The organism is Serratia grimesii (assembly GCF_900186025.1).
Lineage (GTDB): Bacteria > Pseudomonadota > Gammaproteobacteria > Enterobacterales > Enterobacteriaceae > Serratia > Serratia grimesii.
On the sequence record NZ_LT883155.1, the window covers coordinates 3,749,056 to 3,864,398 of the forward strand.

Genomic DNA, 115,343 nt, shown 5'->3' on the forward strand with positions numbered 1-115,343 from the left:
TTCATGACAACCGATACAGAACTGCTCGGTATTCGCCGCTTCCATGCCGGTATTAAAACCACCCCAGAAGATGATCCCGGCGCCAAACCCCAACAGCAGCAGCGTACCCAGCGCCAGGCGGCTTGGCCTACGCCACCAGCGCCACAATCGTAGTAACAGCCCGGGCTTTTTTTCAGTCATAGTATGTTTGCGTTCGCTCATAGCTCCCCCGCTTAATGCCCAAAGCCCGGCATGGGCTGAAAATCATTGCCGACAATGGGTGCCGCGTCGGTTTGCGGTACGTGACACTGCAAGCAGAAATAGCGACGCGGTGCGACGTCACTCAATACCTTGCCGTCTCTATCCATAAAGTGTGTCGGGCTGATGCGGGGTGCACCGGTAGTGCGGTAGTGCTCTACCCCGTGGCACTGCAAGCAACGGTTGGTGTTTTTGCTGATCTGGTAACCATCCACGCTGTGCGGGATCATCGGCGGCTGATTGACATAGTTCAGTGCCATCCGCTCCTGCTGTTTCGGCATTGAGATCGGCCCGCCAACGGTGGCGGACACTTCAGGGGATTTACTGAGATCGACATCACTCGCGGCAAACGCCAGACCGGCGAACACCAGCGACAATAAGGTCACCCACAGGGCAAGCGTCTTTTTCAGAACGGGGCTTTTCATTTTTATTTGGCTCCTGGGTAATTAAATAAGGTGTTCATCGCGCTATTCGTCAGCCTTACGCCTTCTCCAACTTCACCGCACATTTCTTGAAATCGACTTCTTTCGAAAGCGGATCGGTGGCATCCAGCGTCAGGTTGTTCACCAACTGCGCAGCGTCAAAGAACGGCATATAGACCAACCCCTTGGGTGGGCGGTTACGGCCACGGGTTTCGACCGTGCTGATCAGTTCACCACGGCGTGACTTCACCTTGACCTTATCTCCACGACGTAAATTGCGGCTTTTGGCATCAAGAGGATGAATAAACAACACTGCCTGTGGGAAAGCACGATGCAGTTCGGGAACCCGTCGTGTCATTGAGCCGGTATGCCAATGCTCCAACACACGACCGGTGGATAACCACAGATCGTATTCGCTGTCCGGGCTCTCTGCCGCCGGTTCAAATGGCAGCGCAAAGATCACTGCCTTGCCGTCCGGTTTACCGTAGAAACGCACCGCATCCCCCGCCTTCACGTAAGGATCTGTGCCTTCTCGGTAGCGCCACAGCGTCTCTTTGCCATCCACCACAGGCCAGCGTAGACCGCGCGCCTGGTGGTAACTGTCGAACGGCGCCAGATCATGACCATGGCCACGACCAAAACCGGCATACTCTTCAAACAACCCTTTTTGCAGGTAAAAACCGACGTCACGGGCTTCATCGTTTAGCTGGTCTTCCGGAATTTCCGTTAATGGGTATTTATTGACCTCACCGTTAGCGAACAACACGTCATATAGCGTTTTACCGCGATACTCCGGTTTCTGTGCCAGCAGTTCGGCTGGCCACACTTCCTCCACCGTGAAACGCTTGGAGAATTCCACCAGTTGCCACAGATCGGATTTAGCCTCACCCGGCGCTTTCACCTGCTGGCGCCAGAACTGGGTACGACGCTCCGCATTGCCGTAAGCCCCTTCTTTCTCAACCCACATGGCCGTCGGCAGGATCAAATCGGCAGCCAATGCGCTGACGGTTGGATAAGGATCAGATACCACCACAAAGTTGCGCGCGTCACGCCAGCCCGGCATCCTGTCTTGATTGATGTTTGGCCCAGCCTGCATGTTGTTGTTACACATCACCCAGTAAGCGTTCAGCTTGCCGTCTTTGAGTGCACGGTCCTGCGCCACCGCATGCAACCCAACTTTTGCCGGAATAGTGCCCGCCGGCAATTGCCACTTCTGTTCGGCTGTCTGGCGGTGCTTTTCGTTAGTGACCACCATGTCAGCCGGCAAACGGTGAGCAAAAGTACCCACTTCACGTGCGGTACCGCAGGCAGAAGGTTGCCCAGTCAGTGAGAACGGTCCACAGCCCGGTTTGGAAATCTTGCCGGTTAGCAGATGCAGGTTGTAGCACAGGTTATTAGCCCATACGCCACGGGTATGCTGGTTGAAGCCCATGGTCCAGTAAGACACGACCTTGATGTTTGGATCGGCATACAGCTTCGCCAACGCTTCCAGTTGATCTTCTGGCACGCCGCTCAATTTCGCTGTTTTTTCCAGCGTATAGTCCGCCACGAAGGTTTTGTACGCTTCGAAACTCATCGGTTCCGAAGCATCGCTGCCCGGGTTTTTCGCCGCTTTTTCCAGTGGGTCCGTCGGACGCAGGCCGTAGCCGATATCCGTCGCCCCACGGCGGAAATTGACGTGCCGATTAAGGAAGTCCTGATCGACTGCATTGTTTTGAATGATGTAATTAGCGATGTAATTCATGATCGCCAAATCGGTCTGCGGCGTGAACACCATGCCGTTATCCGCCAGTTCAAAGCTGCGATGCTCAAAGGTAGACAACACCGATACGTTGACGTGTTCGTTGCTCAGACGACGATCAGTAATGCGCGACCACAGGATCGGGTGCATCTCCGCCATATTGGAGCCCCACAGCACGAAGGCGTCGGCCTGCTCAATATCGTCATAACAGCCCATAGGTTCGTCCATGCCGAAGGTGCGCATAAAGCCCACCACCGCTGACGCCATACAGTGACGTGCGTTCGGATCCAGATTATTGGAACGCAATCCGGCTTTAAACAATTTGGCCGCGGCATAGCCTTCCCATACCGTCCACTGACCGGAACCGAACATGCCGACCGCCTCAGGTCCTTTCTCTTTCAATGCTTGCTTGAACTTATTGGCCATGATGTCGAAGGCCTGTTGCCAACTAACAGGGGTAAACTCGCCTTCTTTATGATATTGACCGTCTTTCATGCGCAGCAGTGGCTGAGTTAAACGGTCTTTGCCATACATGATTTTCGGCAGGAAATAGCCTTTGATACAGCTCAACCCACGGTTGACCGCTGCATCTGGATCCCCTTGTGAGGCAACAATACGACCATTTTGGGTCCCGACAAGCACACCGCAGCCGGTTCCGCAAAAACGACAGGGCGCCTTGTCCCATTTGATGGCGTCAGCACTGCTTGCTACCGCCTGTGCCACCGTGGGAATAGTCAAACCGGCGGCTGCCGCAGCCGCTACTGCGGCATTTGCTTTCATGAAGTCTCGACGACTGAGTTTCATGGCGTTACCTCACCTTGAGTGTCCTGCTGGTGATAAACCAGCGATACTGCCAGCACGCCGTCCAGATTGCGTACCGACTCAATTTTTTCTAGCAGCGCATGAGAGCAAGCGGCTTGCATGACGACCACCAACTTGCCGTGCTCCTGATCCTGCACCGGGATTTCCGTGTCCGTTATCGCCAGTAAAGCCGAAGTCAGCCGTGGGATTTTTTCCGGTCGCGCCTGCACCACCAGCCCGCTGACGTGCCATTCGCTATTCATCATTATTTTCGCTCCGGGTTAAGGTGACAGCACCGGTCGGGCAGCCGGCGACACAGGCTCCGCAACCGTTGCAGGCCGCCACATCCAGCATGGGTGGCGCCATCTTGCCTAAACGGGGCCGAAACCGTATGGCCTGGGGTTCACAGCTGTCCTGACAACTGCGGCATTCCACACCCTGGTGCGCCAGGCAAGCGGTACCGAACACCGCATGTTGTCGCCAGGGCGTTTCCGCCAACGGGCGAAATAACGGTTCCGCGCACGCCTGCGCGCAAAGCCCACAAAACGTACATTCCGCACGCTGGAAATTCACTTCAGGAAAACCGCCGCTACCGACGATAAGAACGCCCGTTTCACAGTTTCGAACACAGGCCTGGCAACGGGTGCAACCCGCAATAAAAAGGGATTCTTGCAGCGACCACGGGGGGCGGATCGCAGCGGTTGGCTGACGCCATTGTCCACCGAGCAGTTTGCGCCGCGACAATATGGTCATGCTGTTTTTCCTTGACGTTGCAAACACGCCACCGCGTGTAAAGAGTGCCTAATCCAGTACTGTTATTGTTGTATTGCTCTCAGAGTTTCGAACGGCTGCCCACCACGTAATAACGAAGGGGCAAAGGGTATAAACCCTGCTAAAGACGGGGGTAAGATAAAAGGACTGCGGGGGGTATATAATCACCCTAAAGGGGTAAATACGGGGGTAGCTTGCGCCAGATCAATCTATTACCAGGTGCTGTGAGATGTTAGCCACACTATTTCCAGCCGGACGCTATCTAATTGATTATATAACGTCTGTTTATTGGTGCTATGACAGACAACTTAATGCGAAACACCACGCATTTTGGTTGCAAAAGTTATAATTTTGCTTTCGAATGAAACTCAACAATGTCCATCGCACGCGAGAAAAGGATGCATGATTGCTTGTTAAACGTTCAGTGACCAGCAGCCTGGCCAAGGCGCTGTTTTGCATTGTGATTTTGTCCGTGCTCTCCACTGGCCTGGCGTTGACTACCGTCGCTGACAGCCTGCGTGACGCCGAAGCGGTCAACATTGCTGGCTCACTGCGTATGCAAAGCTACCGATTAGCGTACGACCTTGCCCAACAGGCCCCGGAACGGGACCAGCATCTGCTGCAATACCAAGAGTCTCTGCAAGCCCCGGTATTGCAAAAGTTGGATCGTTTTTACGTGCCTGCGGATGTCCGTGAAAAATACCTCTCTCTGCAGCATGCCTGGCAACCGCTTGCGCAGCAGATCCAGGCGGGGCAGTCGGCAGACTATCAGACCAACATTGCCGGCTATGTGAATCAGATTGACCATTTTGTACTGGCACTACAGCGTTATTCCGAACTGAAACTGACCATCGTGGCCGCTATCAGTGTGGTGGGGTATATCGTCATCATTGGCCTGGTGCTGTTTTGTATCCGCTTTATGCGACGCCAGGTCGTCACACCGCTTAAGCACCTGGTGGAAGCCAGCCAGCGCGTACAACAACGGGATTTTCATTACCCGCCGCTGGATACCGAATTGCCAAACGAACTTGGGGTACTGTCGCAAGCCTTTACCGCCATGTCTGGTGATCTGGCCAAACTGTATCGATCGCTTGAACATAAAGTGCAGGAGAAAACCCAGCGCCTACAGCAAGCGAACAAGACGCTGGAGGTGTTGTACAACTGTTCGCAAGCGCTGAGCGTACGGCAAATAGATCAGCAGGCATTTGAGCAAATCCTGCACATCGTGCGCCAAAGTGAACACCTGCACTGCATCAAGCTAAAGGTGGCAGACAATCTCAGTGAATGGCAATTGCACAGCGGCTCACCGTCGACGACGCTGGACTGGCAATCGCTGACCATAATCCAGGGCGACAAGCCGTTGGGTGAACTGAGTTGGCAACATCACGATCATCCTCCCCACCCGCACTTGATGCAAAGTGTCGCCAATATGCTGAGTCGCGGAGTGTATTTTAACCGTGCGCAGAAGCAACACATGCAGTTTTTGCTGATGGAAGAACGTGCCACTATCGCCCGAGAGTTACATGACTCTCTGGCGCAAGCACTGTCTTTTTTGCGTATTCAACTCACGTTGCTCAAACGAACGCTGGGGGGTACAGCCCCGGATGCCCATGAAATTATCAATGATTTCGATCGGGCGCTGGCTGATGCCTATCGCCAATTGCGCGAACTGCTGACGACCTTCCGCCTGAACATTCAGGAAGCCGATTTAAACACCGCACTGGACCAGTTACTGGCGCCATTAAAGGTTCTTACCGACGCGCGGATTCAGTTACACTGTCGGCTTTCTTCCCAGGCGCTTAATGCCCAACAGCAAGTGCATGCGTTGCAAATTGTGCGTGAAGCAGTACTCAACGCCATCAAACACGCCAACGCACGGGAGATCGTGATTCGCTGTGGCGTGACAGCCGAGGGTAACAACAGGATTAGCATTGCAGACGACGGCTGCGGTATCGCCAGTCTGAGTGAACCTGAAGGTCACTATGGCCTGACCATCATGAGCGAGCGCGCTGCGCGGCTGAGAGGAACGCTGCGCATCAAGCGAGGTGAGTCAGAAGGCACGGAAGTCCAACTGACATTCCCGCCATAAAATCAGGACTGTTCACCCTTCGTTACGGTTTAGCGAAGTCTAACGGTCATTTCAGGATGTGTGTGGAAATAGGCTGCATCCCATATTTGCACGTGAGCACCGCTGGCGGTTATTTGGACGCGCAGCAAGGCGCGAGTCGTGAGGTTTGGTGGGCCAAATAAGCGGCGCGTAACACAGGTGCGCATTCAAATGGCCCCAGCCCTTCGGGTCGCACCCCAAAAAACCGTACTCTGTGTTGTCGGGTTTGAACGTAGGCCCACGATGTCCTGCACCCTCCGCCTTGATTACGGGCTTTTGGGTCTGCGACAGTGCCACGGTCAAATACGGGATACAGCCTAAGTACCACTATCAAGAGTCTGTCCCACTGTGAAGCGTGCTGCACAGCGCGTTTGAGTGGCTTTACTCGCTACAGGGAGCATATTTCATGGTGATGAAGAATTACCGAGTGATGATCGTTGACGACCACCCACTGATGCGCCGCGGCATCAAACAACTGCTGGGGCTTGACCCGCTGTTTACCGTCGTCGCCGAAGCCAGCAACGGCAACGAAGCTATCACGTTTGCGTTACAACAAACACCGGACGTGATCCTGCTGGATCTGAACATGAAAGGGCTGTCCGGTCTGGACACGCTGAAAGCACTGCGCAATGAAGGTGTGGATGCACGCATCATCGTGCTGACGGTTTCCGATTCACGCAACGATGTCTATGCGTTGATCGACGCCGGTGCCGATGGCTATCTACTGAAAGACAGTGAACCGGAACAGCTGCTGGAACACATTCTCGCCGCCGCAGAAGGCCAAAATGTGATCAGTGACGCGGTGGCAGATTATCTGTTATCCCGCAGCGAACAACACGATCCCTTTGCCGAACTGACAGAGCGCGAGCTGGACGTATTGCAAGAAGTCGCACGTGGGATGTCCAATAAACAGGTTGCCGCACAATTGCACATTTCTGAAGAGACGGTGAAAGTGCATATCCGCAACATGCTGCGCAAACTGGATGTGCGTTCACGCGTGGCAGCGACAGTGATGTATCTGGAGCACAAAAGTCAATAATACTTCCCCGGCACGCCGGGGAATGTTCATTCGATGGCGGCGAGGAGTGCCTGATGGTGCTGGTGAACCCAGCCCTTGTTGATCGGCCCCCAGTTTTCCAACTGGTAAAAACCGTCATTGTTGCGTACACCCTGCTGAACAAATTGCAATTCGACCCCCAAGCCTGGCAAGGCTTTCAACACGTCTTGCAGGGTACGACGCGGCCACCCCGTCAATTCCATCAGACGTGGGACGTTTGGCCGTTCGCTGTGGCTGATCAACCAGCACAGATAAAGACGACGGGCAAATACCGGGTTAATTTCCATGCCAAGCTCCTGCTTACACTATGAGTCCTGATTATTTTCCGGGCACACTAATCGGTCAGGCCCTTGATAGTCATAAAATTGTCTTAATGACCGTTTTAACAACAATAGCGGCGACCTTGCAGGTTTCTACTACCGTTATTTACATTATCTCCTTTTTTTCTCCACGCTTTACTCCCCCTTCCCGAGTAAAGTGCATAGGCGCCGGAATCCTTCCCAGCCGCTGAGAAACGCAATTCCGATGCGTCTTAAAGATAGAACAAGTCATAACGAGGTTCGCGCTGCATGGCTAATTTTTTTATTGATCGCCCGATTTTCGCCTGGGTCCTGGCAATTATTCTTTGCCTGACTGGCGTTTTGGCGATTTTTTCATTACCTGTGGAACAGTATCCGAACCTCGCGCCGCCGAACGTTCGCATTAGCGCCACTTACCCTGGCGCCTCTGCACAAACGCTAGAAAACACCGTCACCCAGATTATTGAACAGAACATGACCGGTCTGGACAACATGATGTATATGTCGTCGCAGAGTACCAATACCGGGCAGGCTACCGTGACGCTGACCTTTGAAGCCGGCACCGACCCTAACGAAGCGATGCAGCAGGTGCAAAACCAACTGCAGGCAGCAATCAAGCGCCTACCGCAAGCCGTACAAACCCAAGGTGTTACTGTATCAAAATCCGGCGACACCACGTTGATGATGGTGGCCTTTGTCTCTACCGACGGTAGCATGGACAAACAGGACATTGCCGATTATATCGTCTCCAACCTGCAAGACCCGCTCAGCCGCATCAACGGCGTGGGCAGCATGGACGTTTACGGTTCGCAATACGCCATGCGTATCTGGCTTGATCCGAACAAACTCAACAGCTATCAGCTCACTACCCAGGATGTCGTCACGGCCATTCAGTCTCAAAATGCGCAGGTGGCTGTCGGCCAACTTGGGGGGTCACCATCTGTCGATAAGCAGGCGCTGAATGCCACCATTAACGCGCAGTCCCAGTTACAGACACCAGAACAGTTCCGCAAAATCACCCTCAGGGTCAATCAGGACGGTTCGCTGGTCACACTCGGTGATGTTTCTACCATCGAACTCGGTGGTGAAAACTACAACTTCCTCAGCCGCTATAACGGTCTACAGGCCGCCGGGATGAATATCAAGTTGGCCTCAGGCGCCAACGAATTGCAAACCGATCAGTTGGTGAAGGATAAAATTGCCGAACTGTCGCAGTATTTCCCGCACGGGCTGGAAGCCAAGGTGGCTTATGAAACCACCCCGTTCGTGAAAGCCTCGATCAAGGACGTGGTGAAAACACTGCTGGAAGCCATTTTGCTGGTGTTCCTGGTGATGTACCTGTTCCTGCAAAATTTCCGCGCCACACTGATCCCGACTATCGCTGTCCCGGTGGTGCTAATGGGCACCTTCGCCATTCTTTCCGCCTGTGGATTCAGTATCAATACCCTGACCATGTTCGCCATGGTGTTAGCCATCGGGCTCTTGGTGGATGATGCCATCGTGGTGGTGGAAAACGTCGAACGTGTGATGAGCGAAGAGGGTCTGCCCCCCCGTGAAGCCACGCGAAAATCCATGGCGCAGATTCAGAGCGCATTGGTCGGCATCGCGATGGTGTTATCGGCGGTGTTTATCCCGATGGCGTTCTTCGGCGGCACGACTGGCGCAATATACCGCCAGTTTTCGATCACCATCGTTTCTGCCATGGTGTTGTCGGTACTGGTGGCAATGATCCTGACCCCTGCCCTGTGCGCCACACTGCTTAAACCCATCGCTAAGGGGCACCATCACGGCAAGCGCGGATTTTTCGGTTGGTTCAACCGCATGTTCAATCGTAATGCCGAACGCTACGAGCGTGGCGTCGCGCGCGTGCTGCACTTCAGCGCGCGCTATATGGCAATTTACCTGCTGCTGCTTGGCGGCATGGCGTTTCTGTTTATCAAGCTGCCAACCTCGTTCCTGCCGCAAGAGGACCGCGGGGTGTTTACCGTGCAGGTACAATTACCGCCAGGATCCACGTTGCAGCAAACCACCAAGGTGGTAGAAAAAGTTGAACATTACTTCCTGACCCAAGAAAAAGAGGACGTACTGTCGGTGTTCTCCACCATTGGTGCAGGACCGGGCGGTAACGGGCAGAACGTGGCACGTATGTTTATTCGTTTGAAGGACTGGGAATTGCGCACCTCAGGTGCCAATAGCTCTTTCGACATCATCAATCGTGCTACCACAGCCTTTAACAAGATTAATGAGGCACGAGTGATCGCCAGTAGTCCGCCGGCGATCACCGGTCTGGGTAACTCTTCCGGTTTCGATATGGAACTGGAAGATCACGCCGGGCTGGGCCACACCAAACTGATGGCTGCACGTGATCAGTTGTTGCAACTGGCCAGCGCCAACCCATTGCTGTCCCGAGTGCGCCACAATGGTCTGGACGACAGTCCACAACTGCAAATTGATATTGACCAACGCAAGGCACAGACACTGGGCGTTTCTATCGATGACATCAACAACACGCTATCAACGGCCTGGGGCTCAACCTATGTGAACGACTTCGTCGATCGCGGGCGGGTGAAAAAAGTCTATGTGCAGGCCGCAGCCCCGTTCCGCATGCTACCTGGCGATATTGATAAATGGTTCGTTCGCAACAAAGCAGGTGGCATGGTGCCGTTCTCGGCCTTCGCCACCTCCCATTGGGAATATGGCTCTCCACGCCTAGAACGCTACAACGGCAGCTCTGCACTGGAGATTGTCGGCGAAGCAGCTGAAGGTGTCAGCAGCGGTACCGCAATGGCAGAAATGGAAAAAATTGTCAGCCAGTTGCCAACCGGTTTTGGCCTGGAGTGGACCGCCATGTCCTATCAGGAACGTCTGTCTGGCTCACAAGCACCAGCGCTGTACGCAATTTCTCTGCTGGTCGTGTTCCTCTGCCTGGCAGCGCTGTATGAGAGCTGGTCAATTCCATTCTCGGTAATGCTGGTGGTCCCACTCGGGGTGATTGGTGCCGTCGCGGCCACCTGGCTGCGCGGGCTGGAAAATGACGTTTACTTCCAGGTGGGGATGCTCACCATCATTGGACTCTCGGCGAAGAACGCCATTCTGATCGTCGAATTTGCCAATGAGTTAAACCATAAGGGCCAAGATCTCATGTCGGCCACGCTGGAAGCCTCACGCATGCGTCTGAGACCGATTTTGATGACCTCACTGGCCTTTATCTTCGGCGTGTTGCCAATGACCATCAGTAGCGGTGCAGGCTCTGGCAGCCAACATGCGGTAGGTACCGGGGTCATGGGCGGCATGATTTCCGCCACCCTGCTGGCGATTTTCTTCGTGCCATTATTCTTTGTGCTGGTGCGTCGCCGCTTCCCAGGCAAGCACGCGATAGCCGCAAAAATGCCAGACCAAGGGGAATAACGGGCATAAAAAAGCAGCGTCGGGTAACCGATGCTGCTTTATCTCGAACGCGTACTCTCGTTCCCAAGGTGCTTCAATGTCTGACAAATCAACCAACCTTGTTATCAACCTCAACCCAGTGTCAGTTACCTAACATCTCTTCGATGAAGTCTTTCCAGTTTCCCAACTCACGATCAACCATAATAATTTACAACCTCAATTAATAGACGAAGCGGATTCTACGCCTGTTTTTTGAGCAAGTGAAGGGGTTCGGGAACGATGCCAGCCGCGAAAACCGGGGATAGTGCACATTTTCGTACTTATCTGATCAATGACTAATCTTGGCTATTCCCTTCCGATATTAATCCCTCAATCCAACTGCATAAAAGGTCTAACCCGGCCACTCTTCGCAGTCACTGTGCAAGCCGACTTGGGTTTCACACCGCGGAACTTAGCCGCCGTATTTTTATTTACAGTCTTTAACAGGTCACTGGCATAAGAAACAGAGAATTCCCTCGCATTCCATCTCAACAAAAATCAGCACACAACAAAAAAGTGTCGAGTTCCAGTGTGTCAGGCTGCAATAAACTCGATGACTTTCAATGAGTAACAAGTTCATCATTGCATTACTCAATAAATGATATTGATATTAATTATCAATATCATTAGCATTCGCACATCGTAAGTTAATGTAAAGGAATGTATATGAAGATGCACACCTCAGGCAACCTTAGCGCTTTCAGCGCCCTGGCATCCGCCATTTTGCTGTCATGTTCAGCACTGGCCGCCGAGCTTCCAGAAAGCCATTTTCAAACCAAACCAGTGGGATATGGTCTGTATGAACTGGCGTTTGATGGCCACAATAACAGCCTGTTTGCAGCCTCTACCCCCTCTTTTGCCAAAGGTAAAAACAACGGTATTGTCTACCGCATCAATCCAATGACACTTGCGACTGAGGCTAATATTGTTACCCAGCGCCGCGCATTCGCCACCGCATTGGATGAGCAGCGTAACCTGTTGTACATCGGTAACACCGTAGACGGTTCAGTCACTGTGATTGATCTCTCGAGCGGTAAAAAACTCGCCACCATCCAGCTCAGCGAAAGTATGAAAGAAGACCAATTCACACCGACACGTGAAATGGTGCTTGATAAGAAAAATCAGCGTTTGTATGTCTCCGGCACTTCACAAAAAGGTGTGCTGTGGGTGATCGATACCGCCAAACGTGAAAAGATTGCCACATTGAGCAACGTCGGCGAATACCCGACCGGCATTGCGCTCGATAGTGAACGTGGCCATATCTACTGCGTTAATGGCAGCGGCGAACTGATTACCCTGGATGCCGCCAGCCACAAGATCCTCAAGCGACAAGTGGTGGAACCCACCAAAAAGCATTTCTTCCTTAACATCAGCCTCGATACCAAAACGGGGCGTGCCTTTATCACAGATCCAGACCTGCCTAACGTACTGGTTGTTGATACCAACAGCGGCAAAATCCTGCATCAGATTGACGTAATTAACTCATTGGCCGTGCTGTTCAACCCAATGCGCAACGAAATCTACATTACGCATCGTGAAGCCAAACGCATCAGCATCGTTGACAGCAACAGCTACCGGGTCAAAAACAGCATTGTTACCCATGCACTGCCTAACAGCCTGGCACTTTCTGCAGACGGCAATCAACTCTTCGCCAGCATCAAGCAGTCCAAGGAAGAGATGGAGAAAAAGCAGGATTACCTGCTCAAGATTAATCTCGGCGGATTGTGAGGCAGGTAATGGCTAGTTTTATGATTCGACTTTCCGGTGGCGCATTGCTGTGCCTACCGGTCATGATTGCACAGGCCGCTGGCAGCGATCAGGCTCCCCGCCCACAGAAAGAAGAAACCCTGGAGGTGGTTGCTTCACCGTTCAGCGATGACGGCAGTACCGAAAATACCGGTTCCTATACCACCAGCCAAATGAGTACCGCAACCGGTCTGCCGCTAAGCATCAAGGATACGCCGCAGTCAGTTTCGGTCATCACTCGCCAACAGATTGATGACATCAATGCATATTCGTTAAAAGATATCCTGCGCTGGTCAACAGGCGTCAGTGAAAGCAATTACGATAGCGAACGCTCCTCGTTCAATTACCGCGGTTTTAGCGTCGATAACTATCAATACGACGGTGTTCCCACCTTCTTTGATTCCGGTTATTCCGGTGGTGAATCAGAAATTGATTCGATCACGCTGGATCACGTCGAGATCGTCAGAGGAGCCGCCGGTTTGCTCAACGGTGTTGGTAATCCAGGCGCCGCCATCAATTTAGTCAGAAAGAAAGCCTCCAGCCTTTCTCCTTTTGCCCGTGTTGAGCTGTCTGCCGGTTCCTGGGATCACTACCGCACCACGGTCGATGCCGGTACACCGCTCAATGATGAAGGTACTGTCAGGGTGCGCGTCGCCGCCGCTGCTGACCGCAGCCATTCTTATATGGAACGTCATCAAGAACGTAAGGGAGTGATCTACGGCACACTGGAAGCCGATCTGACCCGCGATACCCTGCTGCGGCTGGGGGCCGATTATCAGCAAAACCGGCCTAAAGCCTCCACCTGGGGCGGTGCCCTGCCAACCGGCTGGTTCAGTGACGGTAGCGAGATTAACTGGGATCGTCACTACAGTGGCGCATCTGACTGGTCAAGCTGGGATACCACGCTGAGTACTCAGTTCGCCACGCTGGAACACCAGTTCGACAACAACTGGAAAGGCGTCGCTAACTACACTCACAATCGCCAGGCCTTCGATGCCAAAATGGCAATGAGTCTTGGCGAACTGATCGATCCGGATACCTGGGCGGTAAAACCGTCAAGCCCCTATGCAGGGCGCTATGAAGGCTACCGCGATCAACATGCAATAGACATGAAGCTGAACGGTGATTTCAGCCTGCTGGGCCGTAACCACACATTTGTGGTAGGCAGTTCTTCAGCCTGGCAACACAGCTACAGCACCTATCGCAGCGCCAGCACCTCACAGTTATTTAGCGGCAACCTGCGTGAGTGGAATGGCGGCTTGGGCGAGCCCGAGTGGTCGGACAAAATGCCGCAAATGGATTACCGTACGCGGCAAATCGGAATTTATAGCAGCGCTGACTTCTCCGTTACGGATCGGTTGGATCTGATACTCGGTGCCCGCTTCAACAGCTTCAAAAACACCACGACTACCATCTCAAACAAAGTGACACCATTCTTCGGCACGGTGTATAAGCTGACCGATCAGGTTTCGGCCTATGCCAGCTACACCGACATATTCAAAGATCAGAACTATCTCGACAGCAGCGGTCATTACCTGGCACCGATTGAAGGTGTGAATAAGGAAGTGGGCATTAAAGCCGCTTTGCTCAATGACCGACTCAATCTGTCGCTGTCAGCCTTCCGCATCACGCAGGACAACCTGGGGGTACTGGACGAAGACACCAGCAATCTGGATTGGTTACAGCAGACCTATCATGAGAGCCAGGGGGCGACCAGCAAAGGGATCGAGTTCGAAATGAACGGCGAACTGGCGCAGGGCTGGAATGCGCAACTAGGCATTACGCACTTCTCGCTGAAAGACAAAGATAAAGTCAATCTTAACACCGAGCAGCCGCGCACCCGCATCAACCTGTTCACCACCTACCAACTGACGGGCGCCTTACGCGACCTGACTCTCGGCGGTGGTGCACGCTGGCAGAGTAGCGTTTATGCCAACGTCAACGGGGCCAAAAATGGCGAAATGGTCCAGCGCAAAGCCGAGCAAGGATCTTATGTTCTGGTCGATGCGATGGCACGTTACAAACTGACGCCGCAAACGTCAGTGCAACTTAACCTGAACAACGTTTTCGATCAGAAATACTACTCTCAGGTTAATTTCTACAGTACCCGTAACTATGGCAACCCACGCAATTTCATGCTGACGCTAAAACACGAGTTCTGATCGCCTTCTGCAATAAACGGCCCCGGATAACGGGGCCGATTTCACGCCAACGTCTATATCCCTTGTGTGATGAATTCTTCCGTAGTAGCGTGCCAAAGGTATCAAAAAACCACACGTCTCTGAGGCCATGTCATGTCCCCTACACTGACCGTCGAACAATTGAAAGAATTGGGCCGTTACCAAGAAGCCACCGAGCTGGCAAAACAACAACTTTTGCAAAAGCCGGAAGAAGCCACCCTGCACTATCAATTAGCGTGTCTGTATGACGTTCAAGGTTTTGAGCAGCAGGCTATTCCTTGTTATCTCTCGGCACTGGCGCACAAGTTGCCGGTGAAGCAACGGCAAGAAGCCTGGCTTGGCCTGGGCAGCACCTACCGGGCGCTTGGGCTGTATCAGCAATCACTGACTGCCTTCGACGACGGACTTGCCGAGTTCCCGCAGGCTAAAGAATTGACGCTGTTCCGCGCCATGACGCTGTACAACCTGGGTGAAACCAAACAGGCAGTCGCAGACCTGCTCCTGCTACTGGCAGAAACGTCCTCCTACAGCGATATCAGCAGTTACCAACGGGCAATCCGCCAATATGCCGCCGATCTGGATCGGATTGGCTAAGCGAGGTCAAAATGGAGATAGTCACCGATCCGAACCGTTATGGCGTCGACTGGCAGCAATTAGCTGAACTCTTGGACGCAGCAGGATTAGGCCAACGTGATCCGCAAGTCCTGCAACGGGTTTATCAACACAGCCAATTTTGCTATTGGGGCTACTGCGATGGCAGGTTAGTCGCTACTGCGCATGCCATCAGTGACATGACGTCCGTCGCCTATCTGGCCGATGTGGCCCTCCATCCAGACGTTCAAGGACGGGGGTTAGGACGGTTATTGATGGATCGGGTGATGCAGGATTTGGCGCCGCTCGGAAAGGTGTTTATCTACTCAGTGCCTGACAAGCTGGATTTTTACAAAAAATACCATTTCCGTGAGCTGACCACAGGCATGGTTTATGCCGATAACGCGTCATTGGAACGCCTGCAACAGAATGGTTACCTGCGCAGCCCCCTTTAAAGGAACGCCCTTTGATCATAGAGAACAAGCTGTCCCCGCAGGATTGTGCGGACATGAATGAGATCCGCGCAGAAATAGATATGATGGATGAAAACATCATCAAGCTGATCGCCAAGCGTTTTGCCTACGTAAAGGCAGCGGCAAAATTCAAGACCAGTCCCGATGCCGTGCGCGCCAAAGCGCGCTTTGAAGCCATGCTACTGCAAAGACGCGTCTGGGCCGATGAACAAGGTTTGAGCCCGGAGGTAGTAGAAAAACTGTATCGCGATCTGGTCACTTACTTTATCAGCGAAGAGATGAAGCATTGGTCCAAGGCCCAAAGTGATGAATAGAACCGGGGTTTCTCCATCATCGACCACGAATGGCCGATGGTGAAAAAAGCCTGAGTTATAAATTACGTCAGGCCAGAGAATAATTTCCGGCCAGTCATCTACAGCGTCTTCATCATAAAGATACGGCTGGTGCCCGCCGGCAGACAGGGCACTTCGCCGAAGCGTGTCCAACCATTCAGCTCATAAAATTTCGGTGCCTGAAAGCTGATGGTGTATAACACAGCTGATACGCAACCCCTGCTCCGCCCTTCCAGTTCAAAACGACGCAGCAGCTCACTGCCCAGCCCAGATCCTCTCAGCGATTTTGGCAAATAAAACAGATCCAAAAACAGCATGCCCAGTGATGAGCGCCCGGTGATGCCCCCCAATACCGTTCCGCTCATCGAATCTTTCACTACCACGGCCAACGGACGTCGGTCGTTGTTGCCTGTCACTTCATCGTTGTACTGATTCAGACCTTCAGCGATCAGCGCTTCTATTTCATCAATTGCGTTTTCGGTGGTTTCAATACGATATTTATCCATGTTTTTCTTCTTGTGCAGGGAGACTGAATGCCACATTGAGATTAGCAAATAATTCACCGCATTAAATTCGGTCTGTATTTTTTCAGCTTTTCCCCGTCTTTCAGACCATTGGACGGTGGAACTCCCCGTCATTTTTCGGCATGCTGGTCGCTGGCTTTCATTTCACCGCCACCGGCGGTTTACCACCGGCCACACGCGTCGGTGTTGGGTTGCAGAGAAGGTTCTTACTCCATGACGTTAACCATGTACGGCATCAAAAATTGTGACACCATCAAAAAAGCACGCCGCTGGCTGGAAGAACAGGGTGTGGCTTACCAATTTCACGACTATCGCGCCGACGGGCTGGACGAACAGCAGTTGCGTGGTTTTGTCGAATGCCTGGGTTGGGAACCGCTGCTCAATACCCGCGGCACCACCTGGCGTAAGCTGGATGAAGCGCAGCGTAATGCCTGCGACAATGCCGATGCGGCTATCGCACTGATGCTGGCCCAACCGGCAATCATCAAACGCCCACTCCTGGACGACGGCAACGGCCATGCCCTGCTTGGCTTCAACGCCGAAAGCTACCAGCAATTTATTTCCGAGGTGGCAGCATGATTTGCCCGGTGATCGAACTTGCCCAACAGCTGATCAAACGCCCTTCACTCAGCCCACATGACGAAGGCTGTCAGGCGTTGATGATTGAACGTCTCGAGGCCATCGGCTTTACCGTTGAGCCAATGCCTTTCGGCGATACCCTGAACTTCTGGGCTTGGCGCGGCGAGGGGCAAACTCTGGCCTTTGCCGGCCATACCGACGTGGTGCCGACCGGCGACGAAAAACGCTGGGACAACCCGCCGTTTGAACCCACTATCCGCGACGGTATGCTGTATGGCCGCGGCGCGGCAGACATGAAAGGCTCGCTGGCGGCGATGGTCGTGGCAGCTGAGCGTTTTGTGGCAGCCAACCCACACCATCAGGGGCGTTTAGCGTTTCTGATCACGTCCGATGAAGAGGCCAGTGCCACTCACGGTACGGTTAAAGTCGTGGAAGCGTTAATGGCTCGCAATGAGCGTCTGGATTACTGCCTGGTTGGCGAGCCGTCCAGCACCGAGCGCGTTGGTGATGTGGTGAAGAATGGCCGCCGTGGCTCAATTACTGCCAACTTGCACATTCACGGTATCCAGGGTCATGTCGCTTACCCACACCTGGCAGATAACCCAGTACACCGTGCCATGCCGGCCCTGAATGAACTGGTGGCCATTGAGTGGGATCGCGGTAATGAATTCTTCCCGCCGACCAGTATGCAAATAGCCAATGTGCAAGCCGGTACCGGCAGCAACAACGTCATCCCGGGCGAAATGTTCGTTCAGTTCAACTTCCGTTTCAGTACCGAATCGACCGACGCGACGATCAAACAGCGTGTAGAAGAGTTGCTTGAACGGCATCAGTTAAATTACAGCATCGAATGGCGACTGTCGGGTCACCCCTTCCTGACTGCACGCGGTGCGTTGGTAGACGCGGTGGTTAATGCCGTCGAACATTATTCCGAACTGACGCCACAATTACTGACCACCGGCGGTACCTCAGACGGGCGCTTTATCGCCCAAATGGGTGCACAGGTGGTTGAACTGGGGCCCGTGAATGCAACGATCCATAAGGTCAACGAATGTGTACACGCGGCTGACCTGCAATTACTGAGTCGCATGTATCAACGCATCATGGAGCAATTAGTCGCATGATCACGCCAGAAATGCTGACCGGGCGCTCGACCGACCACCTGGCACCGCTTAGCGGTAACCACCGCCTGCAACCTGCGGCAGTCGCCGCGTTCCTTGCCATGCAACAGGCGGCGCTCGAAGCCGGGTTTAATCTACAGCCGGCCAGCACATTTCGTGATTTTGAACGGCAACAGGCGATCTGGAATGGCAAATTTTGCGGTGAACGCCCAGTATTAGATAAGGACAGTCGGCCGATCGACATCACGCCACTGTCCGCGGCAGAACGTTGCGAAGCGATCTTACGCTGGTCGGCGCTACCGGGCGCCAGCCGCCATCACTGGGGCAGCGATCTGGACGTTTACGATCCTTCGCTGTTGCCCGCTGGGCAGAGGTTGCAACTGGAACCCTGGGAATACGAACAAGGCGGCTACTTTTATCCACTCAACCAGTGGATGACGGAACATATGGCCGAATTTGGCTTTTACCGTCCGTTCACCGAAGATGGCGACGGCGTGGCGGTGGAACCTTGGCATTTGAGCTACCGCCCGTTAGCGCGCGAGGCTGAACATTTGCTGACGCCAGCATTGCTGCTGGCAGCCTGGAAAAATAAGGACGTTGCTGGTGCACAATGGCTTGAAGAGCATTTGCCATCGATATTTTCGCGTTTTATACGCACTGAAGGAAAGGAGTAAATATGGAATGGTTAGCTGACTATTGGTGGATAATCCTGCTGATTTTAGTCGGGATGATCATCAGTGGGATCAAAGAGCTACGTCGCGTTGACGTCAAACGCTATCTGGCTGATAAGCCGGAAATCCCCCCTCATCGCGATAACAACGCTGAGTGGGATGACGACGATGACTGGCCGAAGAAAAAATAATATCAGGGCGCATAATGCGCCCTGACGTTTACTTGAAGGCGATTAAATCGCCCCGCTTACCAAACAGCGCTTCTTCCCAGTAACGTTGTGGCACGTAATAGTGCAGCCGTTCAAGGGCACTATTCATCATCCCTTGGTTAATGGCATGCCCAACGTCCTCCTCCACATCCAACGTGAAGTCGACGCCATTGGCCTGCAGCCGTTCCGCCGCCGCTCTCGCATGTTGCACTGCAATCACCGCATCTTGTTCGCCGTGGATCAAGTGCACCACGCTGTCGCCAAACGCTCGTTCCGGCAGGCTGGCAAAACGCCCACTGAAAGCCACCACACGGCCGGCAAGTTTGGGTTCAACCTTCAAGGCTTCCAGCGCCATGATTGATCCTTGAGAAAAACCGACCAGTGCGGTTCCTGCATCATTCACACCACTGTGCTTCTGCCAGTAACGTACGGTTTCGACAAATTGCGGCATCACTTCGGCTATGCGCTCAGCACGGTTCTCTTCCGTCACACCTTGTACTGAAAACCACTGGCGACCGCTGCCGTTCCCAAAGGGAAAAGGCCCGCCGATGCTCACCACCAACGCCTGAGGAAAATCCTTGGCGAAGTAGCTACCAATCTCACCCATCGCCACCGGGGTATCGCCGACACCGTGAAACAGCAGGATCAGCTGCGCAGCCGGGGTTGCCGGGCTTTGGACAACGAAATGCTCATGTTTCATCGGTGACTCCTTAATTCATCAGATTCTGCCCGGCGCCAGATGCCCGGGTTTCTGTCAGCTACTATACGCCGCTGAGAAATCAGGAAAATCGGGTTTTATTGAGCAACACCTTCAATTTATTCCAACGATTGAGACCAGTCGTGCCAACGCAGACAGTGCTGCGCATCGAGTTGTTCGAGAGCCAATCCCGCCTCTTGCCGCCAACGGCGCAGCAAGGCTTTCTGGCCACTGCAGCCAAGTTGAACCACGCAGGCTATCGTCGTCGCTTGTTGTTGCAAATGCAGACGCAAAGCAGGCAGCGGTAAGGTACTGGCTAACAATAAACGTTGCAGAGCTCCCAGACTGGCTTCGAGTGGCCGGTGGGCAAAGGCAAACCCGGCCAACTCGCGCCAGTCGTCCTCACCCAGTTGTGTATCACCATCATCACCGGTGATCTCCAGTTGCAGATTAATGCGTGGCTGTAGCCAACGCCAATCACGTGCAAGATGCTTATGGGCCGCATGTTGCAGCGCTTCGCCCTGTTCGGTCAACGGTAGGATCGCCATGGCGGTGTAGCAGCCACTGCTGGCTTCCGTTTTGCTACCGATGCGTACCAACTCAAAACCACAGGACTGCCAAAACCGCCACAGCGGCTCGGTGTAACCAAAGCTGACCGAAAGGTAATCCAGCCCCCGTGTTTGCTGGCGTTGCTGCGCGATCATACGGCGAGCAATGCCTTGCTGACGTAGCGAAGGCAACACCGCAATGCGGGTAATTCGTCGTGAACGCAGCGTCGGCGCCCACCACGGCCCGCCATGTGCCGCCAGCGATTGAGCCACCAGATTGCCGCGCGGCCGTCGTCGTCCCGCCCAGACGTCATGAGCCAGTTCGGCGGTCAACCCTCCTTCATCTACCAGCCACAGTGCACCGACGACGTTATCGTCCACCTGCGCCATGCCAAAGTGCATGCCGGGGGCATCCATCAGCCGCCGTAAATCAAGCGGCGAGGTACGGTAGTGGGCACTGCTCAATAAGGCATAAAAACGTGCCAGCCGTTGGGGCTCGGCACACAGCTCCCGTTGTTCAGCATCGCGGATACTGACCGCTTTATCCGACGCCTGCCATGTTGGTTGCTCAGTGAACAGTAACGCGTTATCTATTACACGCTCCAACGCATCGCCTTGGGCCCAACGCATCGGCTGCTCTAGCCCCAGCGACTGAAACGCAGGAAGCCCAGCACAAAACTTCAGTAAAAAACCACGGCCCGTGCCTTCATAACCCTGAACCGTAGTGGTCAGCAAAACACGGGGGAAATGACCAACCAGTTGTTGCAATAACGGGCCGGGGATCGCCGCAGCTTCATCCACCAGCAACCAGCCTACGTCACTGACGTCATGTTCACGGCAATAGGCCAACAGCGCGTCCGGTGCCCAAAATTGAGCACGGCCCTGCGCCCATTCACCAGCGACTTCTGTGGCAGCACGGCTCGGCCCGGTAATCCAGCAGGTGAGTGGTGTATTTGCCACCAGCATGCCTGCCACCGTTGATTTTCCGCGCCCACGCGCAGCAGTCAGCACCCAAATGCCTGACTCGGCGCCCAGCAATTGCGTCAGTAACCTTTGTTGTTCTGTCGTAGGGAGACCCTGCGGCGCTTGCCAGTCTGGGCGTGACGGTAACGGTGCCAATGTCAGCACCTCATCCTGTCGCCAGACGGTCACCTCAGTGTCTGCCGCCAAGTGCTGTTGCAGATGATGAATAAAATTTAGGGTAGTGATCGGTTGTGGGCAATCGCTCCAGCGTAGGCTGTCATGATCCGGCTGCTGATGCCATTGTCGCCAGGATGGCGTCAGTAACAGTAACCAACTGCCGGCACGCAAGGTACCGGCTAATGCTGCCAGCGCTTCAACATCCAAACCGGTTGTTGCATCAAACGTCGCATGTAGCCGCTCTTGCCCCAGTAGCGTTTTCACTGCGCCACTCGCCAACGCTTGCACACCCGCCGGTGGTTTTTCTCCCACCCACGGCCAGTCACCCGGTAGCATTGCTGCCAGGTGTTGCGCCTGCTGGCGGCACCATTGCGGCTCGCCACTGAGCACCAACAGGCGCCTGATGCCCTGCTGCTGCATACGTTGTTGCATTGCCTGTAACAAGGCGGTGTCCCTTATTTACGACGGTGCCACGTCCACATGTGGGACATAGCCTAATATCCAGACTTAAAAAAATGCCGGAGTCAGGCTCCGGCAGTGCATGTTAACGGGATGCGAAGGTGTTGCAGGTGTTAGGATCGCCGCTGTCAAAACCCTGTTTAAACCAGGTATAACGCTGCTGTGAGGTACCGTGGGTGAAACTGTCCGGTACAACACGCCCTTGTCCCTGTTGCTGCAAACGATCGTCGCCGATCGCCTGTGCGGCGTTCAACGCCGACTGCAAATCACCCTCTTCCAACATCTGCTGCTTCTCAGCATATTTGCCCCAGACACCGGCAAAACAGTCCGCCTGCAGTTCCATTTTCACCGACAGACGATTGACTTCCGCCTGACTGGCGCCCTGTTGCATCTGACGGACCTTCGCTTCAATACCCAGCAGGTTCTGTACATGATGGCCGACTTCATGCGCCACTACATAGGCCTGCGCAAAGTCACCACCGGCACCCAGTTTGGTTTTCATGTCCTGGTAGAACGACAAATCGATATACACCGTTTTGTCACCCGGGCAATAGAACGGGCCCATTGCCGCCTGACCTGTACCACAACTGGTGCGCGTCACACCGCGATACATCACCAGTTTAGGCGGCTGATAGGTTTTCCCCATACGCTGGAAAACCTCTTTCCAGTTATCTTCGGTAGAGGCCAGCACCACCGAGGTAAACTTGGCCAATTCATCGTCTTTTGGACTGATGCTGGCACTCTGTTGTTGAGTTTGCGGACTCACGCTACCGCCATTCAACAACGGTGAAAGATCGACGCCGTAATAACCGGCGACCAGTACCACCACCAAAATGACGATACCGCCTTTACCGCGCGGCACGCGGAAACCGCCGCCACCGCCACCCAGACCTGAAGACTGCCCGCGACGATCCTCAACATTGTCACTTTCCCGACGCCCTTGCCAACGCATAAGTAAACTCCAGATTAGGTTTTTGTCATTGTACGCTATACCCAAAATAATTGGAGTTGCATCAAGGCGCTAAGGGAATGGCAAATCGGTTTCGAATCGATTTGAACAGCGCTTGCACTGACTCGCAGGCAGACCCTTAATGAGAGGATCATCATCCCGATGCGCTTACTCAAGTAAGTGATTCGGGTGAACGAGTGCAGCCAACACAGATGCAACTTCAAGTATGCCGGATACCATCATTATAAATGCTCAGCGGCGGGGGAAATGTAGAATTTTTCTGGAAATGCAGGTGAAGCGGAACAGATGGCGGGAAATAAAGGGAATGACGGGGCCAGCTGACCCCGTATACAGCGAAGACGCTTAGTCGAGTTTGACGCCGATGCGGCGCGCCACTTCTTCATAGGCTTCGATCAAACCACCCAGACTCTGACGGAAACGGTCTTTGTCCATCTTGTCCAGCGTGTTTTTGTCCCACAGGCGGCTGCCATCTGGTGAGAACTCATCACCCAGCACGACTTCACCGTTGAACAGACCAAACTCCAGTTTGAAGTCGACCAGGATCAGGCCTGCATCGTCAAACAGCTTGCTCAGTACGTCGTTTGCCTTGTAGCTCAGCTCACGCATGCGCGCCAGATGCTCTTTGTTCACCCAGCCGAAGGTTTCGCAATAAGACTCATTGACCATCGGATCGTGCATGGCATCGTTTTTCAGGAACAGGTCAAACAGAGGTGGGTTCAACACCAGGCCTTCTTCAATACCCAGACGCTTCACCAAAGAACCGGCGGCACGGTTACGGATCACACATTCGACCGGCACCATGTCCAGCTTTTTCACCAGCACTTCATTGTCTGACAGCAGGCGTTCCATCTGCGTCGGGATGCCAGCCTCTTCCAATTTACTCATGATGAAATGGTTGAACTTGTTGTTCACCATGCCTTTGCGATCAAACTGCTCAATGCGCTGACCATCCAGTGCTGACGTATCGTTGCGGAATTCCAACACCAGCAGATCAGGATTTTCAGTGGTGTAGACGGTTTTTGCCTTCCCGCGATACAGCTCAGCTAGCTTTTGCATCTGACTTACTCCAATAAAAGAATTATTTAAAAACGCTGCAAGGATGATGCGTCTATTGTGCCAAATCCGCGACGCAAACGATACCGTATCATTCAAAGAAAAAGGGGCCGAAGCCCCTTTTCAGTTATTTAACGCTGGTTTTGCTGAATGCTGACTGGAATGCCGCAACCAACCCGTCGTTTTGCGACTGGGTCAACGGCTTACCTTTAGGATCGATAAATTGCAGGCTGGTACGGTTGTTCAAATCCCCTACCTGCAGTTTGTAATCACCTTCTTTCAGTTCAGGATCCTTGGCGCCCAACGCATCCCAATCGCTACCGCTCAGGGATTTGTAAGTCACAGCGACGGTGCCTTGCGGACGGCTGCGGTCACCCACTTTCATCCCCAGTTTTTCCAACGCTGCAGGCAGGCGATCCCACACCACAGTGTACGGACCACGCACGACCAACATTGGCAAACCGGTATCATCCGCCGCGCTCTGCACGTCCAGCGCACCGAAACGGTTGGCAGACTGGCTGCTCGCCAAGTTGTCTTGTTTGTCCAGGCCTTCAACGATGGTGTTCATCATCATACCGTTGTAGCGCTGCACTTCAGACGGGTCGGTAACCTGCTCGGTTTTACCCTGCTGTTGCAGGCCGACGGTTTTAACCACCAGCGCCTGCTGATAACCCTGCTGCTGCACGCTGATCTGGTAGCGGCCTTCGTACTGGTTGTCTTCATCCAGACGGTTCCACTTCACCCAGTCAGTAGTCAGGGTCTGAGTAGCGTCCTGGCGTGAGGCAATTGCGATATTTTTCGCCTGCAGCATGCTGGTAACGCGTGACCACAGGTTCTGGTTTTGCGGGCTGTTTTCAAGCAGCAGCGTACCGCTGTCACCCGCATATTGCGCGCGTGAACCACTCAACAATGCCAGAGGCTGTACCGGCGGACGAATATCCAGTTGCTTGCCGACACCGCCTTTCAGCGTGGTAGCCGGAACATCATAGTTACCGCTTTGCACCGGCAGGATCATACCCGCAGGGGTGTTCAGAGCCTTAAGCGGTGAAGCGTCGAGATACGCTTCATCGCCGCTGACCTGGCGCTTGTAGCGCTGATCGCTGCTACAGGCAGCCAACATCATAACCAGCGAGATGCCAACGACTTTTGCTACCGTCGACTTTTGCAATGAATAAACCATCAAATTTCCCTTAGAGTTACAGCAAACCGGCGCTTTTCAGTGCGCGTTCCACTACCGGACGGGCAGCGTCGGTCAACGGCGTCATAGGCAGACGCATCGTATCGGTTGCCATCAATCCCAATGCCTTGCAGGCCCATTTCACCGGAATTGGGTTTGCTTCTACAAACAAATCCTGATGCAACGGCATCAAGCGCTGATTTAAACGGCGTGCTTGGGCAAAGTCGCCCTGCGCTGCCAGCGCGCAAAGTTGCGCCATTTCACGCGCCGCCACGTTGGCCGTCACGGAAATCACCCCTTTGCCGCCCAGTTGCATGAAATCCAGACCGCTGGCGTCATCGCCGCTCAGCAAAATGAAATCTTCATCATCAACCAGCACTTGGATCTGACTTACACGACTTAAGTTCCCTGTTGCCTCTTTAACAGCAACAATATTCTTAATTTTTGCTAAACGCGCAATCACCGGCGGCAGCATGTCACACCCGGTGCGTGAAGGCACGTTATAGAGGATTTGCGGCAGTGCGGTGCTTTCGGCAATCGCCTTGAAGTGCTGGTACAGCCCTTCCTGAGTCGGTTTATTGTAGTAAGGCGTGACCGTCAGGCAACCCACTACGCCGCTATTTTCGAAGCGCTGGGTCAGCGAAATGGCTTCAGCGGTGGCGTTGGCACCGGTACCGGCGATCACCGGAATACGGCCTGCGGCCAGTTCCAGCGTCTGCAATACCACGTCGACGTGCTCGTCATGGGCAAGCGTTGCAGACTCGCCGGTAGTCCCTACGGAAACGATGGCCGCAGTTCCACTGGCTACATGATAATCAATCAATTTTTTTAGGCTCGCGCGATCGACAGCACCTGTGTCGTCCATCGGCGTAACCAGTGCAACTATACTTCCCGTAAACATTGGCCGTCCCCTCCACAAACAAGTCACTCATGGTACTTTTGCTGCCTATCCAAAAGCAAGCAAACAACGGTGTTGTAAGCGCTTGGCAGGCGGTTTTTTTTATGTTTACCATGGTAACCCCATTGTGCACGACAGGAAGCTCCATTTTGCCTAAGCCAGATGAACACTATCTCGTGATTACCGCGCTCGGTACCGACCGCCCCGGGATCGTCAATGCCATCACCCGCCACGTCAGCAGTTGCGGATGCAATATCGAAGATAGCCGTCTGGCCATGTTGGGTGAGGAATTCACTTTCATCATGCTGCTTTCCGGCAGTTGGAACGCCATTACCCTGATTGAGTCCACCTTGCCGCAAAAAGGCGCAGAACTGGACCTGCTCATTGTTATGAAGCGGACCAACTCACACGAAAGGCCGCCAATGCCGGCCACAGTATGGGTACAGGTTGAAGTAAAAGACTCCCCGCACCTCATCGAGCGCTTTACCGATCTGTTCGACTCCAGCCAGATGAACATTGCCGAATTGGTGTCTCGCACCCAACCCGCAGAAGGTGACCTGCCGCCACAGCTGTATATCCAGATCACAGCACACAGTCCCGGCAATCAAGATGCATCAAATATTGAGCAAGCCTTTCATCGCCTATGTACAGAATTGAAAGCACAAGGCAGTATTAGCGTTGTGAACTATCCACAGCATGATGAGAAAGATGGAGAGTAGTTATGAGCCCATTGAAAGCCGGTGACACAGCGCCGAACTTTAGTTTGCCTGACCAGGACGGTGAGGAAATTAACTTAGCCGACTTCCAGGGACAGCGAGTGCTTGTTTATTTTTATCCCAAGGCGATGACGCCGGGCTGTACCGTACAGGCCTGCGGTTTGCGGGATAACATGGATGACTTGAAAAAAGCCGGTGTCGAAGTGCTTGGCATCAGCACGGATAAACCAGAAAAGCTGTCGCGTTTTGCCGAGAAAGAGTTGTTGAACTTCACCCTGCTATCCGATGAGGATCACCAGGTCGCAGAGCAGTTTGGCGTTTGGGGTGAGAAAACCTTCATGGGGAAAACCTATGATGGCATTCACCGCATCAGCTTCTTGCTCGACACTAAAGGTAAGGTTGAAAAAGTGTTTGATGATTTCAAGACCACCAATCATCACGACATCGTTCTGAGCTACCTGCAGCAATAATTCTCACGAAGCGCAGCGGCCTGCTGCGCTTCGTTATTTCGCTTCTCGCTTATTCTTGTTCCGTTTCCACCCGAAGTTCATCCGGCCAAGCGTGAATGACAGCCTTCACTAACGTCGCCAGTGGGATAGCAAAGAACACGCCCCAAAAACCCCACAACCCACCGAAAATGATCACCGACAGAATGATCACCAACGGATGCAGATTGACCGCTTCGGAGAACAAAATTGGCACCAACAGGTTGCCATCCAGTCCCTGTACCACAAGATAAGCGACGATCAGCGTCCAGAAATCGGCGCCGATGCCCCATTGGAACATTGCCACCACCACCACGGGAATGGTCACCAGCACGGCACCGATATACGGGATCAGCACAGAGAACCCCACTAATACCGCCAGCAGCAGCGAATAGCGCATGTCCAGAATCACGAACACCAGGTAAGTCGCGACGCCGACAATCACCATCTCCAGCACTTTGCCGCGAATATAATTGGTGATCTGCTGATTCATTTCGAGCCATACCTGCCCGGCTAACCCACGATTACGCGGCAAGACACGGCGTACAGCGTTGAGCATCTGCTCTTTGTCCTTCAGCAGGAAGAACATCATCATCGGTACCAAGATCAGGTAAATTGCCAGCGTCAGCAGCCCCACCAACGAAGCCAGTGAGAATTTCACTACCGACTCCCCCATACCCGACAGACGCCCACGCAGGTTCTCCGCCATCATATCGATGATACCGGCATCCACCAGCGCCGGATAACGCTTCGGTAACGTCGCAGCAAAGTTATAAAACTGATTGAGCATCCCCGGTAAATCAGTCATCAGGTTGATACCTTGCTGCCAGGCCGTCGGCGCTACCACGAATACCAGCAGCATCGCGATACCGGCAAACATGATCATGACCATGCTCGCCGCCCAGTTACGCGAACAACCAATGCGTTGTAGCCGGGCCGTCGGCCACTCCAACAAGTAAGCCAGCACAATGGCCACCAGCAGCGGGGTCAAAATGCCATGCAAAAAATAGAGAATGAGGAACCCGGCGACCAGGATCACCAACAGCGCGATGGCCTGCGGATCGGTAAAGCGGCGGCGGTACCACTGTAATAACATCTCCAGCATCAGAGAGTGCTCCTAGAGGATTGACTGGCAGGCATTGCGATTCCTGGGTTGGGTATTTTTATGAAGTGAATTGGGTATACGTTTGGGCACACCAAAACTCAACGTGCTCGTCTTACATCGATATCTGCTTGATGGGATGTGTCATCTGAAGAACGCCAAACCTATAACAGATGCCATGAAAATACGAGAGCACAAGGCAAGCGTATGGTTGTACCATGACAGGCGCTTCTCATCCAATGATGGCTGTCGTCCGTGCAAAAACAGACTCACCTACGCCAACTCAGCAGGCACTAAGGTCAACCATGAAGAAAGCATTAATCATCATAATAGCCGTTGTCGCCACAGTCTTTTTTTTCAAAAAGGATATTTACGCCTTCTATCTTAAACAGATTGAATTTCAAAGCGTCAAATAGCCAAACCCCAGCTGCGCGTTACAGAAACTTAGTATGCTGAGATAAGACGTAGCGCCACATAAATTGGCTGAATAATGAGGTAACATAAGAACCCTTTGCCGTTGGCCGCAAGGCAAAAAAAACCCCTCTGTATACAAACGCCATCATCCTGCCTGATCAAGGAGAGTTTATGTCAGTATCTGCTCGTAACCAATTATCCGGAATCGTATCCGCAGTTGCCAAAGGTGCCGTCAACGATGAAGTGGAAATCACCCTGCCGGGCGGGGAGAAACTGGTCGCCATTGTGACTGTCCAAAGCCAGCAATCTCTTGGCCTGGTGACCGGTAAAGAAGCGGTAGCGTTGATCAAGGCGCCTTGGGTGATTTTAGCGTCAGAGGATTGCGGCCTACGTTTTTCTGCCCGTAATCAATTTGCCGGAACCGTCAGCGCCCTAGAGCAAGGTGCGGTCAACAGTACTGTGCACATCAAAACTGACGCCGGTTTCACGCTGACATCGGTGATCACCAATGAAAGTCTGCAGGAAATGGCGTTGAAAAACGGCTCGCGATTGATCGCGTTGATCAAAGCCTCTTCAGTACTGCTTGCTGTCAGAGCGTAATTCCTCTCGACAGATCCGCCGCCTGCTTGGCGGCGGTCTCATACCTCACTTGAGTGCTTGTTCAGCTAACAACGCCAATGCAATAATTACCATCGCTACGCCAGAGATACGACTGACCATTCGAGCCGCTTGCGGACGCGTCTGCAATACCGATTGTGAGCCAAAACCCACCAACAAATATACCAATCCACAACTGACCAAATGCAGCAAACCCAGCGCGAGGATCTGCATGGGGATTGACCAAACGGCATGGGGATCGGTGAACTGCGGCAACAGAGCCAGAAATAGCAGAAAAACCTTGGGATTCATGCCACTCACGCAAACCCCTTTACCTGCCCAACGCATCCATGAGCCAGAGTTTTGTTTCTCACCACGGTCGGGCACAGACGGATGAAGCAGCATGTTAACGCCAATCCACAGCAGGTAAGCCGCACCCACGATGGTGAGCCCAGTCAAGATTAACGGGTTGCCAGCAACCAATACCCCCACACCCGCCGCAACAATTAAAATGGCCAGCAAATGTCCAAACAGCAACCCGGCGACAGCAGGCACCACCACACGGCCTCGAATTCCTGCCGATATGACATACGCCCAGTCCACGCCCGGTGTGATAACAAACAAAATTGAGACGGCCCAAAATGCAGCGAAAATAGCGAACGTCATAGTGGCGTGCTCCCTTGTCCAGGTTGCTCTGTCATGCGTATTTTCACTTGCGGTTCCTCATTCTGTGGACGTATGCGTCACGTAAAAATCGCGCAGTCCGGGCCGTTTAATTATTGGAAAGAATATCTGCAAGGCGTTAAAATGTGTTGCCAATTACTTGCTTGAAAATGGTTAATTTGGGGAGATTCTTCCAAATGGATAAGATAGATCGCAAGATTCTTGCTGAACTACAGGCGGATGGACGTCAATCAGTCACAGAGCTTGCAGAACGGATCGGGCTCAGCGTTTCACCCTGTCATCGCCGGGTGCGCGCACTGGAAGAGTCTGGCGTGATCCGCGGTTACCGCGCCCAACTTGATCCGGGCAGCCTGGGCTTTAACTTTTCTGCACTGGTTTTCGTCACCATGCGGGAGGGGGATCGCCATGCTGTCGCGGCCTTTGAGGACGCAATGGTCGATATTCCACAGGTGGTACAGGCACAAAGGTTGTTCGGTGATCCTGACTACCTGCTGCATGTTATTTCCCGAGATCTACCGGCTTTCCAGCAGTTATATGACGAAAAGCTTTCCGCCCTGCCCGGCGTTCAGCGCCTCAGTTCTACTTTGGTGATGAAAACCGTCGTGCCTGAGCGATCTTTTCTGCCGCTGTAGATTGAAATCAAACTTTAGAGGAAACAGTTATGAGCAGTGGTTTTGAAGATTCCAAAGCCTTATACATCGGCATTTGCACGGTGGTAGGTGATGCATTCCTGACGTTAGCCAATCAAGAGCATGAAACCCAAAAGGCGGACGTGATTAATGAGCTAAAAATAGCCATTACCCGAGAAGGCCGTGATGTCAGTCTGGATGAGGCGCGAGAATTGGCGGTTGAGTGGCTGGAACGATAGTTTGCCGTATGTTGTGACGAGAACATAGGCAACAACAGCATAGTCTGAATGACCAGGGCAACAGTTCCACTACAGGCAGGCCACGATAGGCTCGCCCTGTCACCCTGGTATTAAAAAATGGGAGCATCTTCGCCCCCGCAGACAACTTAAGGCACTATCACAAAGTCCGGATTAGCAATAGCAAACAACGCATCACGATCCAGTGCCGGCGGATAGATCCACTGGGTGTTGATTTCCTGTTTGATCTTTTTGCCCTCTTCACGCGTGAAGCGTACCTGACGATCCCAGCCTTCGGTGTAGAGTGCTCCCCAAGACCCCAGATCCAGACAGGTCACATACTTCGGTTGGCTGTAAGGATGCACCAGTAACCCCACCAATTCCGCAGCAGCATTGTGCCCGGCAACACGCCCCAGGCTCATCGCATGCTGGCAGGTCATAAGGTTATGATTGCCCAATTCATCGGTCGCTGCCTTAACCGTATCCCCGGTAACAAAAACACCATCCACAGCAGGCGCATGCAGGAATGCATCACCAACAATACGCCCTGCGCTGTCTCGCTCTCCTGGGATTTGTGCAACCAATGGGTGCGCCCGTACGCCAGCGGCCAATACCACCGTGTGGGTTGCGATACGCTCACCGCTCGACAGCGTTACGCTGCCTGCGTCGATCGCCGTAACGCGCGTTCCTGCCCGCGACTCAACGCCGCATTCGTCCAATGCTTGTCGGATCACGACGCCTGGCTCAGCCCCCATTCCAGCACCCACTTGTTCCGCAGTATCAACAATCACAACACGGATATTTGCTTCATTGCCCAGAATGGCACGCAAACGCACCGGCATTTCTGCTGCACTTTCTAGCCCGGTTAGCCCACCGCCCACCACCACCACGGTGTTTCGCGCCGAGTTTTCTGGTTGATCTGCCAACGCCTTTAAATGGGCATCCAGTCGTTGCGCACTTCCCAGTGTATCGACATTGAATCCATACTCGGCAAAACCGGCAATCGGGGGAACAAACAACTGGCTACCGGTCGCCAGCACCAAACGGTCATAAACCAGTTGGTGTTTTTGCCCTTCGGCACTCACGACCTGCAATGTCTTGTTTTCGCTGTCGATATGCTCAACCAACCCGGCAAAATGGCGAACGCCAATTGCCGCCAGCTGCCCAGAGATATCAGGACTCATATTTTCCAACACTGCTTCATACAATCTTGGGCGGATGGTGACATTTGGGGTCGGCGAAACCATCGTCACTTCGACGGCCCCTTCTTTACCAGCAAGCGACACCGCCCGCATGGCGGAAACTGCAGCCCAAAATCCAGCAAAACCAGAACCGGCGATCACTATTTTCTGCGTCATGGAATGACTCCTTCATACACGTTTTATCGGGTTGTTGAATTGCCCGTACTATTTTCCAGGCGAGTTGGGCCGTTCCGCCGCCTGTCAAAAGGGTGCAGAAGGGCTACCGCCTGTGGCACACAGGCGGGAAAAAAAGAATCAGAGGAAATACTGAGACGTTATTGAGGCTTTGTGCGAGCGGGCTTGCCGCTACGCGTCGTTCGCTCACTCATGCGTTCATCAATCCAGATGTCGATCTCACCAAAGAACCCTTCTGGTGCCTTGCGCCCGAAGCGAGCGGCAACGGCCCCCAACGTTTGCACTGCAAGTGCATCACGCATCGCCTTTTCGGCCTGTAGCATCACCGCGTGGATCGCACACTTGCCGGACACCGCCCAGTCTGGGGGGCTGTCGTCAAACACCGCACAACGACCACGCACCTCCTGACAATCAAACAACGGTTTATGCCCTTCAATCGCGTCAATGATCTCCAGAAAAGTGATGTCATCCGCAGGGCGAGCAAGTCGATATCCGCCGCGCACGCCTTCACTCGCAGCGACGATCCCCGCCTTCTCCAGCTTCGGGAAAATTTTGGCAAGGAAACTGGGTGAAATCCCCTGCAGTTCGGCAAGATCGCGGCTGCTAAGGGCACGCTGATTTTCGCCAACCAGCCAAAGTAAACAATGGATGCCATATTCAACGCTGGTAGTGATGTAAGCCATGTTGGTTTGAGCTGCTCATATGAATTCAATAACACAGACTATATTAGTCCACGTTTTTCCTGTCAATTAAAACACGGACAAAATTAGTCTTTGTTTTATTAAACCCACAGAGCGACGTAAATTCGCAGATCACACCTAGGAGGTTCAGAAATGAAAAATAAAGCATTTCTGCTCGATTATTGCCGTGCAGACGTTTCCTTGTCGCTTTCGGCTGACTATGATGTTATCTGCCGACAGGCCGCCATAACGCATGCATTTTTGTGAGCTAACACGCTTTCGCACTGATTGTTCTGGTGAGTCCGGTATGTAAGAAGAACTCTTCGGTAATGCTGACGTCTTAGAAATGACTCTTTAAGGGAAGGCCTGACTATGACCACCCGGTTGACCAAAACAGCGATTGCAGTACTGTTGCTTGGCACTCTCAACGCCACAGCGATGGCGCCGGTACAGGCGGAAACTCAGGATCAACTGCCGGATATGGGTACTTCTGCGGGCGGCACCCTGAGCATTGGCCAAGAAATGGCGATGGGGGATTTCTACGTGCGTCAGCTTCGCGCCAGCGCACCGCTAATCAACGACCCACTGCTGACCCAATATATTAACCAGTTGGGTAACCGACTGGTGGCGAGCGCCTATTCGGTGCGTACGCCCTTTCATTTTTATCTGGTACGTAACGACGAAATCAACGCCTTTGCCTTCTTTGGCGGCAACGTCGTGTTGCACTCCGCCCTGTTCCGTGAAACCGACAATGAAAGCCAGTTAGCGTCAGTTTTGGCGCATGAAATCTCACACGTTACCCAGCGTCACCTTGCGCGAGCAATGGAAGACCAACAGCGCAACGCCCCACTGACCTGGGTCGGTGCCCTTGGCTCCATCTTACTGGCAATGGCCAACCCGACCATGGGGATGGCGGCGCTGAGCGGCACTTTGGCCGGTACACAACAGGGTATGATCAGCTTTACCCAATCAAATGAGCAAGAAGCTGACCGTATCGGCATTCAGGTGCTGCAACGCGCCGGTTTTGATCCAGAAGCCATGCCCGACTTCCTGCAGAAACTGTCTGACCAGTCGCGTTACGCCTCAAAACCGCCAGAAATGCTGCTGACCCACCCATTGCCCGACAGTCGCCTGTCCGACGCACGCAACCGTGCCAACCAAATGCCCAAACATTTGGTGCAGTCCACACAGGATTACCTGATGGCCAAGGTGCGCTCACTGGGCATGTACAGCTCGGAAGGTTACGGGCTAAATGAAGATCTGCTCAATACCTACAGCAAAGGCAATATACGTGAACAGACAGCAGCCAAATACGGCCGCGCGATTCTGTTCTATGAGGCAAAAAAATACGATGATGCCCGTAACATCATTCAGCCGCTGCTGACGCAAGATCCAAAAAACGTCTGGCTGCTCGACCTGATGACCGACATCGATCTCGGCCAGAAACGTGCACCGCAGGCCATCGCCCGCCTGCAGGCGGCCAATGCAGCGCAAAGTAATAACCCTGTGCTGCAACTCAACCTTGCCAATGCCTATGTTGAGGGCAACCAGCCGGCTCAGGCATCCAAAATTCTTAACCGTTATACCTTCGCCCACCCGGACGACCCTAATGCCTGGGATCTGCTTGCTCAGGCGAGCGCCGCGCAGGGGTTGCGCGATGAAGAACTGTCCGCTCGTGCTGAAAGCCTGGCGCTGACCGGCCGCCTTGATCAGGCTATCGGCTTGCTCAGTAACGCCAGTTCGCTGCAAAAACTCGGCAGCCTGAAACAGGCACGTTATGATGCGCGTATCGACCAATTACGTCAGTTGCAAGAGCGTTTCCGCCAGTACCAACGCAGCTGATTTTGAAAAGGATGAGTTCAATGAAAAACGTTACGATTTACCACAACCCTCGCTGCTCCAAGAGCCGTGAAACCTTGGCACTGCTGGAACAACAAGGTGTAACACCTGAAGTAGTACTGTATCTGGAGACACCACCGTCGGTGGCCCAGCTAAAAAAACTGCTTAAGGAGCTGGGTTTCACCTCGGCACGCGATCTGATGCGTAAGAAAGAAGACGTGTACAAGGAATTGAAACTGGCAGATGAAAGCCTGAGTGAAGATCAGCTGTTAGCCGCCATGGTAGCGAATCCGAAACTGATCGAGCGTCCTATTGTGGTCAACGGCAATAAAGCGCGTATTGGTAGACCGCCGGAGCAGGTGTTGGAAATTCTGTAAGCAGGATGGTGGGCACAGCATACGGTGCCCTATTTAACTCAATAGAACCTGTTAAAGCCCCAGGATCTCTTTCACAAACGGGATGGTCAGCTTACGCTGTGCAGTGATCGAGGCGTGATCGAGCTGATCCAATGTCATAAACAGTGTTCGCATCTCACGATCCAACCGTTTCAGCAGAAAACGGCCCACGTCTTCCGGCAGTTCAAAGCCGCGCAGTTTGCCACGCAATTGCAGAGCCAGCAGTTTCTCTTCATCCGACAGCGGCTGTAACTTGTAGATCTGGCCCCAGTCTAACCGCGAAGCCAAATCAGGCAGATGGAGATTCAATTGCCGTGGCGGGCGATCGCCCGTGATAAACAGACGCGTACGTCCGGTTTCCAGAATGCGGTTATAGAGATTGAAGATGGCCATTTCCCACTCTTCGTCACCCGCGATACATTCGATATTATCGATGCACACCAAAGCCAGCTGCTCCATGCCATCCAAAACTTCCGGCACGAAATAAGCACGCTTATCCAACGGCACATAGCCCACGGCTTCGCCGCGTTGTGAAAGCTCCGCACAGGCTGCATGTAACAGGTGACTACGCCCACCACCCTCGCGTGACCAGAAATAGATATAGCTGCCATGTTCCTGACGAACGGCTGACTGGATCGCGGCTAATAGGGATGGGTTCTCCCCCGGATAAAAACTGGCAAAAGTTTCATCATCGGGAAGATAAAGTGGCAGTGAAAGCTGTGCCGGCGTATTCAGAAAAGCACCTCAACCAAAACTGGCAGGAAAACGCGGTAAGTCTACCACAGAAAACAGGCTCTGTTGAATCGGCAGGATTTTATGCCGTAATAGTGAACAACAACCCCGACAAAGCCACGCTAACAGCGATTCTGACCAGTCAGAATTTGTACTTTATCCATGAGTTATCCTAGTATAGTGAGGCGAAATGCAATCGCCATTAATAAGATTTCTACAAGGATATGGACAATGAAAGTATGGAATAAAGTGCTTTTGGCCTCAATCATTGGGCTATTGCTTGCCGGCTGTGATGATTCATCCAAAGTCGACGCCAATCTTGAAAAAGCCAAAGACAGCGCAGAGCAGATGAAAGACGCCGCACAGAAAAAAGCGGACGATCTGACCGATAAAGCTGCTGCAGTGGCCAAGGACATCAAGAAAGAAGCTACCACGCAAGCGGACCAGCTTAAAGACAAGGCCGCTGCGATTAAAGACGACGCCGCCAAGCAGGCAGATGCCATCACCAATGATGCAAAAGCCAAGGCTGATGCACTCAAAGAAGATGCCAGCAAACAAAGCCAGCAGTTGGTCGATCAGGCTAAAACCATTAAGAACGATGCAATTAATGGCGCCAACGATTTGACCGAGCAGGCCAAAGCGAAAACCGAAGCAATCAAAAACAGCGCTGAAAATAAAGCGGAAGACTTAAAACGTGATGCCGACTCTGCAGAACAAACGCAACCGGCTACACAGCAGTAACGCCTGACATCACAAGAAAGGAGCAACAAATGGGGATTATTTCCTGGATTATCTTCGGCCTTATCGCGGGTATTTTAGCCAAGTGGATTATGCCAGGTAAAGACGGTGGTGGTTTTATTCTGACCGTCATATTAGGGATCGTCGGCGCTGTGGTAGGGGGCTATATCAGCACCTTCTTCGGCTACGGCAAAGTTGACGGTTTCAACTTCGGCAGCTTCGTGGTGGCCGTAATCGGCGCTATCGTTGTGCTGTTTGTTTACCGTAAAATCCGCAGCTAATTTCTTGCGTATTAACAAAACGGGCAGCCTAGTGGCTGCCCGTTTTCTATTATGACTTCCGTTCAGCCGGTTCGTCCGGCGCGTCGATCACATCCTCTTCCTTGCGGTACAGGCTGATGACCTTGAACAACAAGCTCAGACCAATGCCCACAATGGTCGCCAATGCCATGCCTTTCAGCTCGGCGGCACCAATATGCACCTTGGCACCGCTGACGCCGATAATCAGAATCACCGAGGTCAGGATCAAATTCTGTGCCTTGTTGTAGTCCACCTTGGACTCAATCAATACGCGAATACCAGATGCCCCAATCACCCCGTACAGCAGCAAAGATACCCCGCCCATGACCGGTACCGGAACAGCCTGAATGGCTGCCGCCAACTTGCCCACGCAGGAAAGCAAGATAGCCAGAATCGCGGCGCCACCAATCACCCAGGTGCTATAGACTTTGGTAATCGCCATCACACCAATATTCTCACCGTAGGTAGTGTTTGGCGTTGACCCGAAGAAACCTGAGATTACCGTCGAAATGCCATTGGCAAACATAGAACGGTGCAAGCCAGGATCGCGGATCAAATCTTTCTTCACGATATTGGCCGTTACAACCAAGTGACCAACGTGCTCAGCAATCACCACCAACGCCGCAGGCAGGATGGTAAAGATAGCAAACCACTCAAACCGCGGAGTATAGAACGTTGGCAGTGCGAACCAATGCGCTTCGCGAATCGGGGTCAAATCAACCACGCCCATAAAGAACGACAGCGCATACCCCACCAGCACGCCAATCAGGATTGGGATAATCGCCAGAAAACCGCGGAACAGCACGGAGCCCAGGATTGTCACGCCAAGCGTCACCAAAGAAATTGTTATCGTAGTTGTGTCAGCACTGACGCCATCGGCTGGTAGCAAGCCTGCCATATTGGCTGCCACACCCGCCAGCTCCAACCCAATGACCGCGACAATCGCCCCCATCGCCGCTGGCGGGAAAATCACATCCAGCCAGCCAGTTCCGGCTTTTTTAACGATCAGCGCCACCAGGCAGAACAATACCCCGCACATGATGAAGCCACCCAGCGCGACCTCATAACCCAGCGGCAACAGCAGCAAAACCGGGGAAATGAATGCGAAGCTAGAACCGAGATACGCTGGGATCTTACCCTTACAGATAAACAGATACAGNAGCGTGCCGACGCCGTTAAACAGCAGCACCGTCGCCGGGTTGATTTTGAACAGGATAGGCACCAGCACGGTAGCACCAAACATGGCGAACAGGTGTTGGAAGCTGAGCGGAATAGTCTGGAGTAGCGGCGGGCGTTCGCTCACGCCGATGACGCGACGGGTCATGGATGTTTTTCCTCTGGTTATAATTTTATGCAAAAAAAAGCCGACTCATCAGTCGGCTAAATTTTTATTTGGTACCAAATATCTTGTCGCCCGCGTCACCCAAGCCCGGCACGATGTAGCCTTTCTCGTTCAGGCACTGATCGATAGAGGCAGTGTACAACTCAACGTCCGGGTGTGCTTTCTCCAGCGCGGCAATACCTTCCGGCGCGGCAACCAATACCAGCACCTTGATGCTGTTACAGCCGGCTTTCTTCAGCAAATCAATGGTCGCGATCATCGAGCCACCGGTCGCCAGCATTGGATCAACCACCAGCGCCAAACGCTCTTCGATATTGGAAACCAGCTTTTGGAAATACGGTACCGGCTCCAGAGTTTCCTCGTCACGGTAAACACCAACCACGCTGATACGCGCACTTGGGACGTTTTCCAACACCCCTTCCATCATACCCAGACCGGCACGAAGGATTGGCACAACGGTAATTTTTTTCCCTTTAATCTGATCTATTTCAACCGGACCACACCAGCCATCGATGGTCACCTTCTCTGTTTCCAGATCGGCGGTCGCTTCATAGGTCAGCAAACTACCGACTTCCGAAGCCAACTCACGGAAGCGTTTGGTGCTGATGTCATTTTCACGCATCAGGCCAAGCTTGTGTTTCACCAGCGGGTGTTTCACCTCAACGATCTTCATCATTTTTCTCCTATTAAGGTGGTTGACGGCCAAAAAAATCGCCGGATTATACCTCCTTTTGCCGACAGCGCCACCCACAATAGCCCGATCGGGATCAACAAAAGATTGAATAACAGTATAGATGACGAAAAAGCGGAGCTGCTTCACAAGCCACTCGCAAACGTTTGCCTGCGCTGTTAGAATTGCCGCGCCTTATTCCGGAATCAATGCCGGAAGCACAGTTTTCAAATCGCAAACCGTCGTGGGGATCGCGCAGTGACCGACAAAACCTCTCTCAGCTATAAAGACGCAGGTGTCGATATCGATGCTGGCAATGCATTGGTAGACCGCATCAAAGGTGTAGTTAAACAGACCCGCCGCCCGGAAGTCATGGGTGGTCTGGGCGGTTTTGGCGCCTTGTGTGCGTTGCCGCAGAAATACCGCGAGCCAATACTGGTTTCCGGTACCGACGGCGTAGGCACCAAGCTGCGTCTGGCGATGGACCTGAAACGACACGACACCATCGGCATCGATCTGGTCGCAATGTGTGTGAACGACTTGGTAGTACAGGGCGCTGAGCCGCTGTTCTTCCTGGATTACTTTGCCACCGGCAAACTGGACGTGGACACCGCGGCCAGCGTGATCACCGGCATCGCCGAGGGCTGTAAGCAGTCCGGTTGTGCGCTGGTGGGGGGTGAAACCGCCGAAATGCCTGGCATGTACCACGGTGAAGATTACGACGTTGCCGGCTTCTGCGTTGGCGTGGTCGAAAAATCCGAAATTATCGATGGCAGCAAAGTGCAGTCTGGCGATGCTCTGATTGCCCTTGGCGCTTCCGGCCCACACTCCAACGGCTACTCGCTGGTGCGCAAAATTCTGGAAGTCAGCAACACCGACCCAACCACCACCGATCTGGACGGCAAACCGCTGGCTGACCACCTGCTGGCACCGACCAAGATTTATGTGAAATCCGTGCTGGAACTGATCGAGAAAATTGACGTGCACGCTATCGCCCACCTGACCGGTGGCGGTTTCTGGGAAAACATCCCGCGCGTGCTGCCAGAAGGCATGCAGGCAGTGATCGACGAATCAAGCTGGCAATGGCCGGCAGTATTTAACTGGTTGCAGCAAACCGGCAATGTGAGTCGTCACGAAATGTACCGCACCTTTAACTGTGGCGTAGGTATGGTGATTGCACTGCCAGAAGCGTCCGTTGAATCTGCTATCGCCTTGTTGACCGCAGCCGGTGAAAAAGCCTGGAAGATTGGTAAACTGACCGCTTCTTCTGACGAACAACAAGTGGTCATCAACTGATGAAAAAGATCGTGGTGTTAGTCTCTGGCCAGGGGAGCAATCTCCAGGTACTGATTGACGCCTGCCAGCAGGGCCGGATTGCCGCCGACATCGTGGCGGTATTCAGCAACCGGGCGCAGGCTTATGGCCTGCAACGCGCAGAAGCAGCAGGTATTGCCGCCCATGCGCTGGATGCCAAAGCCTTTGCCGACCGTGCGGCGTTCGACGCCGCATTGGCAGAGGCTATCGACCAATATCAGCCTGATCTGGTGGTGCTGGCCGGTTATATGCGCATTCTCAGCCCACAGTTCGTGCAACACTATGCCGGACGCATGCTGAACATCCACCCTTCTCTGCTGCCTAAATACCCGGGATTGCATACCCATCGACAAGCTATCGACAACGGTGACAGCGAACACGGCACCTCAGTGCATTTCGTTACCGAACAGCTCGATGGCGGCCCGGTGATCCTGCAAGCCAAAGTGCCAATCTTCCCCGGGGACGAGGAAGATGAGGTGGTTGAACGGGTGCAAGCTCAGGAACACACTATTTACCCGCTGGTGGTGAATTGGTTTGTCGAAGGTCGGTTAGCGATGCGTGATGGCGCTGCCTGGCTGGATGGCGAACGCCTTCCCGAGCAAGGGCATGCAGCGGACTAGTGCAAAACCGAACGTTTTCTAAACGGCGCCTCTAACGGCGCCGTTTTTTTTCGCAGCATCAGCACCGCCAGCGCTATACTTGCCGACAATATAAGGCACTATTTCCTACAATAACGACATTAAGGAATCCCCATGTCCAGCTCTACCAACGTCAAACTACGCCCACTGGAACGGGATGATTTGACGTTTGTCCACCAGATGGACAACAACGCCAGCGTGATGCGCTATTGGTTCGAAGAACCCTACGAAGCCTTCGTTGAGCTTTCCGATCTGTACGACAAGCACATCCACGATCAAAGCGAACGCCGCTTTATTATCGAACACCAGGGTGCCAAAGTCGGTCTGGTAGAGCTGGTGGAGATCGATCACATCCACCGCCGTGCGGAATTCCAGATCATTATTGATCCGACTCATCAGGGCAAAGGTTACGCTACTATCGCCGCCAAGCTGGCAATGGATTACGGCTTCTCAGTACTGAACCTATACAAGCTGTATCTGATCGTCGACAAAGAGAACCCGAAAGCGATCCACATTTACAGCAAGCTGGGCTTTGAAGTCGAGGGTGAGCTGATTGATGAGTTCTTCGTTAACGGCGAATACCGCACCGTGCTGCGCATGTGCATCTTCCAGCCGCAGTATCTGGCAAAGTTCAAAACCGCTGCCAGCGATAAGCCTCTGGTGAAGTGATATGACATAAAAAACCCGCGAAAGCGGGTTTTTGAGATATTGGCATCTGAATTGTACTTCACCGTCAGGAAGGGATGAGAATGCCCTTAACCATAGCGCCCAGTAATATAATCCTCGGTACGCCGCTGGCGCGGTGAGGTGAAGATGTCGTCGGTGTCGTTGTACTCCACCAGTCGGCCCTGGTGAATAAACGCCGTGTAGTCAGATACCCGCGCCGCCTGCTGCATATTGTGCGTCACCAACACCACGCTATAGTGCTGTTTCAGCGCAGAAATCAGCTCTTCGATAGTCAGGGTCGAGATCGGATCCAGCGCCGAGGTTGGCTCATCGAGCAGCAACACCTCAGGTTCAATGGCTATCGCCCGTGCAATCACCAATCTCTGCTGTTGACCGCTGGAAAGACGGAATGCGTTCTCACGCAGTCGGTCTTTTACCTCATGCCACAGCGCCGCAGCACGCAACGAACGTTCTACCGCTTCATCAAGAATGCGTCTATCACGCACGCCCTGTAGACGCAAACCGTAAACCACATTTTCATAAATCGACTTCGGGAACGGATTCGGCCGCTGGAACACCATCCCCACTCGGCGTCTTAACGCCGCAACGTCGATTTGCGATCCGTAAATAACCTGACCGTTGAGCTGCAAGTCGCCCTCGATTCGGCAATTATCCACCAAATCATTCATGCGATTGAAGCAGCGTAATAGCGTTGATTTACCGCAACCCGATGGGCCAATCAGCGCCGTCACACGGTGTTTTGGAATACGCAGAGAAATATCATGCAGCACCTGTTTTTCACCATAGAACAGGTTGAGATCCTTTACCGCCAACGCGGTATGTTCATCATCAAGATGCTGGACATCCAGCCGGGGCAAACTGCCTGGCGTCATCAAACCCATTACGCACTCCCCAAGAATAACGTCATTATTACTGCGACCATGCTCTGTACCGCTCCCTCAGCGAGTGCCGGATGCCCATCGCCGCCAAATTCAACCCTACCACAATCACCACCAGCAGGAAGGCGGTAGCGAACACCAAGGGGCGGGCCGCTTCCACACTTGGACTCTGGAAAGCCATATCGTAAATTTGGAAGCTCAGGTGCATAAACTTCCGCTCCAGATGCAGATACGGGAAAATGTCATCCACTGGTAGCACAGGTACGGATTTCACCACGCCAACCAACATCAGTGGTGCAGTCTCTCCCGCTGCGCGCGCAACCGCCAGGATCAAGCCCGTCATCATTGCTGGCGCAGCCATTGGCAAAACAATGCGCCACAGCGTTTCCGCCCGGCTGGCGCCCAGCGCCAACGAGCCTTGACGCAGTGAAGCAGGAATGCGGGACAGCCCCTCTTCAGTGGCGACGATCACCACCGGCAACGTCAGCAACGCCAATGTCAAAGCCGCCCATAATACGCCTGGCGTACCAAAGGTTGGGTTAGGCAGCGACTCCGGGAAGAAAAGCTGATCAATCGTGCCGCCAATCATATAGACGAAGAAGCCGAGACCGAACACGCCGTAGACAATCGACGGCACACCGGCCAGGTTAACGACCGCGATACGTATCAGGCGCGTCAGCACATTATTCCCGGCGTATTCGTGCAGATAGACGGCGGCGATCACACCAAACGGCATCACGACGATCGACATCAGAATCACCATCAGCACCGTGCCGAAAATGGCCGGGAACACCCCTCCTTCGGTGTTGGCTTCACGCGGGCTATCGCTGAGAAACTTCTTCACCTGCTCGCCCCAGTGCACCAGCTTTTGCGTGGTATTCATCGCATTGGGATACCAGGCATCGCGCACCTGACTGAGCGCAATAGTATGGACCTGACCGTGCATATCACGCAGCAGCAGCGCATCACGGTGGCGATCGCGGTTCAAACCGTCCAACCGTTCAGACAGCACGCGATACTGACGTTGTAACTCCAATCTTTCAGCGTTAATGGACGCCTGAGCACGCGCGTCCAACTGCTCACTGTGCTGCAAGCTTTTCTCGCGCAGGCGTAACGCGTCAAACCGTTGGTTGATGCGCGCCATATCGCGGAACTGAATGTCATGTGCCTGACGTGAAAGCGCAGCAATTTGTGGCAAACGCTGTAACAGCGCTTGGCTGAGATTATGTCCGGTCAAGGGTTGGCCGTCCTGCAGCATGCCGGCCAAATAGCCATAGGCGGTGCCGTTGCTGTTGCGCTCCAGCACCAGTAAATCACGAGGCGTGCTTTGACGAAGAATATCTCCGGCCAGCAGTGTGCGGAAATCCTGCCCTTCACTCTCGCGATTGCCTACCTTGATCAGATAACGTTCAAAACTCTGCGCATTTCCTGGTGGTAACTCAACGCCAGACTCCAACAGTTGACGGCGCGGAATGCTCTGTTGTTGGTACAACTCACCGATCATCGTCACCGGGCCGGCAGCGCTTTGATTGAGCTCAAATTGGTAGACAGGACTAGGCCAGAAATAACGCATACCCTGCCCGGCCAACAGCAACATAATACCGATCAACGCCAATAGACTGACCGCGACCGATCCGGCTGTCAGCCAGATCCACGGTGAACCACTCTTCGCCCAACGTCTCATGGCGCCTCCTGGTTCAAGGTATAACGTTCACGTAAACGCAGACGGATAGCTTCCGCCAGCGTGTTGAAGACAAAGGTGAAAATGAAGAGTACCAGTGCAGTCAGGAACAGCACGCGATAGTGGCTGCTACCAGCAACCGCCTCCGGCATTTCGATGGCGATATTGGCAGCCAAAGCTCGTAAGCCCTGGAACAGACTGCCGTCGATAACCGGTGTATTTCCGGTCGCCATCAGCACGATCATGGTTTCGCCTACGGCCCGACCAAAACCAATCATCAGCGCCGAGAAAATACCGGCGCTAGCCGAAGGTAAAACCACCCGCATCACGGTTTGCCATTGAGTCGCCCCCAAGGCCAAAGACCCCTGACTCAAGGTTGCCGGCACACTGAACAAGGCATCTTCCGCCAGAGAGAAGATAATCGGTACCAGCGCAAAACCCATCGCCACGCCGACCACCAGCGTATTACGCTGGTCATAATCATCCCCCAGCCAAAAATGCAGCGGTTCACCGAACAGTTTTACTTCCAGCCAAGGCCCAAGGCTAAACGCCAACCAAACGGTGAGTGCTATCAGCGGCAACAGGATCAGCAGATCAAAACCAGGCGGCAGACGACGCGATGCCAAGCGGTTCACCAGCGCCCCGCACGCCAGAACGACCACTGCCAGCAACAGCGGCAACGACAAGACCGCCAGCAAATAATGCTCAATCACGGGTGCCAGCCAAATACCGGCCACCAGCCCGATCACCACCGTCGGTAAGGCGCCCATGACCTCAATCGCCGGTTTGATCACCCGCCGCAGTCCGGCAGACATGAAATAGGCCGTATAAATCGCCCCGGCTAACGCCAGTGGAATGGCGAACAGCATGGCGTAGGCCGCGGCTTTGAATGTACCGAAAATAACCGGAATCAGGCTAAATTTGGCCTGATAACTGTCCTCGCCGGAGGTTGACTGCCAAACATAAGCCGGTTCGGGGTAATTTTCATACCACACCTTGTGCCACAGTGAGCGCCAGGTGACATCGGGATACGGGTTATCGATCGCATAGTGTTGCCAGCCCTGCGCGGTTTCCAACAGCAGGCCATCACCCCGCGGAGCGAATGCCATCTGCTGTACCCCGGCGATGAGTCTGCCATTCAGCAATGGCTGCGGTTGAATACTGGAGAACAACGAAAAACCACCGTCAGGCCTCAGCGTAGCAAACACCCGGCGATAAGGTTCAGCCACCAGCAAATCCTGTGGTTCGGACTGATGGTCGAAATGTTGAACTGGCATCAACTGCCAGCGCTGGTCTTTTTCCACATCAAACCATTCACGCATAACGCCATTTGCTGCCTCGATCAATAACGCACTGCCGCCGGGCAACGCCGTCAGTTGATAAGGGGGATGGTCGCCGAGAATACGGCTTTCTTTTAGCTGCAACTGGGTATCGTTTATTTGATAGCGGGCTAGCCGATTACCTGCCAGCAAGTACAATTGACGACCGTCCGGTGTTAGCACCAGTTGCTGTACCGTGCTGTTAAGCGGGTGTTCACTCAGTTGTGGAGGTTGATCATGGCTAAAACGACCGAACACCAAACGGCGATCGACGGTGATCCCGGCCAGCAAATACTGTCCATGCCGTGCCTCGGACAGCGTCAACAAGGTCAACGGCTGCCCCTGCTTGTCCAGTGTAAGCGGCCGTTGCCCAAGCGGGAACAGCCACTGCGGTAACGACGTACCGGCGGCAGCAAAATCCGCGCTGGCGACAATAAACCGGCCGTCTGCCTGCGCCAAAGCGAACAGATCGCGCTCGCCGGCCGCCTGGGTCAACAACGCCGGTTTGCTCAGCAAGGATTGTTGCGTCAACGGCGTACCTGCCTTTGTACCTTCTTGTGAGGTTAAGGTGTAAAACTGCCCCACACCCTGTTCATCAATGCGATAACCGATGCGCTGTTGTACATCCATACCCAGCGCCAGCGCCGGTGCCGCAGCACTGATCGGCAACGGCTTTGCCTGGCCCATCGCCGCCGGTTTAAACAGGGGGAGCACGGCAAACAACAGGTAAACGAAGATCAGCATCAACGTCATCAGCACCAGCAACCCGCTGACGGTGACCGCCGCCTGCACGCTACGGTCGATGCGCGCTCGCAGGCGATCCCGGGGATGTTGGTTTACCGTAGTCTGTGCCATGTCTCTCGCTATCGCTGATGTAAGCAGGCTTGCGCCATAGAATAACCGGGCATCTTATGTCAGTTTTATGACGTTTGCATGACAAAGTTACCCGGAGCTTTAAGCGAACTTTACGCTGCAATACTGCATCATTAATCACATATGTTGCTGAAAAATGATGGCAATACCGATCATATCCATAAATATAAAGCACAATAATCACAATTTTATGCTACGCAAACATGTCCGGCGGCTCTGATGCCACAGTAAATATTTTTACGTATTAAAATGCCTCATGCCAACGTAATGGATATGTTGGACTTTCCTGTCAATCTCTCGCAATAATGATGCAAGATAGTAGGCTGTGTCCCGCAATAGGTCATGGCGCCGTCGCAGTCCCAAAAGCCCGTAATCAAGGCGGTGGGTACTGGGCATCGCGGGCCTACGTTCAAGCCCGACAACGCAGCGTTCGGGCTTTAGGGACGCGACCTGAAGCGGCATCCGGGCTGCGTCCCGGATCCTTTTCTAAAATTGAACTGGAGTGGCAATGGGTCAGGAAAAGCTCTACATCGAAAAAGAATTAAGCTGGTTATCCTTTAATGAACGCGTGTTGCAGGAAGCCGCAGATAAGAGCAATCCCCTGATTGAGCGCATGCGTTTTCTGGGCATTTACTCCAATAACCTTGATGAATTCTATAAAGTCCGTTTTGCCGATCTCAAACGACGCATCCTGATCAGCGAAGAACAGGGTTCTGGCGGCACTTCTCGCCATTTGCTGAAAAAGATCCAGGCCAAGGTATTAAAAACCGATCAAGAGTTCGACAGCCTGTATAACGATTTACTGCTGGAAATGGCGCGTAATCAGATCTTCCTGATTAACGAACGCCAGGTGTCCGAGAATCAGCAAATCTGGCTGCGACAATACTTCAAGCAGCACCTGCGCCAACACATCACGCCCATCCTGATCAACCACGAAACCAATCTGGTGCAGTTCCTCAAAGACGATTACACCTATCTGGCAGTGGAGATCATCCGCGGCACGCGCATTGACTACGCACTGCTGGAAATCCCGTCCGATAAGGTGCCGCGTTTCGTCAATCTGCCACCAGAAGCTCCGCGTCGTCGCAAACCTATGATCCTGTTGGATAACATCCTGCGTTATTGCCTGGACGATATCTTTAAGGGCTTCTTCGATTACGACGCACTCAATGCCTATTCGATGAAAATGACCCGTGACGCGGAATACGATCTGGTGACCGAAATGGAATCCAGCCTGCTGGAACTGATGTCCTCCAGCCTGAAGCAGCGTCTGACCGCCGAGCCGGTGCGTTTTGTTTATCAGCGTGATATGCCAAATGAAATGGTAGAACTGCTGCGCGGTAAACTTGGCATATCTAACTATGATTCAGTGATCGCCGGCGGCCGTTACCATAATTTTAAAGATTTTATCGGCTTCCCTAATGTCGGTAAGGCTAATCTGGTCAACAAACCGCTGCCACGCCTACGCCATATTTGGTTCGATAAGTTCCGCAACGGCTTTGACGCGATCCGCGAACAAGACGTGTTGCTTTATTATCCGTACCACACCTTTGAGCATGTGCTGGAGCTGCTGCGCCAGGCATCCTTTGACCCTAGCGTGCTGGCGATCAAAATCAATATTTATCGCGTAGCAAAAGACTCACGCATCATTGAGTCGATGATCCACGCAGCCCATAACGGCAAGAAAGTCACAGTGGTGGTAGAGCTACAGGCGCGCTTTGATGAAGAGGCCAACATCCACTGGGCTAAACGCCTGACGGAAGCTGGTGTACACGTTATCTTCTCGGCGCCGGGGCTGAAAATCCACGCCAAGCTGTTCCTGATCTCACGCCGTGAAGGCGATGAGATTGTGCGCTATGCTCATATCGGGACCGGTAATTTTAACGAGAAAACCGCGCGTATTTATACCGACTATTCGTTGCTGACCGCCGACTCACGTATCACCAACGAGGTGCGTCGGGTGTTCAACTTTATCGAAAACCCGTATCGACCGGTCACCTTCGACAACCTGATGGTGTCGCCGCAGAACTCGCGCTTGAAGCTGTATGAGTTGATTGATCAGGAAATTGCCAACGCACAGGCGGGGCATCCTGCTGGCATTATGCTGAAAATCAACAATCTGGTGGATAAAGGACTGGTAGATCGGTTATATACCGCCTCCGGTGCCGGTGTAAAAATCCGCCTGTTGGTGCGAGGGATGTGTTCTTTGATTCCCAACCTGCCGGGGATCAGTGACAATATTCAGATAATCAGCATCGTCGACCGTTATCTGGAACACGATCGGGTTTACGTTTTCGAAAACAAAGGTGACAAACTGGTTTATCTGTCTTCCGCAGACTGGATGACCCGTAACATAGATTACCGCATCGAAGTCGCGGTATCGCTGCTGGATCCAACGCTGAAACAACGGGTTCTGGATATTCTGGAAATCCTGTTCAGCGACACGGTCAAGGCGCGTTACCTCGATAAAGAACTGAGCAACCAGTACGTACCACGCGGCAATCGCCGTAAAGTCCGTTCTCAGGTTGCCATTTATGAGTATTTAAAAGCTCTGGAACAACCAGGACAGTAGGCCAGCAACTATGCCGCTAAAAAGCACAGCAACGAACAAACCGCAGGAAATCGCTGCCATCGATCTCGGGTCGAACAGCTTCCACATGGTGATTGCCCGCGTCGTCAACGGCGCCTTACAGGTATTAGGCCGTTTAAAACAGCGGGTACACCTCGCCGATGGATTGGACAGCAACAATGTGCTCAGTGAAGAGGCAATAGAACGTGGCCTGGCCTGTCTGGCGCTGTTTGCCGAACGGCTCCAGGGCTTCCCGGCAGATAACGTTACGATCGTCGGTACCCATACGTTACGCCAGGCAGTAAACGCGGAGGTCTTCCTCAAGCGCGCTGCCAAAGTTATCCCCTACCCTATTGAAATCATCGCCGGGCAGGAAGAAGCGCGTCTGATCTTTATGGGCGTGGAACATACCCAGCCGGAAAAAGGCCGCAAACTGGTGATCGACATCGGAGGGGGGTCTACCGAGCTGGTGATCGGCGAAGACTTTGAGCCACTGTTGGCAGAAAGTCGCCGCATGGGTTGCGTGAGCTTCGCCCAACAGTTCTTCCCTGGCGGTGAAATCAGCAAAAATAACTTCAAACGTGCACGCCTCGCGGCAGCACAGAAACTGGAAACCCTGGCCTGGCAGTACCGCATTCAGGGCTGGCAATATGCACTAGGCGCATCCGGTACCATCAAAGCCGCACATGAAGTGCTGGTGGAAATGGGTGAGAAAGACGGCCTGATTACACTCGAACGACTGGAAATGTTGGCAGAACAGGTGCTGCAGTTTAAAAACTTCAGCGCGCTGAGCCTGCCGGGACTGTCGGAAGACCGTCAGTCGGTGTTTGTACCGGGTTTGGCTATCCTGTGTGGCGTATTCGATGCGCTGGCAATTCGCGATCTGCGTCTTTCCGACGGTGCACTGCGCGAAGGCGTGTTGTACGAGATGGAGGGCCGTTTCCGCCATCAGGACATTCGCAGCCGTACCGCCAAAAGCCTGGCCGATCACTACAATATCGACCGAGAACAAGCTAAACGGGTGCTGGAAACCACAGAACTGTTGTATGCACAGTGGATGGCGCAAAACACCAAGCTGGCGAACCCGCAATTGGAAGCCCTGCTGAAGTGGGCAGCCATGCTGCATGAAGTGGGCTTAAGCATCAATCACAGCGGCATGCACCGCCACTCGGCCTATATTCTGCAAAACACCAACTTGCCGGGCTTTAACCAAGAGCAGCAGTTACTGTTGGCTGCGCTGGTACGCTTCCACCGCAAAGGTATCAAGCTGGAAGAACTGCCACGCCTGAACCTGTTTAAGAAAAAACACTACCTGCCGCTGATCCAACTACTGCGCTTAAGCACCCTGCTCAACAACCAACGTCAGTCGACCACCACGCCAGAAACGTTGCGTCTGAGCACTGACGACAACCACTGGACACTGCGTTTCCCTGCGGGTTATTTGGCGCAAAACAGCCTGGTGCAATTGGACTTTGAACGTGAACAGGCCTACTGGAACGACGTCGTGGGCTGGAAACTGATTTGCGAAGAAGAAGGTTCTCAGGACGAGCAGCGCTCAGCCTAAATCTATCGCCCCCGTCTGGGGGCGATAATCAATCTTTTGCCGGCAACAGTGCCGTTAGCAACTGCGGTTCGCTGATAAAATAGCCCTGCATATAATCCACACCGACGCCCTTGAGCGCCGCCCACTGTTCCGCACTTTCGACATACTCTGCCACAATAACCAAACGCTTCATCCGTGCGACCTTGCAGATAGACATAATGACCTGGAAATCTACTGGATTAGTCAGCATATCGCGTACAAAACTCCCGTCTATTTTCAGCATGTCGACAGGCAGTATTTTGAGTCGATTGTAGCTGGCATAGCCCGTGCCAAAATCATCTAACGCAATGCGGCACCCCATCTCACGCAACACTTGCAGGTTGGTCCCGGCATAGTCGGTATCCTGTAGCAAATGCGATTCGGTCACTTCCAGCGTCAATTGATAGGGTTCAATCCCGTACTGCTCCAGCAAATCCTGTACGTCATGGCACAGCATCGGCCTGCACAGCGAAGAAGGCGACAAATTAATCGCAAAGCGCACACTGGGCAGTTCGGTTCGGTGTTGATCCATAAATTTCAACGTATTGCGCAATACCCACATATCCAAACGATAGGACAGGCCGAACTCATGTACCACCGGCAAAAAATCATTCGGTGAGATGATCGCCCCCCGATCATCGCGCATACGTAACAGAATTTCGTGGTATCTATCGCCACGCAGCCCCACAATCGGCTGCGCCATCAGGATAAATCCATCGCTATCCAGAGAACGTTGCACCCCATGCAGTAACGCCACCTTGCGTTTGATTTCGTCCTGCACCACATGACCGCCATTCTGTGTGCTCTCCGGCTTGCCACTGGTCAGCGAAACCTCAGCCAACGAGCTAAGCTCCCCCAACAGAAGATACAGATGCTCAAAATCGGCAACCACGCTGCAATACCCTAACCCCAACGGCGGATGGATTGGCAAGCCATTCCAAACCAATCGGAATTTCTCCAGCCCGCGGAAGATCTCCGCGACCTTTTCTTCGCTATTGCTGCCATCCACTCGCAGTAACAGGTCATAGCCCGGTAAATGATAAACCCCTTCGCCCGGGGCCAATATTTGGTGCAAAAGCGCAGCTAACTGCTGCTTGAAACGAATGCGCAACTGCATACCGTAATTACGGCTTAACAAATCCAGCTCACTTACTCGCAGGAAGCACAATGTCGAAGGCGGTGACTGCGCCAGATCGCGTTTAAGGGCGCGTAGATTGGGCAAACCAATCACCGGATCCTGCAACGCGGCGCTTTGCGCCCTGGCATGGCTCAACCGTTGGCGGGTATTGAGCGCCGACATCAGGAAAATGCACAGAGTAAACACCACCATCATCGATGAAATGACGGCCAGGTTATGCAGCAGGTCTTCACGTTGCGCATAGACAGGATGATGGGAAAACAACACCAGAAGAGTCGAAGACCAGATGATGCAGTTAAATTGGTAGCCAAATCGCATCGCGCCGTACAGCATCACCGGCAGCAGTAATATCAGACCGTAGCCGCCTAACAACAGAGGATTGGCATCTTTCGCGTGATAAGACAACAACGCTACCATTGCGCACAGGGTCAATAACCACAGCGACATCTCTTTTTTGTCGACGTTTGGGGCCATCTCACGACCAAAACGCCGCCATAATCTTAAAACGAATCCAGGTTTATTCAGTATGCGCAGCATAAAGTAAAACAGCGGCATGGCAGAAAGGCACCCTAACAACAACGCCTGGAAGTTAACCAAAGCGAGCAGATAGCCATTATTGCCGGGCATCATTCCCAGCTCGTCAGGCAATTGCTCTAGCCCCACCAGCAGCTTCAAACCGAGAACAAATAACAGTGCCGGTAACACAACCAGCCAGATTAACCGCGCTTTAACCAACGTGGGTACACCGGGGGCGGCACACCATCGACGCTGGGTTTGGTTACGATATCCCAGCCAACACAGGCCCAGACATAACAAATACAAGGCGGTGACTAACACGCCGATTTCAGGGCCAAGTCGGTAGGTGTAACGCAGCATGATCGCAAGCGCAATCCCAGGTAGCGCTCGCCAGTCATAAACCATCAACAACGCTATGCAGGCTGCCAGCGGCAGGTAGAGCAGATAAACCTTGCTCTCAGGTAACATAATGCGGGGTGACAACCAACCGGCGAACGGGATCAACAACAAGCTCCAGATAAGGGGATATCCCCACCAGCGCTCACGTAAATTTTTCCAAAATGTTGGTTTAACCATAAAAATAACGAGTCCGTCAGAGCGTAATTCCATTCACGCGTTCAGGTAGTAAGGCAGGTTCCTTTTCATACCTCTATCCCTTCATGAGGCAAACTGAAAGTAACATATGCGACAGGAGAACGGGGGGGAATTTTATGCACCAGGGGCGCTGGAGGCTTGACTCCGATCAATCAAGAAGGAAAAGTTGGGTAAAAATATGTAAGCCATTTTTTGTCACATCTTAACATGCTGATCCAACAGATAAACTCAACCCCAAGCTAAACACCACCCAAATACTCTGCTTTGGCAGCCGGAAATAAATAGACAATATTTGTCACCAATCGCTAGAATCCCATTTACACTTTATCGGCTTTCATTACCCACTCCCTTGCACGGTAAAGGCGTGGTCTATTGCGCTCATATGAGTCGTGGGGCTCAATTCTCTCACCACAATAGTTACCGTTTGAAAGGCGACGGGTATAACACAGGAACCGGCATGCCGGGTGATATATGCGTAAAAAAACCACCGGACAGATGACGAAAATAGTGCTGTTTATCAGCTTTATCATTTTAGTCGGCCGTCTGCTGTATGCCGCCGTCGTCGCGGTGCCCCATCATCAGGAAAAAAAACTCGCCCCCTATCAAGAAACCACCGAGATAGAGGGAGAGAATCAGGACACTTCCCCCTGAACCGACAGACTCAACACCTCCTGCAGAGCAATCGAATAGTTAAGCAGCCTGCCGTCGGATCGCATTTCGGCATGCCAGGCCCCTTACTTATTCCTTGGCATCTGTACCCATTTCATAAAAATGACGCCTGCATTCACTATGCTCTATCTTGTGTAGAGATCGCCTGTAAGGATCACTGAGTGCCAGTAAGGAATACCATGTCCGCCGCAACGCATAATGTTAAAAAAGTCGCTGAGCATCGTCAGCGCATTCTTACCCTACTGTTAAACAACAAAGACTTGGTCGATGGCATTCTCGGCAGACCAGGGGATGAAAACGCCCTCAGTAAAAGTGAACTGCTAAACCAGACCGCTGAAATTACCGGGCTGCTGGACGACATGCATGCCGCTGACCTGGCCGACTTGCTGGAAGCATTACCGCAGGACGAACGCCTGGCACTGTGGCGGTTGGTTGGCAATGCCAAACGCGGCCAAACACTGGTGGAAGTCGCCGAACCGGTATGGGACAGCCTGATCGAAGAGATGAGCGATAAAGACTTGCTCAAAGCGATCAAAATGCTCGATGTCGACGAACAGGCCTACCTGGCTCAATATCTGCCGCGTAACCTGATGGGTCGCCTGCTGACCTCGCTGGAGCCGGATCAGCGTGCGCAGGTACGCGAGATGATCCACTACGGTAAAGACACCGTTGGCTGGATGATGGATTTTGAACTGGTTACTGTGCGCCCAGACGTCACCCTCGGCGCTGTGCATCGCTTTTTGCGACTGCGCAAAACTATCCCGGCAGCGACCGATAAACTCTTTGTCACCGACCGTAAAAATACGCTGCTCGGTGAGTTACCGTTGACCGCGGTACTTCTCAATGATCCAGAAACGCCGGTACACGCGGTAATGGACAGCGATCCCACCCGTTTTCTGCCGGAAGACAAAGCGGAAGCCGCAGCCAGTGCGTTTGAACGTTATGACCTGATCAGTGCCCCGGTTGTCGATGCCAAGGGCAAACTGATGGGCCGCCTGACGATTGAAGAGATTGTTGACGTCGTCAACGAAGAAAGCGACAGCAACCTTCGCCGTATGGGGGGGTTAAGCCCGGAAGAAGACGTGTTTGCCCCTGTCAGCAAAGCGGTGAAAACCCGTTGGGCATGGTTGGCCATCAATCTGTGCACCGCGTTTATCGCTTCACGCGTTATCGGTCTGTTTGAACACACCATTTCACAACTGGTGGCATTGGCGGCTTTGATGCCTATCGTCGCGGGAATCGGGGGCAACACCGGTAACCAAACCATTACCATGATCGTCCGCGCACTCGCGCTGCACCAGATCGAAGTCGGCAATATTTCGCGTCTGATGCTCAGGGAGCTCGGCGTCGCCATCATTAACGGCGTCGTGTGGGGCGGCATCATGGGGATAGTCACCTGGCTGCTTTATGGCGACTGGGCAATGGGTGGTGTCATGACGTTAGCCATGATCCTCAACCTATTGGTGGCGGCACTGATGGGAGTTGTGATCCCAATGACCATGCTAAAAATGGGACGAGATCCCGCAGTCGGCTCCAGCGTATTGATCACGGCGTTAACCGATACCGGCGGCTTCTTTATCTTCCTCGGCCTGGCCACGCTGTTCCTGCTCTAATGCTTTCAAGCCGGCGGTAACGCCGGCTTTTGCGCTCGCTCACTAAAGCCGTTTGATTCAGTATGTTTTCTTGCTGCGCTGTACTACCCTTTGGCAATAAACTTTTTATCCCATCCGCGTCATGACGTAGTTCAGTGACAGATGCCAGCGTTAAGGTTGTCTATGGATATCAGCGCACCGAATCATCTCACCTCGCGCAAAAGCGTACTGTTCACGCATACCTTGCTGGCAGCCGTAACGGTTTTTCTCTTGGCCTTGTTGTGCCTGACGCTGTCGAATGAACCCAGCCATTTTACGCCGCTGTGGTTCCCTACGGCCGCCATCATTATCGTGTTGTATCGCCATTCGCCGCGCCAATGGGCATTACCGTTACTGGCGAGTGGGCTGGGTATCATAAGCGCCAGCGTTATCCTGTACGGCTTTAGCTGGTTGCCGGTAAAGCTTTCGCTGATCAACCTGCTGGAAGCCTCAGTCAGTACCCTAATGCTGCGCCGTATGCTGTTGCCTGACGATCCCCTGAACAATCTGGCCAGTTGGCTAAAGTTCGTGGTCTGCGCGGTAATTTTCACCCCGTTATTTAGCGCCTTGCTGGCCGCCTGGTGGGCCCCTGCCCCGGAGCAATCCTTCTGGCAGCCATTCAATACCTGGTTTATTTCAGAAGCCATAGGTGTCCTGTCACTGGCACCGATTGGGTTGGTCTATCGCCGACGTATGCTGGAGCAGTTGAACCTGTTCTCATTGCTGCTGACACTCATGATGGCGCTGATTTTTTGCTATCTCGCGCTGACCTATCTGCCTTTCCCGTTTACCTTTGTCATTCTTCCTCTGCTGTGGGCGGCGATCGCACTGCCACGCCTGGAAGCCTTTATTACCTGTTTTTGCACCACGTTGATGATCACCGTGATGATTTCACTTGGGTTGCTGCATTTTAATGTGCCCGCAGAACCGCTCAGTGACATCGAAATATACTTACCGATTCTGTTGATTTTGATCCCGGCGCACTCAATGGCCATGGTCATGCACGCCTTCCGGGTAGAAAAACAGCACATCGTTGAGAGCGAAGCCCGCTTTCGGAATGCGCTGGAATACTCTGCTATCGGTATGGCGCTGGTTTCTCCGCAAGGGAAATGGCTACAGGTCAATCAGGCACTGTGTAAACTTCTGGGCTATACCCCGGAAGCCCTGCGACGCTTGACGTTTCAGGAGATCACTCACCCGGATGATCTGAATGCCGACCTGGAGCAGTTACGCGATCTGCTCGATGGTCATATCAGCAGCTACACCCTGGAAAAACGTTATATTCGCAGCGATGGTGAACACGTCTGGGCTCTGTTGGCCGTTTCAATGGTGCGTGATGCCGAAGGCCTGCCGCTGTATTTTATTTCTCAGGTGGAAGACATCAGCGAACTGAAACGCACTGCCGCAGAGAATCATCGGTTGGTTGAGCGCATCACACTGGCCAATCAGGTGGGAGGGATTGGCGTTTGGGAATGGATGATGGACGGTGAGGAACTCACCTGGGACAAACGCATGTTTGAGCTGTATGACCTCAGTCCAGACCAGACCCCCACGCTTTCACTGTGGCGCACGCTTCTCCTGCCGGAAGATCTCGAGCGAACCGATCGTGAGATGTCCTCTTTGCTGGACCAGCCGCGCCCCTTTATCCTCGAATTCCGGCTGCTAACCCGCCAGGGGAAAATCCGCCATATCCGTGGCCAGGGCAACGTCATTCTGGATTCGCAAGGCCGTCCGTTGCGAATGATCGGCACAAACATTGATATGACGGAAGTCCGTAATCTGACCGAAGCGCTGCACCAAGAGAAAGAACGTCTGCACATCACCTTAGATGCCATCGGCGAAGGTGTGATTTCCACTGACGACACCATGCATATCACTTTTATGAATCCGGTCGCCGAGCAGATGTGTGGCTGGCCACTGAGTCTGGCTGTCGGTATGCCACTTGCGGGTGTCGTACGCATGACCAACGGTAAAGATGGCATGGAAGTCGAAAACCCGGTCCAGTGCTGCCTACAGGAAAATCGTCAACTTTCAGCGGATTATGCCCTGGTGCTGCACAGTCGCGACGGCCGTCACTTTGATATTCAACAATCGGTATCACCGCTGAAAACCATCGGGGGTAACGTGATGGGCGCAGTGATGGTATTGCAGGATGTCACCGCTTCACGCGAGTTGATGCGTAAACTGAGTTACAGCGCCGCCCATGATGCCCTGACCAGCCTGCCCAATCGCACCAGTTTTGAGAAGCGGCTGAAAGCCGCCATCGTAGGCGCCGGTGAAAAACAGCGGCAGCATGCGCTCGTATTCCTCGATCTCGACCGTTTCAAGGCAGTCAACGACAGCGCCGGGCATGCGGCAGGGGATGCATTGCTAAGGGATATTGCCCAACTGATGCAACGCCACGTGCGTGACAGCGACTGCCTGGCAAGGCTCGGGGGTGATGAGTTCGGGCTGATCCTGTTTGATTGCGCTAGCGAGCAAGCCAAATCCCTGATGCAACAGCTTGTTAATCACATCAGCCAGCATCCGTTCTATTGGGAAGGAAAGGTTTATCACGTAGGTGCCAGCGCCGGCATCACCCGTATAGATACCGGCAGCGGCAAAAGCGGCGAGTTGCTGGCGCAAGCGGACATCGCCTGTTATACCGCTAAACATCGCGGTCGTGGGCAGGTCTATCTGTATGAGGCGCGGCAAAAACAGATGCTGGAACGCCAGCATGAGTTGCTGACGCGACAGGAAGTGATGAGCATTATTGCCGACGGGCAGTTGATGCTAAGTGTTAAAGCAGTGGCACCGCCGAGAACGCCACTGGCAGTGTGTTTCTATCAATTAAAACTGCAAATCATGCCGCTGGATCCACGCCCGTTGAACAGTGACGCGTTTATCGCTGCGGCCCAGCTTTATGGCCTGCTGCCGGATGTCGACGACTGGATCAGCCGGCAGATTCTTGAACGTCACGCCGCTGAGATCAGCGCTAAAGGCCTGACAATCGCGCTCCCACTCGCGACAGATAGCCTGCTCGACACCGGGTTCCGACACCATCTGATCACACGGCTGAATGCCTCGCCACTGCAACCTCAGGCTTTGTTGCTGGTGGTCGATGAAGCGGCGGTGTTGGAACACGATGACATTTGCAGACCCTTTATCCACCAATTGCAACAGCTAGGTTGCAAGCTGATCGTCAGTGGCTTCGGGCACAGTCTTAACGCTTTCGACGAACTGCATGGTCGTCGGATTGACTATATCCGCATTGATGAACGCTTTATCACCCACGTTCACTGCAATCAGATGGATGAACTGATGGTTTCAATGCTCAACGGTGCAGCCCATCGTGTACACGCCCAGACACTGGCAGGCCCGGCACACCAGCAGATAACGTTGAATACGCTACAAGCTCTGGGCGTCGATCTGGCAGACGGTGACGCCGTGGCACGGGAACAACCCCTTACCGAGCTACTCAGCGGCGGTTACTTCGGCATACGCTAACCGCCTTCGCGCGCTCTCCTTGGTTCTTTCGCGTTGCGGCGTCATTGCCGCACGCACCACATCACGTTTTTTGCTTAGCCGATCAGAGGTTAGTGGTATAACTAACGGGTGAAAGTTAATCCTTCGCACAATACTTTGATACGGAAATCAGCACGCCCGTTAATTTCCAAGAACCATCTTTGCACGTAATTGCTCAGGGATAATGGCTATGAAAAACGAGTGGTTTGCCGCCAGGGAGCTGACAGGCATTACAGGACTGCCCTCTTCACCACAGGGAATCAATTTGATGGCACGGCGCGAAGGTTGGATCAGCCGCCGCCGTAAAGGCATCCAGGGCAAAGCAGTGGAATACCATATCAACAGCTTGCCCGTCGAGGCGCGCAACCTGTTGATGCTGCAAGAAGAGCCCGCAGAATATCAGGTTGAACGCCAAGAGCCACTGGCGGTATGGGTGGAATATTACTATCACCTGAGCGAAACCGAACGCGAGAAGGTGCTAACGTTTCTGATGCGTGAAGGGATAGAAAGCCTACTGGCGCGTATCGGCAACGAAGAATAACGCCGCAGTGCTAGTCGTCGACATTCACCGACGGTGTCCATGCATCGTTATGCCATAAGTGGAGCGTGGCGTAAGAACGCCACGGCCGCCAGCGTTCGGCATACTTTTCAATTTGGCGCGGTGTCATGCCAGGGAAGCGCTGCTTGATCAAATAATCCCCCGCCAAAAAAACATCAGGCCAGGACCAGGCACGCATAGCGATATAATTGGCAGTCCAACTGCCAATCCCTGGCAAGGCGGTCAACGCCTTGATACCTTGATCAATATCCAACACGTTATCCAACTGGAGCCGCCCTTCGGTAATCGCACGCGCAATCTCAATAACTGCCGCTGCGCGTTTCAATTGCACCCCCAGCGAACGCAGCGCCTCAGGTTGTAACTGCGCGACCTGCTCAGCATTGGGGAACAGATGAGTAATGCCGCTATAAGGTTGCTCCAGCGGCGTCCCCCACTGCTCAGCCATCCGGCCGGCAAAGATCGCGGCCATCTTGACACTGACCAACTGCCCCAATACGGCACGGACCGCCTGCTCAAAACTGTTCACGCAACCGGGCAACCGCAACCCTGGCGCATCGGCAGCCAAGGTGCCCAAGGCATGGGCAATCAAATCTGGCGCAGCATCCAGATCAAACAGTTGGCGGATACGGCGCAGCACTTCCGTGGTCACCCGGCTTAATGAAGCTGCAATCTCTACCCGTACCCGATTGCGCGTCTCATCCGGCTGTACGCTGACCCAGCCGCAATACTCGACGCCCCCTTGGGTAATGGCTATCGCTCGCAGATACTGTTGCCCCTCAACCCGTTCGACACCACTCACCGCACGCGCATGCAAAAAGCCCAACATGCGCTGCCAGTCATAGGGTGGCCGGTAGCTCACATGAAACACCAGCCCGCTGGCAACCGTACGCTCATTACGTTCACTGCTGCTACGCAGCGCCGAAGGGATAAGCCGGTAACGAGCCTTGAACAACTCATTAAACCGCCGCAGGCTGCCAAAACCGGCAGCAAATGCGACGTCACTCAAGGGCATGTCGGTATCCGCCAGCAGTCGTTTGGCTTGCAACAGCCGATGCGACTGAGCGTAATCAATCGGCGATGCACCAAACTGATCGGCGAAGATGCGCCGTAAATGACGATCAGAAATCCCCAAACGCGCCGCCAGTTGCTCGCAACTGTGTTCTGACAGATATCCTTGTTCAATCAACTGCACCGCCACCTGAGCATAGCGATTGCCAAGATCGATCAACGCCAAGCCCGGTGCCAACTCCGGCCGGCATTTTAGGCAGGGACGGAAACCCGCCAGCTCTGCCGCGGCGGCGCTGGGATAAAAAGTGCAGTTCTCGATTTTCGGCGTACGGGCACTGCACACCGGCCGACAATAAATACCGGTCGAGGAAACACCGACGAAAAAGCGGCCGTCAAATTTGCGGTCGCGCGCGCTCAGTGCGTCGTACAGCGCCTGTTGTTGGTTTTTCATGGCAACGCTCGGGGTCAGTTTTTTGTTCATTATGCGACTCGGCTGGTGCGCTGACGTGCGGAATTCGGACATTAAGTTAAGCATGCCATTATGGTCGCCGCTAAATTTTTCGTCAGTTAAGCGCCCACACGTTGCCCAGGAGCCAAGTCTCGGGTAAAGTCGCCCCCCTTCATTGGCATGGGGATTGAGAAAAGACATGTTTATTGGATTCGATTACGGAACAGCCAACTGTTCTGTCGCAGTGATGCGTGATAACGGCCCCGAGCTACTGACGTTGGAAAACAACGAACCTTACCTGCCGTCGATGCTTTGTGCACCGACGCGTGAAGCCGTGAGCGAATGCTTGCACCGCCATTGGCAGGTGCCGACCGGCAGCGAAGAGAACCAGCAACTGCTGCGCCGGGCGATCAGCTACAACCGCGAAGAAGACATTCCCGTCGGCAACGACAGCGTGCTATTCGGTCTACAGGCACTGGCGCACTACTCGGAAGATCCGGAAGAGGTGTATTTTGTTCGCTCGCCGAAATCCTTCCTCGGTGCTAACGGTCTAAAACCCCAACAGATCGCGCTGTTTGAAGATCTGGTGTGTGCCATGATGTTCCACATCAAACGCCAGGCGGAAAACGTACTGCAAGACAGCATCAGCCAGGCGGTGATCGGCCGTCCGATCAACTTCCAGGGGATCGGGGGTGAGGACGCTAACCAGCAGGCACAAGGCATTTTGCAACGTGCTGCCGAGCGTGCCGGTTTCAAGGACATTGAATTCCAGTTTGAACCGGTAGCGGCAGGACTGGACTTCGAAGCAACGCTGAATGAAGAGAAAACCGTGCTGGTGGTAGACATCGGTGGTGGTACGACCGACTGTTCAGTACTGCTGATGGGGCCACAATGGCGTGACCGTGCCGATCGCCAGCAAAGCTTGCTGGGGCACAGCGGTTGCCGCGTTGGCGGTAACGATCTGGACATCATGTTGGCGTTCAAACAGCTGATGCCGCTGTTCGGCATGGGCGGCGAAACCGGAAAAGGGATCGCTCTGCCCGCACTGCCTTATTGGAACGCGGTAGCCACCAACGACGTGCCGGCGCAAAACGACTTTTACAGCGTCGCCAACGGTCGCATGCTGCGCGATCTGATCCGCGATGCCGCCGAACCGGAAAAGGTCAAACGCTTGCTGAAAGTGCATCAGCAACGTCTGAGCTACCGTTTGGTACGTGCAGCGGAAGAGAGTAAAATCGCTCTGTCAGCGCAGCAAAACATCAGCGCGCCTTTGGCGTTCGTCCAATCTGATTTGGTGGAAACCATCAACCAGGATCAGCTTGCCGAGGCCATTTCGCAGCCCCTGTTGCGTATTCAGGAGCAAGTCAGTGCCGCCCTGGCCAGCAGCCAAACTGCACCACAGGTGATTTATCTCACCGGCGGTAGTGCGCGTTCACCGTTGCTGCGCGCCGCACTGCAACAACAGTTGCCAGGCATTCCTATTGTCGGTGGCAACGACTTCGGCTCGGTTACCGCTGGACTGGCGCGCTGGGCCCAAACGCTGTTCCGTTAATTGCCTGAGGGCGCGGCATATCGCGCCCCAGACAACTGACAACCCCACATAAGGGCTAAACAGCCAGGGGCGACTATATTCGGCCCGATTTACCCCATTGAGCATGCGATAGGGCGCAGCTTGCAGCTGCCCCTACCATGAAACCCCAGAGCACCTGGTTCCTGGAGGAAAGTCGATGTGTGAAATATTTTCCCTCGAAAGCGACCGGTTGCTGTTGCGCGCCTGGCGTGACGAAGATCTACCGGCCTTCGCTGCCCTTAACGCCGATCCACAGGTCATGCGTTATTTCCCTGCCCCACTCACCTCCGAGCAAAGCGCCGCACTCGCAGACAAAATCCGCCAGTTCATGCAGCAGCATGGTTGGGGTTTATGGGCGCTGGAAGTGAAAGGCGGTGCGCCTTTTATCGGGTTTGTCGGGCTGGCTATCCCTGCCGATGACCTTCCCTGCTCTCCCTGCGTAGAAATTGGCTGGAGATTGGCGGCAGCACACTGGGGCAAAGGCTACGCCAGTGAAGCATCAAAGGCCGCATTACACTTTGCCTTTGAGCACATGAATCTGGCAGAGGTGGTGTCCTTCACTGCCGACACTAACCAACCGTCACGCCGGGTGATGGAGCGCATCGGTATGTCCTCTAATGGTGAAAGCTTTCTTCACCCACGACTACCCCAAGGCCATCCACTGCAAAAACATGTACTGTATCGGCTGGGACAACCCACATGGCGAGCGCAACAATGCTGATTATTTTTTCCGGGCTGCCGGGTAGCGGTAAAACGACGCTGGCACGGGCGCTGGCAGGTGCATTGCCCGCGATGCTTCTGCGAATCGATACACTGGAACAGGCAATCCGTAACAGCGGAGCCTTAGCCGATGACGTAGGCCCATCAGGCTATTTTGCTGCCTATGGCGTCGCCGAGGATAATCTGCGTCTGGGTCACACCGTGATCGCCGATTCGGTCAATCCATTGCCCGTCACGCGTGAAGCCTGGCATGGCGTTGCACACCGGGCTGGCACAACCTGCATAGATATTGACGTGTTTTGTTCAGACCGCGCTGAGCACCGCCGCAGGATCGAAACCCGCGAAGGCGACATTGCCGGGTTACGGCTACCCAACTGGCAGGATGTCAGCACCCATGATTACATCCCCTGGAGAACACCAGTGGCCACTATTGATACCGCAGGGCGTACGATTGAAGCCTGCCTGACACAGCTGCTTAAATTAATCGAGACCGCCCGCGGCTAATCCTGATTACCAGGCGCTGGCTTCATTCAATGTGCTGATATCTTCAGCATCCAATCGAAGTCGGGTGGCACTAATCAGTTCATCCAGCTGTTTCAATGACGTTGCACTGACGATCGGCGCCGTGATGCTGGGCCGCGCTATCAGCCATGCCAGTGAAACCTGGGCCGGTGTGGCGTGGTGTTTCTTCGCAACCTGATCCAACCCTGCCAGAATGTTAAAACCCCGCGGATTAAGGTACTGCGCAATAATCCTGTCACCGCGCTGACTCTTGCCAATATCCTGCTCACTGCGGTATTTCCCGGTCAGAAAACCGCTGGCCAGCGAGAAGAAGTTAATCACGCCCAACCCATGACGCTGCGCAACGGCCTCCAACCCCTGTTCATAACCGGCTCGCGCATACAGGTTATATTCCGGTTGTAGGGTTTCGTAACGTGCCAGCCCTTCCTGCTTACTGACATTGAGTGCTTCTTCCAGACGATCGGCCTGATAGTTAGAGGCTCCAATTGCTCGCACTTTGCCAGCTTTGATTAATGCATCAAACGCAGCCAATGTTTCCGCGAGCGGTGTATCCTGATCATCATCATGTGACTGATAAAGATCGATATAGTCTGTTTGCAGACGGCGAAGGGAATCCTCTACCGCTTGCTGAATATAACGCGGCGACAGCCCTTGCTTGCCTTCGCCCATCGGCTTACCCACTTTGGTGGCAATAATCACCTGATCACGCTTGCCGCTCTTCTTCAACCACTGGCCAATCGTACTTTCGGACTCCCCGCCCTGGTTGCCAGGTGCCCAGCTCGAATACACATCTGCGGTATCAATGAAATTGAGCTGATTCTCCACCAGCGCATCGAGTAAGCTGAACGAAGTCTCTCGATCCGCCGTCCAACCAAATACGTTTCCGCCGAAGGTCAATGCTGGCACTTTGATGCCTGAACGGCCCAATTCTTTAAGACTCATTGCATGCTCCATAGAGTTAATAATTCGCAGGTTAATTATTAGCGCGAAAGCAGGAAATTCGCTAAAACGCATTCGCTATAAGCCGGATGGCATCGCTTATAAACATAGCATGATCAAATCTACAACTTATTCGGACAATGCTGACGGTTCCTCCATATTTCCTTCATTTTTATGCCGTCTTTCCTCGCTAAACTAGTATTCTGTAAGGAGTGTAACTTTTTTGGCAATGAGTGCCCGCACGCCTGCCTTTTGGAGAGATTTTCGCCACCATGAATGCAAAAAACCCACGTCGTTCACTGTTACTGCGCCTGCTGGTGGTGGTTATTGTGGCTATTGCCGCCGTATTGATTTGGCGTCACTTCAGCGCTGCGCAACCGGCCACAGATACGGCACCGAGTGCACGTCGCGCCGGCGCGAATCCAGCGGGTGCAAGCCACGCGGGTGGCCGACGTGGTGGCTCTATATCACCGGTGCAGGCCGCGACTGCCACCCAGCAGACCGTTCCTCGCTACCTGATCGGTCTGGGCACTGTCACTGCCGCTAATACCGTCACCGTTACCAGTCGGGTCGACGGACAGCTAATGTCATTGCATTTCACCGAAGGGCAACAGGTAAAAGCCGGGGACTTGCTGGCTGTAATCGATCCTCGTCCTTACCAGGTTCTGTTAACTCAGGCGCAAGGCCAATTGGCAAAAGATCAGGCTACGCTCGCTAACGCGCGGCGCGATCTGGCACGCTACCAGCAGTTGGTCAAAACCAATCTGGTCTCACGCCAAGAGCTCGATACCCAACTGTCGTTGGTCCAGCAGACTGAAGGGGCGATTAAGGCAGACCAAGGCGCCGTCGACAGCGCACAGCTGCAACTGACTTACAGTAAGATCATTGCACCTATCTCAGGCCGCGTCGGGTTAAAGCAGGTAGATATGGGGAATTACATCACCAGCGGCACCACTGCCATTGTGGTGATCACTCAAACCCATCCGATCGACGTGGTATTCACCCTGCCGGAAGGCAATATCAGCGATATCATTAAAGCGCAGAAGGCGGGGCCGGTGAGCGTAGATGCCTGGGGCCGTACCAATAAAGCCTTGTTAGCACAGGGCAGCCTGCTCAGTATTGATAACCAGATCGACACCACCACCGGCACGATTAAATTGAAGGCGCAATATGCCAACGAAGACGATGCGCTGTTCCCTAACCAATTTGTGAATGCACGCCTGAAAGTCGCAACATTGCAGGACGCGGTAGTGGTACCGACCGCAGCCGTGCAAATGGGCAACGAAGGTAACTTCGTCTGGACCATGGATGATGAAAATAAGGTCAGCAAGCACCTCGTAACCCTGGGTATTGAAGATAGCCAGAACGTGGTTATCGCCAGCGGGCTCAACGCCGGACAACGGGTAGTAACCGACGGTATTGACCAACTGATTGAAGGCATGAAAGTGGAAGTGGTCACACCGCAGACCAAAGCGGCCGACAGCAGTACCAAACCGCATGCCAAACGGGAGAAATCCTGATGCAGGTGATGACACCGAACCCCGGTGGCGGTCCATCCCGCCTATTTATCCTGCGCCCGGTGGCCACCACGCTGTTGATGGTGGCAATCTTGCTGGCGGGGATTATCGGTTATCGCTCACTGCCAGTCTCTGCCTTGCCGGAGGTAGATTATCCGACCATTCAGGTGGTGACGTTATACCCTGGCGCCAGTCCAGATGTCGTGACATCGGCAATTACGGCCCCATTGGAACGCCAATTCGGCCAAATGTCCGGGCTTAAACAGATGCTGTCGCAAAACTCCGGCGGCGCATCGGTGATCACGCTGCAATTCCAATTGGCGCTGTCACTAGACGTCGCCGAACAGGAAGTGCAGGCGGCGATTAACTCTGCCACTAACCTGTTGCCGACCGACCTGCCCTACCCACCCATTTACAGCAAAGTTAACCCTGCCGATCCCCCTATCCTGACGCTGGCCGTGACTTCAACCGCCATGCCGATGACCCAGGTGGAAGATATGGTGGAAACCCGGGTCGCGCAGAAAATATCCCAGGTGACCGGCGTTGGGTTGGTGACGCTGTCCGGCGGTCAGCGACCTGCCGTACGCGTCAAACTCAATGCCCCCGCCATGGCCGCCAACGGTCTGGACAGTGAAACAGTTCGCACAGCCATTACCGGTGCCAACGTCAACTCGGCCAAGGGGAGCCTGGACGGTCCAGCGCGTTCAGTAACACTGTCCGCCAATGATCAGATGAAATCAGCAGATGAATATCGTCAGTTGATTGTCGCCTATAAAAATGGCGCACCTATTCGGTTGCAGGATATTGCGACCGTTGAACAGGGTGCCGAAAATACCCGACTGGCCGCCTGGGCTAATAAGCAACCGGCGATCGTGCTGAACATCCAGCGCCAGCCAGGGGTCAACGTCATTACCACTGCCGACAGCATCCGTGAGATGTTGCCCACACTGATCAAAAGCCTGCCAAAGTCAGTCGACGTCAAGGTGCTGACGGACCGCACCACCACCATTCGTGCCTCAGTCAGCGACGTGCAATTTGAGCTGCTGTTGGCCGTCGCTCTGGTGGTTATGGTCATTTACATCTTCCTGCGTAATGTGCCGGCCACCATAATCCCGAGTGTTGCAGTGCCGCTGTCACTGATCGGCACCTTTGCCGTCATGTACTTTCTCGGTTTTTCGATCAACAACCTGACGTTAATGGCACTGACTATCGCCACCGGGTTTGTGGTCGATGATGCGATTGTGGTGATCGAAAACATCTCTCGCTATATCGAAAAAGGAGAGAAACCGCTCGATGCCGCATTAAAAGGTGCCGGTGAAATCGGATTCACCATCATTTCACTTACCTTCTCACTGGTGGCGGTACTGATTCCGCTGCTGTTTATGGGGGATATTGTCGGCCGTTTGTTCCGTGAGTTTGCCGTCACGCTGGCAGTTGCGATTCTGATTTCGGCCTTTATTTCCCTGACGCTGACGCCAATGATGTGCGCACGTATGCTGAGCCATGAATCGCTGCGTAAACAGAACCGTTTTTCTGCTGCTTCTGAGCGTTTCTTCGAGCGAGTGATTGCCGGCTATGGCGTTTGGCTAAAAAAAGTGCTTGATCATCAGTGGTTAACACTCGGTGTAGCGCTGAGTACCATGGCGCTCACAGTGTTGTTGTACCTGTTTATCCCGAAAGGTTTTTTCCCGATTCAGGATAATGGCTTGATACAAGGCACGCTGGAGGCACCGCAGTCGGTTTCCTTCAGTAAAATGGCAGAGCTACAACAACAGGTAGCGGCCCAACTGTTACAAGATCCGGCGGTGGAAAGCCTCACCTCATTTATCGGTGTGGATGGTACCAATGCCGCCCTTAACAGCGGCCGTTTGCAAATCAACCTCAAACCACTGAGCGAACGCAGCGGCAGTCTGCAAGAAATCATCAACAGGATGCAGCAACAGGCGGCCAAACTACCCGGTTTGAATTTGTATCTGCAACCAGTGCAAGATTTGACTATCGATACTCAGGTCAGCCGTACCCAGTATCAGTTTACCCTGCAGGCAATGTCGCTGGAGCAGCTCAGCCAATGGGTACCACAATTGGTCGATGAACTGCGACAAACCCCAGCATTGCAAGACGTCAGCAGCGACTGGCAAGATCAGGGGTTGGAAGCCTATATCAACGTCGACCGCGACTCGGCCTCTCGGTTGGGTGTCCAGATGAGCGACGTGGACAGCGCGCTGTATAACGCTTTTGGCCAGCGCTTAATCTCCACCATCTACACTCAGGCGAACCAGTATCGCGTGGTGCTGGTGCATGACGTGCAGGCAACGCCAGGTCTGGCTGCCTTGAACGATATTCGCCTGACCAGCAGTAACGGTACCATCGTGCCGTTGAACACGATTGCCAAAATTGAACAGCGCAACGGGCCGTTATCCATTAACCATCTTGACCAATTCCCGGCCACCACAGTGTCGTTCAATGTGGCGGACGGTTATTCACTTGAGCAAGCGGTCAATGCCATTACTCAGGTTGAGAAAAACCTCAACATGCCGAAAGACATCACCACCAAATTCCAAGGGGCAACGCTGGCGTTTCAGGCTGCGCTCGGCAATACGCTGTGGCTTATCCTGGCCGCCGTGGTGGCAATGTATATCGTGCTGGGTGTGCTGTATGAGAGCTTTATCCATCCGGTCACTATCCTCTCCACCCTGCCAACTGCTGGGGTCGGTGCACTGTTAGCCTTGATAATGGCCGGCAGCGAGCTGGACGTGATCGCCATTATCGGCATCATCTTGCTGATCGGCATCGTGAAGAAAAACGCCATCATGATGATCGACTTCGCGCTCGCCGCCGAGCGCGAACAAGGCATGACACCGTATGACGCAATCTATCAGGCATGTCTGCTGCGCTTTAGGCCAATTTTAATGACTACGCTGGCTGCTTTGCTTGGTGCACTTCCTTTGATGCTCAGTACCGGTGTGGGCGCAGAGCTGCGCCGCCCGCTCGGCATCTGTATGGTGGGTGGCCTGATCATGAGCCAAGTGTTGACACTATTTACCACTCCGGTGATTTATCTGCTGTTTGACAAACTGGCGCGCAATACCCACGCCAAAGAAGAGTCTCAGGAGACACCGTGAAATTCTTCTCGCTGTTTATCTTTAGGCCGGTCGCGACCACCCTGCTGACGCTAGCCATTGCGTTAGCCGGGGCGCTCGGGTTTAGCCTCTTGCCGGTCGCCCCCTTGCCGCAGGTGGATTACCCGGTGATCTCTATCACTGCCACCTTGCCGGGCGCTGATCCAGAAACCATGGCGACCTCCGTCGCCACACCATTGGAGCGCGCACTGGGCCGCATCGCGGGGGTCAATGAAATGACCTCAATGAGCTCACTGGGCAGCACCCGCATTATCCTGCAGTTTGATCTTAACCGTGATATCAATGGCGCTGCGCGTGACGTGCAGGCGGCGATCAACGCGGCGCAAAGCCTGCTGCCTTCCGGCATGCCAAGTCGCCCCACATATCGCCAGATGAACCCCTCCGACGCGCCGATCATGATCCTGACGCTGACGTCCGATACCTATAGCCAGGGGCAACTTTATGACTTTGCCTCCACCCAACTGGCGCAAAAAATCTCGCAGACTGATGGCGTGGGCGATGTCACCGTGGGCGGGAGTTCCTTGCCGGCAGTGCGCGTCGAGTTGAATCCGTCCGCGCTGTTTAACCAGGGCGTATCACTGGACAGTGTGCGTCAGGCTATCAGTAACGCCAACCTGCGTACGCCGCTGGGAACGGCGGAAAGCCAGGACAAACGCTGGCAAATACAAAGCAACGATCAAATCAAGAAAGCAGAAGGCTACAAACCGCTGATCGTACATTACAACAACGGTTCTGCTGTACGACTCAGCGACGTTGCTGACGTCATTGATTCGGTCCAGGACGTCCGTAATGCCGGGATGACTAATGCCCAACCGGCCATCCTGCTGGTAGTAAGCCGTTCGCCAGACGCCAACATTATTGATACTGTCGATCGCATCCGCGCGGAATTGCCGACCCTTAGGGAGAGCATTCCGGCGTCGATCAAATTGAATATTGCCCAAGACCGTTCTCCGACCATTCGTGCGTCTCTGGCAGAGGTGGAACAGTCACTGGTGATCGCCATCGCGTTAGTAATTCTGGTCGTTTTTGCCTTCCTGCGCTCTGGGCGCGCCACGTTGATCCCGGCAGTCGCCGTACCGGTTTCACTGATTGGTACCTTCGCCGCTATGTACCTGTGCGGCTTCAGTCTGAACAATCTGTCACTGATGGCGTTGACCATCGCGACGGGCTTTGTGGTCGACGACGCCATCGTGGTCCTGGAGAATATCTCTCGCCACGTCGAAGCCGGTATGAAACCACTCCAGGCCGCTCTGCAAGGGATCCGTGAAGTTGGCTTTACCGTACTCTCGATGAGTATGTCGCTGGTGGCGGTATTTATTCCTCTGTTGCTGATGGACGGTCTGCCCGGCCGTCTGTTCCGCGAATTTGCCGTCACCTTGTCAGTATCTATCGGCCTTTCATTACTGATATCTCTGACCCTGACGCCAATGATGTGCGCCTATTTGCTGCGCCAGCAGCCAGCGCACTCACAGCGGCGGGTTCGTGGTTTTGGCAAGCTGTTGCTGAAGCTGCAACAAGGTTACGGACGTTCGCTGAACTGGGTGCTCAATCATTCTCGTTGGGTACTGGTGGTACTGTTGGCTACCGTGGCACTGAATGTCTGGTTGTATATCAGCATCCCAAAAACCTTTTTCCCTGAGCAGGATACCGGTCGCCTGATGGGATCAATTCAGGCTGACCAGAGCATCTCGTTCCAATCGATGCGCGTGAAACTGCAAGATTTTATGACCATTGTGCGTGATGACCCCGCAGTGGATAACGTCACTGGCTTTACCGGCGGTTCGCGCACCAACAGCGGTTCAATGTTTATCTCCCTGAAACCTCTGTCTGAACGCAAAGAAAGTGCTCAACAGGTGATTGCCCGCTTACGCGCAAAATTGGCAAAGGAGCCGGGTGCCAGCCTGTTCCTGATGGCCGTTCAGGATATTCGCGTGGGTGGCAGACAAGCCAATGCCAGCTATCAGTACACCTTGCTGTCTGACGATTTAAGCGCATTGCGTACCTGGGAACCTAAAATCCGTACCGCCCTGGCCGCACTGCCCGAATTGGCAGACGTCAATTCGGATCAACAGGATAAAGGCTCAGAGATGGACCTGATTTATGATCGCGACACCATGGCGCGGTTGGGTATTTCGGTTTCCGACGCCAATAACCTGCTCGACAATGCTTTTGGCCAGCGCCAGATATCCACCATTTACCAACCGCTCAATCAGTACAAAGTGGTCATGGAGGTGGCGCCAGCCTATACGCAAGATGTCAGCTCTCTGGATAAAATGTTCATTATCAACAGTGAAGGCAAAGCGATACCGTTGTCCTACTTTGCTCACTGGCAACCGGCCAACGCACCTTTGGCCGTAAACCACCAGGGGCTTTCTGCTGCCTCTACCATTTCGTTTAACCTGCCGCTCGGCTACAGTCTGGGTGATGCTACCGATGCCGTCACCCGTACCATGACCGCACTCGGCGTCCCCTCTACCGTACGCGGTGCCTTTGCCGGAACGGCTCAGGTCTTCCAGGAGACACTGAAATCCCAGGTGATCTTGATCCTGGCGGCAATAGCCACGGTATATATCGTGCTCGGTATTCTCTATGAAAGTTATATTCATCCGCTGACTATCTTGTCCACCCTGCCCTCCGCAGGGGTGGGTGCGTTGCTGGCACTGGAACTTTTCGGCGCGCCGTTCAGCCTGATAGCATTGATTGGCATCATGCTGCTGATCGGCATTGTGAAGAAAAACGCCATCATGATGGTCGACTTCGCTCTTGATGCGCAGCGCAACGGCGGTATCAGCGCACGTGAGGCCATTTTCCAGGCATGTTTACTGCGTTTCAGACCGATCATGATGACCACACTGGCCGCGTTGTTCGGCGCGCTGCCACTGGTGTTAACCAGTGGTGACGGTGCAGAATTACGCCAGCCGTTGGGGATCACCATCGCCGGTGGGTTGGTTATGAGCCAACTGTTAACGCTGTACACCACGCCCGTGGTCTATCTGTATTTTGATCGGTTGCAGATGAAGTTACGTCGCGGCAAGAAATTGGTTCCGCTGCCCCAATAATGGTTGCCTGATGCTCATAAAACACACCGCCTCAGTACAGTGGCAACTCTGGATTGTGGCGTTCGGCTTCTTCATGCAGACGCTGGACACCACCATCGTCAACACCGCCCTGCCGTCGATGGCCGTCAGCCTGGGGGAGAACCCGTTGCGCATGCAGTCGGTGATCGTCTCCTATGTACTGACGGTGGCGGTAATGTTGCCTGCCAGCGGTTGGCTGGCGGATCGGGTTGGCGTCCAGCGAGTCTTCTTCAGCGCTATTGTGCTGTTCACTCTGGGGTCGATCCTGTGTGCCCGCTCAGAAACGCTGAACGAACTGATCGCCTCACGTGTGGTTCAGGGGATTGGCGGGGCAATGATGGTGCCGGTTGGTCGGTTGACGGTAATGAAAATCGTCCCACGTGAACAGTACATGGCAGCGATGACCTTCGTTACCCTACCCGGCCAAATCGGCCCACTGATGGGGCCGGCGTTGGGCGGGTTTCTCGTCCAGTACGCCAGTTGGCACTGGATTTTCCTGATCAATATCCCAGTAGGCATTGCCGGGGCCATCGCCACCCTATTGTTAATGCCTAACTACCGCATGCAAACGCGACGCTTCGACATTAGCGGCTTTATCATGCTGGCGATCGGCATGGCGACGCTGACCCTGGCGCTTGATGGGCACAAAGGGATGGGACTGTCTGCTACAGCTATCTCGGGTCTGGTCGTAGCCGGTGTGGCAGCGTTGGCCGGCTATTGGTGGCATGCGCACGGCAACAGTCGGGCATTATTCTCACTCAGGCTGTTTAAAACCCAGACCTATAAGGTGGGGCTGACGGCAAGCCTGTTAGGCCGTATCGGCAGTGGTATGTTGCCGTTTATGACGCCGTTATTCATGCAAGTCGGCATGGGGTTCTCCCCATTCCACGCTGGCTTGATGATGATCCCGATGATCATCGGCAGTATGGGGATGAAGCGGATTGTGGTGCGCGTGGTTAACCGTTTTGGGTATCGCAATGTGTTGGTGGCCGCCACACTGATGCTGGCGTTGATCAGCCTCAGCTTCCCGCTAGTGGCGATGATCGGTTGGATCTGGCTGTTGCCGGTAGTGCTGTTCTTCCAGGGGATGGTCAACTCGCTGCGCTTCTCGGCGATGAACACTCTGACACTTAAGGACTTGCCGGACAGGCTGGCCAGCAGCGGGAACAGTCTGTTGTCGATGGTGATGCAATTGTCGATGAGCCTCGGCGTCAGCATCGCCGGTATTCTTATTGGCAGCTTTGCCCATCATCAGGTGGTCACCGACAGCCCGGCAATTCACAGCGCATTTATTTACAGCTACTGCTGCATGGCATTGATTATCGCTCTGCCCGCACTGGCCTTCGCCCGCGTCCCGGCTGATACCACGACTAACCGTACACTGACCAAAGAGCCGGGCACAGGCTCCACGAGGTTGCAATAATGAAAATAGGCATTACCGGTAAACTGTTCATGGCGATTTTCGCCACCTGCATGCTGGTGTTAATCACCATGCACTGGGGTGTGCGTGTCAGCTTTGAACGCGGCTTTATCGACTACATCAAAAACAGCAACGAACAACGCATCAACATGCTGGGTGAAGCGCTGGAAGAACAGTACAGTCGCCATGGCAACTGGGTCTTTCTGCGCAATAACGATCAGGTGGTTTACCAGATCATGCGTTCGTTTGAACAAAACAGCGACAGCAGCCACAATCTGCCGCCCAAGGGCTGGCGCACCCAATTCTGGGTCGTAGACAGCCAGTTTAACCGGCTGGTGGGCCATTCAGGTCCGGTGCCGAGAGAAGGCCCACGCCATCCGATTCGCTACAACAATGAAATTGTCGGCTGGGTGATCACCACACCGATCGAGCGGCTAACGCGTAATACCGACATTAATTTCGATCAACAGCAAAGACGCACCAGTTGGATGATTGTCGCCCTTTCCACACTGTTAGCAGCGGCCGTTACCTGGTTAATGTCGCGTGGGTTGCTGGCACCGGTAAAACGGTTGGTCGCCGGTACTCATCGCTTGGCCGCAGGGGATTTCAGCACTCGAGTGGCAGTCAGCAGCCAGGATGAATTGGGGCGACTGGCGCAGGACTTTAACCAACTTGCTACATCCCTGGAAAAAAATGAACAGATGCGACGCGCTGTGATGGCTGACGTCTCGCATGAGCTACGCACCCCGTTGGCGATATTGCGCGGCGAACTGGAAGCATTACAGGACGGCGTGCGCCAACCGACCCCGGCCTCACTCAATTCGTTGCAGGCAGAAGTCTCTACCCTGACCAAACTGGTGGACGATCTGCATCAGCTGTCGTTATCCGATCTTGGCGCACTCGCCTACCGTAAATCCCCGGTCGACTGCGTGCATTTACTGCAAATTGCGGTTGCCAGTTTCCGTGAACGGTTTCGTGCCAAAGAGCTGGAGATTGTGACTTTGCTTCCTGAACAGGCGCTGCTGTTTGGCGATCCCGATCGTCTCAACCAGTTGTTTAACAACCTGTTGGAAAACAGCCTGCGATACACCGATGCGGGCGGTAAGCTGGAGATCGGTGCAGAACAGTTGCCAGGCTGCTTGCGCATTTACTGGCAGGACAGCGCACCCGGCGTCACTGATGAGCAGTTGGCGCGTATTTTTGAACGTTTTTACCGCACCGAAGGTTCGCGTAACCGCGCCAGCGGCGGCTCTGGTCTGGGGCTGTCGATCTGTCAAAATATTGTGGAAGCGCACAACGGGACGATCAACGCACAGCACTCGCCTTTAGGCGGCGTGCGGATTACAGTAGAATTTGCCACCCCGTTAATGAATAAGGCGTCATGATGGAAACCCAGAATCAGCCATTGCAGATTATGATTGTTGAAGATGAACCCAAACTCGGTCAACTACTGGTGGATTATCTGCAGGCCGCAGGGTACGCCACGCATTGGCTGACCAACGGCAGCGAGGTGGTGCCTGCAGTACATGAGCATAGCCCTGCGCTGATCCTGTTGGATCTGATGCTGCCGGGGGCCGATGGACTAACGGTATGCCGCGAACTGCGCCGCTTTACCGACGTCCCGGTTGTAATGGTGACGGCGAAAATCGAGGAGATTGACCGCCTGCTTGGGCTGGAGATTGGTGCGGACGATTACATTTGCAAACCTTACAGCCCGCGCGAAGTGGTCGCTCGGGTAAAAACCATTTTGCGTCGTTGCCATCGCCCGCTGGATAATTCGCAGGAAGAAACACAGCTGCACATCGATGAACCGCGCTTTCAGGCCAGTTACCAGAATCATATGTTGGATCTCACCCCGGCGGAGTTTCGTCTGCTTAAAACCCTCGCCAGCCAGCCGGGTAATGTGTTCTCACGCGAGCAGCTGCTGAATAATCTGTATGACGACTACCGCGTAGTGACCGATCGCACCATCGACAGCCATATCAAAAACCTGCGTCGCAAGCTGGAACTGATCGACGGCGAGAAATCCTTTATCCGTTCGGTATACGGTGTAGGTTACCGCTGGGAAGCCGAAGCTTGTCGGCTGGTGAATAACTTATAACCGGTACCAGGTCCAGTCCTCAATCGCTAAACCTGGTACCACGGCAAATGCTCGATCGTGAGTTACTCTTGTCGCACCGCGGCTCTGCGCGTGTGCGGCGATAAGCTGATCCAGCGCCCGTATCACCCGTCCCTTTTTCGCCATATCTCCCGCATCACATTCCTCCGTTAGCTTCCTGTGCTACAGCACGATTCGCTGATTGAAACTCAACGCCAGCGCAAAAAAATTGCGTATTTTTTGCGCTACGCTTCTCAGATAAGGTTTCTTAGCCGCTCAGTTTCACGCTATTGGCTACACTTACATCACTTATCGGAACCCACAGGAGAGGAACCATGGCAATCGGTCACTATGAGCTGAAAAAAGCAAAGAATGGACAGTACCACTTCAACCTGAAAGCCAGTAATGGCGAAATCATTTTGGCCAGTGAGATGTACGCCAGCAAAGCCTCGGCGGAAAATGGCATTGCCTCTGTGCAAACCAATTCACCTCACGAAGCGCAATATGAACTGAAACACAGCACCAGCAATCAGCCTTACTTTGTCCTGAAAGCCAAAAACCATCAGGTGATCGGCGTCAGCGAAATGTACAGCTCTGAAACTGCTGCAAAAAACGGTATTCAGTCGGTGATCAAGAATGGCCCGAACACCGACGTGCGCGATTTAAGCGCATAACATCATCTGTGCGGCGCGCGATGGCCGCCATCGCGCGTTTTTCTTATGACCAGGATCAATCTCCCTGTAATAAATCCGGTTACCTGCTGATTTCTTGCCGCACTGCCGCTACAATTCCCCGCTTTTACTGCGCCATTTGGTGGTGCAGTACTGACCTGAAATCAGACCGAGACTCATTATGTTTACACCGGAACTCCTCTCCCCGGCCGGCACGCTGAAAAACATGCGTTACGCCTTTGCCTATGGTGCTGACGCGGTTTATGCCGGTCAGCCGCGTTACAGCCTGCGGGTGCGTAACAACGAATTCAATCACGAGAACCTGGCGCAGGGCATTAACGAAGCTCACGCACTGGGTAAGAAATTCTACGTGGTCGTGAATATCGCCCCGCATAACGCCAAACTGAAAACCTTCTTGCGCGATCTTAAACCCGTGATCGATATGGGCCCAGATGCGCTGATCATGTCCGATCCTGGCCTGATCATGATGGTGCGTGAGGCCTTCCCACACATGGACATTCATTTGTCGGTACAGGCGAACGCGGTTAACTGGGCAACGGTTAAATTCTGGCAACAAATGGGGCTGACGCGGGTGATCCTGTCGCGTGAGCTGTCACTGGAAGAGATCGCCGAGATCCGCACTCAAGTGCCGGATATGGAACTGGAAATTTTCGTTCATGGCGCCTTGTGCATGGCCTACTCCGGCCGCTGCCTGTTGTCCGGTTATATCAACAAACGCGACCCTAATCAGGGCACCTGCACCAACGCCTGCCGCTGGCAGTACAAAGCAGAAGAAGGCAAAGAAGACGATACCGGTAATATCGTGCATATCCATGAGCCTATCCCGGTACAAACCGTTGAACCAACATTGGGTATCGGTGCGCCGACAGACAAAGTGTTCATGCTTTCAGAAGCACAAAAACCGGGCGAATATATGAGCGCCTTCGAGGATGAACACGGCACTTACATCATGAACTCGAAAGATCTGCGTGCCATTCAACACGTGGAACGACTGACACAGCTAGGCGTACATTCGCTGAAAATCGAAGGCCGTACCAAATCCTTCTACTACTGCGCCCGTACTGCACAAGTCTACCGCCGCGCCATAGACGACGCCGTTGCCGGCAAGCCGTTTGATGCCACATTGCTTACCACGCTGGAAGGCCTGGCGCATCGCGGTTACACCGAAGGTTTCCTGCGCCGCCATGTGCATGACGCACAGCAAAACTACGATTACGGCTCTTCATTGTCTGAACGCCAGCAATTTGTGGGTGAATTTACCGGTGTACGCCGTGACGGTTGGGCTGAAGTCGATGTGAAAAACAAATTCATGCTCGGTGATAGCGTAGAGATGATGACCCCGGGCGGTAACGTCTTGTTTACCCTCGAGAGCATGCAAAATAAGAAAGGCGAGGCGATCGACGTGGCTCCTGGCAACGGCCATATCGTTTATTTGCCTATCCCACAAGATATCGATCTCAATTACGCACTGCTGATACGAAATTTACCAGATACCAATAGTCCTGCGGCATAAAATGCAGATTATGCGGCTTTAAGGGTGATTTTTAGCAAATATTAGAATTGGATCACATCAATTAGTTCGCAGCTTGGTTACCATCAAGCTGCTTAAAACTAAGAACGAAAAATATTTGCATAGCAATACTAGGAACCACCTCCTTAGCCGGTCCAATCTCCCTTGGACTGGCTTTTTCTTTGGTACAAATAAATATCATATAAAATATACCCATTATCTTTCAAAGCACTACCTTCTCTATTTTTAATATTTCTCACACCTATTCCGATATAAAAATAATGCTACAACGCTTAATTAATTCATTAACAAAAATCGTTAACTTACTCACGGCATATATCTCAAATTAAGCCAATCATTCAGGGATAATCACTGCGTAATGGTTATTAATCCGAATTAACTGAATATTCTGATGGTTTGCCGTCGATAGGTAGTTTATCGTTGATCACTATCTGTTTTTAGCCGGGAGATATCAGGAATGCATCCATCAGCACCCGCGCTTCTTATCATTAACGGTAAAAGCGCCGGCAACGAAGAGCTCCGTTTTGCAGTACAGAAGCTGCGGGATGAAGGCCTGACATTGCATGTTCGCGTTACCTGGGAACAAGGAGACGCCGCACGTTATGTACAGGAAGCCTGCCAACTGGGCGTAACCACTCTGATTGCCGGCGGCGGTGATGGCACAATCAATGAAGTTGCCGCCGCGCTGACAACCGTATCGGCAGATCAGCGGCCCGCGCTAGGCATTCTGCCGCTGGGCACTGCCAACGACTTCGCCGTGGCCTGCAATATCCCACTGATGCCAGAACAGGCTCTACGGTTGGCAATGAAAGGCCGCGCCGTCCCTATCGATCTGGCGAAAGTGAATGATGAACGCTATTTCATCAATATGGCGACGGGTGGCTTCGGTACCCGAATCACCACCGAGACACCTGAAAAGCTAAAGGCAGTATTAGGCGGCGTTTCCTATTTTATCCACGGCCTGTTGCGCATGGATACACTCAAGGCCGATCGCTGCGAAATCCGTGGTCCTGATTTCCATTGGGCCGGTGACGCGTTGGTAATTGGCATTGGTAATGGCAAGCAGGCCGGAGGCGGCCAGCAATTGTGCCCAGATGCACTGATCAACGATGGGTTGCTGCAATTGCGCCTGTTGATCGCGGACGAACTGCTGCCAGCGTTAGTGGCCAGCTTGTTTAACGGCGAAGAAAACAAAAATGTGATCAGCGCTGCCTTACCTTGGTTGGAAATCAGTGCTCCCCATGAAATGACATTTAATCTCGACGGTGAACCGCTGAAGGGTACCCATTTCCGCATTGAAGTCCTGCCCAATGCCATTGAATGCCGCCTGCCCCCCAATTGTGCGTTACTCGGTCAGACGTTTTCCCGTTAATCACTGCCAGAGGCGCCCAACAGAAGAAGTTGAGCGCCCAAGCCCCAGATAGATCGGCACAGCCTCTGTGCCGCACTACTGAAAACACTCCCGTCCTCTACACTTTATTCTGCGATTAAATGTGATCTTCTCCGGCAAATTTTTTAAATCATACTTGTATGGTAGTTAGTTCATGGCGTATTTTTTGCCCATTATAATGACCCGTAAGAACAGGATTAGACGTTATGAAGATCATTAACGCAGAGGTATTTGTGACCTGCCCTGGCAGGAATTTTGTCACGCTGAAGATCACCACTGACGACGGGATTACCGGTATCGGCGACGCGACGCTTAACGGCCGTGAGTTGCCGGTAGCGTCCTATCTAAAAGATCACGTCTGTCCACAATTGATCGGGCGAGACGCTCATCAGATCGAAGATATCTGGCAATTCTTCTACAAAGGCGCCTACTGGCGGCGCGGCCCTGTCACCATGTCCGCCATCTCCGCTGTAGATATGGCGCTGTGGGATATCAAGGGCAAGGCTGCCAATATGCCGCTGTATCAGTTACTGGGCGGCGCATCACGTACCGGCGTAATGGTTTACTGCCACACCACCGGCCATTCCATCGACGAAGTCCTCGACGACTACGCCAAGCATAAAGAGTTGGGCTTTAAAGCCATCCGCGCTCAGTGCGGCGTGCCAGGCATGAAAACCACCTACGGCATGGCCAAGGGCAAGGGGCTGGCCTATGAGCCCGCCACCAAGGGCAACGGGCCGGAAGAACAATTGTGGTCAACGGAAAAGTACCTCGATTTCACCCCCAAGCTGTTCGATGCAGTACGCAACCGGTTCGGGTTCGATGAGCATTTGCTGCACGACATGCACCATCGGCTAACGCCAATTGAGGCTGCGCGCTTTGGTAAAAGCATTGAGCAATACCGGCTGTTCTGGATGGAAGACCCGACGCCTGCGGAAAATCAGGAGTGCTTCCGCCTGATCCGTCAGCATACCGTCACGCCAATCGCCGTCGGTGAAGTGTTCAACAGCATCTGGGACTGCAAGCAACTGATTGAAGAACAGCTGATCGATTATATCCGTACCACCCTCACCCACGCAGGTGGGATCACCGGCATGCGCCGTATTGCCGATTTTGCTTCGCTGTATCAAGTGCGTACCGGTTCACACGGCCCCTCCGATTTGTCGCCAATTTGTATGGCAGCGGCGCTGCACTTTGATCTGTGGGTGCCGAACTTCGGCGTACAGGAATACATGGGTTATTCCGAACAAATGCTCGAGGTATTCCCACATAACTGGAGCTTCAACGACGGCTATATGCACCCAGGTAACAAACCGGGACTGGGCATTGAGTTCGATGAAAAACTGGCTGCCCGTTATCCCTACGAACCCGCTTATCTGCCGGTCGCACGTCTGGAGGATGGCACCCTATGGAACTGGTAACAGGAGAAAGCATCATGCAAAGCGTGGTCATTGAACAACCCGGCCTGCTGGCTATCCAGCAGCGCCCCCTGCCACAACCAGCCGCCAACGAAGTGCGGGTAAAGGTCCGGTTTGCCGGCATCTGCGGTTCTGATGTGCATATTTATCATGGCCATAATCCCTTCGCCCGCTACCCACGAGTGATCGGCCACGAGTTTTTTGGCGTGATTGATCAAGTCGGCAGCGATGTCAGCCCGCAGCGGCTCGGTGAACGCGTCTCTGTCGATCCGGTCGTCAGTTGTGGTCATTGTTACCCGTGTTCTATCGGTCGTCCCAACGTCTGCACCGAGCTGCAAGTGATTGGTGTGCATCGCGACGGCGGTTTCAGTGACTACGCCTGTGCCCCGGCGCGCAACGCCTACCGCATTCCGGAAAGCATCAGCGATCGCCACGCTGCCATGATCGAACCCTTCACCATTGCGGCTAATATTACCGCCCATCTCCAACCCAATGCCGATGATATTGCGTTGATCTACGGGGCCGGGCCAATGGGATTAACGGTGATCCAAACGCTGAAAGGCGTCTTCGGCGTGAAGCAGGTAATCGTCACCGATCGCGTCCCTGAACGGCTGGTGATGGCGCAGGAAAACGGCGCCGACTGGACGTTCAACAATGCCGAAGCGTCATTGCCCACCGAGCTGGAACGGCGCGGCATCCGCCCGACGTTAATCGTCGACGCCGCCTGTCATCCGGCCATTTTGCAAGAGGCGATCAATCTGGCGTCCCCGGCAGCACGCATCGGCATCATGGGGTTCTCCGGCGATGCCTGCACCATTACTCAACAAAGCATCACCAGTAAAGAGCTGTCAATTTTCTCCTCGCGCCTCAACAGCGCACGCTTCCCACAGGTTATCGATTGGATGGCCAGCGGGAAAATCGCCCCGCAGAAACTCATTACTCACTGCGTGCCGGCCAGCGAAGTTGAACAGGCAATGCTGATGTTCGAAAAAGATCAGCGCACCTGCTGCAAGGTATTACTGCAATTCGACTAATGACTACACCAGGGCCAAGGGCGGCAGGAAGCGGCCCTCTCCAACCATGAAGCATCGCGATTACAACAACACCAAGTGGAGTGCTTTTATGTTTAAAAACCTGCGTTGGACCATCGTATTCCTGCTGTTTATGGTTTACATGATCAACTACCTCGACCGCGTCGCGCTGTCGATTACCGTACCGATGATCGAGAAGGATCTGATGTTGAATGCCGAGCAGTTCGGCATCATCTTTGGCAGTTTCTTCTTCGGTTACGCCATCTTTAACTTTATCGGCGGGCTGGCGGTAGACAAATTCGGCCCAACGTTGGTGCTTGGCATTGCCGTCGGCCTGTGGTCCATCTTCTGCGGCATGACGGCATTAGCCACCGGCTTCTATTCCATGCTGATCCTACGCGTGCTGTTCGGCATGGCCGAAGGGCCAATCTGCGCCTCCGCCAATAAAATGATCAACGGCTGGTTCCCGAAAAAGCAGGCGGCGACCGCAATGGGCCTGCTCAGCGCCGGTTCCCCTTTGGGCGGTGCCGTGGCTGGGCCGATCGTCGGTTATCTGGCACTGGCATTCGGTTGGCGGCCAGCGTTTATGATTATCTGCTCGATCGGCATCGTTTGGATGCTGGTGTGGTTCTTCGTGGTGGCAGATAACCCGGCGAAAAGTAAACGCGTCAGTGACGAAGAGCTTGCGCTGATTAACCAGATGAAGGAAGAGACTCACAGTGCCGAAGAAGAACTGAGTAATGCCGCACACGGGCTGGGCTACTACCTGAAACAACCGATCATCCTGGTCACCGCGTTCGCCTTCTTCTGCTACAACTATATCCTGTTCTTCTTCCTGAGCTGGTTTCCGTCCTATCTGGTGCAAGCGCATAACCTGAACATCAAGGAAATGAGCCTCACCACCATGATCCCATGGATTGTCGGCTTTGTCGGGCTGGCGCTCGGCGGTTATATCTCCGACAAGATTTTCAATATTACCGGCAAGCTGCTGTTGTCACGCAAGATTGTGTTAGTCACCAGCCTGCTGGCAGCAGCCATTTGCGTGGCACTGGCAGGCACTGTCAGCAGTGTGGTCCCGGCGGTCATGCTGATGTCGGTATCAATATTCTTCCTATACATCACCGGTGCTATTTACTGGGCAATCATTCAAGACGTTGTACATAAATCCCGGGTCGGTGGCGCCAGCGGCTTTATCCATCTGGTCGGTAGCGTTTCCGGCATCATTGGCCCGATAGTCACCGGTTACATTGTGCAGAACACCGGCAAATTCGACAGCGCCTTTATGCTGGCAGGCGGCGTTGCGGCGCTCGGGGCCGTACTGGTCTTGTTGGTGATCAAAGCACCGCGCAACACCGTGCAACCGCAAATTTCAAAATCCTAACGCACTCGGGCGGCCGTCGCCGCCCTGTTCCCTGCCTCTCTTCAGGAATTCCAGCATGACACTTTTCAGTAACAGCGTGCTGCCAGCGGCAATTGCGCAACCGAATTACGATCGCGCACGGCTTAAACCACGCATCATACATATTGGCTTCGGTGCATTTTTCCGCGCACATCAGGCCGTGTATGCCGAGCAACTGGCTAACGATCACACCAGCGACTGGGGCTACTGTGTGATCAGCATGCACAACGGCAGGCAAAAAATCGCCGATTTACAGCAGCAGGATTTGCGATATACGGTTGCCGAAATGAACAATGCGAGTTGGCACGGTCAGGTGATAGGCGTCGTCAGGCAGGCGTTACACTTGCAGGTTGACGGACTGGAAGCCGTGCTCGAGGCCATGGCACAGCCGGAAGTAGCTATCGTTTCATTGACCATCAGCGAGAAAGGCTATTGTTATCAACCCGCCAACGGCCAGTTACTGTCAGAACACCCAGATATTCAGCATGATGCCGTTAATCCGCAGCAACCACGCTCCGCCCCCGGATTGATCCTGGCCGCACTGCGGTTGCGCCGGGCACGGGGGTTGCCTCCGTTTACCGTGATGTCCTGCGACAATATGCCAGCCAACGGCCAGATTACGCGTAATGTATTAACCCAACTGGCACAACGGCAAGACAATGAACAAGCGGTATGGATCGCACAGCACGTCGCGTTCCCCTCAACCATGGTCGATCGTATTGTCCCGGCAGTCACCTTGGATACGCTGCGATACATTGAGGATTTACTGGGTGGCGCCGTCGATCCGCTCGGGATCGCCTGCGAGCCGTTCCGCCAATGGGTGATCGAAGATAACTTCCCACAGGGCCGCCCCGATTGGGAAAAGGTCGGCGCCGGGTTGGTAAGCGACGTACTGCCCTACGAAGAAATGAAGTTACGGATGCTCAACGGCAGTCACTCGTTTCTCGCTTATCTGGGTTATTTAGCCGGCTATGCACATATCAGCGACTGTATGCAGGACGAGCACTTCGTTAAAGCGGCACACCACTTGATGTTGGCTGAGCAAGCACCGACGCTGCACGTCTGCGGCGTGGATCTGGCACAGTACGCTGACTCGCTGCTGGCGCGTTACCGCAATACCGCACTCAAACACCGTACCTGGCAGATTGCCATGGATGGTACCCAAAAACTGCCGCAGCGCTTGCTGGACTCAATTCGCTGGCATCTGACACACGACAGCAATTTTGATTGCCTGGCATTAGGTATTGCCGGTTGGATGCGTTATGTCGGCGCTCAGGATGAACAGGGGCAGACTATCGAAATCTGCGATCCGTTGCGGGAACGTCTCGCAGATGCAGTCAATAACAGTCGAGAAGGCCCTGAACGAGTGTTGGCCTTACTGCAACTTGATACCGTCTTCGGGCATGATCTGCCCGATAACCCGCGCTTTGTCAGGGCGGTTACCGATGCCTATCAGACACTGTTGGTACAAGGTGCCAAGGCCAGCGTTGCCGGATTGTCACTCGGTTAATCTGCACTCAGCGTGCAGAGAAGTCAGTGAATCCATTCACCCAAAGCGTAAAATTGCTTTGTTCATCAAGCTGCGGAAGGATTTATCCGCCCGCAGCAAGCCGATAATCTGCTAGTATGGTGGCATTCACACTCAAGCCTGAGTCATGAGTTGTCACCATGTCTGAATCCTACAGTCTCACCAACAATCTCCCGGTCAACCAGCAAGTCTACCGTTTCCTGCGCAAGGATATCGTCGACTGCACCATTCCCCCTGGTACGCTGCTGTCCGAGAAAGAGATTTCCACCCGCTTTTGCGTTTCTCGCCAACCCGTGCGCGAAGCCTTTATCAAATTGGCGGAGGCGGGATTGGTGCAGATTTTGCCGCAACGCGGTACGTTTGTGATGAAGATTTCTGCCAAGCGGGTGGCTGATGGACGTTTTATCCGTCAGGCGGTGGAATGCGCGATCGTGCGTCGCGCGGCGGAGCGGATCACACCGGAACAATTGATGACGCTGGAGCATAACTTGCATCGCCAGGAACTGGCGGCACAAAACCAGCAGACGCGTGAATTTCTGACGTTGGATGATGAATTTCACCAATTGTTGACCCAGTTTGCCGACTGTCCGTTGGCCTGGGAGACCATTGAAACCATCAAGGCCACCATGGACCGAGTCCGTTTTCTCAGCCTGAGTGAAGTCTCACCACCGGAAAGTTTGATCCAACAGCACTACCGCATTTTTGCGGCGCTGAAAGCGCAGGATGCAGACGCCGCCGAGCGCGCCATCCATGAGCATCTGCAAGAGATCATCTACTCCATTACCCCCATCGCCCTGCAAAACACCGAGTGGTTCGACGCCGAATAATCAACTGCTTGCCAGTCAAGGGGGCGATCGCCCCCACGTATTTGGCCATGCAAATGGCATTTCCTCTCAATCGCATCTATTGTTTCTCCTTGCCATCAGGATTTCATTAATATCGTTTTATCAGCTTCAATCACCGCTTTTTGCTGCGCCGGTGGTCAGATGCCTTGCATTACCGGTGTATGAAGAAGCTAAATCGGGAGTTAATCATGACTGATATTGCACAGTTGTTAGGAAAGGAAGCGGAAGACCTGTTGCAACACCGCTGTACTACCATCCCTGCTGAAAATCTCTACTTACCGGGCGCCGACTTTGTTGACCGGATAATGATCGATAACAACCGTCCCAACACCGTTCTGCGTTCCATGCAAAGCCTGCTTAATCACGGTCGTCTGGCTGGCACCGGTTATCTGTCAATTCTGCCTGTCGATCAGGGCATTGAGCACTCTGCCGGCGCGTCGTTTGCCGCCAACCCACTGTACTTTGATCCGAAAAATATTGTCGAACTGGCCATTGAGGCCGGTTGTAACTGTGTCGCCTCCACTTACGGCGTACTGGCGTCCGTATCACGACGCTATGCACACAAAATTCCGTTCCTGGTCAAACTGAACCATAACGAAACCCTGAGCTATCCGACCCAATATGACCAGACGTTGTATGCCAGTGTCGAACAAGCGTTCAACATGGGTGCAGTCGCGGTCGGTGCCACCATTTACTTTGGTTCTGAACAGTCACGCCGCCAGATTGAGGAAATTTCGATCGCCTTTGAGCGTGCCCATGAACTGGGTATGGTCACCGTGCTGTGGGCTTATCTGCGTAACCCGGCATTCAATAAAGACGGGGTGGATTATCATTCCAGCGCCGATCTCACCGGTCAGGCTAACCATATTGCCGCCACCATCGGTGCCGATATCGTTAAGCAGAAAATGGCGGAAAACAACGGCGGCTATCGCGCAGTGAAATTCGGTTATACCGATGACCGCGTCTACAGCAAACTGACCACCGACCACCCGATCGATCTGGTGCGTTACCAACTGGCCAACTGCTATATGGGCCGCGCCGGGCTGATTAACTCCGGCGGTGCTGCCGGTGAAAACGACCTTCAGGAATCGGTGCGTACCGCAGTTATCAACAAACGCGCAGGCGGCATGGGTCTGATCCTGGGACGTAAAGCGTTCAAGAAATCGATGAAAGAGGGTGTGGCATTGATCAATGCCGTTCAGGACACCTATCTGGACAAGAAAGTTACCATCGCCTGATCACGACGGCGGCAAGTACATACAGTTCCCCCAGCCCGGTTCGCCGGGCTTTTTCATGGCTTTTATCTGCTGACCTCCCCTTCCAACCTAACGATAATCACGTTTTTATGTTATTTTTCTTTCATTATTAACTTTCACAATAAAATATTTATCTTTCAAGTTGTGATCTATTTAAAACAAATGAATCCGTAAAGTGATTAGTGTAAGACCCATGGCGACAGAGCTGCCATTCGCTCCAGGCCATACCTTCCATCTCAGGAGAACAATAATGATTGAGCTAATCACTCACGGTGCCGAATGGTTTATCGGCCTGTTTCAGAAAGGCGGTGAAGTGTTTGTCGGCATGGTGACTGGCATTTTACCTTTGTTAATCAGCTTGTTGGTCATTATGAACGCGCTGATTAAATTTGTTGGCCAGGAACGTATTGAACGCTTGGCGCAGCGCTGCGCGGGAAACCCTGTTTCACGCTATCTGCTGCTGCCGCTGCTCGGCACCTTTGTTTTTTGTAACCCGATGACCCTCAGTCTCGGACGTTTTATGCCCGAGAAATACAAACCCAGCTACTACGCGGCGGCATCCTACAGCTGCCACTCAATGAATGGCCTGTTCCCACATATCAATCCCGGCGAACTGTTCGTTTACCTCGGCATCGCCAGCGGGCTGACCACTCTCGGCCTGCCACTTGGGCCACTGGCAGTGAGCTATTTTCTGGTCGGGCTGTTTACCAACTTTTTCCGCGGTTGGGTAACCGATCTCACCACCAGCCTGTTCGAACGCAAGATGGGCATCCGCCTAGACCGTCAGGTGCAACTTTAATTAGTGGAGTGCAGCATGAGTGCTTATATCCGTATTGAGAAAGGCGCCAGCGGCTGGGGCGGCCCATTACAGTTACCTATCGAGCCGGGCAAAAAAGTGGTGTACATCACCGCAGGAACCCGTCCGTCGATCGTCGATCGACTCAGTGAACTGACTGGCTGGCCTGCCGTCGACGGCTTCAAGGAAGGTGAACCGCCGGCAGACGAGATTGGTGTGATGGTGATTGACTGTGGTGGCACCCTACGCTGTGGTTTGTACCCTAAACGTCGTATTCCTACGGTCAATATCCACGCCACAGGCCAATCCGGCCCACTGGCAAAGTTTATCCTCGAGGACATCTACGTTTCTGGGGTACGTGATAACAACATCAGCCGGGTAGAGTCGGAAACGGATGTGGTGCAAGCCGTCTCTCTCCCCCAGTCAACGGGACGGGATTACGACACCAGTAAAAAAATCACCGAGCAGAGTGACGGCCTGTTGGCGAAAGTCGGCATGGGCATGGGATCGGTTGTCGCCGTGTTCTTCCAGGCGGGTCGCGACACCATCGACACAGTACTGAAAACCATTCTGCCGTTTATGGCATTCGTCTCGGCGTTGATCGGCATCATCATGGCATCCGGTTTGGGGGATTTCATCGCCCATGGCCTGACGCCGTTAGCCAGCAGCCCGATTGGTCTGGTGACGCTGGCGCTGATTTGCTCCTTCCCGCTGCTGTCACCCTTCCTGGGCCCCGGTGCGGTGATCGCTCAGGTGATCGGTGTGCTGGTTGGGGTACAAATTGGCCTGGGACATATCCCGCCGCAACTGGCACTACCCGCACTGTTTGCGATCAATGCACAAGCCGCCTGCGACTTTATTCCGGTGGGCCTGTCGCTGGCGGAAGCCAAGCAGGACACGGTGCGAGTCGGTGTGCCTTCGGTACTAGTCGGGCGTTTCCTGACCGGCGCACCCACAGTGCTGATCGCCTGGGCCGCCTCGGCCTTCATTTACCAATAACCTTACTACCAGGGGCTAGTTATGAATACCATTTTCCAAACCACCATCACGCAGATCGGCGGTAGTGCCCGCGATGCGCTGTTTGATGACATGCTGATCACCTTTCGGGAAGGTGCACCGGCAGACATCGAAGAGTTTTGTTTTATCCACCAACACGGCAATACCCTCGGCGAACTGCGAGCCGGTGGATGGATGGAATTGGCGGATCAACGCTATCCGATCACTGCCGTCGGCAATGTTGCCAGCCAAAATTTGCGTGAGCTGGGCCACCTAACCGTGCGTTTTGACGGGGAAACCCAGGCCGAATTTCCTGGTTCGATCCATGTTTCCGGCACCACGCCAATTGATATTCCGATAGGCAGTACGCTGAAATTTATCGCATAAGGAGTAGACCATGTCTGAAGTAGCTGTAGTGATTGGCGGAGGCCAAACATTAGGTGCATTTTTGTGCCTGGGACTGGCGCAGGCGGGTTACCGCGTGGCGGTGGCCGATTTAAACGCAGATAACGCCCAACAGGTGGCGCAGCAGATTAATGACCAATACGGCGCAGGTTGTGCACAGGGCTTTCAGGCCGACGCCACCGATGAACAAAGCGTGATGAAACTGGCGGCGGCGGTTGATCGTACATTTGGACAGACCAACCTGCTGGTGTACAGCGCGGGTATCGCCAAGGCGGCTCCGATCACCGATTTTCCGTTAGGGGATTTTGACCGTTCTCTACAGGTCAATCTGGTGGGCTATTTTCTTTGTGCCCGCGAGTTTTCCCGCCTGATGATCCGCGACGGCATTGCCGGGCGCATCATTCAGATCAACTCCAAGTCCGGTAAGGTCGGCAGTAAGCACAATTCAGGCTACAGCGCCGCCAAGTTCGGCGGCGTCGGGCTCACCCAATCACTGGCGCTTGATCTGGCGGAGTACGGCATTACCGTCCATTCACTGATGCTTGGCAATCTGCTGAAGTCACCGATGTTCCAGTCGCTGCTGCCACAGTACGCACAGAAATTGGGGATCCAACCGGATCAGGTTGAAAAATATTACACCGATAAAGTGCCACTGAAACGCGGCTGTGACTATCAGGATGTCCTGAATACCCTGCTATTTTATGCCAGCGACAAGGCGTCCTACTGCACGGGTCAGTCAATCAATATTACCGGCGGTCAGGTGATGTTCTGATCGAATTACCCCTCCCTCTCCCTTAGGAGAGGGAAACTAAACAGGAGACAACATGACCCAGGCATTAATTATTTTCGCCGTGCTGGCCTGGCTACTGCAAATCGCTTTCGGCTGGTGGCAGCTCCAACGTTTTAACCGCGCCTTCGACGGCCTATGCCAACTGGGTACCGTCGGTGTCGGGCGTTCTGGCGGGCGCTTTCGGCCACGGGTAGTAATGGCACTGGCTTTCGATACCGAGCAACGGGTCTGCGGCAGTATGCTGATGCGTGGCCTGACCATCTTCGCGCAACCGCGACAGATCGCCCGTCTGCACGGACTTCATCAGAGAGATCTTCTCCCGGATGTGATCTTCCCCGAGGATCGCGCATGCCAGACTGCACTATCGTTAGCGGTTGCCCCTAAATCATGATATTTTCACATTAAAAGACATTACCTTTCATGTTGAATTATTCGTTGAAGGGAAATGCTCAACTCTTGTGAACAGGACGGGCTATGAAACCAAAGCAGCGGCAGGCCGCTATCCTTGAATATCTGCAGCGGCATGGTAAAACGGCAGTGGATGCTCTGGCGACACACTTCGCCACCACGGGAACCACTATCCGTAAAGACCTCACCCTGCTGGAAGACGAAGGCGAAGTGATCCGCACATACGGTGGCGTGGTTCTCAGCCGTGATGATGGCGATCAGCCCATCGACCGTAAAACCCACATCAATACCGAGAAGAAACGTCAGATCGCCTACGCCGCCATCAAACTGATCAACGATGGCGACTCACTGATTTTCGATGCTGGTAGTACTGTGCTGCAAATGGTACCGCATCTGGCGCAGTTCAATAACATCACCGTGATGACCAATAGCCTGCATATCGTCAATGCGCTGGTGGAGCTGGATAACGACCAGACCATCCTGATGCCCGGTGGTACCTACCGTAAAAAATCGGCGTCCTTTCACGGCAGCCTGGCAGAATCGGCTTTCCAACAGTTCAGCTTCGACAAACTGTTTATCGGGGCGGACGGCGTAGATCTCAACGCAGGTGTCACTACTTTTAACGAGGTGCATAACGTCAGTAAGGCGATGTGCGAAGCCGCCAGCCGCATTATTCTTCTGGTAGACTCGTCAAAATTCGGCCGTAAAAGTCCGAATGTGGTCTGTGAGTTGGGCGCCGTTGATACACTGATTACGGATAAAAACATCAACCCGGATTATCTCGCTGCGCTGCAAGCGAAAGGTATCAATATCATTCTGGTAGGAGATTCTGATGAGTAACGCCACGGCCCTTCTGGCCTTTGCCCGTGAAACACTGGAGATTGAGCTGACTGAAGCGCAACGTCTGCTGGAAAGGCTGGATGATAATTTTGTCTGCGCCTGCGAACTGCTACTGAATTGCCGTGGCAAGGCCGTGGTTTCCGGCATTGGTAAATCCGGTCATATTGGCAAAAAAATCGCCGCTTCACTGGCCAGTACCGGCACACCGTCGTTCTTTGTACACCCGGCTGAAGCGCTGCACGGCGATCTCGGGATGATCGGGGCCGATGATGTGGTGGTGTTTATCTCGTATTCAGGCCGAGCCAAAGAACTGGATCTGATCCTGCCGCTGCTGGCGGAAAATAATATCCCGGTGATCGCCATCACTGGCGGTAAAGAGTCACCGTTGGCACTGGCAGCCGCCTGCATGCTGGATATCAGTGTCGAACGTGAAGCTTGCCCAATGGGGCTGGCGCCGACGTCCAGCGCAGTCAATACGCTGATGATGGGCGATGCACTGGCCATGGCGCTGATGCGTCAACGTGGTTTCAACGCCGAAGATTTTGCCCGCTCGCATCCAGGTGGCAGCCTGGGGGCACGTTTACTGAATCGGGTACATCACCTGATGCGCACAGGCGATCGCCTGCCTCAGGTCAGTGAAAATGCCAACGTCATGGAAGCGATGCTTGAACTGAGCCGCACCGGACTGGGCTTGGTACCCGTATGTAACGCGCAGCAGAAAGTGGTTGGCGTATTTACCGATGGCGACCTGCGTCGCTGGCTGGTGAAAGGCAATAGCCTACAGGATGCGTTAAGCCCAGCGATTACCCGCCCCGGCTACCGTTTGCCAGAACAGTGGCGCGCCGGAGAAGCGTTAGAGGCGTTACACGAACAGCACATCAGCGCCGCCCCTGTGGTCAATTTGGATGGCGTGCTGGTGGGCGCGATCAACCTGCATGACCTGCATCAAGCCGGGATCGGCTAACTAAGCTAAAGAAACCCGCAGCAATGCGGGTTCCTCCTTGCCGGTTCATCTCGGGTATCAATTCGGTACCGCCTCGACGATCGACAAATAACAGCCGGTATCGATAATCCGATTCAGCTTCAGGTCGGCACTGGCCAACAGCGCCTTCAGTTCTTCTTCGGTACGTACCTGCCCGCCGTCAAAACTGCCCATCAGCACCAAATCGAGCTCGCGACAGCTGTCCCAGGCCGTGTTATTCGGCACGATTACAGGTTCAATAAGCAATAGCTTCGATTGCGGATACATCGCATTACGACAAGTGCGCAATATCCGGCGGGCCGGCTCGTCAGCCCAGTCCATGACGATAAATTTCAACAGATAAAAATCTGCCGTCGGGCAGGCTTCAAAGAAACTGCCCGCACAGGTTTCCCACCGTGAATCATCACCCAACTCACCAAGGCGGTTTCTTGGCAATACCTGCGGTTGGTCAAAAAGAATGCCTTTAACCGTAGGGTTGGCGCGTAATACGCTCAGCAGCAATCCGCCAAACCCACCCGCGATATCCACCACCGTCGCATGCTCGGGGAATTTATAGCTACGCATCACAATTTTATTTTCCAACGCCGACATCGATGCCATACCGATATGGAAATCATTTTCCGAGTCAGGAATATCGTCTTGCGACCAATAATCATAGAATGGCATGCCGAATATTTGTTTAAATACCGGCTCACCGCGTAAAGTCGCAGCTAATTTTCCCAATGGGCGCCACATGGTTTCATCCGTCAGCATTAATACCCCACCGCGCAGTGAATCCGGCACGTCCGAACGTAAATATTGCGCTACGGGGTTTAGCGAGAAACGTCCGTCTTCGGAAACGGCAAAAATATTTCGTGATGCCAGAATACTCAAAACTCGGTGCAGCATACGGCCGTCCACCTCCAGCTTCCTTGCAAGCTCCTGGGCGGTTTTGGGACCGTCGATCAGATGATCGGCCACGCACAGCTCAGCCGCAGCCCGCAAGGCGGCCTGCACGGTGAATCCCATCGTTTGATCCAACAAATATAATGATGCTTTTTCATCTTCAGAAAGAGTAACCTGATTAGTTGCCATGATCATAATGCTCCGTTTGGATATTTAACCCCAGACACCATTGCAAAAAACTGCAATGCTTATTTTCCGGTGAAAACAAATTCGCCAAACAAGATCATAGACACTAAATAAAATAAAACCACAAAATATGTATTGATATTTTCCGGTGTGAAAAATAAAATATTCAACCGATTAAATACTAAGGAGAAAAATATAATGAATAATACAGATCGGGTATCATTAGATAATCAATTAATTATAAATTAAAACTATTCCTATCGGAGTTGATTTAATATTAATTTTATTTTAATAATTCCCATATTCCGCATAAAACCGGCTGAATACATCCGCACTCAGCCGAATACTGACTATTTCCAGTCGGGATTATTCTCGAACTGTTGTTTCAGCAGCGCTTTCATGTCCTCGTCCGGCTTACCCAACCATTGATACTTGGCGTATTTCTTCGGATGATCAACCGCTTCCGGCTTGTTGGCCACTTCGACGCGTACCGCCCAAGCTTGCGACTTGTCTTCTTTAAACGCCACCATCATAAAATTGTTGGCACAGTCGTGGGGTTTACACACATTACCCACCAGATAGTTTTGGCCCTTCCAGCTCAGACTCTGCGCCGGGGTTGATGTCCCCACGCCCTTACGCGCCCAACCCGGCAAGCGGGCCTGGCCTTTCACCATGTTCTGCCAACTGGTCTGGTACCCCGGCTGCTGGATCACATCTGAGGTAGTGACAATTTGTTGGGCAAAGCTGCCCGCGCTAAAGCTGAGTAACACGCCGAAGATGGCACCGCGAAGTGCGTTTTGTCCTGTCATGGCCTTCTCCTTTAATAAAATTCATTCGCACCCGGCCAAAACCGGGCCTGAATTTAGTCAGACCACAGTGACGGCAAAAAGTTGAGTCACCACCAGGCATGGAAATGATGTACCGGCCCGATCCCCTGACCTACTTCCAAGGTGTCGGCTTGCTGCAACGCTTTTTGTAGATAATCCTTGGCTGAAGCCACCGTGCCGGCCCAATCATCATGGCGCGGGCGTAACGCGGCTAATGCGGCGGAAAGTGTACAACCGGTACCGTGCGTATGGCGGGTCGCCACACGCGGCGCGGTGAAACGCTGTTCCTGTCCAGCACTAAACAGCCAGTCCGGGCTTTCACTTTCGCTCAGATGACCCCCCTTCATCAGCACCGCCTGACACCCCATCGCCAACAGCGCCTGGCCTTGCTCGCGCATCTGTCGTTCATTTTCCGCCGGAGCACATTCCAACAATGCCGCAGCTTCTGGCAGATTCGGCGTGATAATCGATACCAATGGCAACAGTTCGCGACGAATAGAATCTACTGCCTCTGGCGCCAACAGTGGATCACCACTTTTCGCCAGCATAACGGTATCCAGCACCACAAATGTCGGTTGGTAATGGCGCAAACGCTCCGCCACCGCCAGCACAATGTCGGTGTTAGCCAGCATACCGATTTTTGTGCTGTCGATACGCACATCACTGAACACAGAGTCGAGCTGAGCGGCAACAAAAGCAGGGTCAATATTGTAAACCGACTGTACCCCGCGGGTATTTTGGGCCACCAACGCGGTAATAACGGAAGTTCCGTAAGCCCCCAACGCAGAGAAGGCCTTCAGGTCAGCCTGGATACCTGCACCGCCGCTCGGATCGGTACCCGCGATGGTCAATGCGTTAATCCGTTTCATTGCAGATCCTCCGGTCGCAGTTGATACAAAGCGTCGAGGAACGCAGGGGTAAAACTGCCCGGTCCGGCGGCATGCTGCGTAGCACGTTCACCACAAAGCGACATCACCCGGCAGGCAGTCGCCACATTGTCCAGCCGATCGCCCGGCAGACTGCAAAATGCCGCCACCACCGCCGACAGGGCACAACCGGTTCCCACGACCCGTGTCATCAGCGCGTCCCCTCCTGCAACGGCCCACTCACGCTGGCCGTCGGTGACATAATCCACGACCCCGGTTACCGCGACTATGGCACCACTGATCCGTGCCAACTCACGCGCGGCGGGTAAAGCCGCCAGCGAATCGTCCGTGCTATCAACGCCGCGCCCGTTTGCCTGTAAACCGCTCAACGCCATGATTTCAGAAGCATTACCGCGAATCGCTGCCGGATTTTCACCTAACAAGCGCTGGGCAAATGCGGTGCGGTACACCAACCCCCCCACCGCCACCGGATCCAGTGTCCATGGCGTTCCCGCCGCATTAGCGGCCTCCACAGCCACCAGCATGGATTCGGCACGTGAAGCATTGAGAGTACCAATGTTAATCAGCAAAGCATTCGCCAGCCGGCTGAACTGCGCCGCTTCGGTCGGTTCCACCACCATCGCAGGGGAAGCACCGAGCGCCAGCAACACGTTAGCCGTCAGTTCCTGCACAACTTCGTTGGTCAGGCAGTGAATCAATGGGGGTTGGCGTTTAAATTGGGTCAAACAAGCCGCGGCACGGGCGCCGGGTAAAGCATCAGGTCGAGCGAACATATTCCTCCCAACCGGCGTTCAAGAAGGCGGGTACCGGTTGAGGCACCGAGACTTCCCTACGCTGGCATAATCCAGATCAGGTAATACGGGTAAAATCTCAGCCCCTAGAGGCACCCCGAGTCAAGACGACCATTATTGAGGTTGCCGCCGGTGAGGTCAATCGCGCTATAGTGTCAAAAAATAAAAAGGAGATGCCATGCAGATAAGAACATACCAAGAGGCCGACCGCCCTTTCCTGCGCACGCTATATTTGGCGTCACGCAAAGCGGCGTTTACGTGGCGCGATACTGCCGGTTATCGGCTGGAAGACTTCGATCGTTCAACGCTGGGTGAGGATATCTGGGTTGCGGAAGACCAAGGGAGGCTACTGGGGTTTGTATCGATTTATCGCCAAGATAACTTTATTCACAACCTGTATGTCGATCCTCACCTGCCGCCCTTGGGTGTCGGCAGCGCCTTACTGCAGGCGGCTGAACAGACGTTTACTGCCACCGGGTCATTGAAATGTCTGGTGAAAAATGAAAAGGCGTTGGCGTTTTACCATAAGCATGGCTGGAGAACGATCACCACGGGCAATGACGGCACGGAAGACTACTACCTGATGCATTCCCCTGCAAAATAAGGGCACGGCATATACCGTGCCCATCAAAGCAAACCTGATCAGGCAGCAGATACTTCCTGGGTCAATTTTGCACGCGCACGGATATTTCTCACCAACAGTCCCGACACGATAATCCCTGCGCAGGCAAACATGCCCATCAGACCAAAGACGATCTTGTAGCCGGTTAGCCCTGGGAAGGCATCGAGAATGTGGCCGTACAGGCTGAAACAAAACATCGCCGGGGCATAACCGATAAAGCTGCCTAACGCCATGGCCGCACCGGTGTGTTCTTCGTCAATTTCAGCCTCACCGATAGGTGCAAAGAACACCGCACGCTGGGTAAAGACCACGGCACCAAATCCTAGCGTACAAGCCATACCCAGATAGACCGGCATTTGTTCGTGCGGCAACAGAATCAAAAGTGCCAGCGCCACTGCGCTAATAATAAAGGTATAGAATAAGTACTTGCTGGGAGACTTTAATACTTTATCGGCAATTAAACCGCCAATAGGCCCACCCACCATTTTAAGGCAGTACTGATTAATAATTCCGTATGCACCTACCAATGCAATCGGTAATGCATAGACATTACTTAGGAAAGGAATAAAGAACGTCAATCCACAATACACGGCGTAGACGCAGAAAACGCTAAAAGCAATCAGCCATACCGTTTTGTTTTTTAATACGCTACTCATGCCTGGCTTGTTACTTGCAGGCATTTCATTCTTCGGCAACTTACTTTCCTGCGGGTGTTCTTTCATCACAAAAAGAATAATAACCCCTACGGCAATAGCGATCGCTGAATAGAACAGTATCCCGACCTTAAAGCCAAGATAGCCGCTGCCAAAAGCGGTAAACAACGCCAGTGCGGAAAATGCCACCACGGTATCGACCACACCGCGGCCCGTCTCGAAAAAACCAAACAAACGCCCTTGCTGAGTATTATCCCCCAACATACTTACCGATTTCAGTAACACCGGCCAGTTCAGCATGTCGCAGGTCACCCCAAATAGCGCCCAGACAAACAAAATCCCCCAGTAGCCAGGCATACTTGACAGGTAGATGCCGAGCAAACCTGTAGCTATCAATGAAAAAGACATGGTGAATCGCCGTGGCAGGCGATCGGAGAAATAAATTGATAAGAAGAAACCAATGGTCGTCACAATAGAGTTGACCGACATGGCATTACCTATTTCACCGTTGCTCAGATGAAAATATTCTTGCATGGGCACATAAAACGCATCTTTAAGGGAGGGCAATTTATATATTGTTCCCCCGCATAGAACCAACAAGCTAAATAGCGCCCATCTTTTTTTAGTCAGCATAATCCCCTCACAGCCATTAAATAATAAGCGGTGTTGTTACCCCAATGATGAGACGAACGAATCTTCACATCAGTGAGAATGTGTCATTTATAAATTTATTTATTATATTACGTCGGGGTTAATAGCCCCTTGGCTTGCTGCATCAGACTGTCGATAATAGTACGAACGTAGTGAATTTGATTTAATGCATCTTGAGATTCTTTTTTTAACCTTTCCTCCAGCCCCTGCTCTGGTAATGGTGTTTCACTCATTTCACGCCATGGGATATAAGGGTTATCGCCCTCACCGCTGAAACGAAACGGCGGAGCATAATAATCCACTTCTTCTTCCAGACCATAGGCGGTGACCTGTGGTTGATCCTCTCCCAAACAAATGAGCCCCAACAACAGCTCCCTGAATGGTAAATCGCCCTGTCCAGAAATGCAGGCGCGGTGCCCCAGGCCATTATTTTCACGGACAATAAGCGCATCCTTGATATGCACCTGTGTGATTTCTCCTGCCATTGCTGCCAGTGCCGGCAAGGGTTCTTCATTGGCATTAATCATGTTGGCGAAATCAAACAACAGGGAAAGTTGAGGGAAATCTGCTGCCTGGATCAAACTCACCAGTTCATGGCTCTTGAGATCTTCATGTTGTTCGAGGGTAAAACTCAGACCTGTGTGCTGGTAACGCTGCTTTATATACTGAATATCTGCGCTGATTCGCGCCAAGACCTCTTGTAATGCCCCCTGATAACGCGGATAAAAACGAACCGAACTTGCGCCGCATTTAAGGGCGATAGTGACCGCCTGATCGATTGTTTGCGCATCGGACGCGCTGGTTTCGATATGAACATCCAAACCGTAATGCTGCGCCTGTTCACCAAACCTGCGCAGCCTGTCGTCATCGGCATGGCAAAGTGCCTGACTTTCCCCATCCAGCACGTGCACCTTAACGCCACGCAACCGTTGCTGATGGGCAATCATCAGAAGATCCTCAGGCAGGATCCTTTCCATACGCATATTGAGATGATAGGCATAGGCATGCAGATAAAGAGGCAAGTTCTGCGCCCGCTGAAGGACTTTCTCCGCCGTTAAGCGATCCATGGTGTTCACCTATAAGTTAATGAAAAAATCCACCGACTCGAAACGCCAGTATTCGATATCCACCTGTACAATCCTACGTTGGGCATCGGCACGATGCTTTTCGACCAAAATTGACGGTGTGCTGGCATTGCCGCCCATGACCTTGCACGCATCACCGGATAATCGCGTAGGTTTAAAAGCCAGATGGCGGGTATGAGTGGCAATCCCGTAGGCGCTTTCCCACACTTCAGCGAAAGAGCGCTCACCCAGACGTTCGATAAATTCAGGTGCCGCAAGCGGGCTGATAAAGGTCTCGTGGTAAAACACGATGTGATTGTCCAAAGCTCCCCAACCACAAATCTTATATATCTCCGTTCCCTCATCAACGTGCAGTAATTCCGCAATAGGTGCCGGTGCCGACAATACCCGTTCCTTGGTCATGTAACCCCAGGACGGACAACGGCCCTGCTCAATCGCGGCCTGTTTGAAGCTGGTGGACGAGTTCGGGTTGTAATTAAACCGCGGTAATGCTGCAAACCAACCCCGACGATCCTTACGGAAAATCCGGGACTCACTTTCCAGGAATAGCAGCGCCTGACGCAACGTCATACGCTTTATATTCAACAACTCCCCCAGCTCTCGTTCTGAAGGTAGTTTGTCGCCAGGCGCTATCGCACCTTGACTCAGCCAGTCATTAAGCCTTTGCTTGGCCAATTCAACGGTAGAGTTGTTTTCCATGTCTCACTCAATTGGTTTAAACCAGATGTCATAACATTATCGCGGTGAATTATTACAAACAATGGGGGCATTGAATTTTATATGTGACTCCTGTCCCATAACCGAAGGGATCCCGGAGATTCCAGACACAATCCGACCGGCATCATTCCGTGATGCCGGTTTATTACTCAGTTCACTGGTGTGTGGCATTCAGGCTGTTAGTGCTATCCCGCCGAACCAGAGGCAGGCATACCACGCAATGTCAGTCGCCAGAACAACAAGGCACTTAGGCTAACGCTCGCACCGAGCCAACACACACCACTCCATCCAGCCCAGGCGTAAGCATGTGTGCTGGCAAAGGCACCCAGTCCACTACCAATGGCGTAGAACAACATGTAGCAACCGACCAATCGGCTGTGAGCCTGCGGATGGGCACTGAAAATCATGCTCTGATTCAATACGTGAATGGCCTGACCAGCCAGATCGAGCAACACAATGCCAATAATCAGCCAGCCTACACCGTACCCCAACATGCTGAGTGGTACCCAAGCCACCACCAATAGCAATAGGCAAATACCGCTCGCCACCTGCCCTAAACCGCGATCGGCCAGATGCCCGGCACGCACCGCTGCCAGCGCGCCCACCGCGCCCACCAGACCAAACGCACCGATCACCGAATGCGAAAAACTAAACGGGGCCTGGCTGAGTGGCAGCACCAGCGCACTCCAGAAAATGCTGAATGCCGCAAACATCAACAGCGCCAGCATTCCGCGGATCTGCAACGTGCGATCACGCCATAACAACGTCAGCATTGATCGCAACAACGCTGGATAACTGAGCGTCGACGGCGGCGCGTATGATGCAGGTAACAAACGCGCCAGTACCGGCAGCAGAATCAACGTTACCGCAGCAGAGAAAAAATAGACGGCTCGCCAACCCCCTATATCCGCCAGTGCGCCAGAAAGCGTTCGCGCCAGCAGCAATCCCAATACCACCCCTCCTTGTGCAGCACCCACCACTCGCCCACGCTCATGAGGAGCTGCCAATGTCGCGGCAAAAGCGATCAACCCCTGCGTCATCGCGGTACCAAGCAACCCCACCAGCAGCATGCCACTCAGTAATAACAGACTGTTATCCGCCCAGCCGACCGCACACAATGCAGCAATCAACAACAGCTGTTGAACCGCCAACAATCGGTGACGATTAATCCGATCCCCCAGAGGTACCACCAGCACTAATGCCAGCGCACAACCCAACTGGGTTGCGGTGATTACCATGCCTACCGAGGCCAGGCTGATATGAAAATCCTGGGCAATAGCGTCCAGCAAGGGCTGCGCGTAATACACGTTTGCCACGCTAAAGGCACTGGCTCCCGCCAACAACAACACCAACGAAGCGGGAAGCCGGCCCAGCACCTCTCCCTGTGACGTACAGTTCGGATCCAGTGCTTTATCACTCATCATTCACTCCAAAGTGGTTTCATTATTAAACCCAATGAACTTTACGCACGGAGGTTTTATAATGCAACCAGATCTTGCAGCCAGGAGTGAAAGTGGTGAAACGTAAAAGTATGGAAGATGCGCAGTGCCCGGTAGCGCGCACGTTGGATGTGATTGGTGACTGGTGGTCGCTGCTGATCGTGCGTGACGCCTTCGACGGTGTGCGTCGCTTCAGTGAGTTTCAGAAGGGATTGGGGATGGCGAAGAATATTCTCTCGACCCGACTACGCACTCTGGTGGCGCACGGCATTCTGGAAATTGCGCCTGCTTCGGACGGCAGTGCCTATCAGGAATATATTCTCACGGATAAGGGCCAAGCCCTGTTTCCGGTGATTGTCGGATTACGCCAATGGGGTGAGGATTATCTGTTTAAAGAAGGAGAAGCCAGATCAACGCTGGTAGAAAGCGACAATGGGTTAGCGATACCGCGCATGACACCGACCGGCAGCGACGGGCAAACACTCACGCCTCTTAATACCCGGGTTGTGAAGGTAGATGAGGCGTGAAGAGTAACGTGTTGGCACTTGGCCATGCCAGACGGTAGTCGTTTAGTGGCCAAAAAGCAGCTTCGTGTATTTCTTAGACACAGCACCACTGCGTTTGCCGTCTGCGCCGTAATAGCGATCTTCGCGACACAGTCGCTCTTTCACGTCACAGAAAACACCATTGGCAAAAGTGAATTCGGTCGGGTCGAACTTACCCTGTGAATACAGCTTGTTCGCCGCTTTCTTGCCAAGGTGTTTTTCAGTCAATTCTCGGGAAACGCCGTCGGTGCTATTTACACATAAGTAGCGATCGCACAGCACGCCAGGCGCAGGAGACTGCAGAGTCGTGCTTTGTTTCGCCTGTGCAGGCGTCGCAGACGCAGCGAGTAGTAAAACCAGAGCGAAAGAAAGAGATGTCTTATTCAATGAAACAACCTCGTTTAATCAGTGGGTATCCGTTTTGTCACGCTATCCTGCCATAGAAAAGGGATCACTGGCGATATGAAACATTATCGCCCTGCCCAACCAACGGGCACAGCCTTCGCAATATACCCCGGGTAATGTATAGTCCGCGTTTTACGGGGTAACTATGCTGACTCACTCATCCATTCGCCTTAACAAATACATTAGCGACAGCGGCATCTGTTCCCGTCGCCATGCCGATCGCCATATCAAACAGGGCAATGTCTTTATCAACGACAAACTGGCTGATGTAGGTGCGCAGGTATTTTTCGGAGATAGTGTAAAGGTGAACGGGCAACAGATAGAACCTCGGGGTGCTGAGGATTTGGTGCTGATTGCACTGAATAAACCTGTTGGCATCCTCACCAGCATGGGAAAGCATGAGCGGGATAACATCGGCGATTTTGTTAACCACAGTCAACGCACCTTTCCTATCGGCCGCCTGGATAAGGCTTCTCAGGGGTTAATTTTCCTGACCAATAATGGTGAGTTGGTCAATAAAATCCTCCGTGCTGGCAACAATCACGAAAAAGAGTATCTGGTTACCGTCAACAAACCACTGACCGACGAATTTATTCAAGGTATGCGCGCAGGTGTGCCAATCCTGGGCAAAGTGACAAAAGAATGTCGGGTGGAGAAAGAGACCGAACAGGTATTTCGCATCACGCTAGTGCAAGGGCTTAACCGACAAATACGCCGCATGTGCAAATATTTTGGTTATGAAGTCACCAAGCTTGAGCGCGTGCGCATCATGAATATTGATCTGACAGGACTGCCACTGGGCGAATGGCGGGATTTAACCCGTGATGAGCGAAGCACCCTATTCAAATTGCTGGAGCATTCCACGTCCGAAGACGACGACTTGCCCCAGAAAACCGAGATATCGTCAGGCAACAAGGGTCTGTTGCCCAACGGTATCCCGTTATAACCAACATCTAACTTTTCAGAAAATCAGAATGACCATCTGATATTGGCATTGACTGCATTCACCTGAGTATCAGCGCCGTATTGCCCTTGATAACCGAGATCCAACGTGGTGGAACGCGTCAGTTTCACACTCACACCGACGTCCGCCACCATCAGGTTGTCATCAACCGCAGTGCCTTGCGTGATAAATGCGTCACTGCCGGCAAAGGCCATACGTGAAGACGTAGATTTATCACCGTAGGCATGCTGCCAGCCCAATGAACCGTACAAGCTGACGTTGTTAGGCAGCTCAGTGAAACCTCGCACCCCCAACGTTGAATAGAAGGTATTCATCGTTTCATTACGTACGCTAAGTGCTGCAGCACCGCCCTTTTCCTGGAAATTATCGGTATGCAGGCGGATATAGCTCAGATTAACGAAGGGCTCAAGGTTCGCGTCCGACTGCCCAAAACGGTAACCCGCTTCGGTAAACGCCAGCAATGAATCTGCATCATAGTCAGCCTTAAGCCGATCCGAGTAATTGCCAAAGTTAACATTGCGTTCATTTTCCAACCGGTGCCAGGTGTAGCCCAGTGCACCGCGTAGCGAGAAGGCATCCTGCTGTCCTGCGGCATATAGACCAAGGTGGTAATTATCGCTGTCAGACTTGGAGCGACGGCTATCGATGTTGTAGTCACCGCGGCTATAACCAAAATATCCCCCAACGCGAACACTGTGATCGGCTAATTTATGATCCGCTCCCAGCAGGAAACCGCTGGTGTTGCCATCCAGTTTTCCGACATTCTCGTTACCACTGTTTCTTGTCCATGAGCCAAATGTCTGCCCCCAGACACCATTATTTTCAGCTTGAGTCGGCCGAACCAGCGTCATCGCCAGCGAAGGCACAGGTAACGGATCATTATCAAACACACGTAACATACGCTGGTTCAGCACATTGAACAGCATGGTGCTACCTGCGATCAAATTCGATTGCATGGACGGATAAACTTCGCCAGACAACTGATTGAACGCCTCGCGCGCTTCCGGTGCACTCAATAACAACACGGCGTTATACAGAGCCAATGAAGGGCCGCTTTGCGTCAAAGTCGAAAGCGCCCCAGCGGTGTTCCACTGATTGCTGGTTTGTGCAACCGTCTGGAAAATACCTGGCTCACCCGGATTTTCACCACCTGGGTTCTCACCGCCTGGGTTTTCGCCACCCGGATTCTCACCGCCTGGGTTCTCGCCACCAGGATTTTCGCCACCCGGATTCTCACCGCCTGGGTTCTCGCCACCCGGATTCTCACCGCCTGGGTTCTCGCCGCCGCCTTTTTGCGCGATGGTCAGATCCACGGCATTGGCGCTGTGGTTGAGTGCAACGTCCAGGAACGCAGATTTTGAGATAGCTTCAGCAAACTGACCGTCAATCCCACCTTGCGACGTTAAAATGCGGTAGCTTTGCCCAGTCTGATAGCTGGTCTGTGGATCCAGCGCAGTCACCTGCACTTTGGCTTGATCACTGATCGTGGTCTTCCCGGCGACCACCAGTTTGTCGCTGCTGCCGTCACCAGCGATATCAACGTCGTAGAAGGATTCGCCGATGAAATTCAGATAGCGTTGCAGCGTCAGAGTACCGATGTTGCCGTCACCGGGAGAAATATGGCCGCCAGACAGAATTTCTGTTTGGCCCAGAGTACCGTTGCCTCCTAGCGTACCACCGGCTTTTATCGATGCTGCACTGCTGTAACCCTGGCCATTGTTAACGTCCGAGCCGGCCGTCGCATTGAGGATCAGCGTACCGCCATTTTCGGCACTCAGCGTTTGAATATCAAAAATGTTGTCTTCTTTCAGCGTATTGATATCGCTGGCTATGATGATTTTCCCGCCTCGGGCGCCCACATTGGCCTTGAGTCCGGTCAGGTCACCACTCAGCGTCGTATGCCCGGCAGTATTAATAACCTCCCCTTCGCCAACCATCTTGTTGCGGAAATCGTAGTTGTCGGAAGTGTGGTTAAAGTACACATAACTGCCAAATAACCCGCCCTGCAGGTTGATTGTCGTTTGTGTGTCGACAGTACCTGCGGCGCCCGCCGCGCCGATCGTTGGATCGGTCAATCCAGTGCCGGTATCCATATTGCCGCGGCTGCCGATGATTAACGCACCTCGGTTCGAACCAGAACCGGTATCACCCAATCGCAATTCGTTAGCACCAGCGGAAAATACGCCGCCGTCTACCACCGACAGCACGCCGTTACCATAATCCCCCACGTTGACGCTGCTGCCGCTGGTAAAACGCGAGCCCTCGCCAGCGATATACAACTCAGCAGTTTTACGTGAACCTGAAACACCGGCAATCTCTGCACTGCCAACGTTGACCACCCCACCGTTCAGTACGTCCACATCACCGTTGGCCGTGAGCGTTTGGCCAATGTTCCACTGGGAGTTATTGCCAGTCACCGTGGCTTTAGGGTTCAGTTTGTCAGCTTCATCGGGTATGAAACCGCTGTCGATCCTGGCTGCGGCCGTTGTTGTTACCACCCCGCCGTCTTCAATCAATAGCGTTGAGCGTGCGCCCTGACCAAAACCAATACCAAGCCTGTCGCTGATGACCCTGGAGCCGGCACCCTTAACATTCAAATGGCTGTCGTAACCGCCCGTGGTGCCGACAATAATTTCTTTCGCACTGGCAAGCGCACCATCCTCAACCCGTAATGTCCCCAGGCCAAGATTCAGGCTGCCGCGCAGAACGGATTGATCGTTGATGGCGCTCAGTACCGCATCTGGCCCTCTGACCGTAACCACGCTCTCATAAATTTTTCCGTCAGAACGGGTGCCAATATTGATGTTATAGGCATTGATTTTGCCATTATCGATCAACAGATTCCCACTTTGATTGCGGCCGACGTAAACATTTCCGGTGTAGGCTAAAGATTCTGTAACTTTGGATTCACCATCAAAAATGGCATCGTCGGCACGTGCAATATCAACAGGCCCGATCAATATCAATGGTGCAGAGAAGAGTGCGAGGTAAACTTTGGAAAGCGGCTTTCTTACCGCTAAATGATGCGATATTTTATCTTTCATGTTTTTCTCCGGCTCAATTACTTTGATGCCATCAACGTTATTATTTATATGAAAAACTCAATGTATTAGAGGAGATAAGAAGCGCTATACGTGAACACAGACTGATTAGCATCGATACGTTAGCTTATTGCCCCCCAGCGCTAACGCATCGATACCAAACTTATTGGGGTGATGAACATTCCTGATTACCAGCCCCGATTCGCGCCATGAGATGGATTATTTATGTGTGACCACCGGTGTACAGGTCGGCGCGCTCAGTGAAGGCGCGGAACCCAAAATTCCCGGCATCATCAGCGATGAGCAGTCAAAGATTCGCCCTTTTTCTGTGGTGGCACGGTAAGAGAGTTTTTGTCCGCCCAACGCATCGGGTTGCCCGCCATTAACATTGGTTACGGTAATTTCATCCGATGACCCCAGGCCAAGCATTTTAGCCGTTTCCGCTTGCAGTAGCGGTATTGCCTGATCGGTTTTCAATGTTGAACAACCGGTTACCAGTAAAGTAACGGCTAAAGCAATAAGTGGTTTTCTCATAAATTATCCTTTTCAACCAAACAGATCCAAATGCTGAATGGCTCTATGTTTTGTCTTATCAAAGTCCCCAAATAATATATTTCTCTTTCCTAAACGAAAAAACCCTCCTAAAGTAGGGAGGGTCAATAATAAAAAATTATCAGTGTCAATCTGATAGGTTTATGCGAAAGGAGATTGCTTTGGGGCAGGATTATGCACTGGTCGTTGATGACCATCCTTTGGTGGCTAGTGGTATCGCCAATTTCCTAAATACCCATTGTCGTTTTAAACATGTACATGTGGCGACCAACGAAGGTCACTGTTATCGCCACATACTTGAACATGGCGCCCCACGCTTAATCGTTATCGATTTTTGGCTATCCGATGGTACGGCATTAAAATTACTCAAAGAGATCAAACAGCTCTACCCTAGAGTGCGTTTACTGGTGGTCAGTGGCGATGAGAACAATGAAATATGGCAAAAAGTCCGTGATGCCGGTGGCCACGGTTTCGTGCTTAAAAATGAACCACCGGAATTATTCGCGAGAGCTGTCACTGCACTTATTGATAATCAACAGTGGTTCCCTTTGGATAATGAAATTAGCGGAGCCGCCACGCAAAACCACTTACAGAAATTCAACTTAACCCCAAGGCAAGTTGATGTATTAACCATGATGATGCGTGGTTTCCCCAATAAAAGAATAGCCTCAGAGCTTTCTATTTCAGAGCCCACCGTCAAAGAACACATCAGTAATATTTTAAAAAAAATAGGCGTTAATAGTCGGGTGGAAGCCATCACCCTATTGCATGGCAGACCGGGTCAATAGCATGAAGCTACTTCAATCTTTACAAGACGATGGAATCTCCCCAGGTGCGCAAATCCGCTTGCTAGACAACACGTTTATACGGTTAGTCTTTAGCTTTACTGCAGTGCCATTTGTCGGTATCCCTTTTGCTATTTGGATTTATTTACTGGGGGAAAATCTGTGGCCCATCATCATCTGGATCGTATTGTATCTTTTCTGCGCATTAGCAATTAGATTATGGCATCACAGCTATCAAAATGAAGCAAAGACAAAAGACGCAGAGGTTATTCTTAATCGCTGGCTACCATATATTAACAAAGTAGCTTTTGTTCATGGGCTAGGTATTTCATCCTTATACTTAATCACCCCACAGATAAACAATTTTGACTTTTTCTTATTATTAAACATCAGTATCGCGGCAATCGTCGCAGCAAATGCAACACATCTGACACCAATAATTAGTACCTTTACGCTTTTCTTCTTTTCCTGCTGGGGAATGCTTAATATCGGTATTATCTGGCGTTTAAACGATGTTATGCTCATAGTGTTGATGCTCAATTTGCTTTATGGATTTGCTATTTACCGTCATGCACTGAGCTCTCATAAATTCTTTATCCAGCAGGCCCGTCTCGAAGAGCGCAGCTCTCGTCTTGCAGAACAATTTAGACAGGCCAAAGAAGAAGCGGAACAAGCATTGCTGGATAAGAATCAATTCCTTACTACTGCCAGCCATGATTTACGCCAACCGGTGCATGCCATGGGGTTTCTGATCGAAGCCATTATTCATAAAAATCGCGATGCCACACTTGTCCCTCAGCTATTGGATTTACAACAAAGCGTGCGGTCGGTGCATCTCATGTTTAATTCTTTACTCGACCTCAGCAAGATTGAATCTGGCAACGTCAGCACAGCGACCACTCATGTGGACATTGGCGCGCTACTTGATTCCGTCATTACCTTGTTTCGTGAAGAGGCGAACAGCCGGACGTTATCATTGCGGACATGGAGGCCAAAGCGACGAATTCTCGTGATGGGTGATCAATTACTCATCCGACAATCACTGATAAACCTGATACAAAATGCGCTGCGTTACACGCAAAAAGGGGGGGTTCTGATAGCAATTCGCCCTCATCGCGGGGAATGTTTGATCGAAGTTTGGGATACCGGCGTAGGCATTGCCGACGAAGAAAAAGGCAAAATATTTTCTCCCTATTATCGCCCTGAACTGGCGTGGAAAATCGACAGTGCCGGCCATGGATTGGGACTGGCGGTAGTGGCGCGTTGCGCAAAATTGATGAAGGTGAAGTACGGTATGCACTCCGTTGAAGGTAAAGGCTCCCGTTTCTGGATGCGCTTTGCCCTCTACACCGGCGAATACAAAATACAAGAAAGCGCTAATACATACTCAAACACCATCACACCAACCCGCTATGCCCCACTGTCCGGCGCCTGTCTGGTCGTGGACGATGATCCGCTGGTCACCTCCGCCTGGACGAGTTTGATGAGCACATGGGGTATAACCGTGCGCTGTGCAGCTTCGGCCGAAGAGGCTTTCGCTATCGTTGATGAAGGCTTCAGGCCCTTCGCCGTACTGTGTGACCAACGGCTCCGCTCTGGCGAAAGCGGCTTCGACATATTGAAAGCGCTGTTTGAGCGCTTACCGGATATCAGCGGTGCGATGGTCAGCGGGGAGTTCAATTCCCCCATTCTGCAAGAGGCCGAGCAAGAGGGTTATCTGGTATTAAGAAAGCCGCTGGAGCCCGCCAAACTGTACGCCCTATTAACGCAATGGGCAGCTTGTTAGCGCAAACCATAACCTGACGGTGACAACGCTTGACACAATTGCCCCCAAATCGGAATGCCATGTCTGCATGGGGGCAATTGTTGACTTGGACCACGCCAATCTACCCTTCTGAAACGCCAAGATTACGCAGCAACTTCTCAAGGTTGCGTTCCCCGTCCGGCGTTTGAGCGCCAGCCTTTAACCCACCGCGAATGCGACTTTCCGCTGCGGGGCGTGCAAACAACCCCGCCCACGCGTTGTGTTCACGTTGAAACCCCTCATGCAGATCCGGCGCTGGCATCGCCTGTTTGGCTGCCGCGATAACCCCTTCCGGCAAAGCCGCGATATTATGCGCAAGTCGATTGACGAAATCATCGAACTCGGCGGTGGGTAAGGCGCGATTAATCCACCCGTAGCGTTCTGCGGTCACTGCATCGATCAAATCAGCCCCCAGGATCACTTCAAGCGCACGGCCGCGTGTCATTCGACTCGTCAGGTATTGCGTCGCACCACCGCCGGGTGTGATACCCATCAAAGCTTCGCACTGGGCAAGCCCCGCTCGCCCTTCGGCGGCAAATGCCATGTCGGCAGCCGCAACAAATTCAGCACCGCCGCCGCGCGCCAGCCCAGCCAGTTTAACGATCGTTACCTGCGGCTGGCTACGCAGAAGCTCACCGAACGCCTGGAATGGGTTGAGCCCTTCCGGCGCGTTGCGTGCCAGCTCGTCAAAGGCGTGTGGCTCATCAATTAAGGTCATATCAACATGAGCAATGAAGAAATCTGGATTTGCACTCTGAAAAATCAGGACCTTCACATCAGGCTCATCACGCACGAAAAGCAGAAAGCGACTAATCTCCGACATCAAAGGCACATCAAGAACGTTTACCGGCGGATTGTCGATCGTCACCGTCGACACACCGCCATGATGAGAAATACTCAGTCGGCCAAAATCGGTATCCGTCATGTCAATTTCCTTTATCGTTTAGGAGAAATAGCACCGAGTTTTGGTGCCCTTCACCGCATGGTATACTTTGCATACCTAGGGTCAATTACGCACTTTAAACATCCCAGGGATGCTGGAGGATACCTATGAACGAGACAGATCCTGTCTACCGGGCCGATTGCCCAAGCCGAATCATTCTCGACCAGATTGCAGACAAGTGGTCAATGATGGTGCTGGAAGTATTACGTGAGCCACGGCGTTTTAACGCGATTAAGCGCCGCTTGGATGGCGTCACTCAACGCGTACTGACCCAGACGTTGCGTAAGTTGGAACGCAACGGCATGGTGAAACGCAGGGTTTTGGATGGGCGGGTGCTCGGCGTCGAGTATTCACTGACGCCGCTCGGACAATCATTACAAGGGCCGTTCTCGATACTGTTCGATTGGACACTGGGGAATATCGAGGCGATTCAGGACAGCCAGCGCAGGTATGATGAGCAAAACCAACCGGTTGAAAACTGAGGGCAACAGCCTCACTTTTGTGTGCGATTAATGGCCGCGTACATCCAATAATCTCGGGCCTGCCCGCGCACGCGGCGGTAATGCCTGATTAAACCTTCGCGCTGCATGCCCACCCGCTCCAGGACGGCAATGGACAATATATTGCTATCAAGAACCGTAGCCTGAACACGCTGAAGGCCCAGTGCCGTGTGCGCCCAATGAATCACGGCACGCGTCGCCTCAGTCGCCAAACCCCGGCCACAGTGGCTCGGGTCAAGATCGTAGGCAATTTCCGCTCGACCATGATCGCGGGATACTTCGTTCAAACCTACCGTACCGAGCAAACTGTCACTCGAATCCACAATGGCCCAACGCAGTGAATCTCTGCCTTCGGCATAGTGGGAAACGAGTTTTTCGAGACTACTCGGGCTAATATCGCCCCAACTGGTGTGTTCCGTGACGCCAGGCTTACTCAAATACGCAGACCACGCGTGTACATCATCTAAACGCAGTGGCCTTAAAGACGCGTGAAGCTCGCCAGGTAAAGGTATGCGTACCGACATTAAACCTCCATCGAACTCGTCACTGATGCAAAGATATAAAGTACTGTGGTTTAAATGCCTTGTGAACTTGCACAACAAAAATATCTCTGCATTAGCATGGGTCTGTTTTCCATTGCGGACCTCGCCTCCCAACGGGAGATGGTGTGTCATGATGATCAGGCTGAAGGCGGGAACGAGCGCTATACGTAATCGAAAAATAAAAAAGCCCGCTACGCGGGGCTAGGTGTGATTTTTTATTTAGTGCCGGCGTAAGCTGGCAACAAAATTATGCCCACTCAATTATCGTTAGTATGAAAACTCTTGATAAAGCAACGCTATATCACACCATGACTTAAACCCTACCGAGGAAGCTATGGCTGGCTACGAGTTTTTCCCGTTTTTCATAATCATCAGCAGGGTCTATTTCAGAGGCTGACGCCGCATGAAACACACTTTGAATTTGATGAGGTGCGATGTGGAAAATTTGTCCAAACGTATCAATACTGAGTGTGTACCAATAGCAAGAGTGTGAATTTTAGAGAAGAAAAATAGCGATAAATAATTCAAGTTTATTTTTTAAGATTCGCATAAATATCTGTTTGAACCATGTTCAGATGGTCTTATGCGCTAAAAAACTACGCATGGTTTAAACGGGGAAAACTATGGTTCAGTTGGTAATGATTTTACTTGGCGTTGATTATTTACGTGCTCGCTGGAAAGGGTTGTTGATTTCTGGCTCCCTGGGAATAATCGCTGGGCTATGCATTTTCATTGACGCTTTGGATAACGTCATCTTTTTTCCTTTACAGCCATTTGCCTTAATACTGCTAATTGAAGGGCTGGCAACTCTGGGAGTCGCGCATACCGGTATCGGCGGGCAACGCACGTTACGCTATGTTAAAGGCGGTGCATTTTCGTTGGCCGCAGCATTAGTGCTCATCGGGCAATATAATGATCATGGTCATTTTATTCTATCGATGATTTTTGGCACCTTGTTTTTAGCCGATGGATTATTGCAGATAACCACGGCTACTGTGGTCCGTTTTAGAAAATGGAAACTGGTCGTAACGGGAGGTGTCATCGAGGTCCTTATCGCCATTTTCTTCTATCAACCTTATCCCTCGCATTATGTCGGTGCCATCTCTTATTGTTTGGGCTTAGGGCTGATCTTTGGCGGCTGGAATATGATATTGCTTGCGATGCGAGTCAAAAAGATGCGAGCAAACCCCGCTTTCCGAGGGGATGCTGCTGCAGACAAAGCGAGTAGTGTTGATACCAATCCTCAACTGGTTGAATGGTGGGATGGTCCACCTGCAGATGGTGAGCCGGCCCTCACGGTCCATGTTTGGACACCAACAGGGACATCTAAAAGTGCCGTCGTTCCTCATCCTGTTATTGACCGCTATATTGCTGCCGTTGACAGAAATGGCGTAATTTCAACCGGGCATGCGGCACTGGAGTCACCGGAAGGTGTATATATAAGCCTGTATCCCGCCGCAGATCTTGACCGCTCACCGGAACAATTTAGCCGGCTATTACGTGCAACCACCGACAATAATGTGCCCGGAGTTTTCCAGCCCGACTATGTCACTGAAGCGAATAAATGGTGCCACTCAACCATAAAAGTGAGGATCAGAAACTACGATGCCCAGAGTTTGCAAATATTCTGGGATGCTTATCAGCGGGATGCTACTTATAACCTCACACATCGAAATTGCTCGAGTAGCGTTTCACGTGGGCTTGAAGCCGCGCTTGAAGGCGTGATAGGCAGGATCTGGGGCAAGCGGGGGCATTGGTGGGTTCTCAGTAAAGTCCTCACTACCCCCGAATTGTGGGTGGCAGTGCAAATTCGCAAACGGGCCAAAACAATGGCCTGGACACCGGGGCTAACACTGGATTATGCGCGAGCCTTAAGCATGCTGGCAGACCCTCGTCGAGCAGGTTGGATAGCCACCATAAAACGCGTGGTGAGAAAAATGTTTGCTTTACGTAAACAATGGCGTGAGGAAAAAATCCATGGGAAGAGCATGCCCATCGACGACCGTCCCGAGCTCATAAATAACAAAGGTGAATAACACTTATGCCAATTTTTCCCAGATTGACATCAGCAACACCAAGTAATGAGCTCGATTGCATCCTCGAGTATGCAAAATTACCTCAGGTTGAATGGCGTGCAGGCGGTAAAATATTTCTGCGTAATATCAGAAACTTCAGATACAACGGGACAAAAGATGACTATCTGCCGTCATGGTATGATGATGAATTCACTCTAGATGAACTGACGACAGTTGATGTCATTTCGTCATATTGGTCCGGCAATACTATTGCCCATCTTTTTCTCAGCTTTGGTTTTAAAGATGGTCGCCATTTAGCTATATCTATCGAAACACGGCGCAGGATCAATCAAATCTATTCTACATGGCGAGGATTTTTCAAACACTACACGCTGACTTATGTTCTTGCAGACGAGAGAGATTTGATTGGTGTCAGAACGGACGTGAGAAAAGAACGGGTTTATCTTTATTCTGTCAAGATCCCTGCTGAAACGGCTCAGGCTCTTTTTATAAACTATTTAGGACGTATCGAGAAACTTAGCCTGCAACCTGAGTTTTACAATACCTTTAATAATAACTGCACTACCAATATTTTACATCACGCCGCTTCAGTATCCCCCGAGATAAAATTTAACTGGAAGGTGTTAGTCAGTGGGTATGCCGACAAATATATTTATGAACTGGGTTTACTGGATAGCAGACTACCCTTTAAAAAATTGAAAGAGATCAGTTTAATACGAAGACCTTCTGATGCGGCCATTGCCGACGACTACTCAAAATCGATCCGGTTACCAAGCTAACAACATGGTATCGGTCAGGTAGTAATTACCATCACCATGCCATAGAAAATGGATTTTTGACGATATAAAAGATTGCCACGCAATGCCAGACAGAAAAACAAAAAAACCCGCAATTAAGCGGGCTTAGATGTACTTTTGATTATTCAGTGCTGGCCTAAGCCAGCAACCAAATCATTCCCATTCAATGGTAGCTGGTGGCTTGCCGCTGATGTCATAAACGACGCGGGAAATACCGTTCACTTCGTTGATGATGCGGTTGGAGACGCGGCCGAGGAAATCGTACGGCAGGTGCGCCCAATGCGCGGTCATAAAGTCGATGGTTTCCACTGCACGCAGTGAAACAACCCAGTCGTATTTACGGCCATCGCCCATCACGCCAACTGAACGTACCGGCAGGAACACAGTGAATGCCTGGCTAACCTTGTTATACAGATCGGCCTTGTGCAGTTCTTCAATGAAGATGGCATCGGCACGACGCAGCAGGTCACAGTACTCTTTCTTCACTTCGCCCAGCACGCGCACGCCCAAACCTGGGCCTGGGAACGGGTGGCGGAACAGCATGTCGTACGGTAGGCCCAGCTCCAGACCAATCTTGCGCACTTCGTCTTTGAACAGCTCTTTCAGCGGCTCGACCAGCCCCAGCTTCATCTCTTTCGGCAGGCCACCCACATTGTGGTGTGACTTGATTACGTGTGCTTTACCGGTAGCAGAAGCGGCGGATTCAATTACGTCAGGATAGATGGTGCCTTGCGCCAGCCATTTCACGTCAGTCTGTTTGCAAGCTTCTTCGTCGAACAGCTCAACGAACACGCGACCAATGATCTTGCGTTTAGCTTCTGGCTCATCAACGCCAGCCAGTGCACTCAGGAAGCGATCTTCTGCTGCCACGTGAACAATGTTCAGGCCAAAGTGGTCACCAAACATTTCCAGCACCTGGTCGGCTTCGTTCAGGCGCAGCAGGCCGTTGTCGACAAACACGCAGGTCAGGCGCTTGCCGATAGCACGGTGCAACAACATCGCAGTAACGGAAGAGTCCACACCACCGGACAGGCCGAGGATCACGTGATCTTCACCTACCTGCTGACGAATACGCTCTACCGCATCTTCAATAATGGTCGCCGGGGTCCACAACGCTTCACACTGGCAGATATCCAGAACGAAACGCTCCAGCATGCGCTGGCCCTGACGGGTGTGGGTCACTTCCGGGTGGAACTGCACACCGTAGAAGCGTTTTTCTTCGTTGGCCATAATGGCAAACGGACAGGTATCGGTGCTGGCAACAGTGACGAAGTCAGACGGGATAGCGGTCACTTTGTCGCCGTGGCTCATCCACACGTCGAGAAGCGGTTTGCCGGCCGGGCTCAAGGCGTCTTCGATGTCGCGTACCAATGCGCTGTCGGTGGTGATTTCCACCTGGGCATAACCGAATTCACGCTCGTTGGAGCCTTCTACCTGGCCACCCAACTGCATCGCCATGGTCTGCATGCCGTAGCATACGCCCAGCACCGGTACACCGGCGGTGAAGACGTATTCTGGTGCGCGCGGGCTGTTGGCTTCGGTGGTACTTTCCGGGCCGCCGGACAGGATGATGCCGCTTGGATTGAATTCGCGGATTTGCTCTTC

105 protein-coding genes, 1 pseudogene and 1 riboswitch (2 of these 107 only partly in view) are annotated in these 115,343 nt (G+C 53.0%); of the genes and pseudogenes, 64 read left to right on the forward strand and 42 right to left on the reverse strand.

The features are described from left to right. The 5 genes in view from napC to napF are tightly spaced (at most 55 nt apart) and all read right to left on the reverse strand, a layout consistent with a single transcriptional unit that may run on beyond the window. Positions 1-201 carry the beginning of a cytochrome c-type protein NapC gene (napC, locus tag SGBXF1_RS17650; protein ID WP_082797642.1) on the reverse strand. 417 nt of this gene lie to the left of the window's left edge, so 201 of the gene's 618 nt are visible here — the first part of the coding sequence; the start codon lies at positions 199-201; its stop codon lies beyond the left edge, outside the window. 11 nt (positions 202-212) lie between these two features. Then, entirely contained in the window at positions 213-662 is a 450-nt protein-coding gene (gene napB / locus SGBXF1_RS17655; protein ID WP_037426319.1) for a nitrate reductase cytochrome c-type subunit, read from the reverse strand. Between the two features lie 55 nt (positions 663-717). Further along, complete coding sequence (gene napA, locus SGBXF1_RS17660; protein ID WP_186427273.1) at positions 718-3,204, reverse strand: nitrate reductase catalytic subunit NapA; 2,487 nt, start codon at positions 3,202-3,204, stop codon at positions 718-720. After that, positions 3,201-3,467: a chaperone NapD gene (gene napD / locus SGBXF1_RS17665; RefSeq protein WP_037426321.1), complete on the reverse strand. Its 267-nt coding sequence runs from the start codon at positions 3,465-3,467 to the stop codon at positions 3,201-3,203. Before napD ends, napA begins: the two co-directional genes overlap by 4 nt. Next, positions 3,457-3,954 carry a ferredoxin-type protein NapF gene (napF, locus tag SGBXF1_RS17670; protein WP_186427274.1) on the reverse strand — a complete coding sequence of 166 codons (498 nt, stop codon included), beginning with the start codon at positions 3,952-3,954 and terminating at the stop codon, positions 3,457-3,459. Before napF ends, napD begins: the two co-directional genes overlap by 11 nt. Positions 3,955-4,378: 424 nt before the next feature. Between napF and narQ the strand changes: the two genes are divergently transcribed. Next, complete coding sequence (gene narQ, locus SGBXF1_RS17675; protein ID WP_186427275.1) at positions 4,379-6,061, forward strand: nitrate/nitrite two-component system sensor histidine kinase NarQ; 1,683 nt, start codon at positions 4,379-4,381, stop codon at positions 6,059-6,061. Between the two features lie 424 nt (positions 6,062-6,485). Continuing rightward, on the forward strand, positions 6,486-7,118 hold the full coding sequence (locus SGBXF1_RS17680; RefSeq protein WP_037426331.1) for a response regulator: 633 nt from the start codon (positions 6,486-6,488) through the stop codon (positions 7,116-7,118). A gap of 26 nt (positions 7,119-7,144) precedes the next feature. On the opposite strand, the gene SGBXF1_RS17685 is transcribed toward SGBXF1_RS17680, so the two are convergent. Beyond that, complete coding sequence (locus SGBXF1_RS17685) at positions 7,145-7,423, reverse strand: winged helix-turn-helix domain-containing protein (protein WP_017893610.1); 279 nt, start codon at positions 7,421-7,423, stop codon at positions 7,145-7,147. Between the two features lie 282 nt (positions 7,424-7,705). Between SGBXF1_RS17685 and acrD the strand changes: the two genes are divergently transcribed. Beyond that, positions 7,706-10,843, forward strand: coding sequence for a multidrug efflux RND transporter permease AcrD (gene acrD / locus SGBXF1_RS17690; protein ID WP_186427276.1), 3,138 nt, complete (start codon positions 7,706-7,708; stop codon positions 10,841-10,843). 121 nt (positions 10,844-10,964) lie between these two features. On the opposite strand, the gene ypfM is transcribed toward acrD, so the two are convergent. Continuing rightward, the gene (ypfM, locus tag SGBXF1_RS17695) at positions 10,965-11,024 is read right to left on the reverse strand and encodes a protein YpfM (protein WP_112349006.1); all 60 of its coding nucleotides are present in this window, start codon (positions 11,022-11,024) and stop codon (positions 10,965-10,967) included. A 503-nt stretch (positions 11,025-11,527) separates the two neighbouring features. Here ypfM and yncE point away from each other — a divergent pair. From yncE to SGBXF1_RS17720, 5 genes are all read left to right on the forward strand, one after another. Then, a complete protein-coding gene (yncE, locus tag SGBXF1_RS17700; protein WP_186427277.1) occupies positions 11,528-12,589 on the forward strand; it encodes a 7-bladed beta-propeller protein YncE in 1,062 nt (353 codons plus the stop codon). Positions 12,590-12,597: 8 nt separating this feature from the next. Beyond that, positions 12,598-14,769, forward strand: a complete 2,172-nt coding sequence (locus tag SGBXF1_RS17705) for a TonB-dependent siderophore receptor (protein ID WP_186427278.1) — start codon at positions 12,598-12,600, stop codon at positions 14,767-14,769. A 132-nt stretch (positions 14,770-14,901) separates the two neighbouring features. Beyond that, positions 14,902-15,381: a tetratricopeptide repeat protein gene (locus SGBXF1_RS17710; RefSeq protein WP_037426341.1), complete on the forward strand. Its 480-nt coding sequence runs from the start codon at positions 14,902-14,904 to the stop codon at positions 15,379-15,381. An 11-nt stretch (positions 15,382-15,392) separates the two neighbouring features. After that, entirely contained in the window at positions 15,393-15,833 is a 441-nt protein-coding gene (locus SGBXF1_RS17715; protein WP_037426344.1) for a GNAT family N-acetyltransferase, read from the forward strand. 11 nt (positions 15,834-15,844) lie between these two features. Beyond that, positions 15,845-16,165 carry an isochorismate lyase gene (locus SGBXF1_RS17720; protein WP_037426347.1) on the forward strand — a complete coding sequence of 107 codons (321 nt, stop codon included), beginning with the start codon at positions 15,845-15,847 and terminating at the stop codon, positions 16,163-16,165. A gap of 98 nt (positions 16,166-16,263) precedes the next feature. Here the strand turns inward: SGBXF1_RS17720 and SGBXF1_RS17725 are convergent, their stop codons facing one another. Continuing rightward, positions 16,264-16,689 (reverse strand): GNAT family N-acetyltransferase, encoded by a 426-nt coding sequence (locus SGBXF1_RS17725; protein WP_061808266.1) that lies wholly within the window; start codon positions 16,687-16,689, stop codon positions 16,264-16,266. Between the two features lie 231 nt (positions 16,690-16,920). Here SGBXF1_RS17725 and SGBXF1_RS17730 point away from each other — a divergent pair, with 231 nt between their 5' ends. The 4 genes from SGBXF1_RS17730 to SGBXF1_RS17745 are packed head-to-tail and all read left to right on the forward strand — an operon-like array spanning position 16,921 to position 19,269. Further along, entirely contained in the window at positions 16,921-17,286 is a 366-nt protein-coding gene (locus SGBXF1_RS17730) for an ArsC family reductase (protein ID WP_186427279.1), read from the forward strand. Continuing rightward, positions 17,283-18,410, forward strand: coding sequence for a succinyl-diaminopimelate desuccinylase (gene dapE / locus SGBXF1_RS17735; RefSeq protein ID WP_061808267.1), 1,128 nt, complete (start codon positions 17,283-17,285; stop codon positions 18,408-18,410). Before SGBXF1_RS17730 ends, dapE begins: the two co-directional genes overlap by 4 nt. Beyond that, complete coding sequence (locus SGBXF1_RS17740; protein ID WP_186427280.1) at positions 18,407-19,081, forward strand: M15 family metallopeptidase; 675 nt, start codon at positions 18,407-18,409, stop codon at positions 19,079-19,081. Before dapE ends, SGBXF1_RS17740 begins: the two co-directional genes overlap by 4 nt. A 2-nt stretch (positions 19,082-19,083) precedes the next feature. Continuing rightward, the gene (locus SGBXF1_RS17745) at positions 19,084-19,269 is read left to right on the forward strand and encodes a YpfN family protein (RefSeq protein WP_037426952.1); all 186 of its coding nucleotides are present in this window, start codon (positions 19,084-19,086) and stop codon (positions 19,267-19,269) included. A gap of 28 nt (positions 19,270-19,297) precedes the next feature. Here the strand turns inward: SGBXF1_RS17745 and ypfH are convergent, their stop codons facing one another. The 6 genes from ypfH to dapA form a co-directional block, all read right to left on the reverse strand. Continuing rightward, entirely contained in the window at positions 19,298-19,987 is a 690-nt protein-coding gene (gene ypfH / locus SGBXF1_RS17750) for an esterase (RefSeq protein WP_061808268.1), read from the reverse strand. Positions 19,988-20,103: 116 nt separating this feature from the next. Further along, positions 20,104-22,104, reverse strand: a complete 2,001-nt coding sequence (locus SGBXF1_RS17755; RefSeq protein WP_238321051.1) for a tRNA(Met) cytidine acetyltransferase TmcA — start codon at positions 22,102-22,104, stop codon at positions 20,104-20,106. Between the two features lie 112 nt (positions 22,105-22,216). After that, positions 22,217-23,083, reverse strand: a complete 867-nt coding sequence (gene ypfJ, locus SGBXF1_RS17760) for a KPN_02809 family neutral zinc metallopeptidase (protein ID WP_037424454.1) — start codon at positions 23,081-23,083, stop codon at positions 22,217-22,219. Between the two features lie 360 nt (positions 23,084-23,443). Beyond that, positions 23,444-24,157, reverse strand: coding sequence for a phosphoribosylaminoimidazolesuccinocarboxamide synthase (gene purC, locus SGBXF1_RS17765; RefSeq protein WP_020828051.1), 714 nt, complete (start codon positions 24,155-24,157; stop codon positions 23,444-23,446). Between the two features lie 124 nt (positions 24,158-24,281). Further along, positions 24,282-25,334: an outer membrane protein assembly factor BamC gene (gene bamC, locus SGBXF1_RS17770; protein ID WP_037424458.1), complete on the reverse strand. Its 1,053-nt coding sequence runs from the start codon at positions 25,332-25,334 to the stop codon at positions 24,282-24,284. Between the two features lie 16 nt (positions 25,335-25,350). Then, entirely contained in the window at positions 25,351-26,232 is an 882-nt protein-coding gene (gene dapA, locus SGBXF1_RS17775) for a 4-hydroxy-tetrahydrodipicolinate synthase (protein ID WP_061808270.1), read from the reverse strand. 110 nt (positions 26,233-26,342) lie between these two features. On the opposite strand from dapA, the gene SGBXF1_RS17780 reads away from it, so the two are divergent. Continuing rightward, a complete protein-coding gene (locus SGBXF1_RS17780; RefSeq protein ID WP_200876003.1) occupies positions 26,343-26,948 on the forward strand; it encodes a glycine cleavage system transcriptional repressor in 606 nt (201 codons plus the stop codon). Between the two features lie 2 nt (positions 26,949-26,950). After that, on the forward strand, positions 26,951-27,415 hold the full coding sequence (bcp, locus tag SGBXF1_RS17785) for a thioredoxin-dependent thiol peroxidase (RefSeq protein ID WP_037424462.1): 465 nt from the start codon (positions 26,951-26,953) through the stop codon (positions 27,413-27,415). Positions 27,416-27,464: 49 nt separating this feature from the next. On the opposite strand, the gene SGBXF1_RS17790 is transcribed toward bcp, so the two are convergent. Continuing rightward, entirely contained in the window at positions 27,465-28,535 is a 1,071-nt protein-coding gene (locus SGBXF1_RS17790) for an AI-2E family transporter (protein WP_037424464.1), read from the reverse strand. 582 nt (positions 28,536-29,117) lie between these two features. On the opposite strand from SGBXF1_RS17790, the gene SGBXF1_RS17795 reads away from it, so the two are divergent. Further along, positions 29,118-29,546, forward strand: a complete 429-nt coding sequence (locus SGBXF1_RS17795; RefSeq protein ID WP_037424466.1) for a TOBE domain-containing protein — start codon at positions 29,118-29,120, stop codon at positions 29,544-29,546. A 45-nt stretch (positions 29,547-29,591) separates the two neighbouring features. On the opposite strand, the gene SGBXF1_RS17800 is transcribed toward SGBXF1_RS17795, so the two are convergent. After that, positions 29,592-30,209: a LysE family translocator gene (locus SGBXF1_RS17800; RefSeq protein WP_037424468.1), complete on the reverse strand. Its 618-nt coding sequence runs from the start codon at positions 30,207-30,209 to the stop codon at positions 29,592-29,594. 194 nt (positions 30,210-30,403) lie between these two features. Here SGBXF1_RS17800 and SGBXF1_RS17805 point away from each other — a divergent pair, with 194 nt between their 5' ends. Both SGBXF1_RS17805 and SGBXF1_RS17810 read left to right on the forward strand, forming a co-directional pair. Next, a complete protein-coding gene (locus SGBXF1_RS17805) occupies positions 30,404-30,859 on the forward strand; it encodes an Lrp/AsnC family transcriptional regulator (protein WP_186427281.1) in 456 nt (151 codons plus the stop codon). A 29-nt stretch (positions 30,860-30,888) separates the two neighbouring features. Beyond that, positions 30,889-31,095: a DUF2767 family protein gene (locus tag SGBXF1_RS17810; protein ID WP_130381652.1), complete on the forward strand. Its 207-nt coding sequence runs from the start codon at positions 30,889-30,891 to the stop codon at positions 31,093-31,095. A 146-nt stretch (positions 31,096-31,241) separates the two neighbouring features. Here the strand turns inward: SGBXF1_RS17810 and SGBXF1_RS17815 are convergent, their stop codons facing one another. Further along, positions 31,242-32,450: an NAD(P)/FAD-dependent oxidoreductase gene (locus SGBXF1_RS17815; protein ID WP_186427282.1), complete on the reverse strand. Its 1,209-nt coding sequence runs from the start codon at positions 32,448-32,450 to the stop codon at positions 31,242-31,244. 158 nt (positions 32,451-32,608) lie between these two features. Then, entirely contained in the window at positions 32,609-33,151 is a 543-nt protein-coding gene (locus SGBXF1_RS17820) for an RrF2 family transcriptional regulator (protein WP_037424475.1), read from the reverse strand. Between the two features lie 369 nt (positions 33,152-33,520). Between SGBXF1_RS17820 and bepA the strand changes: the two genes are divergently transcribed. After that, on the forward strand, positions 33,521-34,990 hold the full coding sequence (gene bepA / locus SGBXF1_RS17825) for a beta-barrel assembly-enhancing protease (protein ID WP_037424477.1): 1,470 nt from the start codon (positions 33,521-33,523) through the stop codon (positions 34,988-34,990). Between the two features lie 20 nt (positions 34,991-35,010). Then, a complete protein-coding gene (gene arsC / locus SGBXF1_RS17830) occupies positions 35,011-35,364 on the forward strand; it encodes an arsenate reductase (glutaredoxin) (protein WP_037424479.1) in 354 nt (117 codons plus the stop codon). 51 nt (positions 35,365-35,415) lie between these two features. Here arsC and hda read toward each other — a convergent pair whose 3' ends face one another. Beyond that, complete coding sequence (hda, locus tag SGBXF1_RS17835; protein WP_037424480.1) at positions 35,416-36,117, reverse strand: DnaA inactivator Hda; 702 nt, start codon at positions 36,115-36,117, stop codon at positions 35,416-35,418. Between hda and SGBXF1_RS17840 the strand changes: the two genes are divergently transcribed. From SGBXF1_RS17840 to SGBXF1_RS17850, 3 genes are read left to right on the forward strand one after another with little or no spacing between them, the layout of a single operon-like run. Then, positions 36,033-36,290 carry a hypothetical protein gene (locus tag SGBXF1_RS17840; protein ID WP_037424481.1) on the forward strand — a complete coding sequence of 86 codons (258 nt, stop codon included), beginning with the start codon at positions 36,033-36,035 and terminating at the stop codon, positions 36,288-36,290. The genes hda and SGBXF1_RS17840 overlap by 85 nt on opposite strands. Before the next feature lie 55 nt (positions 36,291-36,345). Then, positions 36,346-36,855 (forward strand): hypothetical protein, encoded by a 510-nt coding sequence (locus SGBXF1_RS17845; protein ID WP_037424482.1) that lies wholly within the window; start codon positions 36,346-36,348, stop codon positions 36,853-36,855. 29 nt (positions 36,856-36,884) lie between these two features. Next, positions 36,885-37,133, forward strand: coding sequence for a GlsB/YeaQ/YmgE family stress response membrane protein (locus tag SGBXF1_RS17850; RefSeq protein ID WP_186427283.1), 249 nt, complete (start codon positions 36,885-36,887; stop codon positions 37,131-37,133). Positions 37,134-37,182: 49 nt separating this feature from the next. Here SGBXF1_RS17850 and uraA read toward each other — a convergent pair whose 3' ends face one another. Together uraA and upp are read right to left on the reverse strand one after the other, a co-directional pair. Then, positions 37,183-38,475, reverse strand: coding sequence for a uracil permease (gene uraA / locus SGBXF1_RS17855; protein ID WP_061808273.1), 1,293 nt, complete (start codon positions 38,473-38,475; stop codon positions 37,183-37,185). A 64-nt stretch (positions 38,476-38,539) separates the two neighbouring features. Then, positions 38,540-39,166, reverse strand: coding sequence for a uracil phosphoribosyltransferase (gene upp / locus SGBXF1_RS17860; RefSeq protein ID WP_020828072.1), 627 nt, complete (start codon positions 39,164-39,166; stop codon positions 38,540-38,542). A 255-nt stretch (positions 39,167-39,421) separates the two neighbouring features. Between upp and purM the strand changes: the two genes are divergently transcribed. The 3 genes from purM to speG all read left to right on the forward strand — a co-directional run bounded on the left by purM (position 39,422) and on the right by speG (position 41,784). Next, the gene (gene purM, locus SGBXF1_RS17865; RefSeq protein WP_037424486.1) at positions 39,422-40,459 is read left to right on the forward strand and encodes a phosphoribosylformylglycinamidine cyclo-ligase; all 1,038 of its coding nucleotides are present in this window, start codon (positions 39,422-39,424) and stop codon (positions 40,457-40,459) included. After that, on the forward strand, positions 40,459-41,097 hold the full coding sequence (gene purN, locus SGBXF1_RS17870) for a phosphoribosylglycinamide formyltransferase (protein WP_186427284.1): 639 nt from the start codon (positions 40,459-40,461) through the stop codon (positions 41,095-41,097). The genes purM and purN overlap by 1 nt, the downstream gene beginning before the upstream one ends. Before the next feature lie 132 nt (positions 41,098-41,229). Beyond that, entirely contained in the window at positions 41,230-41,784 is a 555-nt protein-coding gene (gene speG, locus SGBXF1_RS17875; protein WP_037424490.1) for a spermidine N1-acetyltransferase, read from the forward strand. A gap of 86 nt (positions 41,785-41,870) precedes the next feature. Here speG and pstB read toward each other — a convergent pair whose 3' ends face one another. From pstB to SGBXF1_RS17890, 3 genes are read right to left on the reverse strand one after another with little or no spacing between them, the layout of a single operon-like run. Further along, entirely contained in the window at positions 41,871-42,683 is an 813-nt protein-coding gene (gene pstB / locus SGBXF1_RS17880) for a phosphate ABC transporter ATP-binding protein PstB (protein ID WP_037424494.1), read from the reverse strand. Between the two features lie 28 nt (positions 42,684-42,711). After that, complete coding sequence (gene pstA, locus SGBXF1_RS17885) at positions 42,712-44,364, reverse strand: phosphate ABC transporter permease PstA (protein WP_186427285.1); 1,653 nt, start codon at positions 44,362-44,364, stop codon at positions 42,712-42,714. Then, positions 44,361-46,535, reverse strand: coding sequence for an ABC transporter permease subunit (locus SGBXF1_RS17890; protein WP_186427286.1), 2,175 nt, complete (start codon positions 46,533-46,535; stop codon positions 44,361-44,363). Before SGBXF1_RS17890 ends, pstA begins: the two co-directional genes overlap by 4 nt. 526 nt (positions 46,536-47,061) lie before the next feature. Between SGBXF1_RS17890 and ppk1 the strand changes: the two genes are divergently transcribed. Then, a complete protein-coding gene (gene ppk1 / locus SGBXF1_RS17895) occupies positions 47,062-49,125 on the forward strand; it encodes a polyphosphate kinase 1 (RefSeq protein WP_037424501.1) in 2,064 nt (687 codons plus the stop codon). Positions 49,126-49,135: 10 nt separating this feature from the next. After that, positions 49,136-50,686 carry an exopolyphosphatase gene (gene ppx, locus SGBXF1_RS17900; RefSeq protein ID WP_037424503.1) on the forward strand — a complete coding sequence of 517 codons (1,551 nt, stop codon included), beginning with the start codon at positions 49,136-49,138 and terminating at the stop codon, positions 50,684-50,686. A 28-nt stretch (positions 50,687-50,714) separates the two neighbouring features. Here ppx and SGBXF1_RS17905 read toward each other — a convergent pair whose 3' ends face one another. Beyond that, the gene (locus tag SGBXF1_RS17905) at positions 50,715-52,934 is read right to left on the reverse strand and encodes an EAL domain-containing protein (RefSeq protein WP_238320981.1); all 2,220 of its coding nucleotides are present in this window, start codon (positions 52,932-52,934) and stop codon (positions 50,715-50,717) included. A gap of 489 nt (positions 52,935-53,423) precedes the next feature. On the opposite strand from SGBXF1_RS17905, the gene SGBXF1_RS17910 reads away from it, so the two are divergent. The 4 genes from SGBXF1_RS17910 (at position 53,424) to SGBXF1_RS17925 (ending at position 59,297) form a co-directional block, all read left to right on the forward strand. Then, complete coding sequence (locus tag SGBXF1_RS17910) at positions 53,424-53,603, forward strand: YfgG family protein (RefSeq protein WP_037424505.1); 180 nt, start codon at positions 53,424-53,426, stop codon at positions 53,601-53,603. Between the two features lie 197 nt (positions 53,604-53,800). Continuing rightward, positions 53,801-55,234, forward strand: a complete 1,434-nt coding sequence (mgtE, locus tag SGBXF1_RS17915) for a magnesium transporter (protein WP_186427288.1) — start codon at positions 53,801-53,803, stop codon at positions 55,232-55,234. 162 nt (positions 55,235-55,396) lie between these two features. Next, positions 55,397-58,738: a diguanylate cyclase gene (locus SGBXF1_RS17920; protein ID WP_186427289.1), complete on the forward strand. Its 3,342-nt coding sequence runs from the start codon at positions 55,397-55,399 to the stop codon at positions 58,736-58,738. 208 nt (positions 58,739-58,946) lie between these two features. Continuing rightward, positions 58,947-59,297, forward strand: a complete 351-nt coding sequence (locus SGBXF1_RS17925) for a DNA-binding protein (RefSeq protein ID WP_037424512.1) — start codon at positions 58,947-58,949, stop codon at positions 59,295-59,297. 10 nt (positions 59,298-59,307) lie between these two features. Here SGBXF1_RS17925 and alkA read toward each other — a convergent pair whose 3' ends face one another. Beyond that, a complete protein-coding gene (gene alkA / locus SGBXF1_RS17930; protein WP_186427290.1) occupies positions 59,308-60,804 on the reverse strand; it encodes a DNA-3-methyladenine glycosylase 2 in 1,497 nt (498 codons plus the stop codon). Between the two features lie 166 nt (positions 60,805-60,970). Between alkA and yegD the strand changes: the two genes are divergently transcribed. From yegD to SGBXF1_RS17945, 3 genes are all read left to right on the forward strand, one after another. Beyond that, complete coding sequence (gene yegD / locus SGBXF1_RS17935) at positions 60,971-62,323, forward strand: molecular chaperone (RefSeq protein ID WP_037424517.1); 1,353 nt, start codon at positions 60,971-60,973, stop codon at positions 62,321-62,323. 175 nt (positions 62,324-62,498) lie between these two features. Further along, on the forward strand, positions 62,499-63,062 hold the full coding sequence (locus SGBXF1_RS17940) for a GNAT family N-acetyltransferase (RefSeq protein ID WP_186427291.1): 564 nt from the start codon (positions 62,499-62,501) through the stop codon (positions 63,060-63,062). Continuing rightward, positions 63,041-63,565, forward strand: coding sequence for a P-loop nucleotide/nucleoside kinase family protein (locus tag SGBXF1_RS17945; RefSeq protein ID WP_238320982.1), 525 nt, complete (start codon positions 63,041-63,043; stop codon positions 63,563-63,565). The genes SGBXF1_RS17940 and SGBXF1_RS17945 overlap by 22 nt, the downstream gene beginning before the upstream one ends. 6 nt (positions 63,566-63,571) lie before the next feature. On the opposite strand, the gene SGBXF1_RS17950 is transcribed toward SGBXF1_RS17945, so the two are convergent. Beyond that, complete coding sequence (locus SGBXF1_RS17950) at positions 63,572-64,525, reverse strand: aldo/keto reductase (RefSeq protein ID WP_061808283.1); 954 nt, start codon at positions 64,523-64,525, stop codon at positions 63,572-63,574. Between the two features lie 269 nt (positions 64,526-64,794). Here SGBXF1_RS17950 and SGBXF1_RS17955 point away from each other — a divergent pair, with 269 nt between their 5' ends. From SGBXF1_RS17955 to baeR, 6 genes are read left to right on the forward strand one after another with little or no spacing between them, the layout of a single operon-like run. Then, positions 64,795-66,042, forward strand: a complete 1,248-nt coding sequence (locus SGBXF1_RS17955; RefSeq protein WP_037417823.1) for an MdtA/MuxA family multidrug efflux RND transporter periplasmic adaptor subunit — start codon at positions 64,795-64,797, stop codon at positions 66,040-66,042. Further along, positions 66,042-69,161, forward strand: coding sequence for an MdtB/MuxB family multidrug efflux RND transporter permease subunit (locus tag SGBXF1_RS17960; RefSeq protein WP_186427292.1), 3,120 nt, complete (start codon positions 66,042-66,044; stop codon positions 69,159-69,161). The genes SGBXF1_RS17955 and SGBXF1_RS17960 overlap by 1 nt, the downstream gene beginning before the upstream one ends. Beyond that, positions 69,158-72,238: a multidrug efflux RND transporter permease subunit MdtC gene (mdtC, locus tag SGBXF1_RS17965; protein ID WP_061808285.1), complete on the forward strand. Its 3,081-nt coding sequence runs from the start codon at positions 69,158-69,160 to the stop codon at positions 72,236-72,238. Before SGBXF1_RS17960 ends, mdtC begins: the two co-directional genes overlap by 4 nt. 10 nt (positions 72,239-72,248) lie before the next feature. Further along, the gene (gene mdtD, locus SGBXF1_RS17970; protein WP_186427293.1) at positions 72,249-73,679 is read left to right on the forward strand and encodes an MFS transporter; all 1,431 of its coding nucleotides are present in this window, start codon (positions 72,249-72,251) and stop codon (positions 73,677-73,679) included. Then, entirely contained in the window at positions 73,679-75,061 is a 1,383-nt protein-coding gene (baeS, locus tag SGBXF1_RS17975) for an envelope stress sensor histidine kinase BaeS (RefSeq protein WP_037417777.1), read from the forward strand. The genes mdtD and baeS overlap by 1 nt, the downstream gene beginning before the upstream one ends. After that, positions 75,061-75,777 carry an envelope stress response regulator BaeR gene (baeR, locus tag SGBXF1_RS17980; protein WP_061808287.1) on the forward strand — a complete coding sequence of 239 codons (717 nt, stop codon included), beginning with the start codon at positions 75,061-75,063 and terminating at the stop codon, positions 75,775-75,777. Before baeS ends, baeR begins: the two co-directional genes overlap by 1 nt. On the opposite strand, the pseudogene SGBXF1_RS17985 reads toward baeR, so the two are convergent. Beyond that, positions 75,772-75,924: pseudogene (locus tag SGBXF1_RS17985) on the reverse strand (PIN domain-containing protein); the annotation flags it as partial. The gene baeR and the pseudogene SGBXF1_RS17985 overlap by 6 nt on opposite strands. Before the next feature lie 185 nt (positions 75,925-76,109). Between SGBXF1_RS17985 and SGBXF1_RS17990 the strand changes: the two are divergent. The 16 genes from SGBXF1_RS17990 (at position 76,110) to gutQ (ending at position 92,063) form a co-directional block, all read left to right on the forward strand. After that, positions 76,110-76,448 (forward strand): YegP family protein, encoded by a 339-nt coding sequence (locus SGBXF1_RS17990; RefSeq protein WP_037417767.1) that lies wholly within the window; start codon positions 76,110-76,112, stop codon positions 76,446-76,448. 178 nt (positions 76,449-76,626) lie between these two features. Beyond that, the gene (trhP, locus tag SGBXF1_RS17995; RefSeq protein ID WP_061808288.1) at positions 76,627-77,979 is read left to right on the forward strand and encodes a prephenate-dependent tRNA uridine(34) hydroxylase TrhP; all 1,353 of its coding nucleotides are present in this window, start codon (positions 76,627-76,629) and stop codon (positions 77,977-77,979) included. A gap of 475 nt (positions 77,980-78,454) precedes the next feature. Further along, complete coding sequence (gene yegS, locus SGBXF1_RS18000; RefSeq protein ID WP_037417760.1) at positions 78,455-79,369, forward strand: lipid kinase YegS; 915 nt, start codon at positions 78,455-78,457, stop codon at positions 79,367-79,369. 224 nt (positions 79,370-79,593) lie between these two features. Beyond that, positions 79,594-80,808, forward strand: a complete 1,215-nt coding sequence (gene manD, locus SGBXF1_RS18005) for a D-mannonate dehydratase ManD (protein WP_037417757.1) — start codon at positions 79,594-79,596, stop codon at positions 80,806-80,808. Positions 80,809-80,822: 14 nt separating this feature from the next. Further along, complete coding sequence (locus SGBXF1_RS18010) at positions 80,823-81,839, forward strand: Zn-dependent oxidoreductase (protein WP_037417820.1); 1,017 nt, start codon at positions 80,823-80,825, stop codon at positions 81,837-81,839. A gap of 88 nt (positions 81,840-81,927) precedes the next feature. Next, positions 81,928-83,217 carry an MFS transporter gene (locus SGBXF1_RS18015; RefSeq protein ID WP_037417819.1) on the forward strand — a complete coding sequence of 430 codons (1,290 nt, stop codon included), beginning with the start codon at positions 81,928-81,930 and terminating at the stop codon, positions 83,215-83,217. Positions 83,218-83,272: 55 nt separating this feature from the next. Beyond that, positions 83,273-84,745, forward strand: a complete 1,473-nt coding sequence (locus SGBXF1_RS18020; protein WP_061808289.1) for a mannitol dehydrogenase family protein — start codon at positions 83,273-83,275, stop codon at positions 84,743-84,745. Between the two features lie 158 nt (positions 84,746-84,903). Next, positions 84,904-85,590 (forward strand): GntR family transcriptional regulator, encoded by a 687-nt coding sequence (locus tag SGBXF1_RS18025; RefSeq protein ID WP_037417755.1) that lies wholly within the window; start codon positions 84,904-84,906, stop codon positions 85,588-85,590. A gap of 206 nt (positions 85,591-85,796) precedes the next feature. Continuing rightward, positions 85,797-86,846 (forward strand): class I fructose-bisphosphate aldolase, encoded by a 1,050-nt coding sequence (gene fbaB, locus SGBXF1_RS18030; protein ID WP_037417752.1) that lies wholly within the window; start codon positions 85,797-85,799, stop codon positions 86,844-86,846. Between the two features lie 268 nt (positions 86,847-87,114). After that, entirely contained in the window at positions 87,115-87,663 is a 549-nt protein-coding gene (gene srlA / locus SGBXF1_RS18035) for a PTS glucitol/sorbitol transporter subunit IIC (RefSeq protein WP_037417749.1), read from the forward strand. Positions 87,664-87,678: 15 nt separating this feature from the next. Next, entirely contained in the window at positions 87,679-88,659 is a 981-nt protein-coding gene (srlE, locus tag SGBXF1_RS18040) for a PTS glucitol/sorbitol transporter subunit IIB (RefSeq protein ID WP_037417746.1), read from the forward strand. A 21-nt stretch (positions 88,660-88,680) separates the two neighbouring features. Then, a complete protein-coding gene (gene srlB / locus SGBXF1_RS18045; protein ID WP_037417743.1) occupies positions 88,681-89,043 on the forward strand; it encodes a PTS glucitol/sorbitol transporter subunit IIA in 363 nt (120 codons plus the stop codon). Positions 89,044-89,053: 10 nt separating this feature from the next. Then, entirely contained in the window at positions 89,054-89,833 is a 780-nt protein-coding gene (gene srlD / locus SGBXF1_RS18050) for a sorbitol-6-phosphate dehydrogenase (RefSeq protein ID WP_130381685.1), read from the forward strand. A 52-nt stretch (positions 89,834-89,885) separates the two neighbouring features. Then, positions 89,886-90,242, forward strand: a complete 357-nt coding sequence (gene gutM, locus SGBXF1_RS18055; protein WP_186427294.1) for a transcriptional regulator GutM — start codon at positions 89,886-89,888, stop codon at positions 90,240-90,242. A gap of 83 nt (positions 90,243-90,325) precedes the next feature. Then, a complete protein-coding gene (srlR, locus tag SGBXF1_RS18060; RefSeq protein ID WP_130381689.1) occupies positions 90,326-91,099 on the forward strand; it encodes a glucitol operon DNA-binding transcriptional repressor SrlR in 774 nt (257 codons plus the stop codon). After that, positions 91,092-92,063, forward strand: a complete 972-nt coding sequence (gene gutQ / locus SGBXF1_RS18065) for an arabinose-5-phosphate isomerase GutQ (RefSeq protein ID WP_061808293.1) — start codon at positions 91,092-91,094, stop codon at positions 92,061-92,063. The genes srlR and gutQ overlap by 8 nt, the downstream gene beginning before the upstream one ends. A gap of 57 nt (positions 92,064-92,120) precedes the next feature. On the opposite strand, the gene SGBXF1_RS18070 is transcribed toward gutQ, so the two are convergent. The 4 genes from SGBXF1_RS18070 to thiM form a co-directional block, all read right to left on the reverse strand. Further along, positions 92,121-93,155, reverse strand: a complete 1,035-nt coding sequence (locus SGBXF1_RS18070; RefSeq protein ID WP_037417816.1) for a methyltransferase — start codon at positions 93,153-93,155, stop codon at positions 92,121-92,123. Positions 93,156-93,502: 347 nt separating this feature from the next. Continuing rightward, positions 93,503-93,961, reverse strand: coding sequence for an inhibitor of vertebrate lysozyme family protein (locus SGBXF1_RS18075; RefSeq protein WP_061808294.1), 459 nt, complete (start codon positions 93,959-93,961; stop codon positions 93,503-93,505). Positions 93,962-94,047: 86 nt separating this feature from the next. Beyond that, entirely contained in the window at positions 94,048-94,848 is an 801-nt protein-coding gene (thiD, locus tag SGBXF1_RS18080) for a bifunctional hydroxymethylpyrimidine kinase/phosphomethylpyrimidine kinase (RefSeq protein ID WP_037417728.1), read from the reverse strand. Continuing rightward, entirely contained in the window at positions 94,845-95,639 is a 795-nt protein-coding gene (gene thiM / locus SGBXF1_RS18085) for a hydroxyethylthiazole kinase (RefSeq protein WP_130381695.1), read from the reverse strand. The genes thiD and thiM overlap by 4 nt, the downstream gene beginning before the upstream one ends. Positions 95,640-95,675: 36 nt before the next feature. Next, positions 95,676-95,767: riboswitch (TPP riboswitch) on the reverse strand. 68 nt (positions 95,768-95,835) lie between these two features. Here thiM and SGBXF1_RS18090 point away from each other — a divergent pair. Next, entirely contained in the window at positions 95,836-96,261 is a 426-nt protein-coding gene (locus tag SGBXF1_RS18090; protein ID WP_037417725.1) for a GNAT family N-acetyltransferase, read from the forward strand. Between the two features lie 38 nt (positions 96,262-96,299). Here SGBXF1_RS18090 and SGBXF1_RS18095 read toward each other — a convergent pair whose 3' ends face one another. The 4 genes from SGBXF1_RS18095 to SGBXF1_RS18110 form a co-directional block, all read right to left on the reverse strand. After that, on the reverse strand, positions 96,300-97,565 hold the full coding sequence (locus SGBXF1_RS18095; RefSeq protein ID WP_037417722.1) for an MFS transporter: 1,266 nt from the start codon (positions 97,563-97,565) through the stop codon (positions 96,300-96,302). A 107-nt stretch (positions 97,566-97,672) separates the two neighbouring features. Continuing rightward, on the reverse strand, positions 97,673-98,650 hold the full coding sequence (locus tag SGBXF1_RS18100) for a sugar phosphate isomerase/epimerase family protein (RefSeq protein WP_130381699.1): 978 nt from the start codon (positions 98,648-98,650) through the stop codon (positions 97,673-97,675). A 9-nt stretch (positions 98,651-98,659) separates the two neighbouring features. After that, on the reverse strand, positions 98,660-99,367 hold the full coding sequence (locus tag SGBXF1_RS18105) for a GntR family transcriptional regulator (protein ID WP_061808298.1): 708 nt from the start codon (positions 99,365-99,367) through the stop codon (positions 98,660-98,662). Between the two features lie 203 nt (positions 99,368-99,570). Then, positions 99,571-100,806 (reverse strand): MFS transporter, encoded by a 1,236-nt coding sequence (locus tag SGBXF1_RS18110; RefSeq protein WP_186427295.1) that lies wholly within the window; start codon positions 100,804-100,806, stop codon positions 99,571-99,573. Between the two features lie 95 nt (positions 100,807-100,901). Between SGBXF1_RS18110 and SGBXF1_RS18115 the strand changes: the two genes are divergently transcribed. After that, on the forward strand, positions 100,902-101,351 hold the full coding sequence (locus SGBXF1_RS18115) for a winged helix-turn-helix transcriptional regulator (RefSeq protein WP_186427296.1): 450 nt from the start codon (positions 100,902-100,904) through the stop codon (positions 101,349-101,351). A 42-nt stretch (positions 101,352-101,393) separates the two neighbouring features. Here SGBXF1_RS18115 and SGBXF1_RS18120 read toward each other — a convergent pair whose 3' ends face one another. Continuing rightward, complete coding sequence (locus SGBXF1_RS18120) at positions 101,394-101,756, reverse strand: YcgJ family protein (protein WP_186427297.1); 363 nt, start codon at positions 101,754-101,756, stop codon at positions 101,394-101,396. A gap of 163 nt (positions 101,757-101,919) precedes the next feature. Here SGBXF1_RS18120 and rluF point away from each other — a divergent pair, with 163 nt between their 5' ends. Continuing rightward, the gene (rluF, locus tag SGBXF1_RS18125) at positions 101,920-102,720 is read left to right on the forward strand and encodes a 23S rRNA pseudouridine(2604) synthase RluF (RefSeq protein WP_186427298.1); all 801 of its coding nucleotides are present in this window, start codon (positions 101,920-101,922) and stop codon (positions 102,718-102,720) included. A gap of 23 nt (positions 102,721-102,743) precedes the next feature. On the opposite strand, the gene SGBXF1_RS18130 is transcribed toward rluF, so the two are convergent. Beyond that, the gene (locus SGBXF1_RS18130) at positions 102,744-105,782 is read right to left on the reverse strand and encodes an autotransporter outer membrane beta-barrel domain-containing protein (RefSeq protein WP_186427299.1); all 3,039 of its coding nucleotides are present in this window, start codon (positions 105,780-105,782) and stop codon (positions 102,744-102,746) included. 216 nt (positions 105,783-105,998) lie between these two features. Then, positions 105,999-106,313, reverse strand: coding sequence for a putative periplasmic lipoprotein (locus SGBXF1_RS18135; protein ID WP_037417704.1), 315 nt, complete (start codon positions 106,311-106,313; stop codon positions 105,999-106,001). Positions 106,314-106,492: 179 nt separating this feature from the next. Here SGBXF1_RS18135 and SGBXF1_RS18140 point away from each other — a divergent pair, with 179 nt between their 5' ends. Next, on the forward strand, positions 106,493-107,119 hold the full coding sequence (locus SGBXF1_RS18140) for a LuxR C-terminal-related transcriptional regulator (protein WP_186428535.1): 627 nt from the start codon (positions 106,493-106,495) through the stop codon (positions 107,117-107,119). A 1-nt stretch (position 107,120) separates the two neighbouring features. Then, positions 107,121-108,902: a hybrid sensor histidine kinase/response regulator gene (locus tag SGBXF1_RS18145; protein ID WP_186427300.1), complete on the forward strand. Its 1,782-nt coding sequence runs from the start codon at positions 107,121-107,123 to the stop codon at positions 108,900-108,902. A gap of 100 nt (positions 108,903-109,002) precedes the next feature. Here the strand turns inward: SGBXF1_RS18145 and SGBXF1_RS18150 are convergent, their stop codons facing one another. Beyond that, positions 109,003-109,845 (reverse strand): enoyl-CoA hydratase/isomerase family protein, encoded by an 843-nt coding sequence (locus tag SGBXF1_RS18150; protein WP_186427301.1) that lies wholly within the window; start codon positions 109,843-109,845, stop codon positions 109,003-109,005. A gap of 125 nt (positions 109,846-109,970) precedes the next feature. On the opposite strand from SGBXF1_RS18150, the gene SGBXF1_RS18155 reads away from it, so the two are divergent. Further along, complete coding sequence (locus SGBXF1_RS18155) at positions 109,971-110,345, forward strand: winged helix-turn-helix transcriptional regulator (RefSeq protein WP_186427302.1); 375 nt, start codon at positions 109,971-109,973, stop codon at positions 110,343-110,345. Positions 110,346-110,356: 11 nt separating this feature from the next. Here the strand turns inward: SGBXF1_RS18155 and SGBXF1_RS18160 are convergent, their stop codons facing one another. Then, positions 110,357-110,887, reverse strand: a complete 531-nt coding sequence (locus SGBXF1_RS18160) for a GNAT family N-acetyltransferase (protein WP_186427303.1) — start codon at positions 110,885-110,887, stop codon at positions 110,357-110,359. 641 nt (positions 110,888-111,528) lie between these two features. Here SGBXF1_RS18160 and SGBXF1_RS18165 point away from each other — a divergent pair. Next, positions 111,529-112,941, forward strand: a complete 1,413-nt coding sequence (locus SGBXF1_RS18165) for an HdeD family acid-resistance protein (protein ID WP_186427304.1) — start codon at positions 111,529-111,531, stop codon at positions 112,939-112,941. A gap of 5 nt (positions 112,942-112,946) precedes the next feature. Beyond that, entirely contained in the window at positions 112,947-113,720 is a 774-nt protein-coding gene (locus tag SGBXF1_RS18170; RefSeq protein WP_130381711.1) for an Lnb N-terminal periplasmic domain-containing protein, read from the forward strand. A gap of 171 nt (positions 113,721-113,891) precedes the next feature. Here SGBXF1_RS18170 and guaA read toward each other — a convergent pair whose 3' ends face one another. Then, positions 113,892-115,343, reverse strand: the 3' portion of a protein-coding gene (gene guaA / locus SGBXF1_RS18175) for a glutamine-hydrolyzing GMP synthase (RefSeq protein ID WP_037417582.1). Its footprint extends 126 nt past the window's final position; only the last 1,452 of its 1,578 coding nucleotides appear in the window; the start codon falls outside the window, past its right edge; the stop codon is at positions 113,892-113,894.

Excerpts from the sequence above, each read along its gene's own strand:
- napB (WP_037426319.1), bottom strand. The coding sequence starts at position 662 with ATGAAAAGCCCCGTTCTGAAAAAGACGCTTGCCCTGTGGGTGACCTTA.
- napA (WP_186427273.1), bottom strand. The coding sequence starts at position 3,204 with ATGAAACTCAGTCGTCGAGACTTCATGAAAGCAAATGCCGCAGTAGCG.
- napD (WP_037426321.1), bottom strand. The coding sequence starts at position 3,467 with ATGATGAATAGCGAATGGCACGTCAGCGGGCTGGTGGTGCAGGCGCGA.
- napF (WP_186427274.1), bottom strand. The coding sequence starts at position 3,954 with ATGACCATATTGTCGCGGCGCAAACTGCTCGGTGGACAATGGCGTCAG.
- SGBXF1_RS17680 (WP_037426331.1), top strand. The coding sequence starts at position 6,486 with ATGGTGATGAAGAATTACCGAGTGATGATCGTTGACGACCACCCACTG.
- SGBXF1_RS17685 (WP_017893610.1), bottom strand. The coding sequence starts at position 7,423 with ATGGAAATTAACCCGGTATTTGCCCGTCGTCTTTATCTGTGCTGGTTG.
- acrD (WP_186427276.1), top strand. The coding sequence starts at position 7,706 with ATGGCTAATTTTTTTATTGATCGCCCGATTTTCGCCTGGGTCCTGGCA.
- yncE (WP_186427277.1), top strand. The coding sequence starts at position 11,528 with ATGAAGATGCACACCTCAGGCAACCTTAGCGCTTTCAGCGCCCTGGCA.
- SGBXF1_RS17705 (WP_186427278.1), top strand. The coding sequence starts at position 12,598 with ATGGCTAGTTTTATGATTCGACTTTCCGGTGGCGCATTGCTGTGCCTA.
- SGBXF1_RS17710 (WP_037426341.1), top strand. The coding sequence starts at position 14,902 with ATGTCCCCTACACTGACCGTCGAACAATTGAAAGAATTGGGCCGTTAC.
- SGBXF1_RS17715 (WP_037426344.1), top strand. The coding sequence starts at position 15,393 with ATGGAGATAGTCACCGATCCGAACCGTTATGGCGTCGACTGGCAGCAA.
- SGBXF1_RS17725 (WP_061808266.1), bottom strand. The coding sequence starts at position 16,689 with ATGGATAAATATCGTATTGAAACCACCGAAAACGCAATTGATGAAATA.
- SGBXF1_RS17730 (WP_186427279.1), top strand. The coding sequence starts at position 16,921 with ATGACGTTAACCATGTACGGCATCAAAAATTGTGACACCATCAAAAAA.
- dapE (WP_061808267.1), top strand. The coding sequence starts at position 17,283 with ATGATTTGCCCGGTGATCGAACTTGCCCAACAGCTGATCAAACGCCCT.
- SGBXF1_RS17740 (WP_186427280.1), top strand. The coding sequence starts at position 18,407 with ATGATCACGCCAGAAATGCTGACCGGGCGCTCGACCGACCACCTGGCA.
- SGBXF1_RS17745 (WP_037426952.1), top strand. The coding sequence starts at position 19,084 with ATGGAATGGTTAGCTGACTATTGGTGGATAATCCTGCTGATTTTAGTC.
- ypfH (WP_061808268.1), bottom strand. The coding sequence starts at position 19,987 with ATGAAACATGAGCATTTCGTTGTCCAAAGCCCGGCAACCCCGGCTGCG.
- SGBXF1_RS17755 (WP_238321051.1), bottom strand. The coding sequence starts at position 22,104 with ATGCAACAACGTATGCAGCAGCAGGGCATCAGGCGCCTGTTGGTGCTC.
- ypfJ (WP_037424454.1), bottom strand. The coding sequence starts at position 23,083 with ATGCGTTGGCAAGGGCGTCGGGAAAGTGACAATGTTGAGGATCGTCGC.
- purC (WP_020828051.1), bottom strand. The coding sequence starts at position 24,157 with ATGCAAAAGCTAGCTGAGCTGTATCGCGGGAAGGCAAAAACCGTCTAC.
- bamC (WP_037424458.1), bottom strand. The coding sequence starts at position 25,334 with ATGGTTTATTCATTGCAAAAGTCGACGGTAGCAAAAGTCGTTGGCATC.
- dapA (WP_061808270.1), bottom strand. The coding sequence starts at position 26,232 with ATGTTTACGGGAAGTATAGTTGCACTGGTTACGCCGATGGACGACACA.
- SGBXF1_RS17780 (WP_200876003.1), top strand. The coding sequence starts at position 26,343 with ATGGTAACCCCATTGTGCACGACAGGAAGCTCCATTTTGCCTAAGCCA.
- bcp (WP_037424462.1), top strand. The coding sequence starts at position 26,951 with ATGAGCCCATTGAAAGCCGGTGACACAGCGCCGAACTTTAGTTTGCCT.
- SGBXF1_RS17790 (WP_037424464.1), bottom strand. The coding sequence starts at position 28,535 with ATGCTGGAGATGTTATTACAGTGGTACCGCCGCCGCTTTACCGATCCG.
- SGBXF1_RS17795 (WP_037424466.1), top strand. The coding sequence starts at position 29,118 with ATGTCAGTATCTGCTCGTAACCAATTATCCGGAATCGTATCCGCAGTT.
- SGBXF1_RS17800 (WP_037424468.1), bottom strand. The coding sequence starts at position 30,209 with ATGACGTTCGCTATTTTCGCTGCATTTTGGGCCGTCTCAATTTTGTTT.
- SGBXF1_RS17805 (WP_186427281.1), top strand. The coding sequence starts at position 30,404 with ATGGATAAGATAGATCGCAAGATTCTTGCTGAACTACAGGCGGATGGA.
- SGBXF1_RS17810 (WP_130381652.1), top strand. The coding sequence starts at position 30,889 with ATGAGCAGTGGTTTTGAAGATTCCAAAGCCTTATACATCGGCATTTGC.
- SGBXF1_RS17815 (WP_186427282.1), bottom strand. The coding sequence starts at position 32,450 with ATGACGCAGAAAATAGTGATCGCCGGTTCTGGTTTTGCTGGATTTTGG.
- SGBXF1_RS17820 (WP_037424475.1), bottom strand. The coding sequence starts at position 33,151 with ATGGCTTACATCACTACCAGCGTTGAATATGGCATCCATTGTTTACTT.
- bepA (WP_037424477.1), top strand. The coding sequence starts at position 33,521 with ATGACCACCCGGTTGACCAAAACAGCGATTGCAGTACTGTTGCTTGGC.
- arsC (WP_037424479.1), top strand. The coding sequence starts at position 35,011 with ATGAAAAACGTTACGATTTACCACAACCCTCGCTGCTCCAAGAGCCGT.
- SGBXF1_RS17840 (WP_037424481.1), top strand. The coding sequence starts at position 36,033 with ATGGGTTCTCCCCCGGATAAAAACTGGCAAAAGTTTCATCATCGGGAA.
- SGBXF1_RS17845 (WP_037424482.1), top strand. The coding sequence starts at position 36,346 with ATGAAAGTATGGAATAAAGTGCTTTTGGCCTCAATCATTGGGCTATTG.
- SGBXF1_RS17850 (WP_186427283.1), top strand. The coding sequence starts at position 36,885 with ATGGGGATTATTTCCTGGATTATCTTCGGCCTTATCGCGGGTATTTTA.
- upp (WP_020828072.1), bottom strand. The coding sequence starts at position 39,166 with ATGAAGATCGTTGAGGTGAAACACCCGCTGGTGAAACACAAGCTTGGC.
- purN (WP_186427284.1), top strand. The coding sequence starts at position 40,459 with ATGAAAAAGATCGTGGTGTTAGTCTCTGGCCAGGGGAGCAATCTCCAG.
- speG (WP_037424490.1), top strand. The coding sequence starts at position 41,230 with ATGTCCAGCTCTACCAACGTCAAACTACGCCCACTGGAACGGGATGAT.
- pstB (WP_037424494.1), bottom strand. The coding sequence starts at position 42,683 with ATGGGTTTGATGACGCCAGGCAGTTTGCCCCGGCTGGATGTCCAGCAT.
- pstA (WP_186427285.1), bottom strand. The coding sequence starts at position 44,364 with ATGAGACGTTGGGCGAAGAGTGGTTCACCGTGGATCTGGCTGACAGCC.
- SGBXF1_RS17890 (WP_186427286.1), bottom strand. The coding sequence starts at position 46,535 with ATGGCACAGACTACGGTAAACCAACATCCCCGGGATCGCCTGCGAGCG.
- ppk1 (WP_037424501.1), top strand. The coding sequence starts at position 47,062 with ATGGGTCAGGAAAAGCTCTACATCGAAAAAGAATTAAGCTGGTTATCC.
- ppx (WP_037424503.1), top strand. The coding sequence starts at position 49,136 with ATGCCGCTAAAAAGCACAGCAACGAACAAACCGCAGGAAATCGCTGCC.
- SGBXF1_RS17905 (WP_238320981.1), bottom strand. The coding sequence starts at position 52,934 with ATGGTTAAACCAACATTTTGGAAAAATTTACGTGAGCGCTGGTGGGGA.
- SGBXF1_RS17910 (WP_037424505.1), top strand. The coding sequence starts at position 53,424 with ATGCGTAAAAAAACCACCGGACAGATGACGAAAATAGTGCTGTTTATC.
- mgtE (WP_186427288.1), top strand. The coding sequence starts at position 53,801 with ATGTCCGCCGCAACGCATAATGTTAAAAAAGTCGCTGAGCATCGTCAG.
- SGBXF1_RS17920 (WP_186427289.1), top strand. The coding sequence starts at position 55,397 with ATGGATATCAGCGCACCGAATCATCTCACCTCGCGCAAAAGCGTACTG.
- SGBXF1_RS17925 (WP_037424512.1), top strand. The coding sequence starts at position 58,947 with ATGAAAAACGAGTGGTTTGCCGCCAGGGAGCTGACAGGCATTACAGGA.
- alkA (WP_186427290.1), bottom strand. The coding sequence starts at position 60,804 with ATGAACAAAAAACTGACCCCGAGCGTTGCCATGAAAAACCAACAACAG.
- yegD (WP_037424517.1), top strand. The coding sequence starts at position 60,971 with ATGTTTATTGGATTCGATTACGGAACAGCCAACTGTTCTGTCGCAGTG.
- SGBXF1_RS17940 (WP_186427291.1), top strand. The coding sequence starts at position 62,499 with ATGTGTGAAATATTTTCCCTCGAAAGCGACCGGTTGCTGTTGCGCGCC.
- SGBXF1_RS17945 (WP_238320982.1), top strand. The coding sequence starts at position 63,041 with ATGGCGAGCGCAACAATGCTGATTATTTTTTCCGGGCTGCCGGGTAGC.
- SGBXF1_RS17950 (WP_061808283.1), bottom strand. The coding sequence starts at position 64,525 with ATGAGTCTTAAAGAATTGGGCCGTTCAGGCATCAAAGTGCCAGCATTG.
- SGBXF1_RS17955 (WP_037417823.1), top strand. The coding sequence starts at position 64,795 with ATGAATGCAAAAAACCCACGTCGTTCACTGTTACTGCGCCTGCTGGTG.
- SGBXF1_RS17960 (WP_186427292.1), top strand. The coding sequence starts at position 66,042 with ATGCAGGTGATGACACCGAACCCCGGTGGCGGTCCATCCCGCCTATTT.
- mdtD (WP_186427293.1), top strand. The coding sequence starts at position 72,249 with ATGCTCATAAAACACACCGCCTCAGTACAGTGGCAACTCTGGATTGTG.
- baeS (WP_037417777.1), top strand. The coding sequence starts at position 73,679 with ATGAAAATAGGCATTACCGGTAAACTGTTCATGGCGATTTTCGCCACC.
- baeR (WP_061808287.1), top strand. The coding sequence starts at position 75,061 with ATGGAAACCCAGAATCAGCCATTGCAGATTATGATTGTTGAAGATGAA.
- SGBXF1_RS17990 (WP_037417767.1), top strand. The coding sequence starts at position 76,110 with ATGGCAATCGGTCACTATGAGCTGAAAAAAGCAAAGAATGGACAGTAC.
- trhP (WP_061808288.1), top strand. The coding sequence starts at position 76,627 with ATGTTTACACCGGAACTCCTCTCCCCGGCCGGCACGCTGAAAAACATG.
- yegS (WP_037417760.1), top strand. The coding sequence starts at position 78,455 with ATGCATCCATCAGCACCCGCGCTTCTTATCATTAACGGTAAAAGCGCC.
- manD (WP_037417757.1), top strand. The coding sequence starts at position 79,594 with ATGAAGATCATTAACGCAGAGGTATTTGTGACCTGCCCTGGCAGGAAT.
- SGBXF1_RS18010 (WP_037417820.1), top strand. The coding sequence starts at position 80,823 with ATGCAAAGCGTGGTCATTGAACAACCCGGCCTGCTGGCTATCCAGCAG.
- SGBXF1_RS18015 (WP_037417819.1), top strand. The coding sequence starts at position 81,928 with ATGTTTAAAAACCTGCGTTGGACCATCGTATTCCTGCTGTTTATGGTT.
- SGBXF1_RS18020 (WP_061808289.1), top strand. The coding sequence starts at position 83,273 with ATGACACTTTTCAGTAACAGCGTGCTGCCAGCGGCAATTGCGCAACCG.
- SGBXF1_RS18025 (WP_037417755.1), top strand. The coding sequence starts at position 84,904 with ATGTCTGAATCCTACAGTCTCACCAACAATCTCCCGGTCAACCAGCAA.
- fbaB (WP_037417752.1), top strand. The coding sequence starts at position 85,797 with ATGACTGATATTGCACAGTTGTTAGGAAAGGAAGCGGAAGACCTGTTG.
- srlA (WP_037417749.1), top strand. The coding sequence starts at position 87,115 with ATGATTGAGCTAATCACTCACGGTGCCGAATGGTTTATCGGCCTGTTT.
- srlE (WP_037417746.1), top strand. The coding sequence starts at position 87,679 with ATGAGTGCTTATATCCGTATTGAGAAAGGCGCCAGCGGCTGGGGCGGC.
- srlB (WP_037417743.1), top strand. The coding sequence starts at position 88,681 with ATGAATACCATTTTCCAAACCACCATCACGCAGATCGGCGGTAGTGCC.
- srlD (WP_130381685.1), top strand. The coding sequence starts at position 89,054 with ATGTCTGAAGTAGCTGTAGTGATTGGCGGAGGCCAAACATTAGGTGCA.
- gutM (WP_186427294.1), top strand. The coding sequence starts at position 89,886 with ATGACCCAGGCATTAATTATTTTCGCCGTGCTGGCCTGGCTACTGCAA.
- srlR (WP_130381689.1), top strand. The coding sequence starts at position 90,326 with ATGAAACCAAAGCAGCGGCAGGCCGCTATCCTTGAATATCTGCAGCGG.
- gutQ (WP_061808293.1), top strand. The coding sequence starts at position 91,092 with ATGAGTAACGCCACGGCCCTTCTGGCCTTTGCCCGTGAAACACTGGAG.
- SGBXF1_RS18070 (WP_037417816.1), bottom strand. The coding sequence starts at position 93,155 with ATGGCAACTAATCAGGTTACTCTTTCTGAAGATGAAAAAGCATCATTA.
- SGBXF1_RS18075 (WP_061808294.1), bottom strand. The coding sequence starts at position 93,961 with ATGACAGGACAAAACGCACTTCGCGGTGCCATCTTCGGCGTGTTACTC.
- thiD (WP_037417728.1), bottom strand. The coding sequence starts at position 94,848 with ATGAAACGGATTAACGCATTGACCATCGCGGGTACCGATCCGAGCGGC.
- thiM (WP_130381695.1), bottom strand. The coding sequence starts at position 95,639 with ATGTTCGCTCGACCTGATGCTTTACCCGGCGCCCGTGCCGCGGCTTGT.
- SGBXF1_RS18090 (WP_037417725.1), top strand. The coding sequence starts at position 95,836 with ATGCAGATAAGAACATACCAAGAGGCCGACCGCCCTTTCCTGCGCACG.
- SGBXF1_RS18095 (WP_037417722.1), bottom strand. The coding sequence starts at position 97,565 with ATGCTGACTAAAAAAAGATGGGCGCTATTTAGCTTGTTGGTTCTATGC.
- SGBXF1_RS18100 (WP_130381699.1), bottom strand. The coding sequence starts at position 98,650 with ATGGATCGCTTAACGGCGGAGAAAGTCCTTCAGCGGGCGCAGAACTTG.
- SGBXF1_RS18105 (WP_061808298.1), bottom strand. The coding sequence starts at position 99,367 with ATGGAAAACAACTCTACCGTTGAATTGGCCAAGCAAAGGCTTAATGAC.
- SGBXF1_RS18110 (WP_186427295.1), bottom strand. The coding sequence starts at position 100,806 with ATGAGTGATAAAGCACTGGATCCGAACTGTACGTCACAGGGAGAGGTG.
- rluF (WP_186427298.1), top strand. The coding sequence starts at position 101,920 with ATGCTGACTCACTCATCCATTCGCCTTAACAAATACATTAGCGACAGC.
- SGBXF1_RS18130 (WP_186427299.1), bottom strand. The coding sequence starts at position 105,782 with ATGAAAGATAAAATATCGCATCATTTAGCGGTAAGAAAGCCGCTTTCC.
- SGBXF1_RS18135 (WP_037417704.1), bottom strand. The coding sequence starts at position 106,313 with ATGAGAAAACCACTTATTGCTTTAGCCGTTACTTTACTGGTAACCGGT.
- SGBXF1_RS18145 (WP_186427300.1), top strand. The coding sequence starts at position 107,121 with ATGAAGCTACTTCAATCTTTACAAGACGATGGAATCTCCCCAGGTGCG.
- SGBXF1_RS18150 (WP_186427301.1), bottom strand. The coding sequence starts at position 109,845 with ATGACGGATACCGATTTTGGCCGACTGAGTATTTCTCATCATGGCGGT.
- SGBXF1_RS18155 (WP_186427302.1), top strand. The coding sequence starts at position 109,971 with ATGAACGAGACAGATCCTGTCTACCGGGCCGATTGCCCAAGCCGAATC.
- SGBXF1_RS18160 (WP_186427303.1), bottom strand. The coding sequence starts at position 110,887 with ATGTCGGTACGCATACCTTTACCTGGCGAGCTTCACGCGTCTTTAAGG.
- SGBXF1_RS18165 (WP_186427304.1), top strand. The coding sequence starts at position 111,529 with ATGGTTCAGTTGGTAATGATTTTACTTGGCGTTGATTATTTACGTGCT.
- SGBXF1_RS18170 (WP_130381711.1), top strand. The coding sequence starts at position 112,947 with ATGCCAATTTTTCCCAGATTGACATCAGCAACACCAAGTAATGAGCTC.